The sequence below is a fragment of the Pseudomonas sp. B1(2018) genome (genome assembly GCF_003097365.1).
Lineage (GTDB): Bacteria > Pseudomonadota > Gammaproteobacteria > Pseudomonadales > Pseudomonadaceae > Aquipseudomonas > Aquipseudomonas laurylsulfatiphila.
On the sequence record NZ_PYUK01000004.1, the window covers coordinates 55,554 to 167,502 of the forward strand.

General features: G+C 60.5%; 113 protein-coding genes, 1 tRNA gene, 1 pseudogene and 1 riboswitch (2 of these 116 only partly in view). Of the genes and pseudogenes, 65 read left to right on the plus strand and 50 right to left on the minus strand.

The features are described 5' to 3' along the window. Positions 1–352: the 3' portion of an MFS transporter gene (locus C9422_RS07285; protein ID WP_116580166.1), read on the plus strand. It extends 998 nt beyond the left edge of the window; the window shows 352 of its 1,350 coding nt (coding positions 999–1,350); its start codon lies beyond the left edge, outside the window; the stop codon is at positions 350–352. A gap of 141 nt (positions 353–493) precedes the next feature. Here the strand turns inward: C9422_RS07285 and rapA are convergent, their stop codons facing one another. Beyond that, the gene (gene rapA, locus C9422_RS07290) at positions 494–3,340 is read right to left on the minus strand and encodes an RNA polymerase-associated protein RapA (RefSeq protein ID WP_116580167.1); all 2,847 of its coding nucleotides are present in this window, start codon (positions 3,338–3,340) and stop codon (positions 494–496) included. 218 nt (positions 3,341–3,558) lie between these two features. Between rapA and C9422_RS07295 the strand changes: the two genes are divergently transcribed. From C9422_RS07295 to ccoM, 3 genes are all read left to right on the plus strand, one after another. Beyond that, a complete protein-coding gene (locus C9422_RS07295) occupies positions 3,559–3,900 on the plus strand; it encodes an aspartate-semialdehyde dehydrogenase (RefSeq protein WP_116580168.1) in 342 nt (113 codons plus the stop codon). A gap of 100 nt (positions 3,901–4,000) precedes the next feature. After that, positions 4,001–4,162 carry a hypothetical protein gene (locus C9422_RS32165; RefSeq protein ID WP_086776977.1) on the plus strand — a complete coding sequence of 54 codons (162 nt, stop codon included), beginning with the start codon at positions 4,001–4,003 and terminating at the stop codon, positions 4,160–4,162. 145 nt (positions 4,163–4,307) lie between these two features. Next, positions 4,308–4,418 (plus strand): cytochrome c oxidase subunit CcoM, encoded by a 111-nt coding sequence (gene ccoM, locus C9422_RS32770; protein WP_007976669.1) that lies wholly within the window; start codon positions 4,308–4,310, stop codon positions 4,416–4,418. A 271-nt stretch (positions 4,419–4,689) separates the two neighbouring features. Here ccoM and C9422_RS07305 read toward each other — a convergent pair whose 3' ends face one another. Together C9422_RS07305 and C9422_RS07310 are read right to left on the minus strand one after the other, a co-directional pair. Next, positions 4,690–6,165: an inorganic phosphate transporter gene (locus C9422_RS07305; RefSeq protein ID WP_007976671.1), complete on the minus strand. Its 1,476-nt coding sequence runs from the start codon at positions 6,163–6,165 to the stop codon at positions 4,690–4,692. A gap of 376 nt (positions 6,166–6,541) precedes the next feature. Then, a complete protein-coding gene (locus C9422_RS07310; RefSeq protein WP_007976673.1) occupies positions 6,542–6,742 on the minus strand; it encodes a hypothetical protein in 201 nt (66 codons plus the stop codon). Between the two features lie 687 nt (positions 6,743–7,429). Here C9422_RS07310 and pcaR point away from each other — a divergent pair. From pcaR to pcaC, 11 genes are all read left to right on the plus strand, one after another. Further along, positions 7,430–8,272 (plus strand): pca regulon transcriptional regulator PcaR, encoded by an 843-nt coding sequence (pcaR, locus tag C9422_RS07315; RefSeq protein WP_007976676.1) that lies wholly within the window; start codon positions 7,430–7,432, stop codon positions 8,270–8,272. Positions 8,273–8,395: 123 nt separating this feature from the next. Further along, on the plus strand, positions 8,396–9,742 hold the full coding sequence (locus C9422_RS07320; RefSeq protein ID WP_116580169.1) for an MFS transporter: 1,347 nt from the start codon (positions 8,396–8,398) through the stop codon (positions 9,740–9,742). A 272-nt stretch (positions 9,743–10,014) separates the two neighbouring features. Beyond that, positions 10,015–10,872, plus strand: coding sequence for a CoA transferase subunit A (locus C9422_RS07325; RefSeq protein ID WP_007976681.1), 858 nt, complete (start codon positions 10,015–10,017; stop codon positions 10,870–10,872). Continuing rightward, the gene (locus tag C9422_RS07330; protein ID WP_007976682.1) at positions 10,872–11,651 is read left to right on the plus strand and encodes a CoA-transferase subunit beta; all 780 of its coding nucleotides are present in this window, start codon (positions 10,872–10,874) and stop codon (positions 11,649–11,651) included. The genes C9422_RS07325 and C9422_RS07330 overlap by 1 nt, the downstream gene beginning before the upstream one ends. Then, positions 11,648–12,853 carry a 3-oxoadipyl-CoA thiolase gene (pcaF, locus tag C9422_RS07335; protein WP_178082415.1) on the plus strand — a complete coding sequence of 402 codons (1,206 nt, stop codon included), beginning with the start codon at positions 11,648–11,650 and terminating at the stop codon, positions 12,851–12,853. Before C9422_RS07330 ends, pcaF begins: the two co-directional genes overlap by 4 nt. 37 nt (positions 12,854–12,890) lie before the next feature. Further along, positions 12,891–13,595, plus strand: a complete 705-nt coding sequence (gene pcaH / locus C9422_RS07340) for a protocatechuate 3,4-dioxygenase subunit beta (RefSeq protein WP_007976686.1) — start codon at positions 12,891–12,893, stop codon at positions 13,593–13,595. A 1-nt stretch (position 13,596) separates the two neighbouring features. Continuing rightward, positions 13,597–14,163, plus strand: coding sequence for a protocatechuate 3,4-dioxygenase subunit alpha (gene pcaG / locus C9422_RS07345; protein WP_007976688.1), 567 nt, complete (start codon positions 13,597–13,599; stop codon positions 14,161–14,163). 125 nt (positions 14,164–14,288) lie between these two features. Next, positions 14,289–15,593, plus strand: coding sequence for an MFS family transporter (locus C9422_RS07350; RefSeq protein ID WP_116580171.1), 1,305 nt, complete (start codon positions 14,289–14,291; stop codon positions 15,591–15,593). A gap of 45 nt (positions 15,594–15,638) precedes the next feature. Next, positions 15,639–17,003 carry a 3-carboxy-cis,cis-muconate cycloisomerase gene (locus C9422_RS07355; RefSeq protein WP_116580172.1) on the plus strand — a complete coding sequence of 455 codons (1,365 nt, stop codon included), beginning with the start codon at positions 15,639–15,641 and terminating at the stop codon, positions 17,001–17,003. A gap of 12 nt (positions 17,004–17,015) precedes the next feature. Then, positions 17,016–17,807 carry a 3-oxoadipate enol-lactonase gene (gene pcaD / locus C9422_RS07360; RefSeq protein WP_116580173.1) on the plus strand — a complete coding sequence of 264 codons (792 nt, stop codon included), beginning with the start codon at positions 17,016–17,018 and terminating at the stop codon, positions 17,805–17,807. A gap of 10 nt (positions 17,808–17,817) precedes the next feature. Continuing rightward, a complete protein-coding gene (pcaC, locus tag C9422_RS07365; RefSeq protein WP_007976697.1) occupies positions 17,818–18,210 on the plus strand; it encodes a 4-carboxymuconolactone decarboxylase in 393 nt (130 codons plus the stop codon). 90 nt (positions 18,211–18,300) lie between these two features. On the opposite strand, the gene C9422_RS07370 is transcribed toward pcaC, so the two are convergent. From C9422_RS07370 to C9422_RS07385, 4 genes are all read right to left on the minus strand, one after another. Continuing rightward, complete coding sequence (locus C9422_RS07370) at positions 18,301–19,560, minus strand: OprD family porin (RefSeq protein WP_116580174.1); 1,260 nt, start codon at positions 19,558–19,560, stop codon at positions 18,301–18,303. Positions 19,561–19,996: 436 nt separating this feature from the next. Beyond that, entirely contained in the window at positions 19,997–21,457 is a 1,461-nt protein-coding gene (gene emhC / locus C9422_RS07375; RefSeq protein ID WP_116580175.1) for an efflux RND transporter outer membrane subunit EmhC, read from the minus strand. Then, positions 21,457–24,618, minus strand: a complete 3,162-nt coding sequence (gene emhB, locus C9422_RS07380; protein WP_116580176.1) for an efflux RND transporter permease subunit EmhB — start codon at positions 24,616–24,618, stop codon at positions 21,457–21,459. Before emhB ends, emhC begins: the two co-directional genes overlap by 1 nt. Before the next feature lie 3 nt (positions 24,619–24,621). Beyond that, on the minus strand, positions 24,622–25,779 hold the full coding sequence (locus tag C9422_RS07385) for an efflux RND transporter periplasmic adaptor subunit (RefSeq protein WP_116580177.1): 1,158 nt from the start codon (positions 25,777–25,779) through the stop codon (positions 24,622–24,624). Between the two features lie 277 nt (positions 25,780–26,056). Between C9422_RS07385 and emhR the strand changes: the two genes are divergently transcribed. Next, complete coding sequence (emhR, locus tag C9422_RS07390; RefSeq protein ID WP_116580178.1) at positions 26,057–26,689, plus strand: efflux system transcriptional repressor EmhR; 633 nt, start codon at positions 26,057–26,059, stop codon at positions 26,687–26,689. A 311-nt stretch (positions 26,690–27,000) separates the two neighbouring features. On the opposite strand, the gene C9422_RS07395 is transcribed toward emhR, so the two are convergent. From C9422_RS07395 to C9422_RS07410, 4 genes are all read right to left on the minus strand, one after another. Then, positions 27,001–27,531: a hypothetical protein gene (locus C9422_RS07395; protein ID WP_007976709.1), complete on the minus strand. Its 531-nt coding sequence runs from the start codon at positions 27,529–27,531 to the stop codon at positions 27,001–27,003. Positions 27,532–27,782: 251 nt separating this feature from the next. Continuing rightward, the gene (locus tag C9422_RS07400) at positions 27,783–28,832 is read right to left on the minus strand and encodes an alkene reductase (RefSeq protein WP_116580179.1); all 1,050 of its coding nucleotides are present in this window, start codon (positions 28,830–28,832) and stop codon (positions 27,783–27,785) included. Positions 28,833–28,862: 30 nt separating this feature from the next. After that, positions 28,863–30,029: an MFS transporter gene (locus tag C9422_RS07405; RefSeq protein WP_007976713.1), complete on the minus strand. Its 1,167-nt coding sequence runs from the start codon at positions 30,027–30,029 to the stop codon at positions 28,863–28,865. A 34-nt stretch (positions 30,030–30,063) separates the two neighbouring features. Further along, a complete protein-coding gene (locus tag C9422_RS07410; RefSeq protein ID WP_007983055.1) occupies positions 30,064–30,366 on the minus strand; it encodes a helix-turn-helix transcriptional regulator in 303 nt (100 codons plus the stop codon). Between the two features lie 171 nt (positions 30,367–30,537). Here C9422_RS07410 and C9422_RS07415 point away from each other — a divergent pair, with 171 nt between their 5' ends. After that, positions 30,538–31,116, plus strand: coding sequence for an ACP phosphodiesterase (locus tag C9422_RS07415; RefSeq protein WP_116580180.1), 579 nt, complete (start codon positions 30,538–30,540; stop codon positions 31,114–31,116). Between the two features lie 108 nt (positions 31,117–31,224). Here C9422_RS07415 and C9422_RS07420 read toward each other — a convergent pair whose 3' ends face one another. After that, positions 31,225–32,016, minus strand: a complete 792-nt coding sequence (locus tag C9422_RS07420; protein WP_116580181.1) for a lysophospholipid acyltransferase family protein — start codon at positions 32,014–32,016, stop codon at positions 31,225–31,227. After that, positions 32,016–32,771, minus strand: a complete 756-nt coding sequence (olsB, locus tag C9422_RS07425; RefSeq protein ID WP_007976720.1) for an L-ornithine N(alpha)-acyltransferase — start codon at positions 32,769–32,771, stop codon at positions 32,016–32,018. Before olsB ends, C9422_RS07420 begins: the two co-directional genes overlap by 1 nt. Before the next feature lie 155 nt (positions 32,772–32,926). On the opposite strand from olsB, the gene C9422_RS07430 reads away from it, so the two are divergent. From C9422_RS07430 to C9422_RS07470, 9 genes are all read left to right on the plus strand, one after another. Continuing rightward, positions 32,927–33,805: an acyl-CoA dehydrogenase family protein gene (locus C9422_RS07430; protein WP_116580182.1), complete on the plus strand. Its 879-nt coding sequence runs from the start codon at positions 32,927–32,929 to the stop codon at positions 33,803–33,805. A 155-nt stretch (positions 33,806–33,960) separates the two neighbouring features. Further along, a complete protein-coding gene (locus tag C9422_RS07435) occupies positions 33,961–35,055 on the plus strand; it encodes a serine hydrolase (protein WP_116580183.1) in 1,095 nt (364 codons plus the stop codon). After that, positions 35,052–35,375, plus strand: a complete 324-nt coding sequence (locus tag C9422_RS07440) for an amidase (protein ID WP_116580184.1) — start codon at positions 35,052–35,054, stop codon at positions 35,373–35,375. The genes C9422_RS07435 and C9422_RS07440 overlap by 4 nt, the downstream gene beginning before the upstream one ends. Positions 35,376–35,528: 153 nt before the next feature. Further along, positions 35,529–36,704 carry a M20 aminoacylase family protein gene (locus tag C9422_RS07445; protein WP_116580185.1) on the plus strand — a complete coding sequence of 392 codons (1,176 nt, stop codon included), beginning with the start codon at positions 35,529–35,531 and terminating at the stop codon, positions 36,702–36,704. Between the two features lie 84 nt (positions 36,705–36,788). After that, entirely contained in the window at positions 36,789–38,099 is a 1,311-nt protein-coding gene (locus tag C9422_RS07450; protein WP_116580186.1) for a citrate-proton symporter, read from the plus strand. Beyond that, positions 38,096–39,544, plus strand: coding sequence for an amidase (locus C9422_RS07455; RefSeq protein WP_256589878.1), 1,449 nt, complete (start codon positions 38,096–38,098; stop codon positions 39,542–39,544). Before C9422_RS07450 ends, C9422_RS07455 begins: the two co-directional genes overlap by 4 nt. A 69-nt stretch (positions 39,545–39,613) precedes the next feature. Then, positions 39,614–40,384 (plus strand): IclR family transcriptional regulator, encoded by a 771-nt coding sequence (locus C9422_RS07460; protein WP_116580188.1) that lies wholly within the window; start codon positions 39,614–39,616, stop codon positions 40,382–40,384. Between the two features lie 103 nt (positions 40,385–40,487). Beyond that, complete coding sequence (locus tag C9422_RS07465) at positions 40,488–41,078, plus strand: YceI family protein (protein ID WP_116580189.1); 591 nt, start codon at positions 40,488–40,490, stop codon at positions 41,076–41,078. Between the two features lies 1 nt (position 41,079). Continuing rightward, positions 41,080–42,237, plus strand: coding sequence for a phosphatidylserine/phosphatidylglycerophosphate/cardiolipin synthase family protein (locus C9422_RS07470; RefSeq protein ID WP_116580190.1), 1,158 nt, complete (start codon positions 41,080–41,082; stop codon positions 42,235–42,237). 140 nt (positions 42,238–42,377) lie between these two features. Here the strand turns inward: C9422_RS07470 and bglX are convergent, their stop codons facing one another. Beyond that, the gene (gene bglX / locus C9422_RS07475) at positions 42,378–44,669 is read right to left on the minus strand and encodes a beta-glucosidase BglX (RefSeq protein WP_116580191.1); all 2,292 of its coding nucleotides are present in this window, start codon (positions 44,667–44,669) and stop codon (positions 42,378–42,380) included. A 262-nt stretch (positions 44,670–44,931) separates the two neighbouring features. Between bglX and C9422_RS07480 the strand changes: the two genes are divergently transcribed. From C9422_RS07480 to C9422_RS07500, 5 genes are all read left to right on the plus strand, one after another. Further along, positions 44,932–45,537, plus strand: a complete 606-nt coding sequence (locus C9422_RS07480) for a LemA family protein (protein ID WP_116580384.1) — start codon at positions 44,932–44,934, stop codon at positions 45,535–45,537. A 134-nt stretch (positions 45,538–45,671) separates the two neighbouring features. Then, positions 45,672–46,427 (plus strand): YgcG family protein, encoded by a 756-nt coding sequence (locus C9422_RS07485; RefSeq protein ID WP_116580192.1) that lies wholly within the window; start codon positions 45,672–45,674, stop codon positions 46,425–46,427. Positions 46,428–46,455: 28 nt separating this feature from the next. Next, positions 46,456–47,073 carry a TPM domain-containing protein gene (locus C9422_RS07490; protein ID WP_116580193.1) on the plus strand — a complete coding sequence of 206 codons (618 nt, stop codon included), beginning with the start codon at positions 46,456–46,458 and terminating at the stop codon, positions 47,071–47,073. A 129-nt stretch (positions 47,074–47,202) separates the two neighbouring features. Further along, positions 47,203–47,505, plus strand: coding sequence for a helix-turn-helix domain-containing protein (locus C9422_RS07495; protein WP_116580194.1), 303 nt, complete (start codon positions 47,203–47,205; stop codon positions 47,503–47,505). Continuing rightward, a complete protein-coding gene (locus C9422_RS07500) occupies positions 47,492–47,848 on the plus strand; it encodes a putative holin (RefSeq protein WP_116580195.1) in 357 nt (118 codons plus the stop codon). Before C9422_RS07495 ends, C9422_RS07500 begins: the two co-directional genes overlap by 14 nt. Before the next feature lie 77 nt (positions 47,849–47,925). Here the strand turns inward: C9422_RS07500 and C9422_RS07505 are convergent, their stop codons facing one another. Next, entirely contained in the window at positions 47,926–48,351 is a 426-nt protein-coding gene (locus tag C9422_RS07505; protein ID WP_081500998.1) for a helix-turn-helix domain-containing protein, read from the minus strand. Between the two features lie 300 nt (positions 48,352–48,651). Between C9422_RS07505 and C9422_RS07510 the strand changes: the two genes are divergently transcribed. The 3 genes from C9422_RS07510 to C9422_RS07520 all read left to right on the plus strand — a co-directional run bounded on the left by C9422_RS07510 (position 48,652) and on the right by C9422_RS07520 (position 50,645). Then, positions 48,652–48,930: an ogr/Delta-like zinc finger family protein gene (locus tag C9422_RS07510; RefSeq protein WP_116580196.1), complete on the plus strand. Its 279-nt coding sequence runs from the start codon at positions 48,652–48,654 to the stop codon at positions 48,928–48,930. A gap of 2 nt (positions 48,931–48,932) precedes the next feature. Next, positions 48,933–49,295 carry a hypothetical protein gene (locus C9422_RS07515; protein ID WP_116580197.1) on the plus strand — a complete coding sequence of 121 codons (363 nt, stop codon included), beginning with the start codon at positions 48,933–48,935 and terminating at the stop codon, positions 49,293–49,295. A 132-nt stretch (positions 49,296–49,427) separates the two neighbouring features. Next, entirely contained in the window at positions 49,428–50,645 is a 1,218-nt protein-coding gene (locus C9422_RS07520; protein WP_116580198.1) for an SAM-dependent methyltransferase, read from the plus strand. Positions 50,646–50,726: 81 nt separating this feature from the next. On the opposite strand, the gene C9422_RS07525 is transcribed toward C9422_RS07520, so the two are convergent. After that, positions 50,727–51,617 (minus strand): DMT family transporter, encoded by an 891-nt coding sequence (locus C9422_RS07525; protein WP_116580199.1) that lies wholly within the window; start codon positions 51,615–51,617, stop codon positions 50,727–50,729. Positions 51,618–51,956: 339 nt separating this feature from the next. Between C9422_RS07525 and C9422_RS07530 the strand changes: the two genes are divergently transcribed. The 3 genes from C9422_RS07530 (at position 51,957) to C9422_RS07540 (ending at position 53,394) form a co-directional block, all read left to right on the plus strand. After that, entirely contained in the window at positions 51,957–52,538 is a 582-nt protein-coding gene (locus C9422_RS07530; protein ID WP_116580200.1) for a DJ-1/PfpI family protein, read from the plus strand. A 14-nt stretch (positions 52,539–52,552) separates the two neighbouring features. After that, positions 52,553–52,858, plus strand: a complete 306-nt coding sequence (locus C9422_RS07535; protein ID WP_116580201.1) for a ribbon-helix-helix domain-containing protein — start codon at positions 52,553–52,555, stop codon at positions 52,856–52,858. Positions 52,859–53,049: 191 nt separating this feature from the next. Then, positions 53,050–53,394 carry a YegP family protein gene (locus C9422_RS07540; protein ID WP_007976754.1) on the plus strand — a complete coding sequence of 115 codons (345 nt, stop codon included), beginning with the start codon at positions 53,050–53,052 and terminating at the stop codon, positions 53,392–53,394. 134 nt (positions 53,395–53,528) lie between these two features. On the opposite strand, the gene C9422_RS07550 is transcribed toward C9422_RS07540, so the two are convergent. Both C9422_RS07550 and C9422_RS07555 read right to left on the minus strand, forming a co-directional pair. Further along, positions 53,529–54,416 carry a dihydrodipicolinate synthase family protein gene (locus C9422_RS07550; protein WP_116580202.1) on the minus strand — a complete coding sequence of 296 codons (888 nt, stop codon included), beginning with the start codon at positions 54,414–54,416 and terminating at the stop codon, positions 53,529–53,531. Positions 54,417–54,445: 29 nt separating this feature from the next. Beyond that, positions 54,446–55,228 carry an aldolase gene (locus C9422_RS07555; protein ID WP_116580203.1) on the minus strand — a complete coding sequence of 261 codons (783 nt, stop codon included), beginning with the start codon at positions 55,226–55,228 and terminating at the stop codon, positions 54,446–54,448. A 159-nt stretch (positions 55,229–55,387) separates the two neighbouring features. Here C9422_RS07555 and C9422_RS07560 point away from each other — a divergent pair, with 159 nt between their 5' ends. Further along, the gene (locus C9422_RS07560) at positions 55,388–55,930 is read left to right on the plus strand and encodes a helix-turn-helix domain-containing protein (protein WP_116580204.1); all 543 of its coding nucleotides are present in this window, start codon (positions 55,388–55,390) and stop codon (positions 55,928–55,930) included. 109 nt (positions 55,931–56,039) lie between these two features. Here C9422_RS07560 and C9422_RS07565 read toward each other — a convergent pair whose 3' ends face one another. Continuing rightward, on the minus strand, positions 56,040–57,059 hold the full coding sequence (locus C9422_RS07565) for a DUF4917 family protein (protein WP_116580205.1): 1,020 nt from the start codon (positions 57,057–57,059) through the stop codon (positions 56,040–56,042). Between the two features lie 131 nt (positions 57,060–57,190). On the opposite strand from C9422_RS07565, the gene C9422_RS07570 reads away from it, so the two are divergent. From C9422_RS07570 to C9422_RS07590, 4 genes are all read left to right on the plus strand, one after another. Next, a complete protein-coding gene (locus tag C9422_RS07570) occupies positions 57,191–58,123 on the plus strand; it encodes a LysR family transcriptional regulator (protein ID WP_116580206.1) in 933 nt (310 codons plus the stop codon). 199 nt (positions 58,124–58,322) lie between these two features. After that, positions 58,323–59,516: a CaiB/BaiF CoA-transferase family protein gene (locus tag C9422_RS07575; RefSeq protein WP_116580207.1), complete on the plus strand. Its 1,194-nt coding sequence runs from the start codon at positions 58,323–58,325 to the stop codon at positions 59,514–59,516. Continuing rightward, the gene (locus C9422_RS07580) at positions 59,513–60,439 is read left to right on the plus strand and encodes a hydroxymethylglutaryl-CoA lyase (protein ID WP_116580208.1); all 927 of its coding nucleotides are present in this window, start codon (positions 59,513–59,515) and stop codon (positions 60,437–60,439) included. The genes C9422_RS07575 and C9422_RS07580 overlap by 4 nt, the downstream gene beginning before the upstream one ends. 186 nt (positions 60,440–60,625) lie before the next feature. Continuing rightward, positions 60,626–61,957, plus strand: coding sequence for an MFS transporter (locus C9422_RS07590; RefSeq protein ID WP_116580209.1), 1,332 nt, complete (start codon positions 60,626–60,628; stop codon positions 61,955–61,957). Positions 61,958–62,035: 78 nt separating this feature from the next. Here the strand turns inward: C9422_RS07590 and C9422_RS07595 are convergent, their stop codons facing one another. Continuing rightward, positions 62,036–62,524 carry a DMT family transporter gene (locus tag C9422_RS07595; protein WP_116580210.1) on the minus strand — a complete coding sequence of 163 codons (489 nt, stop codon included), beginning with the start codon at positions 62,522–62,524 and terminating at the stop codon, positions 62,036–62,038. Between the two features lie 77 nt (positions 62,525–62,601). Between C9422_RS07595 and C9422_RS07600 the strand changes: the two genes are divergently transcribed. Continuing rightward, complete coding sequence (locus C9422_RS07600; protein ID WP_116580211.1) at positions 62,602–63,525, plus strand: LysR family transcriptional regulator; 924 nt, start codon at positions 62,602–62,604, stop codon at positions 63,523–63,525. Between the two features lie 13 nt (positions 63,526–63,538). Here the strand turns inward: C9422_RS07600 and C9422_RS07605 are convergent, their stop codons facing one another. Together C9422_RS07605 and C9422_RS07610 are read right to left on the minus strand one after the other, a co-directional pair. Next, entirely contained in the window at positions 63,539–63,823 is a 285-nt protein-coding gene (locus C9422_RS07605; protein ID WP_116580212.1) for a type II toxin-antitoxin system RelE/ParE family toxin, read from the minus strand. Beyond that, the gene (locus C9422_RS07610; RefSeq protein WP_007976777.1) at positions 63,813–64,052 is read right to left on the minus strand and encodes a CopG family ribbon-helix-helix protein; all 240 of its coding nucleotides are present in this window, start codon (positions 64,050–64,052) and stop codon (positions 63,813–63,815) included. Before C9422_RS07610 ends, C9422_RS07605 begins: the two co-directional genes overlap by 11 nt. Positions 64,053–64,251: 199 nt before the next feature. Between C9422_RS07610 and fos the strand changes: the two genes are divergently transcribed. From fos to C9422_RS07635, 5 genes are all read left to right on the plus strand, one after another. After that, the gene (gene fos / locus C9422_RS07615; RefSeq protein WP_116580213.1) at positions 64,252–64,668 is read left to right on the plus strand and encodes a fosfomycin resistance glutathione transferase; all 417 of its coding nucleotides are present in this window, start codon (positions 64,252–64,254) and stop codon (positions 64,666–64,668) included. A gap of 64 nt (positions 64,669–64,732) precedes the next feature. Further along, complete coding sequence (locus C9422_RS07620; protein WP_116580214.1) at positions 64,733–65,371, plus strand: LysE family translocator; 639 nt, start codon at positions 64,733–64,735, stop codon at positions 65,369–65,371. Between the two features lie 79 nt (positions 65,372–65,450). After that, positions 65,451–66,797, plus strand: a complete 1,347-nt coding sequence (locus C9422_RS07625; RefSeq protein WP_116580215.1) for a GGDEF domain-containing protein — start codon at positions 65,451–65,453, stop codon at positions 66,795–66,797. Positions 66,798–66,914: 117 nt separating this feature from the next. After that, positions 66,915–67,073, plus strand: coding sequence for a KGG domain-containing protein (locus tag C9422_RS07630; protein WP_007976786.1), 159 nt, complete (start codon positions 66,915–66,917; stop codon positions 67,071–67,073). Between the two features lie 73 nt (positions 67,074–67,146). After that, positions 67,147–67,650, plus strand: coding sequence for a DUF4142 domain-containing protein (locus tag C9422_RS07635; protein ID WP_116580216.1), 504 nt, complete (start codon positions 67,147–67,149; stop codon positions 67,648–67,650). 3 nt (positions 67,651–67,653) lie between these two features. Here the strand turns inward: C9422_RS07635 and C9422_RS07640 are convergent, their stop codons facing one another. Then, the gene (locus tag C9422_RS07640) at positions 67,654–68,064 is read right to left on the minus strand and encodes a low affinity iron permease family protein (protein WP_102699020.1); all 411 of its coding nucleotides are present in this window, start codon (positions 68,062–68,064) and stop codon (positions 67,654–67,656) included. A 154-nt stretch (positions 68,065–68,218) separates the two neighbouring features. Between C9422_RS07640 and tam the strand changes: the two genes are divergently transcribed. After that, entirely contained in the window at positions 68,219–68,989 is a 771-nt protein-coding gene (gene tam / locus C9422_RS07645; RefSeq protein ID WP_116580217.1) for a trans-aconitate 2-methyltransferase, read from the plus strand. A 291-nt stretch (positions 68,990–69,280) separates the two neighbouring features. On the opposite strand, the gene C9422_RS07650 is transcribed toward tam, so the two are convergent. The 4 genes from C9422_RS07650 to C9422_RS07665 all read right to left on the minus strand — a co-directional run bounded on the left by C9422_RS07650 (position 69,281) and on the right by C9422_RS07665 (position 71,520). Continuing rightward, the gene (locus C9422_RS07650) at positions 69,281–70,009 is read right to left on the minus strand and encodes a bifunctional 2-polyprenyl-6-hydroxyphenol methylase/3-demethylubiquinol 3-O-methyltransferase UbiG (protein WP_116580218.1); all 729 of its coding nucleotides are present in this window, start codon (positions 70,007–70,009) and stop codon (positions 69,281–69,283) included. 175 nt (positions 70,010–70,184) lie between these two features. After that, positions 70,185–70,454 (minus strand): short-chain dehydrogenase, encoded by a 270-nt coding sequence (locus tag C9422_RS07655; RefSeq protein WP_095966257.1) that lies wholly within the window; start codon positions 70,452–70,454, stop codon positions 70,185–70,187. A gap of 440 nt (positions 70,455–70,894) precedes the next feature. Then, positions 70,895–71,302 (minus strand): type II toxin-antitoxin system HicB family antitoxin, encoded by a 408-nt coding sequence (locus C9422_RS07660; protein WP_007984688.1) that lies wholly within the window; start codon positions 71,300–71,302, stop codon positions 70,895–70,897. Positions 71,303–71,340: 38 nt separating this feature from the next. Further along, the gene (locus tag C9422_RS07665) at positions 71,341–71,520 is read right to left on the minus strand and encodes a type II toxin-antitoxin system HicA family toxin (RefSeq protein WP_077184214.1); all 180 of its coding nucleotides are present in this window, start codon (positions 71,518–71,520) and stop codon (positions 71,341–71,343) included. A 411-nt stretch (positions 71,521–71,931) separates the two neighbouring features. On the opposite strand from C9422_RS07665, the gene C9422_RS07670 reads away from it, so the two are divergent. After that, the gene (locus C9422_RS07670; protein WP_116580219.1) at positions 71,932–73,578 is read left to right on the plus strand and encodes a phosphoethanolamine transferase; all 1,647 of its coding nucleotides are present in this window, start codon (positions 71,932–71,934) and stop codon (positions 73,576–73,578) included. Positions 73,579–73,739: 161 nt separating this feature from the next. On the opposite strand, the gene C9422_RS07675 is transcribed toward C9422_RS07670, so the two are convergent. The 12 genes from C9422_RS07675 to C9422_RS07730 all read right to left on the minus strand — a co-directional run bounded on the left by C9422_RS07675 (position 73,740) and on the right by C9422_RS07730 (position 87,618). Continuing rightward, a tRNA-Gly gene (locus tag C9422_RS07675) sits at positions 73,740–73,813 on the minus strand. A gap of 179 nt (positions 73,814–73,992) precedes the next feature. Further along, positions 73,993–74,877, minus strand: coding sequence for an alpha/beta fold hydrolase (locus tag C9422_RS07680; protein ID WP_116580220.1), 885 nt, complete (start codon positions 74,875–74,877; stop codon positions 73,993–73,995). A 312-nt stretch (positions 74,878–75,189) separates the two neighbouring features. Further along, positions 75,190–75,882 carry a pseudouridine synthase gene (locus C9422_RS07685; RefSeq protein ID WP_116580221.1) on the minus strand — a complete coding sequence of 231 codons (693 nt, stop codon included), beginning with the start codon at positions 75,880–75,882 and terminating at the stop codon, positions 75,190–75,192. A 34-nt stretch (positions 75,883–75,916) separates the two neighbouring features. Beyond that, positions 75,917–76,135 carry a cysteine-rich CWC family protein gene (locus C9422_RS07690; protein WP_007979840.1) on the minus strand — a complete coding sequence of 73 codons (219 nt, stop codon included), beginning with the start codon at positions 76,133–76,135 and terminating at the stop codon, positions 75,917–75,919. Beyond that, positions 76,122–77,615, minus strand: a complete 1,494-nt coding sequence (locus tag C9422_RS07695; protein WP_116580222.1) for a sensor domain-containing diguanylate cyclase — start codon at positions 77,613–77,615, stop codon at positions 76,122–76,124. Before C9422_RS07695 ends, C9422_RS07690 begins: the two co-directional genes overlap by 14 nt. Before the next feature lie 216 nt (positions 77,616–77,831). Beyond that, positions 77,832–79,610, minus strand: coding sequence for an allophanate hydrolase (gene atzF, locus C9422_RS07700; protein WP_116580223.1), 1,779 nt, complete (start codon positions 79,608–79,610; stop codon positions 77,832–77,834). 25 nt (positions 79,611–79,635) lie between these two features. After that, positions 79,636–83,268, minus strand: a complete 3,633-nt coding sequence (gene uca / locus C9422_RS07705) for an urea carboxylase (RefSeq protein ID WP_116580224.1) — start codon at positions 83,266–83,268, stop codon at positions 79,636–79,638. Between the two features lie 262 nt (positions 83,269–83,530). Continuing rightward, positions 83,531–84,184: an urea amidolyase associated protein UAAP2 gene (locus tag C9422_RS07710; RefSeq protein WP_116580225.1), complete on the minus strand. Its 654-nt coding sequence runs from the start codon at positions 84,182–84,184 to the stop codon at positions 83,531–83,533. Positions 84,185–84,195: 11 nt separating this feature from the next. Beyond that, positions 84,196–84,921 carry an urea amidolyase associated protein UAAP1 gene (locus C9422_RS07715; protein ID WP_116580226.1) on the minus strand — a complete coding sequence of 242 codons (726 nt, stop codon included), beginning with the start codon at positions 84,919–84,921 and terminating at the stop codon, positions 84,196–84,198. Positions 84,922–84,934: 13 nt separating this feature from the next. Further along, positions 84,935–85,723 carry an ABC transporter ATP-binding protein gene (locus tag C9422_RS07720; RefSeq protein ID WP_116580227.1) on the minus strand — a complete coding sequence of 263 codons (789 nt, stop codon included), beginning with the start codon at positions 85,721–85,723 and terminating at the stop codon, positions 84,935–84,937. Beyond that, positions 85,720–86,535, minus strand: coding sequence for an ABC transporter permease (locus C9422_RS07725; protein ID WP_116580228.1), 816 nt, complete (start codon positions 86,533–86,535; stop codon positions 85,720–85,722). Before C9422_RS07725 ends, C9422_RS07720 begins: the two co-directional genes overlap by 4 nt. Positions 86,536–86,550: 15 nt before the next feature. After that, positions 86,551–87,618, minus strand: coding sequence for a putative urea ABC transporter substrate-binding protein (locus tag C9422_RS07730; RefSeq protein ID WP_116580229.1), 1,068 nt, complete (start codon positions 87,616–87,618; stop codon positions 86,551–86,553). Positions 87,619–87,678: 60 nt separating this feature from the next. Continuing rightward, positions 87,679–87,779, minus strand: a riboswitch (guanidine-I (ykkC/yxkD leader). 283 nt (positions 87,780–88,062) lie between these two features. On the opposite strand from C9422_RS07730, the gene C9422_RS07740 reads away from it, so the two are divergent. Both C9422_RS07740 and C9422_RS07745 read left to right on the plus strand, forming a co-directional pair. Further along, on the plus strand, positions 88,063–88,320 hold the full coding sequence (locus tag C9422_RS07740) for a hypothetical protein (protein ID WP_116580231.1): 258 nt from the start codon (positions 88,063–88,065) through the stop codon (positions 88,318–88,320). Positions 88,321–88,487: 167 nt separating this feature from the next. Further along, entirely contained in the window at positions 88,488–88,940 is a 453-nt protein-coding gene (locus tag C9422_RS07745) for a hypothetical protein (RefSeq protein ID WP_116580232.1), read from the plus strand. Positions 88,941–89,061: 121 nt separating this feature from the next. Here C9422_RS07745 and C9422_RS07750 read toward each other — a convergent pair whose 3' ends face one another. Continuing rightward, positions 89,062–90,174, minus strand: coding sequence for an enoyl-CoA hydratase/isomerase family protein (locus C9422_RS07750; protein WP_116580233.1), 1,113 nt, complete (start codon positions 90,172–90,174; stop codon positions 89,062–89,064). Between the two features lie 132 nt (positions 90,175–90,306). On the opposite strand from C9422_RS07750, the gene ung reads away from it, so the two are divergent. Next, a complete protein-coding gene (gene ung / locus C9422_RS07755; RefSeq protein ID WP_007979816.1) occupies positions 90,307–90,999 on the plus strand; it encodes a uracil-DNA glycosylase in 693 nt (230 codons plus the stop codon). A 161-nt stretch (positions 91,000–91,160) separates the two neighbouring features. Here the strand turns inward: ung and C9422_RS07760 are convergent, their stop codons facing one another. Genes C9422_RS07760 through C9422_RS07775 form a run of 4 tightly spaced genes read right to left on the minus strand, consistent with a single transcriptional unit; the run spans position 91,161 to position 95,204 of the window. Continuing rightward, on the minus strand, positions 91,161–92,201 hold the full coding sequence (locus tag C9422_RS07760; protein WP_007979814.1) for an AbrB family transcriptional regulator: 1,041 nt from the start codon (positions 92,199–92,201) through the stop codon (positions 91,161–91,163). Continuing rightward, positions 92,194–93,708, minus strand: coding sequence for a tripartite tricarboxylate transporter permease (locus C9422_RS07765; RefSeq protein ID WP_007979812.1), 1,515 nt, complete (start codon positions 93,706–93,708; stop codon positions 92,194–92,196). The genes C9422_RS07760 and C9422_RS07765 overlap by 8 nt, the downstream gene beginning before the upstream one ends. 1 nt (position 93,709) lies before the next feature. Then, complete coding sequence (locus tag C9422_RS07770; protein WP_116580234.1) at positions 93,710–94,168, minus strand: tripartite tricarboxylate transporter TctB family protein; 459 nt, start codon at positions 94,166–94,168, stop codon at positions 93,710–93,712. A 58-nt stretch (positions 94,169–94,226) separates the two neighbouring features. After that, a complete protein-coding gene (locus C9422_RS07775) occupies positions 94,227–95,204 on the minus strand; it encodes a tripartite tricarboxylate transporter substrate binding protein (protein WP_007979806.1) in 978 nt (325 codons plus the stop codon). Between the two features lie 442 nt (positions 95,205–95,646). On the opposite strand from C9422_RS07775, the gene C9422_RS07780 reads away from it, so the two are divergent. Next, entirely contained in the window at positions 95,647–96,318 is a 672-nt protein-coding gene (locus tag C9422_RS07780) for a response regulator (protein ID WP_007979804.1), read from the plus strand. Next, positions 96,311–97,699, plus strand: a complete 1,389-nt coding sequence (locus C9422_RS07785) for a sensor histidine kinase (protein ID WP_116580235.1) — start codon at positions 96,311–96,313, stop codon at positions 97,697–97,699. Before C9422_RS07780 ends, C9422_RS07785 begins: the two co-directional genes overlap by 8 nt. A gap of 134 nt (positions 97,700–97,833) precedes the next feature. Here C9422_RS07785 and C9422_RS07790 read toward each other — a convergent pair whose 3' ends face one another. Beyond that, entirely contained in the window at positions 97,834–98,655 is an 822-nt protein-coding gene (locus tag C9422_RS07790) for an HDOD domain-containing protein (protein ID WP_116580236.1), read from the minus strand. 34 nt (positions 98,656–98,689) lie between these two features. Then, the gene (locus C9422_RS07795; protein WP_116580237.1) at positions 98,690–99,631 is read right to left on the minus strand and encodes a folate-binding protein YgfZ; all 942 of its coding nucleotides are present in this window, start codon (positions 99,629–99,631) and stop codon (positions 98,690–98,692) included. 149 nt (positions 99,632–99,780) lie between these two features. On the opposite strand from C9422_RS07795, the gene C9422_RS07800 reads away from it, so the two are divergent. Both C9422_RS07800 and C9422_RS07805 read left to right on the plus strand, forming a co-directional pair. Continuing rightward, the gene (locus tag C9422_RS07800; RefSeq protein WP_007979797.1) at positions 99,781–100,035 is read left to right on the plus strand and encodes a succinate dehydrogenase assembly factor 2; all 255 of its coding nucleotides are present in this window, start codon (positions 99,781–99,783) and stop codon (positions 100,033–100,035) included. Further along, the gene (locus C9422_RS07805) at positions 100,019–100,471 is read left to right on the plus strand and encodes a protein YgfX (RefSeq protein WP_116580238.1); all 453 of its coding nucleotides are present in this window, start codon (positions 100,019–100,021) and stop codon (positions 100,469–100,471) included. Before C9422_RS07800 ends, C9422_RS07805 begins: the two co-directional genes overlap by 17 nt. Here the strand turns inward: C9422_RS07805 and nadB are convergent. Next, entirely contained in the window at positions 100,440–102,056 is a 1,617-nt protein-coding gene (gene nadB, locus C9422_RS07810; RefSeq protein ID WP_116580239.1) for an L-aspartate oxidase, read from the minus strand. The genes C9422_RS07805 and nadB overlap by 32 nt on opposite strands. 552 nt (positions 102,057–102,608) lie before the next feature. Here nadB and rpoE point away from each other — a divergent pair. The 4 genes from rpoE to C9422_RS07835 all read left to right on the plus strand — a co-directional run bounded on the left by rpoE (position 102,609) and on the right by C9422_RS07835 (position 106,380). Continuing rightward, positions 102,609–103,190, plus strand: a complete 582-nt coding sequence (gene rpoE, locus C9422_RS07815) for an RNA polymerase sigma factor RpoE (protein ID WP_003172477.1) — start codon at positions 102,609–102,611, stop codon at positions 103,188–103,190. Positions 103,191–103,221: 31 nt separating this feature from the next. Next, positions 103,222–103,809 carry a sigma-E factor negative regulatory protein gene (locus C9422_RS07820; protein WP_116580240.1) on the plus strand — a complete coding sequence of 196 codons (588 nt, stop codon included), beginning with the start codon at positions 103,222–103,224 and terminating at the stop codon, positions 103,807–103,809. 8 nt (positions 103,810–103,817) lie between these two features. After that, positions 103,818–104,777: a MucB/RseB C-terminal domain-containing protein gene (locus tag C9422_RS07825; RefSeq protein ID WP_116580241.1), complete on the plus strand. Its 960-nt coding sequence runs from the start codon at positions 103,818–103,820 to the stop codon at positions 104,775–104,777. Positions 104,778–104,955: 178 nt separating this feature from the next. Next, entirely contained in the window at positions 104,956–106,380 is a 1,425-nt protein-coding gene (locus C9422_RS07835; protein ID WP_095966283.1) for a DegQ family serine endoprotease, read from the plus strand. A 78-nt stretch (positions 106,381–106,458) separates the two neighbouring features. On the opposite strand, the gene C9422_RS07840 is transcribed toward C9422_RS07835, so the two are convergent. Beyond that, on the minus strand, positions 106,459–107,892 hold the full coding sequence (locus C9422_RS07840; protein ID WP_116580243.1) for a M48 family metalloprotease: 1,434 nt from the start codon (positions 107,890–107,892) through the stop codon (positions 106,459–106,461). Between the two features lie 98 nt (positions 107,893–107,990). Between C9422_RS07840 and C9422_RS07845 the strand changes: the two genes are divergently transcribed. Together C9422_RS07845 and C9422_RS07850 are read left to right on the plus strand one after the other, a co-directional pair. After that, positions 107,991–108,230 (plus strand): sulfurtransferase TusA family protein, encoded by a 240-nt coding sequence (locus tag C9422_RS07845; RefSeq protein ID WP_007979782.1) that lies wholly within the window; start codon positions 107,991–107,993, stop codon positions 108,228–108,230. A gap of 31 nt (positions 108,231–108,261) precedes the next feature. After that, entirely contained in the window at positions 108,262–109,332 is a 1,071-nt protein-coding gene (locus C9422_RS07850; protein ID WP_116580244.1) for an AI-2E family transporter, read from the plus strand. Here the strand turns inward: C9422_RS07850 and C9422_RS07855 are convergent. Further along, positions 109,317–109,793, minus strand: a pseudogene (locus tag C9422_RS07855) (peroxiredoxin); the annotation flags it as partial. The gene C9422_RS07850 and the pseudogene C9422_RS07855 sit on opposite strands and share 16 nt — an antisense overlap. A gap of 10 nt (positions 109,794–109,803) precedes the next feature. After that, positions 109,804–110,364 (minus strand): glycine cleavage system protein R, encoded by a 561-nt coding sequence (locus C9422_RS07860; protein ID WP_007979776.1) that lies wholly within the window; start codon positions 110,362–110,364, stop codon positions 109,804–109,806. A gap of 329 nt (positions 110,365–110,693) precedes the next feature. On the opposite strand from C9422_RS07860, the gene dapA reads away from it, so the two are divergent. After that, positions 110,694–111,572 carry a 4-hydroxy-tetrahydrodipicolinate synthase gene (dapA, locus tag C9422_RS07870; RefSeq protein ID WP_007979774.1) on the plus strand — a complete coding sequence of 293 codons (879 nt, stop codon included), beginning with the start codon at positions 110,694–110,696 and terminating at the stop codon, positions 111,570–111,572. Positions 111,573–111,589: 17 nt separating this feature from the next. After that, positions 111,590–111,949, plus strand: partial view of an outer membrane protein assembly factor BamC gene (bamC, locus tag C9422_RS07875; protein ID WP_116580245.1) — the beginning only. It continues 756 nt past the right edge of the window; only the first 360 of its 1,116 coding nucleotides appear in the window; the start codon lies at positions 111,590–111,592; its stop codon lies beyond the right edge, outside the window.

Below are 111,949 nucleotides of genomic sequence, written 5' to 3' on the forward strand. Positions count from 1 at the left end.
CTGCGTTTACACGGCGATTCAGGACGTGGTCGAGCCGCGCTTGCGGGCGACGGCCATGGCGCTGTTCTTCGCCGGGTTGTACCTGTTGGGCGGTGGCCTGGGGCCGGTGGTGGTCGGGGCCTTGTCCGATCACTTCGCCCACACGGCGATGCTCGCCGCCGGCGCCGAGCAGATGACCGAAGCGTTCAAGGCGGTTGGCCTGCATGACGCGATGTACCTGATTCCGGTGGCGCTGTTGCTTACCGTGGTGTTTCTGTTCCTGGCTTCGCAGTGTTTTGTGCGCGATGCCAAGCGGATGAAGGAAGGGTTGGTGGCGGTGGGTGAGCCTGGAGGTTCTGTGGTGACTGCTTAAGATCAAAAGATCGCAGCCTTCGGCAGCTCCTACAGAGGATTAGCGTAGGAGCTGCCGAAGGCTGCGATCTCTTGATTTTGATCCAAAAAAGAAGGCCCGCATCACTGCGGGCCTTCTTTTTATAGCGGTGGAGGAGGGTTGTTAACCCGCCACCAACACCCGAATCGCTTCCAGTCGCAGCGCAGCCTTGTCGAGCATGGCCAGGCCTTGCTCGCGTTGTTTGCGCAGAGCCACCAGTTCGCTGTCGCGCACGGTCGGGTTGACCGCTTGCAAAGCGGTCAGGCGCGCCAGTTCTTCGTCGGTATCGGCGGCCAGGCGACGTTGCGCCTCGGCGACACGTTCAGTGTGGCGCGGCAGGATCTTCGCTTCACCGGCGTTGATCCGTGGCGTCAACTGGTCGCGCTGGGCCTGGATGAACTTGTTGGCGCTGGCACGTGGCACGCTTTCGAGCTGGTCGTTCAGGGTTTCGAACGACACGCGGGCGGACAGGTCGTTGCCGTTGGTATCGAGCAGGCAGCGCAGGGCAGCCGGCGGCAGGTAGCGGCCCAGTTGCAGCGAGCGCGGGGCAACCACTTCGCTGACGTACAGCAGTTCCAGCAACACGGTGCCCGGCTTCAGCGCCTTGTTCTTGATCAGCGCCACGGCGGTGTTGCCCATGGAACCGGACAGCACCAGATCCATGCCGCCCTGCACCATCGGGTGCTCCCAGGTAATGAATTGCATGTCTTCGCGAGACAGCGCCTGGTTGCGGTCGTAAGTAATGGTCACGCCTTCGTCGTCACCCAGCGGGAAGCTGGCGTCGAGCATTTTTTCGCTCGGCTTGAGGATCAGGGCGTTTTCCGAATGGTCTTCGCTGTCGATGCCGAAGGCGTCAAACAGGGTTTCCATGTAGATCGGCAGCGCGAACTGGTCGTCCTGCTCAAGGATATCTTCCACCAGTGCATCGCCTTCGCCCGCACCACCGGAGTTCAGCTCCAGCAAACGGTCACGGCCGGTGTGCAGCTCGGCTTCCAGGCGCTCACGCTCGGTGCGGGCTTCGTCGATCAGCGCTTGCCACTCGCCATCGTCGGCTTCTTCGAGCAGCGGCAGCAGGCGCGGGCCGAACTGGTGCTGCAAGGCGTTGCCGGTCGGGCAGGTGTTGAGGAATGCGTTCAGCGCTTCGTGGTACCACTGGAACAGGCGCTCTTGCGGGCTGGTTTCCAGGTACGGCACGTGCAGTTCGATGATGTGCTTCTGGCCGATCCGGTCCAGTCGACCGATACGTTGTTCCAGCAGGTCCGGGTGGGACGGCAGGTCGAACAGCACCAGGTGATGGGAGAACTGGAAGTTGCGGCCTTCACTGCCGATTTCCGAGCAGATCAGCACTTGCGCGCCAAACTCTTCGTCGGCGAAGTAGGCGGCGGCGCGGTCACGCTCGAGGATGTTCATGCCTTCATGGAACACCGTGGCCGGGATGCCGGAACGCACGCGCAGGGCGTCTTCCAGGTCCATGGCGGTTTCGGCGTGGGCGCAGATCACCAGCACTTTGGTGCGCTTGAGCATCTTCAACTGATCGATCAGCCACTCGACCCGCGGATCGAATTTCCACCAGCGCACTTCTTCGCTGGCGTCCGGCTGGGCCTGGAAGCTGACTTCCGGGTACAGCTCGGCGTGATCGCCCAGCGGCAGTTCGAGGTATTCGTCCGGGCACGGCAGCGGGTACGGGTGCAACTTGCGTTCCGGGAAGCCTTGCACGGCGGCGCGGGTGTTGCGGAACAGCACGCGGCCGGTGCCGTGACGGTCGAGCAATTCGCGCACCAGGCGCGCGCTGGCTTCGGTGTCGCCATCGTTGACGGCGGCCAACAGGGCTTCGCCTTCGTTGCCGAGGAAACCGTGGATGGTCTTGTGGGCTTGCGGCGACAGGCGTCCCTGATCCAGCAACTCCTGAACGGCTTCGGCTACCGGGCGATAGTTTTCGCTCTCGGCGCGGAAGGCTTGCAAGTCATGGAAACGGTTCGGGTCGAGCAGGCGCAGACGGGCGAAGTGGCTGTCCTGGCCCAGTTGTTCCGGGGTGGCGGTCAGCAGCAGGACGCCGGGGATGGTTTCGGCGAGTTGTTCGACCAGCGAGTATTCAGGGCTCACCTGGTCTTCGTGCCACACCAGGTGGTGCGCCTCGTCGACCACCATCAAATCCCAGCCCGCCGCGAACAGTGCGTCCTGGGCTTTCTCGTCGTCCACCAGCCACTCAAGCGCTACCAGCGCGAGTTGGGTGTCTTCGAACGGGTTGCTGGCATCGCTTTCGATGAAGCGCTCTTCGTCGAACAGCGCGACCTGCAGGTTGAAGCGGCGACGCATCTCGACCAGCCACTGGTGCTGCAGGTTCTCCGGAACCAGGATCAGCACACGGCTGGCGCGGCCCGAAAGCAACTGGCGATGGATCACCAGGCCGGCTTCGATGGTTTTACCCAGGCCCACTTCGTCGGCCAGCAGAACCCGCGGCGCGATACGGTCGGCGACTTCGCGGGCAATGTGCAACTGGTGCGCGATCGGTTGCGCACGCACGCCGCCCAGGCCCCAGAGAGAGGACTGCAACTGGCGACTGGTGTGTTCCAGGGTGTGATAACGCAGGGAGAACCAGGCCAGCGGGTCGATCTGGCCGGCGAACAGACGGTCGCTGGCCAGGCGGAACTGGATGAAGTTCGACAGTTGGGTTTCCGGCAGGGTGACCACTTCGTTCTGCCCGTTGAGGCCGTGGTAAACCAGCAGGCCATCGATGTCATCGACTTCGCGGACGGTCAGCTTCCAGCCTTCGAAGTGAGTGATGGAGTCACCCGGCGAAAATCGCACGCGGGTCAGAGGCGCATTCCGTAGCGCGTACTGGCGGGTGTCGCCAGTGGCCGGGTAGAGCACGGTCAACAAGCGGCCGTCCTGTGCCAGAACGGTGCCTAAACCCAGCTCGGCTTCGCTGTCACTGATCCAGCGTTGCCCCGGTTGATACTGCTGCGCCATGCTGCCTGACTCCCACCTTGAAAAAGCCGGCTATCTTAACGGAATGAGGGCTTCAGGGCCAAAGGACTCTCAGAAAAACTCACAGTCAAACGTTAGCCCACCTGTGCATGACGCGCCGCTCAGTGCACTAATGAGTGCCAATTGGGTCACAGTTTGCGACCGATGGCTCAAGTCGCCATCCCCGCAGCCGAAACCTTGCTGACAGGAGACTGAAAACCATGCTGCCACCGATGCTCCCCTTGAGTGCCGTGCCGATCACTTCACAGACTGATCCGATCCGCCAGCGCCCGGATATTCCACCGGTGGTGCCGGTGCAGGAAAGCTCCAGTGAAAGCACCATCGACCTGCAAAAGCGCAATCCTGAAGAGGACGGGCTGTTGCTGCGCGAGGAGCAGCGCCGCAGGCAGGAGCAGGAACGGCGTCGCCACGAGGCTGATCATGATCCCGAGGCGCACCTGGCGATTCCCGGGGATGAACTCAATGCCGACAACACAGTGCCGGTGGCGCCGTTGATGGAAGATCAACCGCGGCAGGGGCTGTGGGTCGACATCGAGATTTGAGCACACGGCTGGTCAGCGCGGTCGTCAGGCCGCATTATTGGCGCAGGGTTGCCGAACGCCACGGCGGCTGAAACTCATTTCAAGCGATGCACTGACTGCCATGAGCCAAGACGACAAATTGATTGACCTCAACGCGGAACGCGCCAAGCGTGTTCATGACCTCAATGACAAACGGCTCAATGAAGTTCGCCAGGCGTTCGAACAAGCCATGCCGTTGGGCAAGGTAAAGAAAAAGCCGAAAAACAAACCGAAAAAACGCTGATCCTCCCCCCGCATTCATTGATGCGGGTCAAACTTTCCCCTTCCTCTTGCCCAGTCTCGGGCGACATTGATCCCGGTCAATATTCTCTCCTGCCCGTTTGGTTAACTTGGCTCTATCGCAACAGGGCAAGTGCAGGAGACGCGTCATGTTTTTCGACAACGTGGTGATCGCCGGAGTGCTGACTGTCAGCCTCATGTTTGTGTTTTTTGCAGGGTTCGGACTTTTTATCTGGAAGGATTCGCACAAGCGGAAGTAACCGTAGTTCTTTCCGGATGTAATGAGCACGCAAGGCATTTTGGGCAACTTCGGTTGCCCTTTTTTTTGCCTGTAAAACTCTATCGATACACGCAAACCCTGTGGGAGCGAGCTTGCTCGCGATGAGGCCATAACATTCAGCATCTATATTGACTGCAAGGCCGCTATCGCGAGCAAGCTCGCTCCCACAATGATTTGTGGTGTGGCGACAATTATGGCAATAAAAAAGGCGCGTTCCTTGCGGAACGCGCCTTTTTTGGTTTGGCTGCCTGTCAGCTGCCAAGCGCCTTCGAAGCGAGCCAGAACAACCCGGCCGACAGGGCCACGGTGGCTGGCAGGGTCAATACCCAGGCCATCAGGATGGTTCTGACGGTGCCGCCTTGCAGGCCGCTTTTATTGGCGACCATGGTGCCCGCCACGCCCGAGGACAGCACGTGGGTGGTGGAAACCGGCAGGCTGAAGATGTTCGCCAGGCCGATCAGGCTGGCGGTGGTGATCTGCGCCGACATACCTTGAGAGTACGTCATGCCTTGCTTGCCGATCTTCTCGCCAATGGTCAGTACCACGCGTTTCCAGCCAACCATGGTGCCCAGGCCCAGGGCCAGCGCCACTGCCAGAATCACCCAGAACGGGGCATATTCAGTGGTAGTGGTCAGGTCTTTGCGCAGCTTGTCCAGGTCCGCCTTTTCACGGGCGCCGAGGGTTGGCAATTTGCTGACCTTCTTCGCCGTGTCGTCGAGGCATAGCAGGTAACGACGTACTTCGATGCGGCTTTCCGACGGCAGCGAGTGGTAGTCGGCTACACCCTTGAGGGTACCGAGCAGGGCGGTGATGGTCGGTTCGGTCTGTTGCGGGTTGCAACGGAATTTCTCCGGCAGATCGCCTTCCACGCTCTTGCCCAGGGCCAGGAACTCGCCCAGGGTTTCCGAGTTGCGCTGGTAGAACTGGCTCAGGTGCAGCGTGGCGTCGCGGGTGCGCTCGATCTGATAGGTCGTGCTGTTCAGGTCGAGGACGAACTGCGCCGGCACGATACCGATCAGGACCAGCATGATCAGGCCGATACCTTTCTGGCCATCGTTGGAACCGTGCACGAAACTCACGGCCATGGCCGAGATCACCAGTACCAGGCGATTCCAGAACGGCGGATGCTTCTTGTCGTCGATCTTGCGGCGCTGTTCCGGTGTCTTGTGCATCTTCGACAGTGGACGCCACCATTTAAGGCCGATCAGGATCAACGCGGCGATCAGGAAACCTGCCATTGGCGAGAACACCAGTGACATGGCGATATCGATCGCCTTTTGCCAGTTCACGCCGTCGGCCAACGGAATATCGTTGATCAGGGCATTGGCCAGGCCGACACCGAGGATCGAACCGATCAGCGTGTGGGAACTGGAAGCGGGAATACCGAAGTACCAGGTGCCCAGGTTCCAGGTAATGGCGGCGGCGAGCAACGAGAACACCATGGCCAGTCCGTGACCGGTGTTCACATTGATCAGCAGTTCTACCGGCAGCAGGTGGACGATGGCATACGCCACGCCGACCCCGCCCAGCAGCACGCCGAGGAAGTTGAACACTCCTGAGAAAAACACCGCCAGGTGAGGCGGCATGGCTTTGGTGTAGATAACGGTGGCCACCGCGTTAGCAGTGTCATGAAAGCCGTTGATGAACTCGAAGGCGAGGACAAAGGCCAGGGCGAGCAAGAGGCTCACAAGCACCCAAGCATCCAGTCCGCTGAATAAATCGATCATGAAGGTTTTCTGACCCGGTCATAAGGGGGCGCGATTATGCCAGAAAAGACTGCTAATCAATGCACTAGCTGCTCATCGGTAACATTCTTCAACGAATTTTTTTGCCGCGGCACCCAAAGCCCAAGGGTTTTGCTGTGTTTTTTAACTTGTTGATTTTTCTTGAAAAGATCGCCGCGGCAAGGGATTCGCACCGCTGAAGGATGGGGTCGAATGCCTGTAAGAAATATCTGAGAAATACGTCAGATATCAAAATCTGCCTTCATCCGGGGAGGGCAGTGGCCGCAGCCCGCTCGTAGCGGGCGCGCAAGGCGACCTCTCTACATCCCGCTTTTAACAGGTGCAGAGCCAGATCCTTGTAAGGTTCAGGCCGAAGCAGTCATGGCTCTTCGGCTTTGAGTTCCTTTTCCATCTTTTCAAGTTCTTGCTGGAAAACCTGATCCTGAACGGTGGCGCGTTTACGCCAGGGTTTACGTTCCGGTTCGGGTTGAGCGGCGTAAGTGGTGACTTCTCCGCCGTAAACTTCCTTGTAGCGTTGTTCCTGGCGCTCTAGTTCCGCGCGCAGTTCGTCTTTCGTCACAGTGCTACCTGATTGAGTTGGGATAAATTCTGGTGAAAACGCGCTGCATCAAATCGATTGATCACGTCCGTCGAATGGGCAATGCCCGTCAAGACATCGTTTTGGCGACAACCGGGATCAATACTTCCATGTCACAGGCGGCCACGGCACCAGAGATAAACAGCTGACGTAGCTTCAGTTTCCTGTTTCAGCAAGCGCACTGGCAAGGCAGTGCAATGCAGTTCTGGCGCTTGCAACGGGCAACGGAGATGGAACATCGCATTGCCGGGTAGCAGGTCCGGCAAGTAAAAAAACCGGAGTGCTACTGAATTGTATTATAGCGGCCTATTTGAAGAACACTATCTCCAAAGAGTTAAAAGCCGGTCTTGGGGGCGCAGTTTTGTTGTGCGGAATTTTACGTTCTACTAGAACGTCGACTGATCCTGATTGCTGCGATGCCTTTCTGACGCCATTAAGTCGAACAAGTTACGGTATTTAGAATGCCTCATTAATTCCTGGGTCGATCGGCTGTAAACGAGTTGGTGATCCAGCGAAAAACCGGACATCAGCGGACGGGCTGATTGGCACGGCTGATTGCGATTATCGGTCGAGCGTTCGATAATCGCCCGGAGTTGACGGGCCGGGCTTGAGCGTCAGGCGGTAGCCCTTTGTAATAGTCGCTGATCCGAGTGGGTAAAAGGACCTTGTATGAACGATCAAATGCGCAATTCCTTCGCTTCAGTGGCTCCCCCCATCGTTGCCTCGCCGGCCAAACGGATCCAGGCACTGACCGGCGACCCGGATTTCATGACGTCCCTGGCCCGTGGCCTGGCTGTGGTGCAAGCGTTCCAGGAACGCAAACGGCACCTGACCATCGCCCAGATCAGCCACCGCACGGAAATTCCCCGCGCCGCCGTGCGCCGTTGCCTGCACACCCTGATCAAACTCGGCTACGCCACCACCGACGGCCGCACCTACTCGTTGCTGCCCAAAGTGCTGACCCTCGGCCATGCCTATGTGTCATCAACGCCGCTGGCGGTTTCCGCCCAGCCTTACCTGGACCGCATGAGCGAACAGCTGCACGAGGCCTGCAACATGGCCACGCTGGAAGGTGACGACATTCTGTACATCGCCCGCTCCGCGACCACCCAGCGCCTGATTTCGGTGGACCTGTCGGTGGGTGGGCGCCTGCCGGCCTATTGCACGTCAATGGGGCGGATCCTGCTGGCTGCACTGGATGACACGTCGCTGGGCGAATACCTGGAGCACGCCGAACTGCAGGCCAAGACGAGTCGCACGATTCACACCCCCGAGGCATTGCTCGAATGCCTGCAAGAGGTCCGACAGCAAGGCTGGTGCATTGTCGACCAGGAACTTGAGCAGGGACTGCGCTCAATTGCCGTCCCGGTGTACGACGCCTCCGGCCAGGTGGTCGCGGCCCTCAATGTCAGCACCCACGCCGGGCGAGTCAGTCGTAACGAGCTGGAACAACGCTTCTTGCCTGGCCTGCTGAGTGCCAGCCGCGACCTCAGTAGCCAACTGTTTACCTAAGCTGTTCGATAAACGCACAGAGTTACGTTTGGCGAATTGACGCTGTTTCCTGTGGGTCATTACTGTCGCGTCTGCGTCAGCCCCGGCTGGCCCCTTTCGACTGTGATCCACGGAATAAAAATAATGAACCAGCCCCAGTCTGCTGTAGGAAACTGCCTTGACGTGCAGTCCTTCATCAATGCTCAGCCCATTTCGCGCTACCAGTGGCGGGTAGTCATCCTGTGTTTCCTGATTGTCTTTCTCGACGGCCTCGATACCGCGGCCATGGGATTCATTGCGCCGGCTCTGTCGCAGGATTGGGGAATCGATCGCGCCAGCCTCGGTCCGGTGATGAGCGCGGCTCTGATCGGCATGGTCTTTGGTGCTCTGGGCTCCGGGCCATTGGCTGACCGCTTTGGACGAAAAGTCGTACTGGTCGGGGCGGTGTTGTTGTTCGGTGCCTTCAGCCTGGCTTCGGCCTACAGCACCAACGTCGAGCAATTGCTGGTGTTGCGCTTTTTAACCGGGCTGGGCCTGGGCGCCGGCATGCCGAACGCCACGACCCTGCTGTCGGAGTACACCCCGGAGCGCAAGAAGTCCTTGCTGGTGACCAGCATGTTCTGCGGTTTCAACCTCGGCATGGCCGGCGGCGGCTTTATCTCGGCCAAGCTCATTCCGGCCTTTGGCTGGCACAGCCTGTTGCTGATCGGCGGAGTCCTGCCGCTGATCCTCGCCGTCGTATTACTGTTCTGGCTGCCGGAGTCGGCGCGTTACCTGGTGGTGCGTAACCGCGGTACGGACAAGGTACGCAAGACACTGGCGCCGATTGACCCGACGGTGGTGGCCCAGGCGTCCAGCTTCAGCGTGCCGGAACAGAAGACCGTGAAGGCGCGCAATGTGTTTGCGGTGATCTTTTCCGGCACCTACAGCGTCGGCACCTTGCTGCTGTGGCTGACCTACTTCATGGGCCTGGTGATCGTCTACCTGCTGACCAGCTGGCTGCCGACGCTGATGCGCGACAGTGGCGCGAGCATGGAACAGGCCGCTTTCATCGGCGCGTTGTTCCAGTTCGGTGGCGTGCTGAGTGCGGTGGGCGTGGGCTGGGCGATGGACCGGTTCAATCCGCACAAGGTCATCGGCATTTTCTACCTGCTGGCCGGGGTGTTTGCCTACGCGGTGGGGCAGAGCCTGGGCAACATCACAATACTGGCGACGCTGGTGCTGGTGGCGGGGATGTGTGTCAACGGTGCGCAATCGGCGATGCCGTCACTGGCGGCACGTTTTTACCCGACTCAGGGGCGGGCCACCGGTGTGTCGTGGATGCTCGGGATCGGCCGCTTCGGCGCCATCCTCGGGGCGTGGATGGGCGCGACCCTGCTGGGGCTGGGCTGGAACTTCGAGCAAGTGCTGACGGCACTGGTGATTCCGGCGGCGCTGGCGACCACAGCCGTCGTGATCAAGGGCATGGTCAGTCATGCGGATGCGACCTGATTCGGCGTTGAAATAGGGGTGTAGCCAGAAAAGATCGCAGCCTGCGGCAGCTCCTACAGGGGAATTCATACACCTGTAGGAGCTGCCGCAGGCTGCGATCTTTTGGGGGGCACCGATAAAGATAGTCAGGCAACAATATGTTCGATTATCGAACGGTTAGTCGATTATCGGATTGTTTGACGTTTTACACAGGCTTAACCTTCAGTCATCCCGGCGCTGCGCATCGGCGCCTTCTTCCACTGTCGGTTAACAACAAACGGGAGCCTGCCCCAATGGCTGAAATTCTTTCGCTGCACGACGCGGTGAAGCAATTCGTGAACGACGGCGATACGGTCGCGCTCGAAGGCTTCACCCACCTGATCCCGACGGCCGCGGGTCACGAAATCATTCGCCAGGGCAAGAAAGACCTGACCCTGGTGCGGATGACCCCTGACCTGATCTACGACCAGTTGATTGGTGCCGGTTGTGCCCGCAAGCTGATTTTCTCCTGGGGTGGCAACCCCGGTGTCGGCTCCCTGCATCGCCTGCGTGACGCCGTCGAGAAGCAGTGGCCGCACCCGCTGGAAATCGAAGAACACAGCCATGCCGACCTGGCCAATGCCTACGTCGCCGGCGCTTCCGGCTTGCCATTCGCGGTGCTGCGAGCCTACGCCGGTTCCGACCTGCCGAAGGTCAACCCGCTGATCAAGTCCGTTACCTGCCCGTTCACCGGTGAAGTGCTGGCCGCCGTACCTTCGGTGCGTCCGGACATCACCGTGATCCATGCGCAGAAAGCCGACCGCAAAGGCAACGTGCTGCTCTGGGGCATTCTCGGCGTGCAGAAAGAAGCCGCACTGGCCGCCAAGCGTTGCATCGTCACCGTTGAAGAGATCGTCGACGACCTGAATGCACCGATGAACGCCTGCGTGTTGCCGACCTGGGCCTTGAGCGCGGTTTGCCATGTGCCTGGTGGTGCGCATCCGTCCTACGCCCACGGTTACACCGAACGCGACAACCGCTTCTATCAGGCCTGGGACCCGATTGCCCGCGACCGTGAAACCTTCACCGCGTGGATCAACGAATACATCCACGGCAGCGCTGACTTCAGCGAGTTCCAGGCCAAACTGGCCGCCGCTTCGGAGGCGAAGTAATGACTTACACCACCAATGAAATGATGACCGTCGCCGCCGCTCGCCGCCTGAAGAACGGTTCGGTGTGCTTCGTGGGCATCGGCCTGCCATCGAAAGCGGCCAACCTGGCGCGCCTGACGTCTTCGCCTGATGTGGTATTGATCTACGAATCGGGTCCGATCGGTGCCAAGCCGAGCGTATTGCCGCTGTCGATCGGTGACGGTGAATTGGCGGAAACCGCCGACACCGTGGTCCCGACCGGCGAGATTTTCCGCTACTGGCTGCAGGGCGGGCGCATCGACGTCGGTTTCCTCGGCGCGGCGCAGGTCGATCGCTTCGGCAACATCAACACCACCGTGGTCGGCGATTACCACGCACCGAAAGTGCGTCTGCCGGGTGCCGGTGGCGCGCCGGAGATTGCCGGTTCCGCCAAGAGCGTGTTGATTATCCTCAAGCAGTCGGCGCGCTCCTTTGTCGACAAACTCGACTTCATTACCTCGGTCGGCCACGGCGAGGGCGGTGATTCGCGCAAGCGTCTCGGCCTGCCTGGCGCTGGTCCGGTCGGCATCATTACAGACCTGTGCATCATGGAGCCGGAAGCGGGCACCCATGAGTTCGTGGTCACTGCACTGCACCCGGGCGTGACCCGCGAGCAAGTGGTCGCCGCCACCGGTTGGGCGATTCGCTTTGCCGACAGCGTTGCAACCACCGCCGAGCCGACCGACGTCGAACTGACCGCGCTGCGCGATCTCGAAGCCCGTACTGCAGCGGCCCACGGCCAAGCCCCCGGAGAAGCGTGATGCGTGACGTTTATATCTGCGACGCGATTCGTACCCCCATCGGCCGTTTCGGCGGTGGTCTGTCGACGGTGCGTGCCGACGACCTGGCCGCCGTGCCGATCAAGGCCTTGATGGAGCGCAACCCGTCGGTGGACTGGAGCGCCGTGGACGAGGTGTTCCTCGGCTGCGCCAACCAGGCCGGCGAAGACAACCGCAACGTTGCGCGCATGGCGCTGCTGTTGGCGGGGCTTCCGGAAACCATTCCCGGCGTGACCCTCAACCGCCTTTGCGCTTCGGGCATGGATGCCATCGGCACCGCGTTCCGCGCCATCGCCAGCGGCGAGATGGAGCTGGCGATTGCCGGCGGCGTCGAGTCGATGTCCCGTGCGCCGTTCGTGATGGGCAAGGCCGACGCGGCGTTCTCGCGCAACATGAAACTCGAAGACACCACCATCGGCTGGCGCTTCATCAACCCGTTGATGAAAGCCCAGTACGGCGTGGACGCGATGCCGCAGACCGCTGACAACGTGGCCGACGATTACAAAGTCTCCCGCGAAGATCAGGACGCCTTTGCCCTGCGCAGCCAGCAGCGCACTGCCGTCGCGCAAGCCGCCGGGTTCTTTGCCGAAGAAATCGTCGAAGTGCGGATTGCCCACAAGAAAGGCGAGACCGTGGTCAGCCAGGACGAGCACCCTCGCGCCGACACCACCCTGGAAGCCCTGACAAAACTGAAACCGGTCAACGGCCCGGACAAAACCGTCACCGCCGGCAATGCCTCGGGTGTGAACGACGGTGCCGCCGCGTTGATCCTGGCCTCGGCCGAAGCCGTGAAGAAACACGGTCTGACCGCCCGCGCCAAAGTGCTGGGCATGGCCAGCGCCGGTGTTGCACCGCGGGTGATGGGCATCGGCCCGGTGCCGGCGGTGCGCAAACTGACCGAGCGCCTCGGCGTGGCAGTAAGCGATTTCGACGTGATCGAACTCAACGAAGCCTTCGCCAGCCAGGGCCTGGCGGTGCTGCGTGAACTGGGGATCGCCGACGATGCCGCCCAGGTCAACCCGAACGGTGGCGCGATTGCCCTGGGCCATCCGTTGGGCATGAGCGGTGCGCGTCTGGTGCTGACGGCGTTGCATCAGCTGGAAAAAACCGGTGGCAAGAAAGGTCTGGCGACCATGTGCGTCGGTGTCGGCCAGGGCCTGGCTTTGGCAATCGAACGGGTCTGACACACCCTGTCGGCTAACAAGAACTGAGGAAAGAGTAATGACTGACAAGCCTGGTTACCGTCGCCCGCAGGAGGGTACTCAACCGGAGTACCTGCACCCGACCTATCAATCCACCAACCTGCGCTCGCCGTCCAAGCCGTTGGTGTTTCTGCCCCATTCGTTGTCGGAAATCACCGGGCCAACCGTCGGCGCCGAGCGCGTCAACGAGAAGGACAATGACCTCACCGCTCAGCACGAAGGTCAGCCACAGGGTGAGCGCATCATCATCCACGGCCGCGTGCTGGACGAAAACGGTCTGCCGGTTCCGGGGATTCTGGTGGAGATCTGGCAAGCCAACGCTGCCGGTCGCTATGCCCATGCCCGTGACCTGCACGACGCGCCGCTGGACCCGAACTTCACTGGCACGGGTCGTACGGTGACCGACGCCGATGGCTGGTATCAGTTCCAGACCATCAAGCCCGGTGCGTATCCGTGGGGCAACCACCACAACGCCTGGCGCCCGGCGCACATCCATTTCTCGTTGTTCGGGCCGAGCATCCTGACGCGCCTGGTGACGCAAATGTATTTTCCGGGCGACCCGCTGCTGGCGTATGACCCGATCTACAACTGCGTGCCCGATACCCGCGCCAAAGAGCGCTTGATCGCCTCGTTCGACCTGGAAAAAACCATCCCGTCCTATGCCCTCGGTTATCGCTGGGACATCGTTTTGCGCGGCCGCGACGCCACGCCGATGGAGAAATAAGATGACGCTGACTGCGACCACGTCCCACACCGTCGGGCCGTACTACCACATCGGCCTGACCTGGCTGAACCGCGAAGACCTGACCGTCGAACAAACCCTGGGCGAGCGCGTGGCGATCACCGGGCAAGTACTCGACGGCAATGGCGACATCGTCAACGACGCGATGCTGGAAGTCTGGCAGGCCAATGCCGCGGGCAAGTATGACCATCCGGAGGACGACCAGGAAAAACCCCTGGACCCGAATTTCGAAGGCTTTGGCCGGGTGCCGGTGGATGCCGAAGGGCGTTTTCGTTTCACCACCATCAAGCCGGGAACGGTCGAGGGGCTCAAAGGCACGACTCAGGCACCGCACCTGGTGGTACTGGTGTTTGCCCGTGGTCTGGTGAAGCACCTGCTGACACGGATCTACTTTGATGGAGAGGCGGCCAACGTCAACGATCCGTTGCTGGAGTGCGTGCCGGCCGAGCGTCGCGGTACCTTGCTGGCCAGGAAGGATGCGTCGGGTGTTTATCAGTGGAATGTGATTCTGCAAGGCACTGATGCGGAGACGGTGTTCTTCGATTATTAAGACCCAGATCAAAAGATCGCAGCCCATGCCTTTGTAGGAGCTGCCGTAGGCTGCGATCTTTTGTGTGGAACGGGACTGTTGCAAAGTATGTCTAGACTCTCACTGTCCCCATTGAGTAGAAAACAATGACAACGACCACCGCTACACAACCGCTATACACCGGTGAGGAGCGCAGCAAGCGGATCTTCGCCATTGTCGGTGCCTCGTCCGGTAATCTGGTCGAATGGTTCGACTTTTACGTCTACGCCTTCAGTGCGCTTTATTTCGCGCCGGCCTTTTTCCCCTCCGACAACCCCACGGTGCAGTTGGTCAATACCGCAGGCGTGTTTGCCGCCGGGTTCCTGATGCGACCGATCGGTGGCTGGATTTTCGGTCGGTTGGCAGACAAGCACGGGCGCAAGAATTCGATGTTGATCTCGATTCTGATGATGTGTTTCGGCTCGTTGCTTATCGCTTGCCTGCCGACCTACAGCAGCATCGGGATCTGGGCGCCAGTCCTGTTGCTGTTTGCGCGTTTGCTCCAGGGCCTGTCGGTAGGTGGCGAGTACGGCACCACCGCCACCTACATGAGTGAAGTCGCCCTCAAGGGGCAGCGCGGTTTCTTCGCATCCTTCCAGTACGTAACGCTGATTGGCGGGCAACTGCTGGCGGTATTGGTGGTAGTGATCCTGCAACAGTTCCTCAGTGAAGAGGAGTTGCGTGCCTACGGTTGGCGGATTCCCTTCGTGGTTGGTGCCATGGCGGCGCTGGTTTCGCTGTATCTGCGTCGTTCGCTGAAAGAAACCTCCAGCAAGGAAATGCGCGAAAACAAGGACGCCGGCAGCATCGGCGCGCTGTTTCGTGACCATAAGGCTGCGTTCATCACCGTACTCGGCTACACCGCCGGTGGCTCGCTGATTTTCTACACCTTCACCACGTACATGCAGAAGTACCTGGTGAACACCGCCGGCATGCCGGCCAAGACCGCCAGCTACATCATGACCGGCGCGCTGTTCCTCTACATGTGCATGCAACCGGTTTTCGGCATGCTCGCCGACAAGATCGGGCGGCGTAACTCGATGCTCTGGTTCGGCGCCCTCGGCACGCTGTGCACGGTGCCGATCCTGTTGAGCCTGAAAAGTGTCAGCAGTCCGTTCCTGGCCTTTGTGCTGATTACCCTGGCGCTGGCAATCGTCAGTTTCTACACCTCGATCAGTGGCCTGGTGAAAGCCGAGATGTTTCCGCCGGAGGTGCGTGCATTGGGTGTCGGCCTGGCGTATGCGGTGGCGAATGCGATCTTCGGTGGTTCGGCGGAATATGTGGCCTTGAGCCTCAAGGCCGTGGGCATGGAAAACTCCTTCTACTGGTATGTAACGGTGATGATGGCGATAGCCTTCCTGTTCAGCCTGCGTCTGCCGAAACAGGCGAAGTATCTGCATCACGATCTTTGATCTTCTTGCGCGGGCCGCAAAGGCCCGCGCCTTCAGGAACTGTTTATGAACCAGCGACCGGGCAATCAATTGTTCGATGCCTATTTCACTGCCCGCGATATGCGTGACGTGTTCTGCGATCAGGGCCGGGTCCAGGCCATGCTCGATTTCGAAGCGGCACTGGCCCGGGCCGAAGCGCGGGTCGGGTTGATTCCGACAAGTGCTGTCGCGCCGATTCAAGCGGCTTGCAGCGCCGGGCTCTACGACTTTGCGGCGTTGGGCGAGGCGATTGCCACGGCGGGTAACTCGGCGATTCCGTTGGTCAAGGCGCTGGGCAAGCAGATCGCTGCGCAGAATGCCGAGGCCGAGCGTTACGTGCATTTGGGCGCGACCAGCCAGGATGTGATGGACAGCGGCCTGGTGCTGCAATTGCGTCGTGCGCTGGAGTTGATCGAAAGCGATCTGGCGCAACTTGGGCAAACCCTTGCGACGCAGGCCGAACGATATGTGGCTACGCCATTGGCCGGGCGCACCTGGTTGCAGCATGCGACGCCGGTGACCCTCGGCATGAAAATCGCCGGTTGGCTGGGCGCCGTGACCCGCAGTCGCCAGCGCCTGGCCGAATTGAAACCGCGTCTGCTGGTGCTGCAATTCGGCGGTGCGTCCGGCACCCTCGCGGCACTTGGCGAGCAGGCCATGCCGATTGCCCAGGCGCTGGCCGAAGAGCTGCAACTGACCTTGCCCGAGCAACCGTGGCACACCCAGCGCGATCGTGTGGTGGAGTTCGGCGCGGTGCTCGGGTTGATCGCCGGCAGTCTCGGCAAGCTCGGTCGCGACGTCAGCCTGCTGATGCAAACCGAAGCCGCCGAAGTGTTCGAACCTTCGGCGCCGGGCAAGGGCGGTTCCTCGACCATGCCGCACAAGCGCAATCCGGTGGGCGCGGCGGTGTTGATCGGCGCGGCGACGCGTGTACCCGGTTTGCTCTCGACACTCTTCAGCGCCTTGCCCCAGGAACACGAGCGCAGTCTTGGCCTGTGGCATGCCGAGTGGGAAACCCTGCCGGAGATTTGCTGCCTGGTGTCGGGCAGCCTGCAGCAAGCGTTGCTGATCACCCAGGGGCTGGAAGTGGATGCCGGGCGCATGGCGCACAACCTCGATCTGACCCAGGGCCTGGTGCTCGCCGAAGCGGTGAGTATTGTCCTCGCCCAACGGGTTGGCCGCGATACCGCACACCATCTGCTCGAACGCTGCTGCAAACGCGCGGTGGCCGAACAGCGTCACCTGCGTGCGGTGCTTGGCGATGAACCGCAAGTGACCGCCGAACTGTCGGCGGCTGAACTCGATCATCTGCTGGACCCTGCCCATTACCTCGGCCAGGCCCAAACCTGGGTCGAGCGGGCGGTGGCCGAACATTCTGCATTGACTGCCTGAAGGAGAATTGCTGTGGCTTTTGTACAACTCGCCGAGGGCGAACTGCATTACCAACTGGATGGACCGGTCGATGCGCCGGTGCTGGTGCTGTCCAACTCCTTGGGCACCGACCTGCACATGTGGGACGCGCAAATCCCGGCGTTCTCCGAGCATTTTCGCGTGTTGCGTTTTGACACTCGCGGTCATGGCCAGTCATTGGTGACCCCGGGACCTTACAGCATCGAGCAACTGGGCCGCGACGTGCTCGCCTTGCTGGATGCCTTGCACATCGAGCGCGCGCATTTCTGCGGCTTGTCCATGGGCGGGCTGATTGGCCAGTGGCTGGGGATCAATGCCGGCGAGCGCCTGAACAAGCTGATCGTGTGCAACACCGCGGCGAAAATCGGCGATCCGTCAGTGTGGAACCCGCGTATCGAAATGGTCCTGCGTGATGGTCAGGCGGCCATGGTTGCCTTGCGCGATGCCTCGATTGCCCGCTGGTTCACTCCGGACTTCTCCGCCGCCAACCCGGCGGCGGCCAAGCAGATTACCGACATGCTCGCGGCCACTTCGCCCGAAGGCTATGCGGCCAATTGCGCGGCGGTGCGTGATGCCGATTTCCGCGAGCGGTTGTCCTCGATCAAGGCGCCGTTGCTGGTGATTGCCGGGACCGAAGATGCGGTGACGCCGCCATCCGGTGGGCATTTCATTCAGGAGCATGTGCGCGGGGCCGAGTACGCCGAGTTCTACGCCGCGCATTTGTCCAACGTCCAGGCAGGCGATGCGTTCAGCGAGCGCGTGCTGGCGTTTCTGTCGGCTGATTGAGGGGATTCTCGTGGACGAAAAACAACGTTATGACGAGGGTATGAAGGTCCGTCGCGCGGTCCTTGGAGACGCGCATGTCGACCGCAGCCTGACGACCCTGACCGAGTTCAACTCGGAGTTTCAGGAGATGATTACCCGCCACGCCTGGGGCGACATCTGGACCCGTCCGGGCCTGCCGCGCCATACCCGCAGCCTGATCACCATCGCCATGCTGATCGGCATGAACCGCGAGGGCGAACTCAAACTGCACCTGCGCGCCGCCGCCAACAACGGCGTGAGCCGTGGCGAGATCAAGGAAGTGATCATGCAGAGCGCCATCTACTGCGGCATTCCGGCGGCCAATGCGACCTTCCACCTGGCCGAGTCGGTGTGGGATGAGTTGGGGGTCGAGTCGCGGGAATAGGTCAGGGCTTAAAAAGATCGCAGCCTGCGGCAGCTCCTACAGGAGGGTGTGAACCCCTGTAGGAGCACCGCAGGCTGCGATCTTTTGATTTTACAGCAGGCTGATCGGATAGCTGATGATCAACCGGTTCTCATCGAACTCGTTGTTGCTGTAATCCCGGCGCATGGTCGAGTTGCGCCATTTCAGATTCAGGTCTTTCAGCACGCCGCTCTGCACGGTGTAGCCCAGTTCCGATTCACGTCCCCATTCCTTGCCGTCGGTGATGCTGCCGGTGTGCACATTGTCGCCGCTGATATAGCGGTTCATCAGGGTCAGGCCCGGTACGCCGAGGGCGACGAAGTTGTAGTCGTGGCGCACCTGCCAGGATCTCTCCCGGGCATTATCGTAGCTGGAGTTGTAGCTGTCGTTGGCCAGGGTGCCGCCGCTGGTGCCGTTGACCCGCATCCAGGCGCTGTCGCCGGTGAGTTTCTGCAGGCCGACGTAGAAGGTGTGGCCGCCGTATTTGGCCGAGAACAACCCGTACAGGGTTTTGTTGTCCAGCTCACCGGCCCGGGCGCTGCCGTCATCCTTGCCGTAGAAGAAACCCAGGTTGGCGCCCAGGGTCCAGTCGCCGACGGGCTGGCTGTGGATCAGGTTGACGAACTGTTGGCTGTAGATGTCCTTGAGCTCGGCGTTCCACAGACCAATCTGGGTGCGCTTTTCATTGAACACGTACTCGCCGCCCTCAAAGTTGAAACGATCGGAGGTGAACGCGGCTTTGCCGGTCATCGACATGTCGCTCATGCTGCTGTCGTCGCGCGGGCTGTTGGCGCGGAACTGGCCGCCGTACAACGTTAGTCCGTTGATTTCTTTCGAGGTGATCTGACCGCCACGGAAGGTTTGCGGCAATGAGCGACCGTCGTCCGAACGCAGGATTGGCAGCACCGGCATCCATTCCCCAACCTTGACTTCGGTCTGCGACAGCTTCGCCTTGAGCGCCACGTTGGTGCGGCCGAAGTTGTCTGCAGGGCGGCCGTCATGGTCCAGCGGCAGCAGTTGCGTCCCGCCAGTGCCTTTGCCGCCATCGAGTTTTACCGAGTACAAACCCAGCACATCCATGCCGAACCCGACGGTGCCCTGGGTGAACCCGGACTTGGCGTCGAGGATGAAACTTTGCGTCCACTCCTCAGCCTTGCCCTGGGCCTTGGTCGGGTTGGTGAAGTTGCGATTGATGTAGAAGTTGCGCAGGTTCAGGTTGACCTTGGCGCCCTCCACAAAGCCCGACTCCTCGGCGCTGGCGGGCAGGGCCGCGCAGGCCAGGGCAATGGCGATCAGGCTGGGAACGAAGTACGGCGCGGGAGAAGGCGTCATGGGCTCGGGTCTCACTAATTCTTGGGGATGAAACGGGGTGATGCCGCAACCCGGGGGTTGCAGACGAACAGTCGAAATCATGAAAAGCGAAGCGGATCAGCCGGGGAGGGCAGGGCGCGGGGGCATGGTGTCGAACCTGTTGTTATTGGTTTTGTGGTTCGGATGGTGCGTGGAATGTACTGGATGGTTCAATCGTAAAAAGCGGGTTTTGGGCGATTATCGAACATTAGATTGACTGTGATTATTGTGCTGTTCTTGCGCGCCTCATCGCTGGCAAGCCAGCTCCCACAGTGTCCGTGTCGTATACAAAATTGTGAACCACAGTGACCCTGTGGGAGCGGGCTTGCCCGCGATGGGGCCCGTACGGCCAGTACACCTTTTCCCGCAGCCAACAAAAAGCCCACCAATCGGTGGGCTTAGTGTTCTCACAGCGCTATCAGAAATACTTCATCTTCGGCGCTTCTTCCTTCAACGGCTCGTTCTTCGCCGTCTGTTCGTTCCAGCCACCACCCAGTGCCTTGTACAGGTTGACCTGACTGATCAACTGCGCCAGGCGATCGGTAATCAGATTCTGTTCGGAGTTGAACAGCTGACGCTGGGCATCGAGGAACGTCAGGTTGCTGTCGACACCGATGCGATAACGACGCTCGGCCAGGCGGTAGTAGTCCTGGTTGGCGCTGACCAGATTACGCTGTGCCTGTACCTGGTCGGTGTAGGTCCCGCGTGCGGCCAGGCCGTCGGCGACTTCCTGGAAGGCCGTTTGAATGGACTTCTCGTAGTTCGCCACACCGATGTCTTTCTGGATCTTCGAGTAATCCAGGCTGGCGCTCAGGGCGCCGGCGTTGAAGATCGGCAGGTTGATCTGTGGCTGGAACAACCATGTACCCGAACCGCCCTTGAACAGGCCGGACAGGTCCGGGCTCAGGGTCCCGGCGTTGGCGGTCAGGCTGATGCTCGGGAAGAACGCTGCCCGTGCCGCGCCGATGTTGGCGTTGGCCGCCTTGAGGTTGTGCTCGGCCTGGAGGATATCCGGACGACGTTGCAGCAAGTCCGACGGCAGGCCGGCCGGTACTTCGGCCAACAGATCGTCGTTCAACGGTTTGGCCGCTGGCAGGTTGGCCGGGACGCCGGTACCCAACAGCAGTACCAGGCTGTTTTCATCCTGGGCGACCTGGCGGGTGTAACGGGCCAGTTGCGCACGGGCGTTTTCCACCGAGGTCCGCGACTGCGCCAGGTCCAGGGCCGAGGCGACTCCCACTTCGTTGCTGCGCGCGGTGAGCTTGTAGCTCTCCTCGAACGCGGCGAGGGTGTCCTGGGTAACTTTCAGCAGTTCCTTGTCGGCCTGCCAGGTCAGGTAGGCGTTGGCGACGCTGGCCACCAGGCTGAGCTGCGTGCTGCGCCGGCCTTCTTCGGTAGCGAAGTACTTCTGCAACGCTTCCTCGTTCAGGCTGCGAACCCGACCGAACAGGTCGAGTTCGTAGGCGTTGACGCCAACCGTTGCGGAGTAGGAACTGGTGATGCCGGCTTCGCCGGTCTGCGACGCGTTAGCCGGAAGGCGCTGGCGGCTGCCGGTGCCGTTGGCCGAAACGGCCGGGAACAGGTCGGCGCGGGAGATGCGGTACTGAGCCGCAAAGGCGTCGATGTTCAGGGCCGCGACACGCAGGTCACGGTTGTTTTCCAGGGCGACCTGGATCAGCTGTTGCAGCGCCGGGTCGTGGAAAAACTGCTTCCAGCCCTGCTCGGCTGCCGCTTGCGCCGGTGCCTGGGCCGGCGCATACGCCGGGCCCTGCGGGTATTGCCCCGCCACCGGTGCTTCAGGCTGCTGATAATCTGATATCAGCGAGCAGCCACCGAGCACGAAGGCGGCGACTGCCAGGGAGAGTAGCGACTTGCTCATTAGCCAGCCTCTTTAGGAGTTTCAGTAGCGTCATCCGGGTCGGCAATCTTACGCTGGCCAATGGACGACACGGTGACGAAGAACAGCGGGACCCAGAAGATCGCCAGCACAGTGGCCGTGATCATACCGCCGATCACGCCGGTACCGATTGCATGCTGGCTACCCGAACCTGCGCCCGTGGATATCGCCAGTGGTACCACACCCAGAACGAAGGCGAGGGAGGTCATGATGATCGGTCGCAGACGCATGCGGCAGGCTTCGATTGCCGCGTCGCGCAGGCTACGCCCCTGTTCGTGCAGTTCCTTTGCAAATTCGACAATCAGAATGGCGTTTTTCGCCGCCAGGCCGATAGTCGTCAACAGGCCTACCTGGAAATACACGTCGTTGGACAAACCGCGCAGGCTGGTGGCCATCAGTGCACCGATGATCCCCAGCGGTACCACCAACATCACCGCGATCGGAATCGACCAGCTTTCATACAGCGCCGCCAGGCACAGGAACACCATCAGCAGCGACAGGGCGTACAGCGCCGGCGCTTGCGAGCCGGACAGGCGTTCCTCGTACGACAGGCCGGTCCAGGAAATACCGACACCGGCCGGCAGCTTCTTGGCAATGGCTTCGACTTCGAGCATGGCTTCACCGGTGGAGTAACCCGGTGCCGGGGCGCCGAGGATTTCCATCGCTTCCACGCCGTTGTAACGGGCCAGTTTCGGCGAACCGTAGATCCACTCGCCCTTGGCGAATGCCGAGAACGGCACCATGGTTCCCTGGGCGTTGCGCACGTACCACTTCTGCAAGTCTTCCGGGCCCATTCGAGAGCCTGGCTGGCCTTGCACGTAAACCTTCTTCACCCGACCACGGTCGATGAAGTCGTTGACGTAGCTACTGCCCAGGGCAATCGACAGGGTGTTGTTGATGTCGGCGATGGTAATGCCCAGGGCACTGGCCTTCTCGTCATCGATTTCCAGTTGGTATTGCGGTTCGTCGTTCAGGCCGTTCGGACGCACCTGAGACAGGATCTTGCTTTGTGCGGCCATGCCAAGGAACTGGTTGCGCGCTTCCATCAGTTTTTCGTGGCCGATACCGGCGCGGTCCTGCAGGAACACGTCGAAACCGGTGGCGTTACCCAACTCCAGTACCGCCGGTGGTGCAAAGGCGAACACCATGGCATCGCGGAAGGTGAAGAAGTGCTGCTGGGCACGGGCCGCCACCTTGAACACGTTGTTGTCGGCGTTACGTTCGTCCCACGGACGCAGCATGATGAACGCCATACCCGAACTCTGGCCACGGCCGGCGAAGTTGAAACCGGTCACGGTAAACACCGAGTTCACCGCATCGCCTTCGCCGCCATCCTTGCCCGGGCGCAGCAGGAATTCACGCATTTCATCCACGACCACCTGGGTACGCTGGGCTGTGGAGCCGGCCGGGGTTTGCACCTGGGCGAACAGTACACCCTGGTCTTCTTCCGGCAGGAACGCCGTCGGAATGCGGGTGAACAGCCAGATCATGCCCACCACGATCAGCAGATACGCCAGCAGGTACGGGATCTTGCGCTGCAGGATATTGCCCACACCGCGTTCGTAGCCGCGAACGCCGCGGTCGAAATTGCGGTTGAACCAGCCAAAGAAACCACGCTTGGGTACGCCGTGCTCGCCTTTCGGAATCGGCTTGAGCATGGTGGCGCAGAGCGCCGGGGTGAAGATCAACGCAACCAGTACCGACAGGGCCATGGCCGAGACGATGGTGATCGAGAACTGCTTGTAGATCACACCGGTGGAACCGCTGAAGAACGCCATTGGCAGCAGAACCGCCGACAACACCAGGGCGATACCGACCAGTGCGCCCTGGATCTGACCCATGGACTTCTTGGTGGCTTCCTTCGGTGACAGGCCTTCTTCGCTCATCACCCGTTCGACGTTTTCCACCACGACGATGGCGTCGTCCACCAGCAAGCCGATGGCCAGCACCATACCGAACATGGTCAGGGTGTTGATGCTGAAACCGGCGGCCGCGAGGATCCCGAATGTACCGAGCAATACCACCGGCACGGTCATCGTGGTGATCACGGTGGCGCGGAAGTTTTGCAGGAACAGGAACATCACCAGGAACACCAGCGCGATCGCTTCGACCAGGGTGTGAACCACACCTTTGATCGACTCGGTCACCACCGGCGTGGTGTCGTACGGGAACACCACTTCCATCCCTTGCGGGAAGAACGGCTTGAGGCTGTCGATGGTCGTGCGCAGGGCCTTGGCGGTATCGAGCGCGTTGGCACCGGTGGCCAGTTTCACCGCCAGGCCGGAAGCCGGGGCGCCGTTGAACTGGGCGTTGATGCTGTAGTTCTCGCCACCCAGGCCGACTTCGGCGACATCCTTGAGGCGAACCTGGGAGCCGTCCTTGTTGACCTTGAGCAGGATCTTGTCGAATTGCTCCGCGGTCTGCAGGCGGGTCTTGCCGATGATCGTCGCGTTCAGCTGGGTGCCGGGCAGGGCAGGCAGGCCGCCGAGCTGACCGGACGAGACCTGGACGTTTTGCGCCGCGATGGCGGTCTTGACGTCGATCGGGGTCAGGTTGTAGTTGTTCAACTTGGCCGGGTCGAGCCAGATACGCATGGCGTACTGCGAACCGAACACCTGGAAGTCGCCGACACCTGCGGTCCGCGAGATCGGGTCTTGCATGTTCGACACGATGTAGTTGGACAAGTCGTCCTTGGTCATGCTGCCGTCACGCGACACCACGCCGATCACCAGCAGGAAGTTCTTCACCGCCTTGGTGACGCGGATACCTTGCTGTTGCACTTCCTGCGGCAGCAGCGGGGTGGCCAGGTTCAGCTTGTTCTGTACCTGAACCTGCGCGGTGTCGGAGTTGGTGCCTTGCTCGAAGGTCGCGGTAATGGTCATGGTGCCGTCGGAGTTACTTTCCGACGAGACATAACGCAGGTTGTCGATACCGTTGAGCTGTTGCTCGATCACCTGAACCACGGTGTCCTGTACCGTTTGTGCCGAAGCACCCGGGTAAGTCACGGAAATGGCAATCGCCGGAGGCGCAATGCTCGGGTACTGGTTGATCGGCAACCGCAGGATCGATAGTGCCCCGACCAACATGATCACCAGGGCAATTACCCAGGCGAAAATCGGACGGTCGATAAAAAATCTCGACATGGTTTACTCCCCTTTTCCGCCAGAGGCTTTATCAGCTGTCTGAGCGGGGGCCGGGTTCTTTACGGCTACGTTGGTCGCTTCACTGGCCTTGACTTCGATGCCGGGTTTGACGAATTGCAGACCTTCGGTGATCAGGCGATCGCCGGCCTTCAGGCCGTCTTCGATCAGCCACTGGTTGCCGACGGTGCGGTTGGCCTTGAGTTGACGCAGTTCGACCTTGTTGTCCGGGCCGACAACCAGAGCGGTCGGGGTGCCCTTGAGGTCGCGGGTCACGCCTTGCTGCGGGGCCAGGATCGCCGCGCTGTTCACACCGGCCAGCAACTTGGCGTGCACGAACATGCCAGGCAGAAGGGTGTGGTCAGGGTTCGGGAAAATGGCGCGCAGGGTGACGGAGCCGGTGGTCTGGTCAACCGAGATTTCGGAGAATTCCAGCTTGCCGTCCAGCTTGTACTCGCTGCCGTCTTCCAGGGTCAGCTTGACCGAGGCCGCGTTGTCGCCGGCTTTTTGCAGGCGGCCGCTTTCCAGCTCGCGGCGCAGTTGCAGCAGCTCGACCGAGGACTGGGTCACGTCGACGTAGATCGGGTCGATTTGCTGAATCACCGCCATCGCATCGACCTGGGCATTGCTGACCAGCGCGCCTTCGGTCACGGAGGAGCGGCCGATGCGGCCGGTCAGCGGGGCATAGACCTTGGTGTAGCGCACGTTGATCTGTGCGGTTTGCAGTGCGGCTTCCGATTGCAGGCGGTTGGCCACGGCGGTGTCGTATTCCTGACGGCTTACAGCCTGCTCGTCGACCAGTTGCTTGTAGCGGTCGGAAATCGACTTGGTCGAGCGCAGGTTGGCTTCGGCGCTTTTCAATGTCGCTTCATAGACCGACGGATCGATCTGATAGAGCTGCTGGCCGGCCTTGACGTCGCTGCCTTCCTTGAACAGGCGCTTGAGAATGATGCCGTTGACCTGAGGGCGGACTTCGGCAATGCGGAACGCACTGGTACGGCCGGGCAGATCGGAGGTCAGGGTGAATGATTGCGGTTGCAGAGTCACGACGCCGACCTGAGGGGGTGGGGCGGCCGGTGCTGCCTCTTCCTTTTTGCATCCGCTGAGCAGCGATGCCAGGGCGACGGCGGCGACCAGAGCGGTAACAGCTGGCTTGAATTGCATGAAAATCCTCGGGTCAGGCGCGCAACGTGCGCACTAGAAAGGTGGAAGGGTGAAATATGGTTGCCGAGTGGATAAGTAGCTTGCTAAGTAATATACTTACGTACATGGCTGTTTGTAAATACCCGGGCTGCGTATCCACGTCGTTACAGAAGCCGTTACACACGCTGTTGAAAGGTTGGAATTGTAGGCCGGGGACGAACCCCCAGAACGTTCGCCCCACTTTTATTCAGCTGATATTCAGACATCGCTGAAGCACCCTGATTGAGGTTGTACTGCCATGGTCCGTCGTACCAAAGAGGAAGCTCAGGAAACCCGCGCGCAAATTCTCGTGGCGGCCGAAAAGGCCTTTTACGAGCGAGGCGTGGCGCGTACGACCCTGGCAGACATCGCCACTCTGGCCGGCGTCACTCGTGGGGCCATTTACTGGCATTTCAGCAACAAGGCGGACCTGGTGCAGGCCATGCTCGACACTTTGCATGAGCCGCTGGAAGAAATGGCCAAGGCCAGCGAGAGTGAAGAGGAACTCGATCCCCTGGGCTGCATGCGCAAGCTGCTGATTCATTTGTTTCATCAAATTGCGCTGGACCCGAAAACCCGACGCATCAATGAGATTCTTTTTCATAAGTGCGAATTCACCGATGAAATGTGCGACCTGCGCCAACAGCGTGTGTCAGCCAGCCTCGAATGCAACGTGCGAATCGGTCTGGCCCTGAGCAATGCCGTCAATCGAGGGCAGTTGCCGGAAAACCTCGACACCGCTCGCGCCGCGATCAGCTTGCATGCATACATCGACGGCATCCTGTACCAGTGGTTGCTGGCCCCCGACAGTTTTGAATTGCACACCGAAGCCGAACGATGGGTCGATACCGGGCTGGACATGCTGCGCTTGAGCCCCAGCCTGCGCAAATGAAACAAAATGAAAACCTGGCTCCCGGCAAGTCAACTGTTGAAATCCCCCCCCGAGGATCATTTTGCTTCCTGCGCCTTTTTGTAATGGGGTGCTTTTATATATGGACTCGTGTCAGGTTGACAGCTATCAAGCTACATAATTTGTAGGAATTTTGTATCGGGCCTGCATGGGGCATGAACTTAGAACGGATACCACCGCTCGTGAAAAAGAACCCCGGCTTTGCGAGTCGGGGTCTGGGATGTGGCGAAAAAAGACATCAGTAAGCTGGTCTGATACGTTTTTTCATCGGCGTATTTTTTGTCTGATCAGTATTAACCGATTATCAGGTCGACGCTAAAACTGAAGGGTGCCTCTTCATCCTTGTTCGTGATGTTGGCAGTGACCTTATATGGGCTGCTGCTGTTGCCGGATCGCGTTATTTTTTTTGTCCAGATTGGATTCAGGGTTGGATGCAGGAAGCCGTAACCCACTGAAACTGTCAGCTGAATAGCTAACGTGCAAATTAATCCATCTTCGGTAATGTACGAGAACTCTTGCAAGATCGGAGGGAAATTCCTTTTTTTGTAATACAGTCCATTACTGGAGAAGTCCCGGAAGTAAGGAAGTTCGAGAGTTTCCTCATCGTTCTTTTCGATTTCGAAATCTGACAGCGACGTTCCGGTCAAGTCCCAGCCTGCTTTCAAGAGCCGGATCGGGCCATTAGTGTTGTTGGCGATGTTGATGGTCATCACGGTGTACTTATCAGGGAATTTGCTGGCGGAGGCAGAAAAGCTGAATTCTCCAGCTTCATATTCTGTTTGTGCAATGATGTGGGGCGCGTGTATCGGGCCGTTGTTGTCCATACTGTTAATCCTTTAAAGTTTTTGAGGGGCTTTCCATAGCGCTCGATATGTTGTGGCGAGGCTTTGTGAAGTATTAAGTTGTTTTTTTGGTTTGTCTGGGTTGTAGTTGTAAGTTTGTATGCAGGTGGGTGTGATACTGGTTTGGATGGCAGGTGAGTTGTCAGAAGTTTAAGTCTGGTTAGCGGGTTTTAGCTTATTTAAAGAAAAAAGCCCGGCGTTCGAAACGCCGGGCTTTTCGAGTTTGCGCAGTTTTACAATGTTGGATAGTCGATGTAACCAACCGGGCCCTTGGCGTAGAACAACTCCGGGCGCGCTTCGTTCAGCGGCGCGTCGACCTGCAAGCGTGCCGGCAAGTCAGGGTTGGCAATGAAAGGTACGCCGAAGGCAACTGCATCGGCCTTGCCGCTGGCGAGCAACGCATTAGCGCTGTCCTTGGTGAAACGCTCGTTGGCAATGTAAGGGCCGCCGAAGGCTTCCTTGAGTTGTGGGCCGAGGCTGTCGGCACCTTCTTTCTCGCGCGAGCAGATGAAGGCGATGCCACGCTTGCCCAGTTCGCGAGCGACGTAGGTGAAGGTTTCGGCCAGGTTGTCGTCGCCCATGTCATGCAGGTCGGCGCGTGGCGACAGGTGCACACCTACACGGCCGGCGCCCCAGACTTCGATGGCGGCGTCAGTCACTTCCAGCAGCAGGCGGGCACGGTTTTCCAGGGAGCCGCCATAGTTGTCGGTGCGCTGGTTGGTGCTGCTTTGCAGGAACTGGTCGAGCAGGTAACCGTTGGCAGCGTGGATCTCCACACCGTCGAAGCCGGCGGCCTTGGCGTTCTCGGCGCCGACGCGGTAAGCGTCGACGATGTCGGCGATTTCAGCGGTTTCCAGGGCGCGCGGAACAGGGAAGTCGGCCAGCGGACGAACCAGGCTGACGTGGCCCTTGGGCTGGATGGCACTCGGGGCGACCGGGGCTTCATCGTTCAGGTACAAACCGTGGGAAATGCGACCCACGTGCCACAACTGCAGGAAGATCTTGCCGCCCGCGCCATGGATGGCCTTGGTCACGTTGGACCAGCCACGTACCTGATCGTTGGACCAGATGCCCGGGGTATCCGGGTAGCCGACGCCCATCGGTGTCACCGAAGTCGCCTCGCTGAGGATCAGCCCGGCGGACGCACGCTGCACGTAGTACTCGGCCATCAGCGCGTTGGGTACGCGGCCTTCGTCGGCGCGGCAGCGGGTCAGGGGCGCCATGATGATGCGGTTGGCCAACTCGAGGTCGCCCAGTTTGATTGGATCGAAAATAGTCGTCATGAAGTACAACCCTCGTGAGGTTTCAGGTGATTAGTGGGTAGCAGGTGCCAGATCGGGATTGCCGCTCTGGCGGAAAGTAATCAGGGTCACCAGCAGGGCGAGTACCGCCAGTACGGCTGCGGCGAGCGGCACGCTGGTCAGGCCGAAGCCATGGGCGATCACACTGCCGCCGACCCAGGCGCCCAGGGCGTTGCCGATGTTGAAAGCGCCGATGTTCAGGGTCGACACCAGGTTCGGTGCGGCTTTGCCGAACGTCACCACGTTCACTTGCAGCGCCGGTACGGCGGCGAAGCACGCAGTGGCCCAGAGGAACAGGGTGATTTCGGTCGGGATCAGGGCGACGCTGGTCCAGGTCAGCACGGTGGACACCACGGCCATGGTCACGAACACACCGATCAGGGTCGCGGCCATGCCTTTGTCGGCCAGCTTGCCGCCGATGATATTGCCTACCGTCAGGCCCAGGCCGATGAGCATCAGGGTCCAGGTCACGCCACGGGGCGAGACGCCAGTAACTTCGCCCAGCAGCGGCGCGACGTAGGTGAACAGGGTGAACACCGAGGCGGCGAACAGCGCAGTCATGCTCAGGGACAGCCAGATGCCAGCGCCCTTGAGTGCGGCCAGTTCGGCGCGCATGTCGAGTTTTTCTTCATCGCGCTTGGCCGGCAGGAAGCGGATCAGACCGATCAGTGCAATCACACCGATCACGGTCACGGCCCAGAAGGTCGAACGCCAGCCGGCTTCCTGACCGAGGGCGGTGCCCAGCGGTACGCCGAGGACGTTGGCCAGGGTCAGGCCGGTGAACATCAGGGCTACGGCCGAGGCACGTTTGTTCGCAGGCACCAGGCCGGCAGCCACCACCGAGCCGATGCCGAAGAAGGCACCGTGGCACAGCGCGGTGACCACACGGGCAAACATCAGCACGTTGTAGTCGCCCGCTACTGCGCAGAGCAGGTTGCCGATAATGAAGATGCCCATCAACGCCACCAGGGCGGCCTTGCGCGGCAGCCTGGCGGTGGCCAGCGCCATGAACGGCGCGCCGATGGCCACGCCCAGGGCGTAACCGGTCACCAGCCAGCCGGCACCGGGAATCGACACACCGAGGTCGGCCGCCACGTTGGGCAGCAGGCCCATGATGACGAACTCGGTGGTGCCGATGGCGAAGGCACTCAAGGCCAGGATGAGTAGCGAGAGGGGCATGTCTGATTCCTTTTCGGCTGGCTGACTTTAAGGGTCAGAGCTCTTTACTGAAGGTTTTGAGGAACTCCTGAATGGTTTCCTCGTTGCGTTTGAAAAAATGCCACTGGCCGACTTTGCGGCTGCTGATCAGGCCGGCGCGTTGCAGGGTCGCCAGGTGTGCCGACACCGTGGACTGCGACAGGCCGCAACGTTGATCGATCTGCCCGGCGCAAACGCCGTGCTCGTTGCTGTGGGACTGGTCGGGAAATTCGACGGTCGGGTCCTTGAGCCAGTGCAGGATTTCTCGCCGTACTGGGTGTGCCAGGGCTTTTATTATTTCGTCGAGATTGATGGTCATGATGTGGGCTCGTGATGTTTAAAACGCTATATCGCGATGAGGCGAACTTTAAATCGGTATTTCGCGATATACAAATATGATTTGGCTCTGACCAGCTCACATTTCGGTATATCGAGTTATAACGATACGTTGAGTGTAACAAGACAAAGGGGGCGGTGCTAAGCTGCGCCCATGAACTATCTCGCACATCTTCACCTCGGTGGCCAGCGTCCCGGGCAATTGCTCGGCAGCCTGTATGGCGATTTCGTCAAGGGACGCCTGCAAGGGCAGTTCGCTCCGGACATCGAAGGGGCTATCCAGTTGCACCGCAGCATCGACGTGTTCACCGATCGCCATCCGCAGGTGGATGTCGCGTTGTCGCGTTTCTCCCTGACCCGTCGTCGCTATGCGGGGATCGTGCTCGACGTGTTTTTCGACCATTGCCTGGCGCGGGACTGGAAGCTGTATGCCGACCGGCCGCTGGACCTGTTCACCTCGGACGTTTATCGCGTGCTGTCCAGTGAGCGGCAACTGCCGGAGCGGCTGGCGAAGATTGCGCCGCACATGGTGGCCAATGACTGGTTGGGCTCGTATCAGGAATTCGAAGTGCTGGAGCAGGTGCTGCGCGGGATCTCGCGGCGCCTGACCCGGCCGGAGGAACTGGCGGCGGCGATGCAGGAGTTGCGGCAGTTGTATGAACCGTTGAGCGAGGACTTTCGGTTGTTCTATCCGCAGTTGCAGGATTTTGCCCGGAACTATCCAACAACATAAAACCAGTGTGGGAGCGAGCTTGCTCGCGATTGCGGTGGGTCAGTCAACATCATCGTTGAATGATTATCCGCTATCGCGAGCAAGCTCGCTCCCACAAGGGGTATGTGTTTACGCCGCAATGGCAGGACGCATCGGTGCTCGCTGAGGTTCAACGACAGTCCCGAACAACGCCTTCTGCACCGCCTGCTGTGCCTCGAACGCCAGCGCTGCACGTTCCCGACCTTCGCAAGCAATTGGCTTGAGCAGATGAATCTCTACACCACCGCGATCATTGGCAAACAACCGCATCAAGTGCGACAGCAGATCATCGTCGCCAATGAACGGTGCCAGCGCGCAAGGCTCGCCGTCACGCACATAACGGATCGCCACCGGCTGCAGCGCCACTTCGGAGTCGATGGCGGCGGACAGCAGGCGACCATGGAAGGTGCGCAGCGCACGGCCATCGGTGGTGGTGCCTTCCGGGAACATCAGTAGTGGGTAGGCCTGTTCCAGATGGCGGGTCATCTGCTTGCGGATCAACTGGCTGTCCCCCGAGCCGCGACGGATGAACAGGCTGCCGGCCTTGGCTGCCAACCAGCCGGCCACCGGCCAGGTGCGCACTTCGGCCTTGGACAGGAACGACAACGGCGTGAGCATGCCCAGCAGCGGAATGTCGGTCCAGGACACATGGTTGCTGACCCAGAGCATCGGTGTCTTCGGCAGTTCGCCGTGGACGGTCACGTCAAAGGGCAGGGCGTTGCCCAGGCGGGCCATGAAAAATCGCGACCAGCGCTGACGACGCGCCATCGAATGGGCCAGGCCCAGGCGTTCGAACACGCCAAACACACTGGCCATGCCCAGGCCCAGCGTCACCACCATCAGCACTCGCGCGATTCGCGCGTACACCCGCAACCGGCTCATTACACGGCCGCCTTGAAGTGTTTGGCGTAGCGCGGGCAGAGTTCGTCGCGCTTGAGCAGGATGAACACGTCGGCGACCTGGAAGTCTTCGTCCCAGCATGGCTCGCCGCAGATCTTCGCGCCCAGGCGCATGTAGGCCTTGAGCAGCGGTGGCATTTCGGCAATCACGTTGGATGGGATGTCCAGGCTTGGCAGCGGGTTTTTCGGCTCGGCGCGCAGGTGTTCGGTGCACAGGTAGCGTTCGCGCAGACGCTGCATGATCGCATGGGCCTGCACGCCGCCATCCTGCATCGGAATGCTCGCGCAACCCATCAGGTAGCTGTAGCCGCCCTGGTTCAGGACTTCGGCCAGTTCGCCCCAGAGCACGGCGATGGTGCCGCCGTTGCGGTAGGCCGGGTCGACGCAGGTGCGACCGATTTCCAGGATCGGGCCTTGCAGGTGCACCAGGCCGTGGAGGCTGAATTCTTCTTCGCTGTAGAATTTGCCCAGGCTGCTGGCAGCCGTGTGGTCGAGCAAGCGGGTGGTCGCCACCAGGCGCCCGGTGTTCAAGTCGCGCACGCCGATGTGGGCGCAGTGGACGTCGTAGTCATCCATGTCCAGACCCAGTTCAGCGCCCTTGAGCTTGGCGTTGAATTCGCCGCTGAACACGTTGAAACGCAAGGCCTGGGCTTCCTGCAGCGCCTCGGCGCCCACGAGGCGCTCGGCTTGCAGGCGGCGTTCGTTGGCGGTGTCGCTGATGCGGGCGATCTGAGTCATGGCGAATCTCCGTGCGGGCTGCTCACCCGTCTTTGGGCTACAGCGAATCGACTTTCTTTGTCTAGCCGTGTTGTGCAAAGTCAGGCTATGTAGCCCCGGTGTCATCGCCATTAAGCTTTGGTGATGCTTATATGACAGCCCACGAGGAGCCTCTTATGCCCTGGCAAACCCTGTTGAACAGCCGTGATCGCTTGCCCGCCAACTCGGACCTGGCCGAAGGTTTCGTGGCTTTGTTGCAGCAGCTGGGCACGGTCACGCCGTTTGAGTTGGCCGTGCTGGGCGGGCGGCGGATGGCGACGCCGGGGCTGGCGTTTCTGGTGGGGTATCAGGCGGCATTGCGCATGCTCTGGCCGAGCGCGCCACTGAGCCTCGGCGCGCTGTGCGCCACCGAACAGCGCAGCTTGCGCCCGGCCGACATGCAAACTCGCCTGAGCGGTTTGCGCCTGAGCGGACGCAAGGATTTCGTCACCGCCGGCGATGCCGCCGACTGGTTGCTGGTGGCGGCACGCAGCGAGGAGCCCGGCACCGATCCGCGCTTGAGCCTGGCGGTGATCTATCGCGATGAGCCGGGTGTGCGGGTGGAAAAACTGGCGCCGATTCCGTTGATGCCGGACATCAGCCACGGCCGGCTGTTTCTGGATAATGCCTTGTGCGAATTGCTCGCCGGGGACGGCTGGGATGCGTACGTCAAACCGTTCCGCACGCTGGAAGACATCTATGTACTGAGCGCCATGACGGCGTGGCTGTATGGGGTCGGCCAGGACTGTGCCTGGCCGCCATCCTTGCAATTGCGTCTGCTGGGCTTGTTGGCAGGGTGCGCGGAAACCAGCCGCCAGCCACCGACCAGTCTGGCCGGGCATGTGGTGCTTGGCGGGTTGTTCGCGCAGTTTGACGCGCTCAAGACTGAGGTGAATGAGGCCCTGGCCGGTGGGCCGCCGGAGTGGGCGGCGATGTGGCAACGCGATCAAGCGGTGATGGATCTGGCCGCGGGGGCCCGGGGCAAGCGGTTGGCCAAGGCACTGGCAGACCTTTGACGATCCTTGTAGGAGCTGCCGAAGGCTGCGATCTTTTGACTTTGTTTTTAAAAGCAAGATCAAAAGATCGCAGCCTTCGGCAGCTCCTACGAGGGTCGCGTGAGTGTCATTTAGTTGGGCTAGGCTGACCCGGTTATTCCCTGTGAGCCCCCGCCATGCCCAAAGGCTTGTCCCTGATTGTCCTGCTGTTGCTCAGCTTCACGGCCCGGGCCGAGTACTGGCCCGCCGAGCAATGGCCGACTGCCCCGACGCCAACCGGCCCGGCGCTTCAAGCGTTGGAGGCCTACGCCTTCCCGTCCCGCGATGACAGCACTCGCCAGGGCATCCGCACCGATGCCTTGCTGGTGATCCGCGACGGCCAGTTGCTTTACGAACGCTATGCCGGCCCGACGACGGCCGAGACGCCGCACCTGACCTGGTCGATCAGCAAGAGCCTGATGGCTACGGTCCTCGGCATGGCCTATGGCGAAGGCTTGTTCAAACTCGGTGACCCGGTGGCGAAGTTTTATCCGCCCCTGCAAAAACATCCCGACATGACCATGGCTGACTTGCTGCACTGGGCCTCGGGCCTGGACTGGCAGGAGGACTACGAATACGCCCCGCTGAAATCTTCGGTGGTGGCCATGCTCTACACCCGCGGGCACCACGACATGGCCGCGTTCACCGCAGCACATGGGGTGCACGCCGCGCCGGGTCAGGCGTTTCGCTACTCAAGCGGTGACAGCAACCTGTTGTCCGCCGCACTGAAAACCATCGTCGGCCCCGACCGCTATCCAGACTATCCATGGACTGCCGTGTTCGAACCGCTGGGCATTCGCCACGCCGTTTGGGAGACCGATGCCACCGGCACGTTCGTCGCGTCGTCCTATGCCTACCTGACGGCACGGGATCTGGCCCGGGTCGGTCTGTTGATGGCCCGGGAGGGGCGTTGGGGAGACAGGCAGCTGCTACCCAAGGACTGGGTGGCGTTCAACCGCGAGCCATTCGCTCACTATCGTGCCCATGAAGACGATGCCGTCCCCGGCGGCCAGTGGTGGCTCAATCGAGCGGTTGAGGGCGCGGCACAACCCTGGCCCGATGCCCCCGCCGATACCTTCGCGGCGCTGGGGCATTGGGGGCAGGCGATGTATGTGATCCCCAGTGAACAGCTGGTGATCGTCCGCTACGGCGATGACCGCGACGGCAGTTACCGGCACAACGAATTGCTCAGGCTCGCGCTCAAGGCCTTTGCCGGGAAGGTGCAGCCATGACCGGTTTCATACGCCGTCGACCGGGCAGTTCGCTGTTGCTGATTGCGCTGATCGCCTTGCTCGGCTGGATCTGGCACGAGCGGGAGGCGCTGTGGGCGTTCCCCGACATCATCAGCGCCTACACCGCCAAGGAATATTGTTCGTGCCGCTACGTGATGAACAATGACACCGAGTACTGCCACGGTTATGTGAAACAGTGGCTGCCCGCCAGCGGCTTTACCGATGACCCGGCCGGCAAGCGTGTCACGGTCAGCGGCATGGGCCGCAGCAACGGCGCGGTGTGGGTCAGCGAGCGCCAGGGCTGCCGCTTGCAGCCCTGATATCCCTTCAGGTTCCACTCTGTGGAACCACATTCGATTGTCCTGGCGCGCGACTCGCGGTTATCTGGCGGTGAGCGCGACCTGCCTTTGACGTGTCGCGAAATCACTGCGAACAACAAGAACGGGACTACACCCGGCCCGAGGACAATCGTCATGACCCGATATCAGCACATCCTTGCCTGGCTCAACGACGTGGCCAGCGATCTGCACGCCACCCGCCAGGACATCCACGCCCACCCGGAACTCGGCTTCGAGGAAAACCGCACCTCGGCGCTGGTGGCCAAATCCCTGGCGGATTGGGGCTACGAGGTGCACACCGGCATCGGCAAGACCGGTGTAGTCGGCGTGCTGCGAAATGGCAGTAGCCCGCGCAGACTCGGTTTGCGGGCGGACATGGATGCACTGCCGATCATCGAGAACACCGGCGCAACCTACAGCAGCCAGCATCAGGGTTGCATGCACGCCTGTGGGCATGACGGCCACACCACGATGCTGCTGGGCGCGGCGCGCTACCTGGCGGCGACACGCCAGTTCGACGGCACCCTGACGTTGATTTTCCAGCCTGCCGAAGAGGGCCAGGGCGGTGCCGAAGCGATGCTTGCCGATGGCCTGCTCGAACGTTTCCCCTGCGATGCGCTGTTCGGCATGCACAACATGCCGGGGCTACCCGCCGGCCATTTGGGTTTTCGTGAGGGGCCGATGATGGCCTCACAGGATTTGCTTGACGTGACCATCGAAGGTGTCGGCGGCCACGGTTCGATGCCGCATCTGGCGGTCGATCCGCTGGTGGCGGCGGCCAGCGTGGTCATGGCCCTGCAGACCGTGGTCGCGCGCAACATCGATGCGCAACAGGCGGCGGTGGTCACGGTGGGCGCGTTGCAGGCGGGGGAGGCGGCCAATGTCATTCCACAACAGGCAATCCTGCGCCTGAGCTTGCGGGCACTGAATGCCCAAGTGCGCGAACAGACCCTCGAACGCGTGCGCGCAATCATCGAATCCCAGGCCCGGAGTTTCGGTTGCAGTTCGCGCATCGAACATCGTCCGGCCTACCCGGTGCTGGTCAACCATGCAGCCGAAACCGAATTCGCCAGGCAAGTCGGCGTCGATCTGGTCGGTGCCGATGCGGTCGATGGCACTACCCCCAAACTCATGGGCAGCGAAGACTTCGCCTGGATGCTGCAACGTTGCCCCGGCGCCTACCTGTTCATCGGCAATGGCGTGTCGCGGCCGATGGTCCACAACCCCGCGTATGACTTCAACGACGACATCCTGCTGACCGGTGCCGCGTACTGGGGCGCACTGACCGAGAGCTGGCTCAAGCCGGCCTGATTTCCTCACTTTCTACTGCCGCCGGACCGGGTGCGCGCTGCCGTGCCCGCCGTTACCCAACAGGTTTTTGGAGAGTTCCCCCCCATGCAGACTTCGAGCACAGGCGTTTCGCGCACCCGGCAGGTGGTCGCCGCGGTTATCGGCAACGCGCTGGAATGGTATGACTTCATCGTTTACGGCTTTCTGGCCAGCATCATCGCCCGGCAGTTTTTCCCCGCTGACGACGAATACGCCTCCTTGCTGATGGCCCTGGCGACATTCGGCGTCGGCTTCTTCATGCGTCCGGTGGGCGGCATCCTGCTGGGTATGTATTCGGACCGCAAAGGGCGCAAGGCGGCGATGCAGATGATCATTCGCCTGATGACTGTATCCATCGCACTGATTGCGTTTGCACCGAACTACGCCGCTATCGGCATGGGTGCGCCACTGTTGATCGTGGTCGCGCGGATGCTGCAAGGCTTCGCCACGGGCGGCGAATACGCCAGCGCCACGGCGTTCCTGGTGGAAAGCGCACCGGCGCACCGCAAGGGCTTGTACGGCTCGTGGCAATTGGTCGGGCAATGCCTGGCGGTGTTCTCCGGGGCGGCGATGGTCGCATTGTTCACCCATCTGCTGTCCCCTGAGGCACTGGAGAGCTGGGGCTGGCGGATTCCGTTTGTGCTGGGTTTGCTGATCGGCCCGGTCGGGCTGTGGATTCGCAAGCACATGGAGGAACCGGAGGAGTTTCTCGAAGCACGCAAACAGGCCAAAGGCGCGAGCCCAAGCCTGATGCAAGTGCTCCGCGAACACAGGCGCAGCATTCTGGTGTCCATGGGCCTGGCCTGTGGTGCGACCGTGTCGTTCTACGTGGTGCTGGTGAACATGCCAACCTTTGCCCACAAGAATCTCGGCCTGCCGCTGGATCAGGTGTTGCTGGTGCAAATGCTCGCGGTGGCGCTGATGACCGTGATCATTCCGTTGTCTGGCGCACTGTCGGACCGACTCGGCCGGCGCCCGGTGTTGATGGCCTTCACCCTGGCGTTTTTCCTGATGGTTTATCCCTTGTACGTATGGGTGGCGGCGGCGCCGTCGGTGGAGCGTTTGCTGGTGATGCAACTGTTGCTGTGCAGTGCGATCGGCGGTTTCTTCGGCCCGGCTCCGACCGCGCTGGCCGAGCAGTTTCCCATCGAAGTGCGTTCCACCGGTGTGTCGGTGGCTTACAACGTCGCGGTCATGGTCTTCGGCGGGTTCGCGCCGCTGATCGTCACTTGGCTGAGCAAGGTCCTGGCGACTCCGGTGGCGCCATCGTTCTACGTGTTGTTCGCCTGCTTGCTGACGTTACTCGGCACCTACTGCATGCAAGAAGCACCACGGGCAAAAAGATCCGTTGAACTCAATCTTGGGGTGAAACCTTGAGCAGCAATCCGATTGTTGAAATGGACGCCGATGCGCTGTCCCGGGCCATTCATGGGCGGCAGGTGTCCTGTCGCGAGGTGATGCAGGCGTATCTGGCGCAGATCGAACGCTTCAATCCACAGGTCAATGCGCTGGTGTCCCTGCGCCCGGCCGAGGCATTACTGGCAGAGGCCGACGAGTGTGATCGCCAACTCGACCGGGGCCAGTCCCGAGGCTGGATGCACGGCATGCCGCAGGCGGTCAAAGACCTGGCGGCCACCGCCGGTTTGCGCACCACGATGGGCTCACCGCTGTTCGCCGAGCAGGTTGCGCAACACGACGCCATCAGCGTGGCGCGGGTGCGCGACTGCGGGGCGATCATCATCGGCAAGAGCAACGTCCCGGAATTCGGCCTCGGCTCGCAAACCTACAACAGCGTGTTCGGCACCACCACCAACGCCTACGATCCGACCTTGATTGCCGGTGGCAGCAGCGGCGGGGCGGCGGTGGCGCTGGCGTTGCGCATGCTGCCGGTGGCCGACGGCAGCGACATGATGGGTTCGCTGCGCAATCCGGCGGCGTTCAACAACGTCTATGGATTGCGTCCGTCCCAGGGGCGTGTGCCGTTCGGGCCCGGACCTGAGATGTTCGTCCAGCAACTGGCCACCGAAGGACCGATGGGCCGCACGGTCACCGATGTTGCCCGTTTGCTCGGCACCCAGGCCGGGTACGATCCGCGCGTGCCGTTGTCGCTGACTGAAGATCCGGGGATATTTCACCAGTCGTTGCAGCAGGATTTCAGGGATGTGCGGCTCGGCTGGCTGGGGGACTACAACGGCTACCTGCCGATGGAGCCCGGTGTCATGAGCCTGTGTGAATCGGCGTTGCAGGACTTCGCCACGCTGGGTTGCAAGGTCGAGGCCTGCCAGCCGGATTTCTCCATGGAACGCCTGTGGCAAACCTGGCTGGTGCATCGCCACTGGCTGGTGCAAGGCAGCCTCGGCGGGTTGTATGCCGATGCGCAAAAACGCGAACACCTCAAACCCGAAGCCCGATGGGAAGTCGAGGGCGGGTTGCGTCTGACGGCGGCGGATGTCTATCAGGCCTCGGTCAGTCGCAGCGAGTGGTTTCGAGCGCTGAACGAATTGTTCGATCGTTACGACTTCCTGTTGTTGCCCACCGCCCAAGTGTTTCCTTTTGATGCACAAACCCCTTGGCCGCGCGTTGTTGGCGGGCACGCCATGGACACCTACCACCGCTGGATGGAAGTGGTGATCGGGCCGACCCTGGCCGGGTTGCCGAGCATGAGTGTGCCGGTGGGGTTCAACCCCGCCGGACTGCCGATGGGCCTGCAAATCATGGGGCGGGCCCAGGCTGACCTTGCGGTTTTACAACTGGCGTATGCCCATGAGCAGTTGACTCAATGGGTCAAGCGCTGCCCGCCCGGTTGTCTGCAAAATGCGTGAGCCCAGCGGACAGGCCCGCATCTTGCTGCGCAAAGTGATCATCCATCTGCGCTTAGGGAGATCGAACCTATGGAGAGCAAGGCAGAAACCGGTAGCGTGCGTTCCGTCGAGCGCGCCCTGGCGATTGTCGAGTTGCTGGGTGAGCATCAGGCTTTGGGGCTGGAGGAGTTGCACTACCTGACGAGCCTGCCCAAGGCCACGGTGTCGCGCATGTTGCTGACCTTGCAGGAGCAGGGCTGGATCTATCGCGGCCTGAGCGACCGGCGTTATCGCTTGTGCGCCAAGCGCCTGTTTGGTGACAGCCAGCAGCGCTTCAAGCGGCGTCTGGTGGAAAACGCCGCGCCGCTGTTGCTGGAGTTGAGTGAGCGCACCGGGTTGGTGGCGGACCTGTCGTGCTTTGACGGCGAGCGGATCGAAGTCATGGAAAGCGCGATCCCCACGGTGCTGCGCAAGCGATACCCGAACAACTGCCAGATTGTCGGCCAGCACGCCAGCCTGTTCCATTCGGCCATGGGGCGGGCCTGCCTTGGCGAGCTGGACAGCCATGAAGTGGAGCGTCTGGCCAGCCGTGAGCGAATGACGGACGAATCCCTGTTCAACACCACTGAGCAGGCATTGCATCAAGGCTTCGGCCAGCGCACCGAGGGTTACTGGGAGTATCCGGTGCGCCTGCCGTTCCTGATTCGCGCGGTGGCCCTGCCGATCCGCACCGATGGCCGCCTGGTCGGCAGCATGGCGCTGCACTGGCCGATGGATCAGGCGCCGGTGGAGCGAGTACTCAACCTGCACCTCAACAGCCTGGCCACGACCATTGGCAATGTGCAGCAGGCGATGGCCTGAATTGGAACTTGTGGTGGTTTAGAGACTCAAGGCAACACATTTCTTGCAACCTGTGGCAGGCCGGTTAAGGTTCAGCACAGGTTTCTCTGCCTTACGAGTCTCTATGTTCAAGCGCTCCGCCCTCCAATCCCTCGTTTTTCTGCTGCTGACGGGTGCTGCATTGTCGGCCCGCGCCGACTGGTACCTCGATGGCGAATCTTCACGCCTGTCGTTTGTCAGCACCAAAAACGCCAATGTTTCCGAAGTGCAGCGCTTTCTGGTGTTGCACGGCAAGGTCGATCCCCAGGGGCTGGCGCAGGTGGAAGTCGAACTGGAGTCGATCAACAGCGGCATCCCGTTACGCGATGAGCGCATGCGCAAGGAGCTGTTCCAGGTCGAGCGGTACCCCGACGCCTTGATCACCACGAAAATCGATCTGCGCCCGATCAATGACCTCGCTCCCGGTGCGCAGCTGGAATTGCGCCTGCCGCTGATGGTCGACCTGCACGGCAGGCAACACGAGTATCAGGCCGAACTGCTGGCCACCCGTCTCGATGACCGGCGCTTCCAGGTGGTGACCCTCGAACCGCTGGTGGTCAACGCCGAGGATTTCGATCTGGCACCGGGTCTGGAAACGTTGCGCAAAATGGCCGGCCTCTCGGCCATCAGTCTTTCGGTGCCGGTGGGTGCGGTGCTGATTTTTACGGCGCGTTGACATGGCCGGAGCGATTTTTCCCTGGCGTGAAGGCAACCACTTCGAACTGCTGATCGATGGCCCGCAGTTTTTTCCGCGCATGCTGGTGGCGATTGCCCGCGCAGAAGAACAGGTGGAGCTGGAGCTGTATCTGGTGGAGGCGGGCGCTTGCGCCGAAGCCATGGTCCAGGCCTTGGTGCAGGCCGCCGAGCGCGGTGTGCGGGTGCGCTGTCTGTTCGATGATTACGGCAGCCTCGCCTTCACCCTGGCCTTGCGTCAGCGGCTGATGGCCGCCGGGGTGGAGCTGCGTTTCTACAATCGCCTGAGCTGGCGACGCTGGGTCGGCAACTTCTACCGCGATCACCGCAAGCTGCTGCTGGTGGACCAGAGCCTGGCCGTGGTCGGCGGCACGGGCGTCACCGATGAGTTCTGGACGCCGGGCGAAGACGTCAGCGAATGGCACGAAGTGATGGTGGAAATCACCGGTCCGCTGGTGCTCGATTGGCAGCTGCTGTTCGATCGTCAGTGGATCGCCAACCGCCATCGTCGCGCCTGGCGGCCGGCCTCGCATTTCGGCTTGCCGCGGTTACCCCGTGTACCGTCCAGTGGCGAGGGCATGGGCCGGGTGGCCTATGCCGACGCCCGTCAACACCGGGACATTCTGCAATCGCTGGTGCGCGCCCTGAACAGCGGTCAACGACGGATCTGGCTGGCCACGCCGTATTTTCTGCCGACCTGGAAAGTCCGCCGTTCCCTGCGCCGGGCGGCTGCCCGCGGCGTGGATGTACGCTTGCTGCTCACCGGCCCGCGTACCGATCACCCCTCCGTGCGCTACGCCGGGCATCGCTACTACCCGCGACTGCTCAAGGCCGGGGTGAAGATCTACGAATACCAGCCGTGTTTCCTGCACCTGAAAATGGTCCTGATCGACGACTGGGTGAGCATCGGTTCGTGCAACTTCGATCACTGGAACCTGCGCTTCAACCTGGAAGCCAACCTGGAAGCCCTGGACCCCGGATTGACCCGAGCGGTAGCGGCGAGTTTCGAACGGGACTTCGGGTTGAGCGAGCAAGTCAGCCTGGAAGAATGGAAGCGCCGACCGCTGTGGAAACGGGTCAAGCAGCGGGTGTGGGGATGGGTGGATCGGGTGGTGGTGAATCTGCTGGATCGGCGCGGTTGATCCCAATCTTCTGAACACTGAAAACCCTGTGGGAGCGAGCTTGCTCGCGATGGCGGCCTGACAGTCAACAAAGATGTTGAATGTTATGGCCTCATCGCGAGCAAGCTCGCTCCCACAGTGGTTGTGCGGTGTTTGATTAATTACAGCAACTCAAAACTCTGCTGCGTCACGTCCTCTGAATCCAGGCCGATCTGCACGTTGAACTTGCCCGGCTCCGCCGCGTACTTGAGCTGGGTGTTGTAGAACTTCAGGTCGTCTTCGGTGATGGTGAAGTGCACGACCTTCTGTTCGCCGGCCTTGATCATCACTTTCTGGAAGTTCTTCAGTTCCTTGATCGGACGGATCATCGAGCCTGCCACGTCCTGGATGTACAACTGCACCACGGTTTCACCGTCGCGCTTGCCGGTGTTTTTCACCGTGACACTGGCGTCGAGCTTGCCGGTCTTGTTCAGCGTGGTCGACGACAGGGCCATGTCGCTCAGGCTGAACTCGGTGTAGCTCAGGCCATAGCCGAACGGGTAGAGGGGACCTGTGGTGTCATCGAAGTACTGCGAGGTGTAGTTGCCCGGCTTGCCCGGGGTGAACGGCCGGCCAATGGTCAGGTGGTTGTAGTAGGTCGGAATCTGGCCGACTGAACGCGGGATGCTGATCGGCAGTTTGCCCGACGGGTTGTAGTCGCCGAACAGCACGTCGGCAATGGCGTTGCCGCCTTCGGTGCCGGTGAACCAGGTTTCGAGGATCGCGTCAGCCTGTTCTTTCTCTTCGAGGATCGTCAGTGGGCGACCGTTCATCAACACCAGCACCAGCGGTTTGCCGGTGGCTTTCAGGGCACGGATCAGCTCGCGCTGGTTTTCCGGGATGTTCAGGTCGGTGCGGCTCGACGATTCGTGGGACATGCCACGGGATTCGCCAACGGCGGCAACGACGACATCCGCATCCTTGGCCGCTTTCACCGCTTCGTCGATCAGCACGTTCGCCGGGCGCGGGTCATCCACCACTTCCGGGGCGTCGAAGTTGAGGAAGTTCAGGTAGCCGAGGATTTTCGGGTCGCTGGTGATGTTGGCGCCACGGGCATAGATCAGCGTCGATTTATCGCCCAGTGCGTTGGTCATGCCGTCGAACAGGGTGACGGACTGCGCGGGCTTACCCGCGGCGGCCCAACTGCCCATCATGTCGATGGGCGCCTTGGCCAGCGGACCGACCAGCGCGATTTTCGCGGTCTTCTTCAGCGGCAGGGTCTCGTTCTGGTTCTTCAGCAACACCTGGCTGCGGCGTGCCACATCACGGGCCTCGGCGCGGTGCAGGCGGCTGTCGGCGTAGGTGTCGACCGGATCGTCCTCGGCCTTGCCGATGCGCAGGTACGGGTCCTTGAACAGGCCCATGTCGTACTTGGCATCGAGCACCGCACGCACGGCGTTGTCGATGTCGCTCTGCTGGATCTCGCCGGACTTCAGCAGCCCTGGCAGCTCTTTGCCGTACAGGGTGTCGTTCATGCTCATGTGGATGCCGGCCTTGATCGCCAGCTTCGCCGCTTCGCGACCGTCGGCGGCAACGCCGTGCTTGATCAGCTCGAAAATCGCCCCGTGGTCGCTGACGGCCAGGCCCTTGAAGCCCCATTCCTTGCGCAGCAGGTCGTTCATCAGCCAGGTGTTGGCGGTGGCCGGCACGCCGTTGATCGAGTTCAGCGCGACCATGACCCCGCCAGCGCCGGCATCGATGGCGGCGCGGTACGGTGGCAAGTAGTCCTGGTACATCTTCACCGGGCTCATGTCGACCACGTTGTAGTCGCGGCCACCCTCGACCGCGCCGTACAGGGCGAAGTGCTTGACGCTGGCCATGATGCTGTCGGCCGCGTTCGCGCCAGTACCCTGGAATGCCTTGACCATCACGCCGGCAATGCGCGACACCAGGTAGGTGTCTTCGCCAAAGCCTTCGGAGGTGCGGCCCCAACGCGGGTCGCGGGAGATGTCGACCATCGGCGCGAAGGTGATGTCGAGGCTGTCAGCCGCAGCTTCCTTGGCGGCGATGCGCCCGGACAGGCCGATGGCATCCATGTCCCAGCTCGAGGCCAGGGCCAGCGGGATCGGGAAAATGGTGCGGTGGCCGTGGATCACGTCGTAGGCGAAGAACATCGGGATCTTCAGGCGGCTGCGCATGGCGGCGTCCTGCATCGGCCGGTTTTCCGGACGGGTGATCGAGTTGAACGTACCGCCGATGTTGCCCGCCGCGATTTCCTTGCGGATCATTTCGCGAGGCATTTCCGGGCCGATGCTGATCAGGCGCAACTGGCCGATTTTTTCATCGAGGGTCATTTGCTTCATCAGGTTGCTGACGAAGGCTTCCTTGTTCTCCAGGGGTGCGGGCGTCGTGGCGGCCAATACGTTATGACTGGCCAGGCTGACGAACAGGCCCAGCAAACACAGCTTCTTCATGAATAGTTTTCTCAAGGGCCCAAACGGCGATATGCACGCCGGCCAGCCAAAATTTAGGGAGCGTCTATTGTTGTTCGGGTGCGGGCTCAAAAAATCAGAGCCAAAAAACGACAGCCAGGTGGCGGATGCGTTTTTGCGCAGGGCCTCTTTTTAGCCCATCGGCCCGTTGCAATCCAGAGGCGCGGGCGATTATGCCCCAAGAGCCGGCCCAGAAGGTTTCACGGTCGGTTTTTTCATGAATGTACAAGGGAGCGACATCCTGATGAATGCAAGTCCAACCTACCGCTCGCGTTTGCAGGTCGTCACGCTGCTGATGCTGGCCACGTTGCTGACCGCCTGCGGCATCAACAACATCCCGACCCTCGACGAACAGGCCAAGGCCGCCTGGGGCCAGGTGCAGAACCAGTATCAGCGGCGCGCCGACCTGATTCCCAACCTGGTGGAAACGGTCAAGGGCTACGCAAAACACGAAGAAGAGACACTGACCGCCGTCATTGAGGCCCGGGCCAAGGCGACGTCGATCCAGGTGGATGCCTCGACCCTCGACAATCCGGAAAAACTCAAGCAGTACCAACAGGCCCAGGATCAGCTCAGCGGCGCCTTGAGCCGTTTGATGGTGGTCTCCGAGCGTTATCCGGACCTCAAGGCCAATCAGAACTTCCTTGCCCTGCAATCGCAGCTCGAAGGCACCGAGAACCGCATCAGCGTGGCCCGGCGCGATTTCATCCTCGCGGTGCAGAAATACAACACCGAGATCCGCACCTTTCCCGGTCGCCTGTGGCACACGGTGATGTACAGCGACCTGCCGGTACGAGAGACCTTCGAAGCCACGCCGGGCTCGGAAAAGGCCCCGCAAGTCAAATTCTGACGCAACCCTGTAGGAGCTGCCGAAGGCTGCGATCTTTTGACGTTGATTTTTTCGCGAGCGCCAAAGGTCAAGGTCAAAAGATCGCAGCCTGCGGCAGCTCCTACAGGCCAGGTTCGGGATGGAAGAGGTAGCCAATGCGCGTGTTGAAAGCGGGCCTGATGCTGTTGTTGTGGGTGGTGGCGATCACGGCCCGGGCCGAACTGAGTTTTCCGGCGCTGACCGGGCGCGTGGTCGACAACGCGCAGATGATCGAGCCTGTGGTGCGCGAGCAGCTCAACCAACAGCTTCAGGCCCATGAACAGGCCACCGGAGAGCAGCTTGTGGTCGTGACGTTGCCGGACTTGCAGGGCACCGACATCGCCGACTTCGGTTACCAGCTCGGCCGCCACTGGGGGATCGGGCAGAAGGACAAGAACAACGGCGCCCTGCTGATCGTCGCCCGGAACGAGCGCCGATTGCGTATCGAAGTCGGCTATGGCCTGGAGGATCGCCTGACCGACGCCCAGAGTTCAGTGATCATCAACCAGGTCATCACCCCGGCATTCAAGACCGGCAACTTCAGTAAAGGCATCAGTGACGGCGTGGCGGCGATGCTGGTGGTGCTGGGCGGCAACCCCTTGGACGAACCCTCCACGGCGTATGAGTCCAGAGGTGATCCGGGGGACGATTTCGTCTCGCGACATCCCGGCTTGCTGGTGTTTTTGGTGATGCTGTTCATCCTGACTGTTTTTGTGTGTCAGATGCTCGGTATCCTTCCCGCCGGCCGGGGCGGCTCCGGAGGATCCGGGGGCGGCTTTGGCGGTGGCGGGTTTGGCGGCGGCGGTGGAGGTGGAGGCTTCAGCGGCGGTGGAGGCAGTTTCGGCGGGGGCGGTTCGTCCGGCGGCTGGTGATAATAAAAATGAGCAGGCATTTCACGACATGGCATTACTGACTGAACACGAACAACGCAAAGTCGCCGAGGCAATCGCCCGGGTCGAGCGCGACACCGACGCAGAACTGGTGACCGTGCTCGCGGCCCGCGCCGACGACTATGCGTACATCCCGTTGCTGTGGGCCAGCCTGCTGGCGCTGCTGGTGCCGGGCATCGTGCATTACCTCACCGGTTGGTTGACGATGCACAGCCTGCTGCTGGTGCAATGGGCCATCTTCATCGTCCTGTGCCTGGTGTTCCGTCTGCCGAAAGTCACTACCCATCTGGTCCCGCGCTCGGTGCGCCACTGGCGCGCCTCGAACCTGGCGCGTCGGCAGTTCCTGGAGCAGAACCTGCACCACACCGAAGGCAGCACCGGTGTACTGATTTTCGTCTCCGAAGCCGAGCGTTATGTGGAGATTCTGGTGGATGAAGGCATTTCCCGTCGCCTGGACAACAAGAACTGGGATGCCATCGTCGCCACCTTCACCCAGCAGGTGAAGCAGGGGCAGACGTTGCAGGGTTTTGTCAGCTGCGTCGAAGCCTGCGGCGAGCTGCTCAAGGTGCACGTGCCCGTGACCCATGTACGCAATGAACTGCCGAACCGCCTGGTGGTACTCGGCTAAGTCCTCCCAGGCATTGTGTAGCGCTCGCCGCTACAACTCCCGCCAATTGTCCGGGTTCGGCCTTGTCGTCAGTATTTCTCTCCAACAGTGGACGCCCAGCGACGGGCGTTCCCGCGAAGAGGGATTCTTATGGCAACCCGACAATCGATTGACTCTTTGGCACAGGCAGCCAAGGGCGCTGAGGGAAGTAAGCCCAAGGCGAAACTGACGGCGAAAGAAACGCAAATCCTGATGTGGTGTTTCAAGGGCAAAACTTCCTGGGAAATCGCCAGGATCGAGAATTGCACGGAATCTACCGTCAACTTTCACTTCGCCAATATTCGCCGAAAGTTCGACGTCAGCTCGCGCACGTGCGCATTGCTCAGGGCGATCGAGTCGGGAGCGATCCAGGTGGATTCGGTCGTTGCGCGAGGTGCGCATGAGCCTGACTGATTCGGCCTACAACGGCATCAATGGGCTCATGTTGGGAATGGGTATTGCGACGTTGCCGGTTGTCGATGGCGAAGTACTGTTCGGTGCAATGCTCGGCGCGTGGCTGGTCACGACCACTCGCACCAGCTTCAAGGCCTGGCAGCGTATCGGTTCCTGGTTGCTGTCTGCAGGTGTCGGTTACCTCTTCACGCCTGTCGCACATCCACTGGCGCCTTTTCTGACCGGTGGGGTAACAGCCTTTCTTTGCGCGATGATCGTTATTCCCATCAGCATCAAGCTCATGCAATGGGTCGATGGTGCCGGTATCGGCGAAATCATTCGACACCTGAGAGGGCGAAGATGAGGGGGCGTAAACGGGATTGCCTTGATAGCCGGGACGGGCGTTTCTTGAAACCATGCAGCTTCGAATGACACCGTTCATCAGGTTTCATTCGAAGGTTTGAGTGTTGCCAGGATAGCGGCCATTTCGGAAAGCCTGAGTTCCATATCGCGCAGTCGTTGCTTTTCCTCGAGTGCGTTTTGTATGGCGCCGCGATCGTTTTCGTCGAGCAACCGCCACAGCGCGAGAATGGTGTTTTCCCGTGTTGTGCTTTCCTGACCGGTCTGCGAAGAATCAGTAACTGCTTGTCTCAGAATCGGCCCTTCGCCCAGCAACAGCCAGTCAAGGGATATGCCCCGGGTTTGTGCGATTTCTACGCATAATGAGTAAGGTGTGCTGTCGCGGCCTCGCCAGCTACTAAGGGTTTGTGGGCTGATCTGTAGCGCGGAAGATAAAGAAGCATCGGTTTTTGTGCCGGTAACTTGCTTTAGACGAGCCAGAACAGCTTGTGATTTTTTGCTACGCAATTTGAGCCTCTTCCTTTTGACATATGCTTTTTGAGTGCCTAATTTATGCGTAATGAGTACTTTTTTTCTTGTAAGTAATCAATCATCAAAGATGAGTCAGAAGAATACGATGTCGAAACTTCCTAATGGTATCAGGGTGATTTCCTACGAGCATGGCTCGACCCCATTACGCGTCTGCCCGAAGCAGTTCCTTATGCCTGGCAGACACTGTTCGCAAGCCCGGAGCGCCGCGATGAACGCCTCAAGCAGTATTGCGTTTGATCAGGTTGATTGCCACCCAATGACCCTCGGGATTCAAGCATGAGTACTTATAAAATGGTGTGCCCGCACTGCTTGAGCCGGATGCGCATCCGCACCAGCGAAGGCCGACATATTTTCCTGCGGGTGGCGTATCTGCAATGTACGTCGGAAGCTTGCGGTTGGTCCGTACGTGCCGAATTTGAAATGACTCATGAGCTTTCGCCCAGTGGCATGCCCAATCCGGCCGTACGCCTGCCTTGCGCCGGACCCGATTTGCGCCGGGCCTCCCGGCCTGTTGCCGTCAGTCCTGACACGGCAGAAGTGTCGCAGGAGACGTGAGCATGAAGGTCATCGATGAAAATGCAGGTCTGAATGAGGAGCTATTGGCTGTTGCCCAGGCGTTTCTGGGGCGTCATGAAAGTGAAGGGGGGATCGATGATCAAGTCCTGTTTTGTCGCGCGGTGAAGCATCTGCAGAATATGGATGTACCGATGTTCCTGGCGGAAAGGTTGGTTAGCCGTGCCTATGGCGTACTCAAGTCGTGCAACGACCGTCGGCGCCTGGACATCGATGCAAGTTCCGAAACGGTCGCCGTGGTGACTGACCCTGCCAATGGCCTGACCTGGGCGGTGCCAGTGGGACTGATCGTCAAACACATCATCAATTCACCGAACAATCGCAAGCTTCGCCTGGTGGAACCCTGAGGCTTCAACGCTTGTATCGAGGTCCTGGGCTGCGTGACTGGGACCTGCCACAAAATAACCCCGTGCCCAAAGTCCTCGTCCCCCTTAAAATACCGGCATTCTCCGCTTTGCATTGCCTGAGGCCGTTTTTCCATGTCTGTCACCGCCACTCCCGCCAGCCTCGCGCCGGATCATCACGCCCAGTTCATCGAACTGCTGCAAGCCAGCCTCGAGCACAATGCGTTCATCAAACTGGTGCTGGCCAAGTACGTGGGCGATGAAACGGACCTGCAGCGGATCATCATCAAGCCGGTGACGGTCAAGGCGCAGCCTTGCCTGTCTTTCGTCTACCGCTACAAGACCCGCGATATCACCAAGAACCTGCCGCTGGCCGAAGGCGTGACGAGCATTGCCGGGTTGTTGCCGGCGTCGTTCAAAAATGCGCATTTGTTGTCGTTGACCGACGAAGCCCAGCTCGAATACAGCAAAAAGGGCAAGTCATCGCTGTTCAAGAGCAAACCTCAACAATTGCGCGAAGTGCCATCGGCCGAGCACAACCGTGAGAAAAACCGTTTTCTTGACCTGAGCCGGCCGTTTCTCGCCGACCTTGGCGTAACCAACAAGCAGCATGAACTGATCCCGGCGATGTCGCGCAAGTGGAAGCAGATCAACAAGTTCATCGAAGTGTTCAGCCATGCACTGACCTCGTCACCCCTGGCGCTGGACAAACCGGTGCGCGTGGCGGACTTCGGTTCGGGTAAGGGTTACCTGACCTTCGCCATCCACGATTACCTGCGCAACACCTTGAAGGCCGAAGGCGAGGTGACCGGCGTCGAGCTGCGTGAAGACATGGTTACCCTGTGCAACACCGCAGCCGCCAGGCTTGAACACCCTGGCCTGGTGTTCAAGTGCGGTGACGTGCGCAGCGTGGCACCGAGCGAGCTGGACGTGATGATCGCCCTGCATGCCTGCGATATCGCCACCGACTATGCGATCCACACCGGTATCCGTTCCGGCGCGTCGATCATCATGTGCTCGCCGTGCTGCCACAAACAGATCCGCCTGCAAATCCAGAGTCCGGCGCTGCTCAAGCCGATGCTGCAATACGGCTTGCACCTGGGCCAGCAGGCGGAGATGGTCACCGACAGTTTGCGCGCGTTGTTCCTGGAGGCCTGCGGCTACGAGACCAAGGTGTTCGAGTTCATCTCGCTGGACCACACCAACAAGAACAAGATGATCCTGGCAGTCAAGCGCGCCGAGCCGGTGGAACCGGCGCAGCTATTGGCGAAGATTCAGGAGCTGAAGGATTTCTACCACATCAGCGAGCATTGCCTGGAAACGTTGCTGCGCGCTGACGGTTATTTGAGCTGATCCAAAAAGATCGCAGCCTGCGGCAGCTCCTACATTGATCGGTGTAGGAGCTGCCGCAGGCTGCGATCCTTTGATCTTGCCTTATGTCGTGGCGACACGTGCCGGCATGACTGCTGTCTTGCGCCCCAGCATCACTGTCACAATCACCCCACCGGCAAACAGCCAGGTGATCGGCTCCACATGTTCACCGAAGAACAACGCCGAGAAGGCGATGGTGAAGAAGATCTGCAGCAACTGAATCTGGCTGACCCGGGCAATGCCGCCCATGGCCAGGCCGGCGTACCAGGCGAAGAAGCCGATGAACTGCGAAAACAGCGAGACATAACCGAAGGCCCACCAGGTCCTGGCGGAAATCCCGCCCTGGTGTTGCAGTGCCAGATACACCACCGGGCCGATCAACAGCGGCGTCGACAGTACCAGCGCCCAGCAGATCACCTGCCAGCCGCCCATCTCCCTGGCCAGTCGGCCTCCCTCGGCGTAGCCCAGCCCGCCCACGGCAATGGCGCCAAGCATCAGCAGGTCACCGGCCTGAATGCTGCCGGCACCGCTGATCAGCGCATAACCGAGCACCAGCGCACTGCCCAATGCGGCGCAGGCCCAGAACGCTTTCGAAGGCCGTTCATGGGACAACCACGCGGCGTACAGCGCCACGCACAACGGCTGCAAACCGTTGACCAGCGCACCGTGGGATGCCGGCAAGGTTTGCATGGCCCAGGCCGACAACACCGGGAAACCGAGGATCACCCCGGCCATCACCAGCGTCAGGCCTTTGACCTGCTTCCAGGTCGGCCATTTTTCCCGGCGCCAGAGCAACAGCAATGCCGCCGGAACCGCCGCAAACAGTGCCCGGCCCAGGCCGTTGAGCAGCGGGTGGAGTTCCTGCACGACGATCCGCGTGAAGGGCAGGGTGAGGCTGAAGATCACAACGCCGAGCAGGCCCAGGGCCATGCCGGTGTTTTCGCGCGAGGACATGATGGCAACCAGAATCGTGGGTGATGGGAGGTGCCCTCATCTAGCCATAAATGCTCGCTTTCGCGCTGTTACAGCTAGGTGCAGAGTTATCCGTACAGTTTGCGAGTAATGCGAGCACCGCGTAGGAGCTGCCGAAGGCTGCGATCTTTTGATCTTGCTTTTCAATTCGCAGCTAAACAGATCACTGAAGATCAAGATCAAGATCAAGATCAAAAGATCGCAGCCTGCGGCAGCTCCTACGGGGTTGTATGTGTTCGTAGTAGCCGGTTGTTACCCGGCCCACCGGATAAGGACTACCTTGAATACTCCTGCACGCCCACTTCCAGAGGAGTTCTCCCCATGGCTGCGAAAAAAATTCTGATGCTGGTTGGTGATTACGTCGAAGACTATGAGGTGATGGTGCCGTTCCAGGCATTGCTGATGGTCGGCCACACGGTGCACGCCGTTTGCCCGGACAAAACCGCCGGCCAGACCGTGCGCACGGCGATCCATGACTTTGAGGGCGACCAGACCTACAGCGAAAAGCCCGGTCACCTGTTTGCCCTCAACTTCGACTTCGCCAAGGTCAACGCTGCCGATTATGACGCGGTGCTGATTCCGGGTGGCCGTGCGCCGGAGTATCTGCGCCTGAACGAAAAGGTCCTGGAGCTGGTGCGCGCATTCGACCAGGCCGGCAAGCCGATCGCCGCCGTGTGCCATGGCGCGCAGTTGCTGGCGGCAGCGGGTATTCTCGAAGGCCGCGAATGCAGCGCTTATCCGGCCTGCGCTCCGGAAGTGCGCCTGGCGGGCGGTACCTATATCGACATCCCGGTGACGGACGGCCATGTTCAGGGCAATCTGGCCACGGCGCCGGCCTGGCCTGCGCACCCGAACTGGCTGTCCGGTTTCCTGGGGTTGCTGGGTACCAAAATCACGCTGTAACGAGGTACATGTCCATGTGCGAGCTGTACGTCAAAGCCGACCCGATTCTTTACGAATCGCGCTCCCGCTCGCTGCGCATCTGCGGGGTGGTCACCACCCTGCGCCTGGAGAATCAGTTCTGGGACATCCTCAGCGAAATCGCCGAGGTCGACGGCATGACCACCAATCAGTTGATCGCCAAGCTGTATGAAGAGGTGATGGACTATCGCGGCGAGGTGGTCAATTTTGCTTCGTTCCTGCGGGTGAGCTGTACGCGGTATCTGAGCCAGCGGCGGACGCAGGCGCCGGAGTTGTCGGTGGTGCGCACGGTGATGAAGTAGCAGCGACCGCATCGCCCCCACCGCGGGCAAGCCCGCTCCCACAGGGATTGTTGGTGTTCACACAATCTGTGTTTCACCTTGAACACTGTGGGAGCGGGCTTGCCCGCGATGGGGCCGGTACAGGCGACAGAAACACCTGGCTGGTCTTTACTGTGAAGCGCGCAACCTCTCAATCGCCAAGGAGAAACAGCATGTCCGGATGGTATGAAGTGAGCAAAAGCAGCAATGGCCAGTTCAGGTTCGTCCTCAAGGCGGCCAACGCCGAGACCATTCTGACCAGCGAGCTGTACACCACCCACGCCGCCGCCGACAAAGGCATCGCCTCGGTCCAGGCCAACAGCCCGCTGGATGAGCGCTACGAGAAGAAAACCACCAAGGACGGCCACCCGTATTTCAACCTCAAGGCGGGTAACCACGAGATCATCGGCAGCAGCGAAACCTATTCCTCCGACGCCGCCATGGAGAAAGGTATCGCCAGCGTGAAGGCCAACGGCCCGACCAAGGTGGTCAAGGACAAGACGCTGCCGGTGCTTTGAGATCAACGCACATCCCCTGTGGGAGCGGGCTTGCTCGCGAAGACGGTGCAACATTCAATAAATATGCTGAATGTGACGGCCTCTTCGCGAGCAAGCCCGCTCCCACATTTTTTGGTTTTGTGTGTGGCTGAGAATCAGCGCAGGGCTTTCAGCAACCCTTGCAGCTGTTCACGACCCGCCTCACCCAACGGGAACACAGGCAACCGTGGATCCCCCACCTCCAGACCCGTTGCCCGCAAACCCGCCTTGATCGTCGCCGGCAAGCCACCCTTGAGGATGAAATCCAGCAGCGGCAACTGGCGGTAGAACAGCTCCCGGGCCTTGGCCAAATCATTGGCCAGCACCGCTTCATACAAATCCAGGTTGAGTTGCGGGATCAGGTTCGGCGCGGCGGTGCACCAGCCTTTCGCGCCAGCGGCAAAGGCCTCCAGGGCCAACGGATTGCAGCCGTTGTAGAACGGCACCTGGCCGTCGCCGAGACGTTGCAGTTGATGCATGCGCTGGATGTCGCCGGTGCTCTCCTTGACCATGGTTACGTTTTCCACGGCCTTGACGATGCGCAGGATCAGGTCCACCGACATGTCGGTGCCGCTGGTGGCCGGGTTGTTGTAGAGCATGATCGGCACGCCGATGCTGTCGCCGATGGCGCGGTAATGGGCAAGGATTTCCGCTTCACTGAGTTTCCAGTAGGACGCGGGCAGCACCATCACCACATCGGCGCCATGGGCTTCGGCGAAGCGCGCGCGACGTACCGCTTTGGCGGTGGTCAGGTCGGACACGCTGACGACGGTCGGCACGCGTTTGGCCACGTGCCTGATACTGAATTCGCTGACCTGATCCCACTCCGCGTCGCTCAGGTAGGCACCTTCACCGGTGCTGCCCAGCGGGGCGATGGCGTGCACGCCGCCTTCGATCAGGCGGTCGATGGAGCGCCCGAGGGCGTCCAGGTCAACGACTTCGCCATGGGCGGAGAAGGGGGTGATGGTGTAGCCGATGATGCCGTGAATGTTGGCGGTGGACATGGTGTCTCTCCGTTCAAAAAGGTCTGGGTTCAGTTCAGGCAATCGGCGTGTTGGCGCAGGCTCTGCCGGGCGTAGTAGTTGAAAGCGGCGGCGTGGCGTTTCGGCCGGGCGATCCAGTCATGGGCTTCGCGGCCCAGCGCGGGGATGATCGGCTTGATGGTTCCGGCGCTCATCGCCAACAGTTGCAGCTTCGCGGCGCGTTCGATCAACTGCGCGATGACACAGGCTTCCTCGATGGTGTTGCCGGTGGACAATTGGCCGTGGTGAGAAAGCAGGATCGCCCGTTTGTCGCCCAGTGCCCCGGCAATCAACTCGCCTTCCTCGTTGCCCACCGGCACACCCGGCCAGCCTTCGAGAAACGCGCAATCGTCATAGAGCGGGCAGAGGTCCATGTGGGAAACCTGCAACGGTACTTCCAGCATCGACAAGGCGGCAACGTGGGTCGGATGGGTGTGGATGATGCAGTTCACGTCCGGGCGGGCGCGGTATACCCAACTGTGAAAACGATTGGCCGGGTTGGGCATGCCGTGGCCTTCAAGCACCTCCAGGTCTTCGTTGACCAGCAGCAGGTTGCCTGCGGTGATTTCGTCGAAACCCAGGCCCAGTTGTTGAGTGTAGTAAGTGCCGGACTGCGGGCCACGGGCGGTGATTTGCCCGGCTAGACCGGAATCGTGACCGTGCTCGAACAGAATGCGGCAGGTCAGGGCCAGCTTTTGCCGGGCGGTCCACGTATTATCCGCCAGGGTATTTTGCATTTGGCTCAGCGCGTGCTTGACCAGTTGCTCTTTGGGCAGTGCTAATGTCTTGGCCATATCGGTGTCCTTTGGGTGATTCAATGGACGTCGGGTTTGCCGCTCACCGGTTCCTCGCAAAGTCGTCGGCGAGCGCAAATGACACTAAAGAGCCTATATGACACTTTGTGTCATTGGCAAGGACAAATCGTTGCCTCCTTGATGGATTAATTGCTCCACATGTCTATCCGTTTGAAATTACTAAGAAAAAAACTTGGTGTGACCTTGGAAGCGCTGGCCGAACAATCCGGCATGACCAAGAGTTACCTGTCGAAAGTCGAGCGCGGGTTGAACACACCCTCGATTGCGGCGGCGTTGAAACTGGCCAAGGCGCTGAACGTGAAGGTCGAGGAGTTGTTCTCTGAAGACAACGCCAGCCTCGACAGCTACAGTCTGGTGCGCAGCCACGAACGGCAACCTCTGGGGGCCAGTGGCAACAATCCGGGTTACGCGGTGCTGGCCCATCAGGTCAGTGAACGCAGCCTGCTGCCGTTCATCATTTACCCGCCGGCGGAGTTCACCGACAAAACCTTCAAGGAGCACCTGGGCGAGGAGTTTCTGTTCGTCCACGAGGGGCGGGTGGAAGTGGACTTCATGAACGAGCGCGTGCTGCTCGATCGTGGGGATGCGCTGCACTTCAATGCGCAAAAACCGCACCGGATTCGTTCGGTGGGTGAGGTACAGGCGCAGTTGCTGGTGGTGGTGCATAGCACCGAGGAATGAGTTGACTGTAAAAGCTTCGCGAGCAAGCCCGCTCCCACATGGGATTTGTGAATGACACAGATCCCATGTGGGAGCGGGCTTGCTCGCGAAAGCGTCAGATCGGTCAGTACTAAACTTCGACTGGAACCGATAGCTTGGGGCCACCCAACGCATGGCTCTTGGAATCAAAAAACCGCAACTCAACCCCCGTCCCCTCAAACACTTTCGCGTAATGCCGCTTCTGGTGCTGGATGAAAGCCTTGCTGCGCGGGTAAATCGAGATCGCCAGTACCTGCGGTTTCGCCAGGCGCAAGGCGTGGATGATGTGGCTGTCCTGCTCCCCCAGCGCATGGCCGAAGATGCACAGCGCCTGGTCGTGACCGAGCAATTGCTCGTAGCAGAACGACAGATAGTCCGAACTGCGGATGGTCTTGAGCTTGTCCGTACTCGGCCCTTCGTTGACGAACAGCGGCACGTCGTCGAGGGTCTTGATCGTGTTGTTGATCGCGAAGTTGCCCAGCAACGTGCCCTCGGTCGACATCAGCTTGCGCGCCGTGCCGTCCTGGTTGCGCACCAGGTGCAGACCGCCGTGCAGGTACAGCAAGCGGGTTTTGTCGGTGGCCGTGTCGCTCAGGTCGAAAGCGGGTTCGGCCCCCTGGAACAGATCGGTGATCGCCTCGGGCTGGTGTTGCACCGCCCAGTAGTTGATCAGGTCGTAATTGGTGGTGAACACCGTGCGGTAGCTGGCCAGTTCCTGATTGATCGTCGCCAGCGTCGAAGGCACCACCAGCCGCCACGGGATATGCACCGCATGCACGGTGTTGATCAGCGCTTCCTTGATCGCGTAATAGCGATTGCGCGGGGCGGCGGAGCTGACGGCCAGGGCCTTGTTGACCCGGCTGGTGGTTTTCAACGCGCTCAGTACCTGCTCGAAACTGCGGGTCTGCATCGCGTCGAACACGCTCAGCTCGGACGGGCTCAGGGGTTTTTCTTCAACGGTGCGGGCATTTTCGAACAGCGACTCGTAGCCGAAATCGTCCCATACCGCGCGACTGGCACCGTTGCCCACCAGCAAACCACTGAACGAAGCGGTGCTGCGCAAGACGTTCCAGTCTTCTAGTTGGGCATCGACATCCTGGAAATCGGTCATTGCGGTCTTCGTCTCACGGCAAAAGGTCTTTGGGCGGCGACTTTATCACGACCGGCTGCCCGACCACGGCACGACGCGGGCGAAGAACGTTATGCTGCGACTTCGCCCGAGCCGAATTCGCCGAGTACCCGATGCTGCAAAAAAGCCTGATCCGCCGTCTCGACCTGATCACTCTGCAACTGTTCGTCGCCGTCCATGAAGAGGGCACACTGACCCGTGCCGCATCGCGTGAAGCGATTGCCGTCTCGGCGGCGAGCAAGCGCCTGATGGAGCTGGAGGAGGCGCTGGGCATCAGCCTGTTCGTGCGCCAGGCCAAGGGCATGTCCCTGACACCGGCGGGTGAAACCCTGCTGCACCATGCCCGGCAGATGCTGTTCAACGTCGAGAAAATGGGCCTCGAACTGGGCGAGCACAGCCACGGGGTGCGCGGTTATGTGCGGATGCTCGCCAACCTGTCGGCGATCATTCAGTTTTTACCCGAGGACCTGCGGGATTTTTCCGAGCGTCACCCACAGGTCAAGACCGACCTCGAAGAACGCCCCAGCGCCGGGGTGATTCAGGGCGTGCTCGACGGGGTGGCCGACCTTGGCATCTGTTCCATCGACAGTGACATCAAGGGGCTGCACAGCGTGCTGTATCGCCAGGACAAACTGGTGGTGCTGATGCCGCCGCACCATCCCTTGGCGAACCGCTCGAGCGTGGCGTTCGCCGATACGCTGGGCAGCGATTACGTTGGGCTGCATGCCGCCAGTTCGATCAACATGCGTACCCATGCAGCGGCCCGCGAAGCCGGCAAGGTGTTGCGGGTGCGCATTCATGTGCCGGGGTTCGATGCCATGTGCCGCATGGTCCAGGCCAACATGGGGATCGGCATCCTTCCGCAGCGGGCCTATGAATTATTCGGCCGGGCGCTGGGTTTGCACGCGGTGCCGTTGACGGACGAATGGTCCGATCGGGCGCTGATTCTGGTGGTGCGCGATGAGGCGCTGCTGTCGCCGGTGAGCCGGATGTTGTTTGAGCATTTGCGTGGGAAAATTGATTCCCCAATGGAAGCCTCCCTGTAGGAGCTGCCGCAGGCTGCGATCTTTTGATCTTGCTTCTACAAAACAAAGTCAAAAGATCGCAGCCTGCGGCAGCTCCTACGGGTGAGGAATCGTCAGGCGTTCGCGTTTCGCGAACGCCCGTTGCCAACTGAAGGTTGGATTCATCAGGCATCAGTCCTCTAGCCTTGGCTCATATTCCAAGAACAAGAGGTACCCCGCGATGACTGCCCCCCTGAGTGCAATCAAGGTGATCGAGATCGGCACGCTGATCGCTGCGCCGTTCGCCGCGCGCATGCTGGCCGAGTTCGGCGCCGAGGTGATCAAGATCGAAGCCATGGGGCAGGGCGATCCCCTGCGCAAATGGCGCAAGCTGCATGAAGGCACCTCGCTGTGGTGGTACCTGCAATCGCGCAACAAGAAGTCCCTGGCGCTGAACCTCAAATCCCCCGAAGGCATCGAACTGGTCAAGCAATTGGCAACCAGCGCCGATGTGCTGATCGAAAACCTGCGCCCCGGCGCCCTGGAGAAACTCGGCCTTGGCTGGGACGTGTTGCACGCCCTCAACCCCAACCTGACCCTGGTGCGGATTTCCGGTTACGGCCAGACCGGGCCGTACCGCGATCGTCCGGGTTTCGGTGCCATAGGCGAGGCCATGGGCGGGATTCGCTACACCACCGGCACCCCCGGTTCGCCGCCGGCGCGGGTCGGCGTGAGCCTCGGCGATTCCCTGGCTTCGCTGCATGCGGTGATCGGTGCGCTGATGTCATTGCTGCGGGTCAAGACCGGGCAGGGCGGCGGGCAGATCGTCGATGTGTCCCTGGCCGAAAGCGTGTTCAACGTCATGGAAAGCCTGGTGCCGGAATACGACATGCTCGGCCATGTGCGTGAACGCAGCGGCGGCGCCTTGCCGGGGATCGCGCCATCCAACACCTATTTGACCGCCGACGGCGCCTATGTGGTGATTGCCGGCAACAGCGATCCGATCTACAAGCGCCTGATGCACACCATCGGCCGCCCGGATCTGGCCGAGGCGCCGGAATTCGCCCACAACGACGGGCGTGCCGCCAAAAGCAACCTGCTCGACGCCGCCATCACGCACTGGACCAGCAGCCTGCCCATCGGCGAGGTGCTGGCCGCGCTGGAAGCTGCCGAAGTCCCGGCCGGGCGCATCTACTCGGTGGCCGACATCGTCGCCGATCCGCACTATCAGGCGCGGGACATGCTGCTCAATGCCGAACTTCCCGGAGGCGCCACGGTAAAAATGCCGGGCATCGTGCCGAAACTCTCCGAGACACCCGGCGGCGTGAACTGGTCCGGCCCCGGGCTGGGCCAGCACACCGACGACATCCTCGCGCAGTTGGGCCTCACCGCGATGGACATCGAACGCCTGAAAGTCGAAGGAGTGGTGCAATGATCACCGATTATTCCGACAGCCTGATCGTGCAGGAAGTGTCCCCACGCGACGGTTTGCAAATCGAGCCGACCTGGGTTGAAACCCACGACAAAATTGCCCTGATCGATCAATTGTCGCTGGCCGGATTCAGCCGCATCGAAGCCGGTTCGTTCGTGTCGCCCAAGGCCATTCCTGCGCTGCGCGATGGCGAGCTGGTGTTCAAGGGCATTACCCGGCAGCAGGGGGTGATCTACGTCGCCTTGATCCCCAACCTCAAGGGGGCGCAACGGGCGCTGGCGTGCAGTGCCGATGAGCTGAACCTGGTGATGTCCGCCAGCCAGACCCACAACCTGGCGAACATGCGCATGCGTTGTGAAGATTCATTGGCAGCGTTCGGCGAGATCGTGCGATTCGTTGGCCAAAGCCCGGTGCGTCTCAATGGCAGCATCGCCACCACCTTCGGCTGCCCGTTCGAGGGCAAGATCGATGAGGACCGCGTCGTGCAAATCGTCGAGGCCTATCAGGAGCTCGGCATCCGGGGCATCACCCTCGCCGACACCACGGGCATGGCCAATCCGCGCCAGGTCGAGCGACTGGTGCGCCGGGTGCTGCAGCGGGTGGCGCCGGCAGATTTGACCCTGCATTTCCACAACACCCGTGGCCTCGGTCTGTGCAATGTGCTGGCCGCCTACGAGGCCGGTGCCCGACGTTTCGACGCCGCATTGGGCGGCCTCGGCGGCTGCCCGTTTGCACCGGGAGCGTCGGGCAACATCTGTACAGAAGACCTGGTGAACCTGTGTGATGAAGTCGGCATTCACACCGGTATCGATCTGCCGCTGCTGCTGAAACTGTCCCGAGGACTGCCGGCGCTGCTCGGCCACGAAGTACCGGGGCAACTGGCCAAGGCCGGGCGCAATTGTGACCTGCATCCAATCCCCTCCTGATCCACCACGACCCCCTGTGGGAGCGAGCTTGCTCGCGATGACTGAGTCACAGTCAACATCAATGTTGGCTGACCCGACGCAATCGCGAGCAAGCTCGCTCCCACAGTAAAAGCACTTTCGCTGAGCTACTCAACCAGACAACAAAAACAATCGGACACCCACGGGAAGTCCGCCTGGAGAACCGCAATGAGCCTGAATGCACTGGAGGCGAGCGCGAGCCCGTCCGTTAGCCACGACACCGAAAAAGCCCTGGTCAGCAAAGTCGCCTGGCGCCTGATGCCGCTGATCATGGTCTGCTACCTGTTCGCTTTTTTCGACCGCATCAACATCAGTTTCGCCAAGTTTCAACTGCAGGCCGACCTGAGCCTGAGCGACACCGCGTACGGCCTCGGCGCCGGATTATTCGTGGTCGGTTACGTGATTTTCGAAGTGCCGAGCAACATGATGCTGTACAAGGTCGGCGCCCGGCGCTGGATCGCCCGGATCATGATGTCCTGGGGCCTGGCCACGGCGGCCATGGTGTTCGTCAACAGCGAATGGCAGTTCTACGTGCTGCGCTTCGTGATCGGCGCGATGGAGGCGGGTTTTGCCCCAGGCGTACTGTATTACCTGACCCTGTGGTTCCCGCAGCACTATCGTGGACGCATCACCTCGATGCTGTTCCTGTCGTCGGCGTTCGCCGGCCTGGTGGGCGCGCCGTTCTCGGGACTGGTGCTGCAACACCTCGACGGCTTTCTGGATATGCGCGGCTGGCACTGGTTGTTCCTGCTCGGCGGCGTGCCGTGCATCGGCCTCGGATTGCTGGTGCTGACCCTGCTCAAGGACCGCATCGAAGATGCCCATTGGCTGACGCCTTCGGAGAAGACCTTGCTGGCCAGCCGCATCGCCCAGCATGAGCCGCACAAGAGCGGTGGCTCGCTGCTCGCCGCGCTGCGGATTCCGGGTTTCCTGACACTGGGGCTGATCTACTTCCTGATCCAGGTGGCGTCCTACGGCCTGAATTTCTGGGCGCCGCAACTGATCCGCAGCGCCGGCACCGAAAGTCCGGTGATGATCGGCCTGCTGACCGCCATCCCGTACATCTGCGGCGCCATCAGCATGGTGGTGATCGGGCGCCTGTCCGATGCTTCCGGCGAGCGGCGCAAGTATGTTGCCGGTCTGGTGGGCGTCGGTGCGGTCGGGTTCTTCTGTGCCGGGATCTTCGCCAGCCACACGACCTTCCTGATCGTCGCGCTGGGCCTGCTAGGTGCCGGGATCATCGCCTCCATCCCGAGCTTCTGGACCCTGCCGCCGAAACTGCTGGCCGGTGCCGGCGCGGGCGCGGCGGGCGGGATTGCGGTGATCAACACCCTGGGCCAGTTCGGCGGCATCGTCAGCCCGGTGATGGTCGGCCGGATCAAGGACCTGACCGGCAGCACCACGCCGGCGCTGTATGTCATTGGTGTCTGTGCACTGATCGCGGTGGCGCTGTTGCTGTGGGGGTTGCCGCAGAAGTTGCGCACACTCGACAAGTTTTAAAAGATCGCAGTCTTCGGCAGCACCTGCCCGGACCACGCATCCCCGCAGGAGCTGCCGGAGGCTGCGATCTTTTGATCTTCAAGACGTCGCTGTCATCGCTTTTTGCACAGTGTCACTGAACTGAATCAACACCACGCCGCCCATCAACAGCACCACCCCGAACACCTTGGGCAAGGTGACCTGCCGCTCCACCAGGCCAAACCAGCCGAAGTGATCCAGCAACAACGACGCCACCACTTGCCCCGCCAGCGCCAATGCCATGAACCCCGCGGCACCGAGCCTGGGCAGCAGCACCAATGCCAGGGAAATGAAGCACACTCCAAAAGCGCCCCCCGCCCACATCCACAGCGGCGCCTTGCCGATAAAGGCCTGTGATGGCAACGGCAAGCGCAGCGCAACGACGATCGGCAACAGCACGATAACGCTCACCAGCAACGAGGCGAGCGTCGCCCATAACGGATGGCCCAACCCGCGCCCGAGGTTGACGTTGATCGCGCTCTGAAACGGCACCACCGCCCCGGCAATCATTGCCAGCACCACCAGAGCGGCCCAGTGCAATGTACTCATGATCGTTCTCCCACAGGTTTTGCTGGACTCTAGAGTATTCGTCGCGCAGATTTAAATTCCGTTTTGTTATCCAGAACATGCAGCAGATGAATGATCTTCGACGCATCGACCTCAACCTGCTGGTGATCCTCGACGCCTTGCTCACCGAGCAACACGTAACCCGCGCTGCCGAGCGTTTGCATTTGAGCCAGCCCGCGGTCAGTCATGCGCTGGCGCGATTGCGCGACCTGCTTGGCGATCCGCTGCTGGTGCGCGCCGGAGCCGGCCTTGTTCCGACCCCGCGAGCGCTGGAACTGGTGGCACCGCTGGCCGAAGCCCTGGCCCAGGTGCAAGCGCTGCTGGCGCCGAACGCGTTTGATCCGGCTACCGCCAGGCGCATCTTCCGCCTGGCGATGTCCGACTATGGCGCCGCCATTGTCCTGCCGGGACTGATCCGGACCTTGCGCCGCGAAGCGCCGGGTATCGACCTGCAAATCAGCCATGGCAGCCGCGAAAGCATGCTCGACGGCGTGCTCAACGGTGATATTGACATCGCTATGGGTGTGTTCCCGGAAATGCCCAATGAATTGCGCAGCACGCCGCTGTTCGAAGAGCACTACGCCTGCCTGGTGGACCGCAAAAGCCTGCCCGCCGACGGTGTGCTCGACCTGCCCACCTACCTGGCTCGACCCCATGTGCTGCTGGAAATGCGCGGCAGCGGCACCCCGGAAATCGAGCGCGCGTTGACCGCAATGCGCGAGCGTCGGCGTGTGGCTGTCAGCCTGCCGCACTGGAGCGTGGCCCCGGAATGCATCAGCGGTACCGACCTGATCCTCACCGTCGCCTCGCGCGGCTTGCGCGAAATCGATGAGCAGTCGTTGATCGTCGTGCCGCCACCCTTTGATATTCCGTCGTTCACCTTTGTGTTGGCGTGGCATAAACGGCGGGGCGCAGACCAAGCGTTGAACTGGCTGAATGAGCGGATGGGTGCAGGTGTAGACGGGGTTTATTTTCGGGGGTGACGATTCGCTGGAATCACCAATGGATGGGGGGAAGGCGTCGAGTGTGGAAGACCCTGAGCACTTGCAGACGACCTTGGCGAACTCGATACGGAATCAGATAGGGGCGATCGGGCAAAATCCATTCACGAGTACCGGGCAATCGACCTTCCCGGCCTGTCGCCGGAAAGCGCACAAGGTGATCGACACTGGCGAGAATGGCTTGTACGAAATCTGCGGCTGCCTTTGGGTTCTCTATCGCAATGTAAGCGGCTTCTTCATCAAGGTTCTTGAGTGCAGTACGCAGCCACTCAACGCGCATTGCTTACCCACTTATCAGCAATCGCACTGACCTCGTCTGACGAGGCGAAGTCGCCGGCATCGGCTTCTTTCAGCGCTTTCTGAATTTCTTCGATTTGCCATGCTTCCCTCGCGAGATATTCGCGCAAGGCATCGACTGCGAGGAACGACTTGCTGCGGCCAGTGGCCTTGGCAAGACTGGCGAGGGTATCGGCGATTTCGTCTGGCAGGCGCAAGGACATGGTGGACATGGCGGTCTCGATGTAGTGGTTTGTAATACAACATACTACAGTGTCATGCAGGGGGGAGGCCGCCCCGTTCGTCTGTCGTAACAAAACTTGCGGTAGTGTTGAGCCCTTCCATCTGCCGCGTGCAGATCTAGACGTTTTTCGTTGCCAGCCCCTAGGTGAAACCTGCGTCGCACCTGAAACCTCAAAGGTCTTTTATCCCATGCTCACAGGCCTCAACCACCTGACCTTCGCCGTCACCGACCTGAACCGCAGCGTGGCGTTCTACCGGAACCTCCTGCAACTGCACCTCGAAGCCACCTGGGATACCGGCGCCTACCTGTCGCTGCCGGGGTTGTGGTTGTGCCTCTCCTTCGACCCGCAACGCGATCCCGATCCCGCCGCCGACTACACCCATTACGCTTTCAGCCTCGATGCGGCGGATTTTCCGCGTTTCGTCGAGCACCTGCGATCCGCCGGGGTGCAGGAGTGGCGCGACAACCGCAGTGAGGGCGCATCGTTCTACTTCCTCGACCCGGATGGCCACAAGCTGGAAGCCCATGTGGGTGATCTGGCGTCGCGCCTGACGGCCTGCCGGCAGCGGCCGTATGCGGGGATGAAGTTCTTCGAAGATCTGTAAGTCGATGTTGCGGGACCTGATATAGACTGGCCACCATTCACCCAGCAGTACACAAGGACTTCCCATGACCCCATCGCTACTAATGGCCGTGCTTGCCTCGGGTTTTATCTACGGCATCACCCCGGGACCGGGCGTGCTGGCGGTGTTCGGCATTGGCGCGGCCCATGGGCGACGGGCCGGGGCGGGGTTTCTGTGCGGGCATTTGCTCGGCGATGTGGTGTGGTGCAGCACGGCGTTGATCGCGATTGTCGGTGCGCGGGAGATCGGCAGCACCGCGTTCGACGTGCTGGGGGTGCTCAGTGGCCTGTACCTGTTCTGGCTCGGCTGGCGTGCGGTGCGTGCCCGGCGCAGCAATGGCGATTCGCCACAGGGCCCGGCGCGGCAGCCGTTCTGGCATGGCATTCTGTTCGGCCTGACCAATCCCAAGGCTTATCCGGTGGCGGTGGCGACATTCACGGCGCTGTTGTCGAGCCGCGCGGAACTGCTCAATTGGTCAATGCTGCCGGCACTGATCGGCCTGAGCTTCGTCGGTGGATTGCTTGCCTACGCTATTCTCATCGGCATCGTTGGGGCACGGCGGGTGCGCACCTTGTATCAACGTCATGAACTGGCGATCACCCGGTTGTGCGGGGTAATGTTCATCGGCTTTGCCATCAACGCGCTGGTCCATGCGTTGCCGGGGCTGATGCCGAACAAGGCTTGAAAGTGATGACAGGGAAGCAAGGCCGACCGGGCAGGGATGATTGATGAGCGCTGCATTATCGGGACACCCACGCTGAACCATGGAAAACCGTAATTCCGCGCCACTGGCGAGCTATATCGATCTGTTGCTGGACGCCGTTTGTGCGGTGGACAAGCAGGGCCGCTTCGTCTTTGTCAGTGCGGCGTGCGAGCGCATTTTCGGCTACAGCGCCGATGAAATGATCGGTCAGCTGATGATCGACATGGTGCACCCCGCAGATCGCATGCGTACCCTCGATGCCGCCCGGGAAATCATGGGCGGCGAGCCCAAGCTCAACTTCGAAAACCGCTACCTGCGCAAGGATGGCCGTGTGGTGCACATCCTCTGGTCGGCACGTTGGTCCGAGGTCGACCAGTTACGCATTGCCGTGGCCCGCGACATCACTGAGCGCAAGCAGGCCGAATCCCGGCAGGCCGCGTTGTATGCGATATCCGAAGCAGCCCACGCGGCGGAGGATCTGCTGGCGTTGTTCAGGCGCATCCACATGATCATCGGCGAGTGGCTGCCGGCGCTGAATTTTTCCGTGGCGCTGTACGACGAGCACTGTGCGCAGTTGAATTTCCCTTATCACGTCGATGACCAGGAGCCACAACCCGAACTGCCCGGAACCATGACCGGGCAGGTGTGCACCGAAGTGATCCGCACGGGGCAGCCGATCCTGTTGAACCCGGACCCGTGCACGCCGCCTGCCGGCTTCGAAGCCCTGATGACCGGGCGGAACGCACCCTGCTGGCTGGGTGTGCCGCTGAACTCGCAAAACGGCACCATCGGCGCGTTGATCGTCAAAAGCGTTCCGGGTGGCGAGCGCTACACCGAGCAGGACAAGGAACTGCTGCAGTATGTCTGCGCCCAGGTCGCGACAGCCATCGAGCGCAAGCAGTTGCACGCCCGCCTGCAACACATGGCCCAGTACGACCAACTGACCCAGTTACCCAACCGTGAGCTGTTGCGCGACCGCCTCAAGGCGTCGTTGCAATTGGCCCGCATGGACGGCGGGCGCATGGCCCTGCTGTACGTCGACCTCGACCGCTTCAAACAAGTCAATGACACCCATGGTCATGCGGTCGGCGACATGCTGCTGCAAGCGGTGGCCAACCGGCTCAAGGGCTGCGTGCGGGAAACCGACACCGTGGCCCGCATTGGCGGCGATGAATTCGTGGTGTTGCTGCACAGCATTCATGCCGCAGACGATACCGACATCGTGGTCGGAAAAATCCGTCAGGTCCTGGCCCGGCCCCTGCGTCTGGACGGGCACAACCTGAGCATCCATCCCAGCATCGGCGTCGCCCGATACCCCGATCACGGCACCGAAGAGAAGCAGTTGTTCCGGCATGCCGACGAGGCGATGTACTGCGCTAAACGTGAGCATCACCTGCGAATGGTCTGACCACCGGGCACCGTTCGTCGTGCTATCCATGCATTTTTCTAAACCTTTTGGCACGCGCAAATTCAGATTCTATGCGGGCGTCAGCTCGCCGCGACTACCACCAAGAGGAAGAGAATCATGCCTAATTCAAGAAACTCGAACTCGGGAAACTTCGCCAACGATCGAACGAAGGCTTCTGAAGCCGGTCGCAAGGGTGGGAAAACCACCACCACGACTGTCGATAAAGAACCTGCGAAACCCGACATGGGCCGCAAGCCCGGACAGAAATCCAAGTAATGGATGCAGGTGGTTTTGATTGAGAAGCGGGGGCGCAAGCTCCCGTTTGAATTTGAAAAAGGAGGGCGCGACCATGAAACGGATGGCCACCCGATTATGTAATGCCAGTTTTGCCACGTTACTGGGCCTGTTTGCCAGCAACGTCTTCGCCCAGTCCCCCGCCGAATTCATCGACGATGCGTCGGCCCAAGGCATGGCTGACATCGAGGCCAGTCGCCTGGCACACCAGAAGTCCGAATCCAAAGAGGTCAAGGACTACACCATCGTCGTCATCAACGACCGCACCACGGCGAACCAGCACCTGGCGAAAATCGCCAGACAACTGGATTTGCCGGTAGCGCCGCGGGAAGAAATTGTCGAAAAGGCCAAAGCCCTGATGCCACAAGCCATGGAGGGGGCGACCTTCGATGAGGCCTATGCAGCCAGCCAGGTGAAGACCACGCAGGAAGCCATCGAACGGTTGCAGCAGGAAGCACAGACCACCGACGTGCCGCAAATCAAGGCGTTCGCCGAAGAAACCCTGCCAAAATTGCAAAATCATCTGCAAATGGCCAAGGCCCTGCAAGCCAGAAGCTGATCATCAGCAATTCTTCAGGTTTTGCTGACCTTTTTCCTGGACGACGGTGCCGTCCAGGTCAATGGTCAGGCCTTCGCCAAGGCTGCGATAGTGCTTTCTCAGCTTCTCCAGCTCCTTGAGGTCCAGCGCTTCAAGCCCGAGCATCGCGTTCTGCGCCTCTTTCGTCACCCGAAGCAACTCATCGACCTTCAAATGCAAAATGTCCGTGTCACGGTTCTGTGTGTTCTGGATCAGGAACACCATCAGGAACGTGATGATCGTGGTCGAGGTATTGATAATCAGCTGCCACGTATCGTTGAAATGAAAAATCGGCCCGCTCAGCCCCCACAGACAAATCAGAGTGATCGCCCCCAGGAACGTCTTGGGGCTACCGGCCCAGAGGGCGAGTTTCTGCGCGATTTTTGCGAACTTCATGACCGTGTTCCTTATAGGGAGGACGCCTGAATTTGTGACAGCGACGGTGGGAGGAAAATTCGACGTGATTGAAAAGGTGGTTTTCTGAAACCTTTGGCAGCGCTTGCCGCGGTATCGTAGCGACCCGAGGACAACGCACCGACAGGAGAACGCAATGAGTTGGTCCGCCAAACAGTACGTCGCTTTTGAAGATGAACGCACCCGTCCCGCCCGTGACCTGCTGGCGGCCATCCCCGCCGGGGATGTGCGTTCGGCCATCGATATCGGTTGCGGCCCCGGTAACTCCACCGAGTTGCTGGTCGAGCGTTTTGCCAGCGCCACGGTCCGCGGCCTGGACAGTTCGACCGACATGATCGAGGCCGCACGCAAGCGCTTGCCACAGGTGCAGTTCGATATCGCCGACATCGACACCTGGAACGACGCAGGCCCCTTCGATGTGATTTTCGCCAACGCAGTGTTGCAGTGGCTGCCCGATCACGCGGCGCTGTTTCCTTCACTGGTGAGTAAATTGGCACCGGGTGGCAGCCTGGCGATCCAGATGCCCGACAACCTGAATGAACCTTCGCACCGCTTGATGCGTGAAGTCGCCGCTGACGGTCCATGGGCCGGCAAACTGGCAGGCGCCGCGGGGCAGCGGACCGAGATGGCCGATGCCAGTGGTTATTACTCGATACTCAAGGCCTGTTGCTCACGCGTCGATGTGTGGCGCACCACCTACTATCATCCGCTCGTGGGCGGCGCGTCTGGCGTGGTTGAGTGGTTCAAGGGCAGTGGCTTGCGGCCGTTTCTGGAACCGCTGGACGAGGCGGAACGGGCGCAGTATCTGAAGCAATACCAGGTGTCTATCGAGCGGGCGTATCCGGCCTTGGCCGATGGTTCGGTGCTGTTGCCGTTTCCGCGACTGTTCATCGTCGCGACCCGCTGATGTGAAAAAGGGACAGTTGATGCGCGTCACCTGTCTCTTTTATCGCTTGGGACAATCACGGCAGTTTGTTTTTTTTCGAGCGTCGGGCGCTCAAGTATTCAAAAGCAAACGAGGCAAAGCCGAACAACCCGATCAATGAAATGATCATGATTCCCAACTCTGAATTGTGCATGTCGATCTCTGTGCGATGGATGAGCCGGGAGAATAAGGGATCTGTTTCCGGGCTTAACGTCGCGCTACGGTTTCTTTATTCCCGTGCCCGGATCTATACGCAAAAGATACGAGCGTGGCTCAGCGCTGAACACCGACCAACATCATCATCGGCCGCTCGCGCTCTTCGGCAAGCGCCGGTTGCGTCGCCACCTCGGCATCGCTCGGCCCCCATTCGTTGACATGGCGGATGCTGAAACCCGCTGCAATCAGCAGGTTGAGCAAGGTGCCAATGGTGCGATGCTGCTTGATCACGCCGTCAGCCAGCCAATTGGTGACGCGCTCGCCTTCACGCTGATAGCCGTCCACCGGCCAACCCTTGCGGCCCTCGGCATCGATGATCCAGCCAGGGTTGCGCGGTGCCATGAAGATCGGGTGCTCGATGGAAAACACGAACTGCGAACCGGGCTTGAGCGCCGCGTGGACATGGGCGAACAACCCCGGCAAGTCCTTGATGTAGTGCAGCGCCAGGGAGCTGTAGGCCAGGTCGAAACCGCCGGCCGGCAGATCGAGGGCTTCCAGGTCGGCGCGCTCATAACGGATGTTTGATGCGACGGTGGTTTTGCGCGCCTGCTCCAGCATCTTTTGCGAAACATCCAGACCGAGCACGCTGTCAGCGCCTTGCTCACTGGCCCAACGACAAAACCAGCCGTAACCGCAACCGAGATCCACCACCTTCAGACCCTGCATGGGTGGCAGCATGGCCTTCAGCGCCGGCCATTCCGGCGCGGCATCGAGACCACCGATGGAACGGGCCATCTGGCTGTAGCCCTGGAAAAACTGAGGGTCGTCGTAGATGTTTTGGGTCATGTTCGGGTTGCTCTGTTGAAGTACTCACATGATAAGTGAAGGCTCCTGTGGCGAGGGAGCTTGCTCCCGTTGGACTGCGCAGCAGTCCCTGTTCGGGGTCGCTTCGCGACCCAACGGGACGGTGCGGCGATCCGACAAGCTCCCTCGCAACAACAGCATGCCGCCCGGTGCAATCTTAGGACGGTTCTGCGTCCATGCGTCGAGCGATCACATCCAGCACATCGCAACCATCGCGCAACGGCACGCAGCAGAGCAATGCGAAGTCGCTCAGCACCACGGTGTCAGAGGTCAGGTCGCCGCGCATTGCGAGGTTTTCTAGAAGCTGCGTTACTGCCCGGATTCTGTAGCTGGCGGTGCTAAGCAGTGAGTGCAGGGGTTGTGTGGTGTTGACGAACAGCGAGGGCAAATCGTCGGCGTTGCTGGTTAAAGCCATGTATTCATTTATGAGTGATTCCTTGAATTGAGGTGAACCACCACTCAGTGTCGCCAAACAAGGGGTGGTAGCTGTACGCAGGTTGGCGAACCGGGACAAGGCAAACCGGTAGACCCGAAGGTCTCCCACGCACAGCCACCATAAACAGGTAGCCAAGTGCGTCCAGAAACGCTCCGAGAGGGCTCGGAGGTTTCTATGCTTTGCCATCGAGTCGCCAAACCCGATACGCCATTTGGGCGCGGTCGGACTATAGGTCTCATGACAAAGGCACAGCAATGCGCAAGTGTACGGACAATTCCCAGTGTCGTGTAGGACGTTGCTTTTTCTGGCATTGATCGCCTGCATGCCTTTTAAAATCGGGCTTTCACTCTGACTTTTTGGAGTACTTTGCCCAATCCCGGCCACAAAACCGGCCACTTGGGACCGGTTTATTCATGTCAAAAGCAAGGTTTTCAGCTCTGTTGCAACACCTTGAGTGCCGCCGATGCCAGAAAACCCGAGCGGCTTTTCTCTTCCGGATGATGCAGTACGTACTCATCAATCCGGTTGAGCAGGTAGCCCGGCAACGTGATGTTCAGCTTCTGGGCCTTGCCCAGATATTTGGTGACGTCGATGTCCACCAGCGCCCATGCACACCCAGCGTATTTTGGATTGGCTGCGTGCAGGGTCACTTTGTTGGCAGGGGGAATGGGCGAACCATCTTCAGCTAGAATCTCGAAGTGGCCTTCAATGGCTTCCCGTGCCATGGCCATCGCGTCATCCAGGTCTTCCCCAGCGGAAAAGCACCCCGGAATGTCGGGGACTTCCACGCCCCAAGCGTGTTGTTCGTCGCCCATTGAAATAGCGATTGGGTACAGCATGTTCATTGTCCTCCGCGGACGCTGGCGCGTCGGGCTCCTTAGAGCAGCGCCTGTTGCAAAATACTGATGGCCGTTTTCTTGAGCAGGTCTTTCTTCGGGTGAGGGACCGTCACCAGCCCGGGCTTGGTCGGATGCTTGAAGTGATGATGGCTACCTCTGATTCGTACCAGATACCAGCCGTCCGCAACGAGTTGGCTTATCAAAAATCGGCTATTCACATCACCTCCCTGTGGTGTGCTTGTGGTTACTATACCTACTGAAATTTTGTAATCAACACTATAACCACCAAGCCATCCTCGGCTTGGCGACATAAGCGACAGAAATCGAGTCTAGAAGGGCGCAGCGGCATAGGTCTTGGGCAAGCCTGTAATGACCAGTTTTGTGTATTTCGAGGTTTTTCCGTGAATGCGCCGTACAAATGTCGGGCACAAAAAAACGGTCACATCGGTCCTTCGGATGAAGGGGAATCCCTATGCCTGCGACCCCCGATGGCCACAAAACTAAACGAGCGCCAAGTCTTGCGGGTCGATTCCGCGCTGTTGCGAATGGAGGGGGAGCCTCGTGGCGCGACACGCCAACTGAGCTAGTCTTTGGGCAGCAGGTGGGTATTCGACGAGAACAGCTCAACTATGAAAATATCGGTAAAGGCCATCGATTACACAATAAGAGTTTTTAAAGCGGAATGGCCGAATTTAGTGTTGTGGGCTTTTTTGTTGTCACCGCTGATAGTTAGACTGATCACAAACCATCGATACTCGAAATTTGATTTGTTGGCCATATATACCGCAGCGATTTCAGTGTTGTGGCTTTTGGTGATTCGATTTGCTTCGTTCAATCAATTCAAGACTCACGTCGTTCTGTTTCCGTTCTATTTGTTGGCGGTCGTCGATCTATTCCTTGTTCTGAATTTCAACTCGAGATTCACGGCGGCCTATGTGTTTATCGGTTTGAACAACTACAAGGAAGCAAGCGATTTTTTGTCGACTTATTGGTGGCCGCTTACCATCGTTTTGATAATATTCGTCGCTTGCTATGGGGCAGGACTCATAGGCTTGTATAAGCGTGAGTTATATAAAAACAAGGTTTTTTTCGTTTTGGCCATTAGCGCTTTGCTTTTGGGGTATGGTGCGTATTTTTATAAAACGGTCAAGGTCAATTCTTTCGGGAAACATGCGGTACTGGATCTCGTTGCAAAAGATCAAAGCACGCCCATCGGGTACTTGTCGCAAATAGGCCTCACGGCTCATCTGTATTTGCAATCAGAGCACTTTATCAAGCAGCGCCAGGAATCGGAGGTGAAAATAACCAGTGTTTCGAATGAGTCAAATATAGAGACTGTTGTTTTTGTAATCGGTGAGTCATCGCGGCCGCAAAATTGGTCTCTCTACGGATATGACAAGCAGACCACCCCAAATCTCGACAAGCTGGCAGGGATTTACAAGTTCAATCGCATGTGTACCACAGCCCCCTATACGGCGGTCGCTGTTCCCTCAATGCTCAGCCTTGAGCCCATATCGGACTGGAATGCGATTGCGTCAAAAAAATCCTTGGTGGGTATATATCGCGCAGCCGGTTACATGACCTATTGGCTGTCAGTGCAGGAAGTCGATAGTTTCGGCGGAATCATTCCGCAAATAGCAGCAGAGGCACAAAATTGGCAATATTTTGAAAGGAGCTATGATGGAGTATTGATGCCGGAATATAAAAAAATATTAAACAAAGGCGATGCGCAAAAACAAGCCATATTTATCCATATCAAGGGCAGTCATTTCGATTACTCGCGTCGGTATCCTGAAGATTTCAAAAGATTCAAGTCGTCAACCAATAGCGCAAAAGATAAAATGACCGCGGAGTATGATAATACCATCTTGTATACGGACTGGCTGTTAAGCACAATTATTGAACAGTTGAGGTTGAGCAAAAAACCATCGGTATTGGTTTATTCATCGGATCATGGCGAAAATATCATGGATGATAGCCGAGGGTTGTTGGGTCATGGAATTGGCAATAAGTATGATCTGCCGGTTTCGGCGTTTGTCTGGGCATCCGATAATATTTCAGACCAGCAAGCGCTCAAGCTTTCAAAATTGAAGGAGAGGGAGAATCAAAGAGTTAGCATTTCGTCCTTGTCGCATACACTTTTAAATTTCACTGGTGTTCTCACGAGTGAATATAAGAGTTCGGATGATTTGCTTAGCAATGATTTTGTGACGTCGAAATGTCCATACCTGCTCGGCACAGGGTATGTTCCAGCGTTTGATTTTGATGCACTTTAAACCGGCCAGATCGTTTTTCGGCGGGGGCAGCAAGAAGTGGCGTGGCGTGGATGGGGCGGGAAGGATTTGGTCTGCCGCTTGAGGGTGAGACTGAACGTCCCTCAATGTGGCCCTCAGCTCGTTGACGATGCGTACAGGCGCGGCTGAAAGCCTTGAAATAGTGGAGCGGGTGAAGGGAATCGAACCCTCGTTATCAGCTTGGGAAGCTGGAGTAATGCCATTATACGACACCCGCTCAGAGCGGCTGACTTTGTACCAGATACGCGCGGAGATTTGAAGTTTTTCTTTGCCCCAGATGGCTTTAGCGCAGGTGAAACGATGCATGGACCGCATGACGGTCGATCGCGGGCAAGCCTCGCGCCTGCGGAATACGTTTGATTCAGCAGGGCGGGGTTTGCTCGCGATGACTCTGTTTCAGAGTGCCAATGCATGGTGGTCCTGGACGTAGTGGTAACGCGGTCGGCTATCGTGCTGGGCCGGTTTCAGGAACCCCATCAGTGCGTTGCGGCTGTCTCGGCAGGCGGCTTTGTGTTCCATGTCGAGAAAGTGGCCGGTGGCCTGAAGGGTCGTGAAGGTGGCGTGTTGTACGTGGTTGGCGAACAACCGCGCGCCATCGGCGGCGGTGTACTCGTCCCATTCGCCGTTCATGAACAGTACCGGCACGTTGATTTTTTCCGCCGCTTTGAAAAAGCATTGGCGATCGCTGTGCAGAAGGTCGCTGATGTGGAAGTGCATCTGCCCGTATTCATGATCGGCCAGGCTGCTGACGTGCCGATAGTTGAAGCGCTTGAACAGGGTCGGCAGGTGTTTGCCGATGGTGCTGTTCACCAGGTTGCCGACCCGGTCGCCATCCCGGCTGCCGAGGTAATCGACGCCGCGCTCGAGGTAGTCGAGCATGTGCGCGTTGATCTCCGGGGAGAACGAGCTGATCACGGCTTTTTCGATGCGCCGTGGCTGTTGGGCCAAAGCGACCAGGGTCGCGGCGCCACCCCAGGAAAACGACAGCACGTGTTCGGCGGCGAAGTGGTCGATCAGCTCCAGGAGGATCTGCCCTTCGACTTCCTTGGTCAGCAATTTCTCGTGCAGGTTGTGGGCTTTTGACCGGCCTGCATAGGGCTGGTCGTAGCAGACGACGTTGAACTGCGGATGGAGGTTTTTCACGGTTTGTGCAAACGACGCAGTCGTGGCCATTGAGCCGTTGACCAGGATAATGGTCTTCTCTGCGGCGTCTGCGCGATAGAACTCCGTGTAAACCCGATACTGACCCTGTATATCCAACACAGCGATTTCTGGCCTCATGTCATAAGACTCCTGGCAAGCGGGTATGCGCGCAATAGAGATTGCACGAGCTTTGTGACAGGTAGGCATACGCCTGGAATTTGAGAGGCCCATGTCGATCCATTGCAGTCCGGTCGACGGGTATTGTTATTGGCGGGCAGTCTGCCGGGTGAGGCCGGAACCCTTGGGTTCCTACCGGCAAAAAGTTTCTTAGAAGTATGGGATGACTCATCGGTCACATTTCGGCCGACGTCCTGATTCAAGCAGGGGTCACGTCATCGCGCAAGTGCCTTTGGTAAATTGTTCGACAACTTCTGCTGAGCGGTCGCAGGCTTAGATCAATCCGATCTCTTCATCGCTCAGTGGGCGGTATTCGCCCGGTTTCAACGCATCGTCGAGCGCCAGCGGGCCCATGCGTTCGCGGTGCAGGCGCATCACCTTGTTGTTGAAGTGGCCGAACATGCGCTTGACCTGATGATAACGGCCTTCGACGATGCTCAGGCGCGCGCATTTCGGTCCGAGCAGCTGCAGCCCGGCGGGTTGCGTAGTGAGGTCTTCGAAGGCGAAGTACAGCCCTTCGTTGAACTTGATCGCGTATTCAGGGCCGATGTCCTGTTCGGTTTCGACGTAGTAGACCTTGGGCAGTTTGGTCTGTGGTTGGGTCAGGCGTCGCGACCAGCTGCCGTCGTTGGTGATCAGCATCAGGCCGGTGGTGTTGAAGTCCAGGCGCCCGGCGATGTGCAGCTCGTCCTTGTCCGGCTCATGGATCAAATCGAGTACGGTCGGGTGCTGCGGATCCCGGGTGGCGCTGACGCATCCAGCAGGTTTGTGCAGCATGAAATGGCGCAGGGGCTTACCGACTTGCAGCACGTCGCTGTCGACTTCGACGCGGCTGAACTCGCGGACTTCGCTGTGCGGGTCGCTGACGACTTTCCCGTCGATCCTGACGCGTTTTTCCACCAGTAACAGGCGCACCTGCTTACGGTTGAAGCACGGCAGGTTGCTGAGGAATCGGTCGACACGCATGACTTAGGGATCAGTGAAGAAAGGGCCGCGCATCTTACTTGATCGATTCGGACGCTGCTTGCAACTGCGCCTCGACCTCGGCGCAGCGCGGGCACAGGCACGAGGCGTTGCGCAGTTGCGCCGGCAGCGCCTGGAGCACGGCCGGGTCGATGCTGACGCCGTAGCACCAGCAGGCGCGGTCGGCGGTTCGCGGGTCGGCCAGGGTGCAGTCGTTGGGTGCGCCGCAGGCGGGGCAGAGGTCAGGCTGGTTCATGGATGGAGTGAGCCATTTCCACGCAGGTTCGGTTACGGCCACTTTGCTTGGCCCGGTACATCGCATGATCCGCCCGTGACAGCAGGGTGTGCAAGGTGTCATCGGGCTGCAGGGTGGTCAGGCCGATGCTGACGGTCACTTGCAAGATCTGGCCGTTGTAGGTGTAGCGCTGTTGCTCCACGTACTGACGAATTTTCTCGGCAATTATCAGACCGGTCTGACCATCGGTGTCCTTGAGCAGCACGATGAACTCTTCACCGCCCCAGCGGCAGACGATGTCGGAGTGCCGCAGGCAGCTCTTCAGATCCTGGGCAAAGCCATTCAATACCTGATCGCCGGCCAGGTGGCCATAGGTGTCGTTCAACACCTTGAAGCGGTCGAGGTCCAGCAGCAAGGCGGTCAGCGGTTTGGGCTCGCGCCGGGCTTCTTGCATGGCCTGTATGGCCAACAGGTCGAAGCCGCGACGGTTGGGCAGTTCGGTCAGGCTGTCGAGGGTGGCCTGGGCCTGGATCCTGTCCTGAAAGCGCTTGATGACCTGGTTGAGCAGGGCCAGCACGGTCAGCGTGACCAGCAGGCAGATCAGCAGGTTGAGGTACAGCGACTGGCGGATTTCACCCAGGGCGCTGTCCTCGCGTTTGTCGACGAACAGGTACCAGTTCAGCTCCGGGATGAACCGCACATTGAGGAAGTGCCCCTGGCCCTGCACAGAATATTCGTAGCTGCCGCTGTGGGGTTTTGGCAGCCGGTTGACCAGGTCCTTCATGCTGTCCAGCTCACCGAGTTTCTGCCCGATGCGTGCACCTTGCGGACCGCCTTCGGCACCTGTCAGTACGAGGCGTCCGAAGTTGTCGACGAAGTACACGCTGCGTTGATAACGCTGCTGGTACTTGTCGATCAGCTTGATCACGGCGTCAACGGTCAGGCCAACCCCGGCTGCGCCGATGAACCGGGCGTTGTAGTCGTAGACCTTGTAGTTGATGAAAAAGGTCAGGTTGTCCTTGTTGGCCAGGTCCGGGTCGACGTTGATTTCGTACGGATCCTTCATGTCCCGCACGCGGAAATACCAGGCGTCGCGGGGCTCGGTGGCCTTGACCTGCTTGAGCACACCCTTGGCGTGGTAGTAAGTCAGGCTGGTGTTGGAGACGAAAAAGGCGGTGTAGGCGCCGTAGTGGGTCATGACCTCGTTGAGGTACCGGGTCATCTGGTCGGAATCCTTTTCACCGTTGACCACCCAGTCGCGCATGAAGGTGTCGCGGGCCATCATCGAGGAGATCAGGATCGGCCTGACCAGGTCTTTCTGGATTTCCGAGTAGACCGTGTCCGAGGTCAGCGGCAGCTCGGTGTTGACGATGTTGTCGCGGATCGAGGCCCGGGAAGCGTAGTAACTGAGAAAGGAGGTGGCGAGGAAGCCTGCACCCAGCAATGCGACCAGCGTGAGCACCAACGAGCGTTGAGAGTACAGCGGCGAGCGAAGCGGCATGGCAATTCCATTGGCAGTCATCCGATGGCTAGCATTCTAAGGGTACTGCCGGGAAATAACTGCCCCATATGCGCCGCGAATGGTCGCTCCCATGGATTACTCGCCGTCCTTGTAGGAGCTGCCGCAGGCTGCGATCTTTTGACTCTGCTCTCTATTAATCCTTGAAAGAGCAAAATCAAAAGATCGCAGCCTGCGGCAGCTCCTACGGGAGGTGGGTCAGGGGAGGGTTTTCAGGTACATCCGCCAGCCGCCGAAATGACTGATGTTCACCGCACCCTCCAGCCCGTACGCCTCGCAGATAAACCCGCTCTCCCAGCGGCCGTCGGCCAGTTGCACCTTGCCCAGTCCCAGCGGTGCCGGAATCCCGGTCAGGAACGAACCCAGTTCTCGGCTGGGCATCTCCCAGACTTCCACCGCAATCGCCACGCCGCCATCCTTCACGCGGACCATGCCTGGACGCAACGGCGGGCCGCCGGCCAGGGCATGGAGTTGATAATCCGGCGAGCTGAAGGTCGTTTCCAGCAACCGGGCGCCGCGCTGCCTGAGCTGCCAGTTCAACGCCAGCCCGTCCAGGTGCGCGCCGCAGACCACCAGCCGCGCCCGATCATGGCGGGCTACCGGCGCCGGTGCAGGAGCGGCCAGGCCTTGCTGGCGCTGCAAGGCATCCGCCACGCTCAACAGATACTGATCGGTGAAGGCCCGGCCAAACAAAGTCACGCCCCATGGCAGGCCGTTGTCCATGAACGCGCTGGGTACGGCGACGGCGGCGTAGTCGAGCAGGTTCATGAAGTTGGTGTAGTAGCCGAGGTCCGAATTGCGCAGTACCGGTTCGGCCTTGAGTTCCGCCAGCGACACCGGGCGGCCGATGGTGGGCGTGACGACACAATCGAGGCCTTCCAGCGCCGTGTCGCACAGTGCCTTGAGCGCTTGCAGCCGGTATTGGGCACGGAAGGTCTGCACGCCGTCGACGGCGGGTGCCTTGGCCAATACAGCGCGAATCACCGGCAACACGGCCTCGGGGTTTTGTGCCATCAACTCCCCGGCCACGCTGTAGCGCTCGGCCACCCACGGGCCTTCATAGAGCAAACGTGCGGCCTCCAGAAACGGCGACAGATCAAGCTCCACCGCTTCGCCACCCAAGGCCTTGAGACGGTCGATGGCATCACCGAACAACAATGGGCCTTCAGGGCAGCCAAAGAATTGCAGGTCCTGTGCACGTGGCACGCCGAACCGGAACGGCCGTGGCGTGCCGAACGCCGAGCCGTCGTTCCACAGCGGGTTGCTGCGGCTGTATTCGTCCCGTGGGTCGAGGCGTGCGGTGAGCGCCAGCAACCGGCTGGCCTCCCGCGCGGTGGCGGTGAACGTAGTGACGCAATCGAGCGTACGACAGGCCGGTACCACGCCGGCCGTCGAGATCAGGCCCTTGGTGGCTTTCATGCCGACCAGGTTGTTCAACGCCGCCGGCACACGCCCGGAGCCGGCGGTGTCGGTACCCAGGGAAAAACTCGCGACCCCGAGCGCCACCGCCAGCGCCGAACCGGCGCTGGAGCCGCCCGACGGATACTCCGGCAACACGCTGTTGGGGCACACGCCATAGGGTGAGCGGCTGCCGTTGAGCCCGGTGGCGAACTGGTCGAGGTTGGTCTTGCCCAACGGAATCGCACCCAGGGCCAGCAGTTGCTCGACGATGGTCGCCGAACGCTCCGGCACGTAGGCAAATGCCGGGCACGCCGCTGTGGTTGGAATGCCCGCCAGGTCGATGTTGTCCTTGATCGCGAATGGCACGCCGTACAGCGGCAGGCTGTCGAAGTCGCGACCCTCGAGGGCGGCGAGGTACGGCTCCAGTTCCTCGGCGCTGAGCAGGTGGATGAACAGGTGATAGTCCGGATTCAACGCGGCGGCTTTGTCCCGCAGGTTCGCCAGCAATTGCCGGGGGGTGAGGCTGCCGTCGCGGTAGGCGCTGCGCAGGGCGTCGAGTTGCAGGTTGATACTCATGGTGTCAGTCCTTTTCAAAATGGGTTCAGTCGAGTTCCAGCACCACGACGCGCTGTCCGGCGCGCACCGCCGAACCCGGTTGCACGCGCACCTCGCGCACCACGCCGGCCATGGGGGCGAGCAGGGGGATTTCCATCTTCATCGACTCCAGGATCACCAGCACATCACCGGCCGCGACGCGGTGGCCGACCTCGACCTGAACCTGCCAGAGGTTGCCGGCGATGTGGCTGTCGACGCTCTGTTGACCGCTGGCCAGCGGCGTCTCTTCGGTCGTCTCCGGGGCCGGTTCTTCGCTGTCGAAATGCGCCTGGCCGCTGGCGATCCAGCGTTCACGCTCGGCATTGAACGCGCCTTTTTGCTGCTCGCGAAACGCACCGATGGTCTCGGCTTCCTGCGTCAGAAACCCCTGGTAATCCGTCAGGTTCAACTGACTGTGCTCGATGTTCAGGTCGAAGCGCCCGAGGGGGAAATCCTGGCGAATGCGCAGCAATTCATCGGCGCTGACCGGGTAGAAACGGATCTGGTCGAAAAACCGCAGCAACCATGGCTTGCCATCGAACGCGGCGACTTCGCGGTAGCGGTTCCACATCTGTAGCGTGCGCCCGACAAACTGATAACCGCCGGGGCCTTCCATGCCGTAGACGCACATGTACGCGCCACCGATGCCCACCGAGTTCTCCGCGGTCCAGGTGCGCGCCGGGTTGTACTTGGTGGTGACCAGGCGATGGCGCGGATCGAGCGGGGTGGCGACCGGCGCGCCGAGGTAAACGTCGCCCAGGCCCATCACCAGGTAACTGGCGTCGAACACCGTGCGTTGCACTTCATCGAGGTTCGGCAGGTCGTTGATGCGGCGGATGAACTCCAGGTTGCTCGGGCACCATGGCGCGTCCTTGCGCACCGTGGTCATGTACTTCTCGATGGCCAACTGGCACGCGGGGTCATCCCAGGACAGTGGCAGATGGACGATGCGCGAGAGTACTTGCAGGTCTTTGGCGGCGCACACCGCGTCCCATTCGCCGGCGACGATGCCGAGCAGGTCGGCCAGTGGCAGTTGTTCGGGTTGGTAGTGGACTTGCAGTGAGCGGATGCCTGGCGTCAGGTCGATCACGCCGTGCAGGTGCTGGCTTTCCAGGGCTTGCATGAGGGCGTGGGCGCGGAAGCGCAGGACCAGGTCCAGTTCGGGAGCGCCGATTTCCAGCAGCAAATGCGTGTCGCCCGACAGCCGTGCAACCAGCCGCGTATCTCCCAGACCGATATCCAGCACCACAGGCGACACCATCCCCTGTGGGAGCTGGCTTGCCAGCGATGAAGTTGATGCGGTGTCTGATCGGGCCTCATCGCTGGCAAGCCAGCTCCCACAGGTATCCCATTTGCGGGCGAGATCGCGGGCGGTCTTGATGTCGACCGGGATGAACTGCACTTTGTCTCCGGCCTTCAGTTGACCAAGCTGCCAAAGGTCCGCCTCGATCACCGTCACCGGGCACACAAAACCACCGAGGCTGGGGCCATCCGGGCCGAGGATGACCGGCATGTCCCCGGTGAAATCCACTGCACCAATCGCATACGGATTGTCGTGAATGTTCGACGGATGCAAACCCGCCTCACCACCGTCGGCACGCACCCATTCAGGCTTCGGCCCGATCAGGCGCACACCGGTGCGGCTGGAGTTGAAATGCACTTCCCACTGGGTAGCGAAGAAGGTGTCGATGTAGCTTTCGGTGAAGTATTCCGGCGCACCGTGGGGGCCGTAGATCACGCGGATCTGCCGCACGGCAGGCAACTCGCTGACCTGAGATTCAGGCAGTTGCGCCCCGGTGCTACGGTCGCTCAGCGCCGGCACATGCAGCACATCACCGGCGCGCAGTGCGCGACCGCCATGCCCGCCAAACTGACCAAGGGTGAAGGTGCTTTTGCTGCCCAGATAATCCGGCACTTGCAGGCCACCGCGCAGGCACAGGTAGCTGCGCGCACCCGCACCGGCAATCGTTCCCAGGCTCAACGTCGAGCCCGCCGGAACCAGCAGCGCGGTGTTCATCGGCACGGTTTCACCGTTCAACGCCAGTGGAATCGCCGCGCCCGTCACCGCGATTACCGCATCGCAATTGAAGCGCAGCAACGGCCCACTCATGGTGATTTCCAGCGCCGCAGCACCTTCGACATTGGCCAACAACAGATTGCCCAGGCGTAAGGCGCGACTGTCCATCGGCCCCGACGGCGGCACGCCGACCGCCCAGTAACCGAGGCGCCCTGGATAATCCTGAACACTGGTTTGCGTACCGGCGCTGAGTACTTCGAACGTGTTGGCCTGATAGATCAGGCCTTCCAGGCAACGGGTCCACGGCTGGCCACTGGCGAAAGGCGTATCCAGGAGGATCTGCCGCAGGTAATCGCGGTTGGTTTCCACGCCATAGAGCAGGCTGGCACCCAGTGCCTGATGCAGATCCTCAGCGGCCTCTTCGCGCGTCGACGCCCAACTGATGACCTTGGCAATCATCGGGTCGAAATACGGCGGGATCTCGCCGCCCGCTTCGACCCAGGTATCAATGCGCAGTCGTTTGCCATCGGCGTCAGGGAAATTCACCGCCGTGAGCAAACCGGGGCTTGGCTGGAAATCACGCCCCGGATCCTCGGCATACAACCGCGCCTGAATCGCATGACCCTGCGGCTTCAAGCCCTGTACCAGATCGCTCAGCGGCGGCAGCTCACCGGCCGCCAGTTGCACCATCCAGCGCACCAGGTCGACGCTCCACACCTGTTCGGTAACGCCGTGTTCTACCTGCAAACGGGTGTTCACTTCCAGAAAATAGAAGCGCTGGGCTTCGCTGTCGAAGACGAACTCCACGGTGCCGGCGCTGCGGTAGTTCACCGCTTTGGCCAGTTTGATCGCCGCCGCGCACAGTTCATCGGCCATGCCCGCTGGCAGGTTCGGTGCCGGGGTTTCCTCGAGGACTTTCTGGTTGCGACGCTGCACCGAACAGTCGCGTACGCCAAGGGCGATCACTTCGCCGCGACCGTCGCCGAACACCTGCACTTCCAGGTGACGGGCGCGCTGGATGTACTTCTCGATGAACACCCCGGCGTCGCTGAAATTATTCTGGCCCAGGCGTTTGACCGCTTCGAAGGATTCGCTCAACTCGGCCGCGCTGCGGCACACGCGCATGCCGATGCCGCCACCGCCGGCGGTGCTCTTGAGCATCACCGGGTAGCCGACCTGTTCACCGGCGATCAATGCGGCGTCGAGGCTCTCGAGCAACTCGGTGCCTTCAAGCATGGGCACACCCTGTTGCCTGGCCAGGGCGCGAGCGGTGTGCTTGAGGCCGAACACCCGCAGTTGTTCCGGTGTCGGGCCGATGAAGGCGATGTCGGCGGCTTCGCAGGCTTCGGCGAATGTGGCGTTTTCCGAGAGGAAGCCGTAACCGGGATGGATCGCGGTGGCGCCGCTGTCTTTGGCGATGGCGAGGATTTTATCGACCGCCAGGTACGTGCCGGCGGCCGCGCCTTCACCGAGGCTGTGCGCCTCGTCGGCCTGCAGGATGTGCAGGCTGGCCGCGTCGGCTTCAGAGTAAACGGCGACCCCCTGCACGTGCAGTTCACGCAAGGTCCGCAGGATGCGGCAGGCAATGGCGCCACGGTTGGCAATCAGGACTTTTTCGAACATGGCATAACCCCCGGAGGCGATTGCGCATCAGCCTCGACTGGGATGCGGGCCGTCCCGCAGTTTTTCGAAATGCACCCGGGCCGTCCCGGATGACTGAAACGCCCCCCTGTAGGAGCTGCCGCAGGCTGCGATCTTTTGATCTTGAAAAAGCCAAATCAAAAGATCGCAGCCTGCGGCAGCTCCTACAGGGGTGGTTATTTAATGCATTGGCCGGAGCGGGCCTGGCACAGGGTGAACAGCCAGCGGCGCAAACGCGCGAGTTTCAGTTCCATACCAGTAGCTCCGCCGGTGTCGGGTTGTAGGCGTTGCACGGGTTGTTCAGTTGCGGGCAGTTGGAGATCAGCACGATCACGTCCATCTCGGCGCGCAGGTCGACGTACTTGCCCGGCGCGGAAATCCCGTCTTCGAAGGTCAGGCCGCCGTCGGCGGTGACCGGCACGTTCATGAAGAAGTTGATGTTCGGCCCGATGTCGCCCTTGCCCAGGCGTCCGTCGTGGACACAGGCGCGCAGGTAGTTGTCGCGGCAGCTGTGCATGTAGCGTTTCTCCAGGGCGTAGCGCACGGTGTTGCTCTCTTGCGCACAGGCGCCGCCGAGGGTGTCGTGACGCCCGCACGTGTCGGCGACGATGGTCAGCATCGGTTTGCCGAGGTTGGAATACAGCACGCTGCCGGTGCTCAGGTACACGCTGTTCTGCCGGCGCAACGTGCGCTGCACGTCGTAGCGTTCCTTGGGATTGGCGACGCTGTAGAACAAGGTGTCGACGGCCTGATTGCCTTCCAGATCGAGGATGCGCAGGGTCTGGCCGGCCTTGACCTCCATCAGCCAGGGTTCGCCGGCGGGGATGGTGGCGCGGTAGATCGCGGCGTCTGGTTGCCTGTTTGTGTGAACGGCAGCGGTAGCGATTGCGAGTGACATGGCAGCGATCCTCAGGCGAACAGACGGTCGGTGTTGATGAAGCCGCGCTCGTTTTCCGGGCGCGAGGTGCGGCAGTGTTCGGCGACGCTGGCGTCGGCGTTCATCCAGCTGAGCTTCAGTGGTTTCGGCGCGTATTCCGGCGACGGGTCCATCGGGTGCTGCAGGGCGGTGAGCACCACCAGGGTGTCCATCGGTGCGTACAACTCGATGTAGTCGCCAGCCTTGGAATTGCCCTCGACGAAATGGAAGCGCCCGGTGTCATCGACGTTCACGCGGCTGAACAGGTTGAGGGTCATCAGCAGGTCGGACAGGCCCAACCCCCACTTGCCCAGTTCCACCAGCAGGTTGTCGGTGCCGTTGCGGAAGAAGCCGTTGCGCAGTTCCTGGTAGCGGCCCGCGCCGTATTTTTCTACCACTTCTTCGGCGCAGAGCACGCCGCCCAGGCTGTCGCTCCAGCCGCAGGTGTCGGCAGTGATGGCGGCCAGCACACGGCCCATGTCCGAGTACAGGCAGTGGCCGGCGGTGAGCTTGGCGGTGTGTTGGCATTTGAGGCTGTCGGGCAGGTTCAGGCGCTCGGTTTTTTCATTGGCGTTGAGCAGTGTCAGGCTGACGTTGGCGCCGCCGCGCAGGTCGGTCAGGCGCAGCAATTGGCCGCGCTTGAGCACGAAGGAACGATGGCCGCCGCCGGGGAGCATTTCTTCGGCGAAGGGCGGGAACAGCTGAGTCGAATCAGTCATTGTGAAAAATCCTCTAAGCGATACGAAGCGTGCCCGCCACCGGCAGCGGCAGGGCGTCGACGGCTCTGCACTGGGCGCGGCGGTCGCTGTTCAAAGGGATGTCGTAGGTGATGCGTGCGCCATAGCGACCGGGCGCATGCGGGTCGAGACGGACCTTGTCGAACACCAGCAGGCGGGTGCCGAGGCTGAAGCCTTCGGACAGGTCATGGGTGACCATGAACACCGTCAGCCGGGTCTCGCGCCACAGCTCCAGGAGCAAAGCGTGCATGTCTTTGCGGATGCCCGGATCGAGGGCGCCGAAGGGTTCGTCGAGCAATAACACCCGCGGCTTCATGATCAGCGCCTGGGCGATGGCCAGCCGTTGTTGCATGCCGCCGGAGAGCTGCGCCGGGTACTTGTCCAGCGAATGGCCGAGGCCGACTTTGTGCAGCAGCACCGAGGCCTGTTCGCGCGCCTCCTTTTTCGCACTGCCGAACAGGCGCCCGAGCAAGGGCGAACGCGGCAGTTCGAGGCCGAGGGCGACGTTGTCCAGCACGCTCAGGTGCGGGAACACGGAGTAGCGCTGGAACACCACGCCACGGCTGGCATCCGGTTCACCGGCCAAGGGCTGGCCGTCGAGCAGGATCTCGCCGCGACTGGCGCGTTCCTGGCCGAGCAGCAGACGCAGAAAGGTCGATTTACCACAACCGGACGCCCCCACCAGTGTGCAGAACTCACCCTCGTTGACGTTCAGGTTGAGGCCTTCGAGCACCACCTGGTCGGCGTATTGCTGCCAGACGTTTTTAACGGTGATGAAGCTCATTTGGCGGCCCCCTCATACCAGGGGAACGCGCGCAGGGTCAGGCGTTTAAGGCCCCAATCCATCAGCCAGGCGAGCAGGGTGATCCAGACCACGTAGGGCAAGATCACGTCCATCGCCAGGTAGCGGCGCACCAGGAAGATCCGGTAGCCAAGGCCATCAGTGGAGGCAATGGCTTCGGCGGCGATCAGGAACAGCCATGCCGAGCCGAGCATCAAGCGCAGCGAGATCAACAGCCGTGGCAGCAGTTGCGGCAGCACCACCCGCAGCATCAGGGTCCAGGTGGATGCGCCGAGGGTCTGGGCCTTGATCAGCAGTTCCACGGGAATCTCCCGGGCACGCTGTTCCAGGTCCCGGGCCAGCGCCGGCGTGATGCCGATGACGATCAGCATCACTTTCGACAATTCCCCCAGGCCGAAGACGATGAACAGGATCGGCAGGATCGCCAGCGGCGGCACCATCGACAGCACCGTCAGCAAGGGTGACAACGGCGCACCGAACAGCGGCAGGGTGCCGGCGGCGATGCCCAGGCACAGCCCGGCCAGGGCGCTGATGCCCAGGCCGATGGCCAGGCGTTGCAGACTGGATGCCGTGTCCTGCCAGAGCAGGTAGTCGCCGGTGCGGGTGTCGGCCACGAAGGCCAGGCGTTTCACCGCATCGGTCATCTGCACGGCGCTGGGCAGCAGCTTGTCGTTGGGGTTGTCCGCCAGTCGCTCGGCCGAGCCCATGAAATAGGCGAACAGCACCAGGGCGAAGGGCAGGATCACCAACAACAGGCGACTCGGGCGGTCCGGGTGACGGTTGATCAGGCGCATGGCCGGTTCTCCTGATTACAGCTTGGCGTCGGCGGCCATCTGCACGTAGCTCGGGTCGAAGCGCAGCTTGAGGTTGCCTTTGTCGCCGCTGGTCACGCCGTTGGCGAAGGCCATGCCGACCGCGCTGGTGTCCTTGGCGCCTTCACCCAGCAAGCCGTGCTGGAAGGAGAACTCGGCGACTTTGCGCATGGTTTCCGGCAGTTGCTTGCTGGTGCTGAATGCCAGAGCTTCCTTGGGCGTGGCGAACAATCGGGTGGTGTCCAGTTGCGCCTGGAAACCCGCCAGGTCAGTGCCCGAGGCCTTGGCCATGTGTTCCAGTGCGGCTTTGCCGACGGCGTTTTTCGCGTTCATCAACTCGACCACTTCAAACCAGGCACCGGTCAGTGCCTTGCCCAGGGCCGGGTTGTCTTTGAGGGTGGCGCTGTTGACCACCATCATGTCCATGATTTCGCCGGGGATCTGGCTCGAATTGAACACTTCAGTCACCGCGGGCTTGGCCTTGATGTCCGAGAGCATCGGGTTCCAGGTGGTGACGGCGTTGACCTGATCGGTGTTGAAGGCGGCCGAGATATCGGCGTCGGAGGTGTTGACCACTTTCAGGTCCTTCTCGGTGAGGTCCACCGAATCCAGGGCCCGGGCCAGCAGGTAATGGGAGACCGAGAGCTCCACCAGGTTGACGTCCATGCCCTTGAGGTCGGCGACTTTCTTGCCTTCGCCCTTGAGCACGATGCCGTCGTTGCCGTTGGAGAAATCGCTGACGATCAGCGCGGTGCTGTCGACGCCGCCAGCGGCGGGAATGGTCAGTGCATCCATGTTGGTCATGGTGCAGCCGTCGAACTGGCCGGCGGTGTACTGGTTGATCGATTCGACATAGTCATTGAGCTGCACCACATCGATCTGGATGCCGTACTTCTTCGCCCATTTATCGACGATGCCCTGGCTGCCGGCGTACTCCCACGGCATCCAGCCGGCGTAAATGGTCCAGCACACGCTGAAGTGGTCTTTCTGGGCGGCCTGGGACGAGAAGCTCACGAGGGCGGCGAACGCAGCGGCGAGCAGGGCGGGTAAACGAAGCTGGGACATGGTGGTTCTCCAGTTGATCAAGGACGCACAGGACGGCAGCGGCACCGTTAACGGTGGCTTGTCTCCCGGGCTTTTGTCCCGCCGTGTAACCTCAACTGGAGGTCGCCAACTCTCGGACCAGTCACTCGCGATTGCGAGCCGGAACCCTAGTCAGCCATTTGCAAATTGTGGTGCCGCGAACCTGTAGTGACTCCTGCACGGGGTTGTTAAAGCGAGAGGCGTGCCAAGTTGGCCCGAGCGCTCTAGCGTGGGCGACAGGGAGATCGACGGTGTTGATGGAAGGGGCGCACTGCCTTGTGATGGTGCGCGGGTGCACCGCATTGGAACCTGTCCGCCGCTGATCAGAAGGTGGGTGCAACGTCGCACTTGGCAGGGGATTGCCAGTCAAAACAGATGTCAGTCGGTGTGTGCCGACTGCTGTCACAGGTCTTTACGGAGGCCGCCATGTTACGTCGATTGTTGTTGGGGGCAGTGCTTGGTCTCGGACTGTCTGGCTGCTACTACTACGACGGTCCCGCCGACGTCTACGGGGGATCTTATTACTACCCCGGTTACTACTCGCCCTATTACTACGGTTACTACGGTCCGGGTTATTACGGTGGTTATCGCGCCTATTACTACGGTGGGCATGGTTACTCCCGTGGCCACGGGTATTACGGCGGTGGACATCACGGTGGTGGATATCGCGGTGGGCACCGTTAATCAGGGCATGAATAGATGAAAAACCTTTCATCGGGCAGATGTTTCTACTTGTTTCAGTGACGCACCAGATCCCGAATTCGATGTCTGATCTTTCGACAGTCAGCGAATATTTGACTGTCGCCTGCCAGCGTCGCTGGTGTGGCTCACCCGCGGTCCAGGAGGCCGCCATGCTCTGTCAAAAAACGCTACGGCGAATTCTTCTGCTTGCTGTATTGGGATTGTCACTGGGTGGGTGCGTGCCTTACTACGATGAAGGAGGCAGTTATTACAGTTCCGAGGTCTATACCTCGCCATCACCAACCTATTACGCCGGAGGGAGTTCCTACTACTCCAATGGCGGCGGTTACTACACACCGCCGCCCCGGTACTACATGCCGCCTGCGCGGTATTACCAGCCGACACCGCGCTATTACTCGCAGCCGCGGATGTATCAACCGTCGCGCCATTACCAGTCGGCCCCTCGTTATTACCAGCCGTCGCGGGGTGACTACCGCGCGCATCAGAACCATGGCTGGGACGGCCGTAACCGCGGAGGCTGGAACAATGACTATCGCGGTCACGATGGGCGCAGCAATCGTGGTGGGCGTGGCGATCACAACGGACGGGGCGGTCACCGCTAGCCAATCGCAGTTCTAATGTGGGAGCGGGCTTGCTCGCGAAGGCGTTATCTCAGCAACATTGATGTTGACTGATACTCCGCCTTCGCGAGCAAGCCCGCTCCCACAGTGTTGTGTGCAGTTTTCAGTATTCGGACAAATCCGCCAGCGGATGCCGACCTTCCCAGGCCTTGTGAAAATGCGCCTCGACCACCGCGTCCGGCACGTTGTTGATGTCCGGCCAGTGCCAGTGCGGCTTCTGGTCCTTGTCGATCAACCGCGCACGTACGCCTTCGCTGAATTCCGGATGACGACAGCAATTGAGGCTCAGGGTGTATTCCATCTGGAAGACTTCGGCCAGCGACAGGTGCCGGGCACGGATGATCTGTTCCCATACCAGATGAGCGGTCAGCGGCGCGCCTTCACTCAGGGCCCTGGCCGCGCGGCTGAGCAACAGATCGCTGTGGTCGCGCAGGGCGCTGATGGCCTTCCAGGCGCAACGCACATCGCTGACATCCAGTAACTCGTCGATCTGACGACGGCGCGGCAACCACTGGGCTTCGGGCATCTGCGCCACGGCTTCCTGCTGCAAGGCCTTGAGCAGGCTGTTGAGCTGCATGGGTGTCTGTTCCTGCCAGTTCAATTGCAGCAGGCCCTCGATCAGCTCCGGCTGCTGCTCATCGAGCATGAAACGATCCGCCAGGTCCAGATCGATGGCATCGCGGCCGTTCATGTGCGCGCCGGTCAGGCCCAGGAACAACCCGAGCTTGCCGGGCAGGCGCGACAGGAACCAGCTGGCGCCAACATCCGGGTACAGGCCGATGCTGATCTCCGGCATGGCCAGGCGGCTGCTCGGCGTGACGATACGGGTGCTCGCGCCTTGCAACAGTCCCATGCCACCGCCTAGCACATAACCGTGCCCCCAGCAGATCAACGGCTTGGGGTAGGTATGCAGTTTGAAGTCCAGGCGATATTCCGCCGCAAAAAACTGCGCAGCCAGTGGCGGTACTTCACCCGGGTGGACGCGACAGGCTTCCACCAGGCTGCGCACTTCACCGCCGGCGCAAAAGGCCTTGGCGCCATTGCCGCGCAACAGGACGCAGACGATCTGCGGGTCTTTGGCCCAGGCTTCCATGCGGTCGCGCAGGGCGTTGATCATCGGCAGGGACAGGGCGTTCAGGGATTTTTCGGCATCCAGGCTGGCGATGCCGATGCGCGCGCCGTCGGTGCCGGTGAGTTCTTCGAAGTGCAGATTCATCGTGACCTCGATCGGGAATTTGAGGGTTAAGTATGATCGCTGTGTGGGAAAGTGCCGGATCTGCATCAGATCAATTGACAAGCGTGGTGAGCTTTCCTAGGGTTCGCCCCATTGTTTTTGCCGGATGTAACCATGACTGCTGACGACCGTATTAAACTCGAACCGGGCTGGAAGGAGGCACTGCGTGCCGAATTCGACCAGCCCTACATGGCAGAGTTGCGAAATTTCCTGCAACAGGAGCGGGCGGCCGGCAAGGAGATCTATCCGCCGGGGCCGATGATTTTCAACGCGCTCAATTCCACGCCGCTGGACAAGGTCAAGGTGGTGATCCTCGGCCAGGATCCTTATCACGGCCCGGGCCAGGCCCACGGTTTGTGCTTCTCGGTGCAACCCGGCGTGCCGGCGCCACCGTCGCTGGTGAACATCTATAAAGAGCTCAAGCGCGACCTGAACATCGACATCCCCAATCATGGCTACCTGCAGAGCTGGGCCGATCAGGGCGTGCTGATGCTCAACACCACCATGACCGTCGAACGCGCCAACGCCAATGCCCACAAGGACAAGGGCTGGCAGTTTTTCACCGATCGGGTCATTGAGGTGGTCAGCCAACAGCAGCCGCACCTGGTGTTCATGCTGTGGGGCGCCCATGCCCAGAGCAAGCAGAAGCTGATCGATGCGACCAAGCACCTGGTGTTGACCTCGGTGCACCCGTCACCGCTGTCCGCCTATCGCGGCTTCCTCGGTTGCGGGCACTTCAGCCGCACCAACAAGTTTCTGGAGCAGAATGGCGAGTCGCCGATCGAGTGGCGGTTGCCGCCGGTTTGATGATTGCCCGGGCGGGCCTTTGTGGCGAGGGAGCTTGCTCCCGCTCGGCTGCGCAGCAGCCGTAAATCCTGCATATGCGGTGTGACTGTAGAATCCGGATGTGGAAAGGGGGGGGGCTGCTTCGCAGCCCAGCGGGAGCAAGCTCCCTCGCCACAGGTCTATCAGTCTGAATCCGGATTGCGATTCCAGTACTTGAACAACGGCTCCGCCAGAAACAGCACAAACAACAACCTCATCACCTGCATCGCCGTCACCAGCGGCACCGACAGCTGCAGGGTCTCCGCCGTCAGGCTCATCTCGGCGATACCGCCCGGCATCATGCCCAATGTCAGTGAGCGCAGATCCAGGTGGGTCAGCGCACTCAAACCCAAGGCTGCTGCAGTCGCAATCAGCATGGTCAGCACCGTGCCGATCAAGGTGCGGCCCATGAACGATGGTGCACGCCGGAAAAACTGCCGGTTGAAGTGACAACCCAGGCCGCTGCCGATCAACCACTGGCCGATCTGGCTACCGCCATTGGGCAAGCCGATGTGCAGATCCCAGCCGATGCTGACTGCCGCACTGACCAGCAACGGCCCGAACAGCCAGGGGTTGGGTTGCCGCAGGCGTTCCCAGATCCAGGCCGCCAATGCGCCAGCAGGAAACAGCACCGCCAGCCAGCGCCAATCGATGCTGCCCGCGTGGGCAATCGGCGCACCGTCACCCAGCAGATACTTGAAGGCTGCCGGTACGCACAGCACCACCACCAACACCCGCAAACTTTGCCCCGCCGCTACATGGCTGAGCACCGCGCCATTACGCGCGCCGAGGTTGACCATCTCCCCGGAACCGCCGGGCATGCTGGAAAAGAACGCGGTGGCGCGATCTTCACCGGTACGGCGCATCAGCCACACGCCGACCACGGCGGACAGGCTGGTGACCAACGCACCGAAGAAGATCAGGCCGAAATGACTCAGCACCTGCTCCATCACCAGCGGGGTGAAGTGCAGGCCGATACCGATGCCGACGATCCACTGGCCGCACTTGCGGCCGCCAGGGATTTCGGCCAGTTGCCAGGGGGTCAGGCAACGCACGAGGATGATCGCCAGCAACGAGCCGACCATCCACGGCAAAGGCCAGCCGACCTGGCTGGCGAGGTAACCGCCCAGCAGGCCGACCAGCGGGGTTCCCCACCAGGCTTTGAACGGTGTTCGATCAGACATCGGGGATGATGCGTTGCGCGGCCGAACGTTTGCGCCAGATACGGATGAGTGGCATCAGCAGCATGATCGCCGTCAGGATCCAGCAACCGAAGGTGATCGGGCTCGACCAGAGGATTTCCAGCGCACCGTTGGAAATCGACAGGGCGCGGCGCAGGTTTTGTTCCATCAATCCTCCGAGGATGAAGCCCAGCAATACCGGCGACAGCGGGAAGTCCAGCTTGCGCAGGATATAACCGAAGATGCCGATGCCGATCATCAGGAACAGATCGAACGTTGTCGCGTGCACCGCGTAGACACCGATCCCGGTGATGATCGCGATCACCGGCACCAGTGCCCAGTTCGGCACGGCGAGGATGCGGGTAAAGATGCGGATCATCGGGATATTGAGGATCACCAGCATCACGTTGGCGATGAACAACGAAGCGATCAGACCCCAGACAATGTCCGGTTGCTGCTGGAACAGCAGCGGGCCCGGGGTGATGTTGTACAGCGACAATGCACCGATCATCACCGCCGTGGTGCCGGAACCTGGAACGCCGAGGGTCAGCATCGGCACCAGCGCACCGCAAGCCGCGCCACCGATGGCGGTTTCCGGCGCCGCCAGGCCGCGCATGTCACCCTGGCCGAAAGTACCCTTGGCACCCGCCATGCGTTTTTCGGTCATGTAGGCCACGGCACTGGCCAGGGTCGCACCGGCACCCGGCAATACGCCCATGATGAAACCCAGTACACCGCAACGGATGTTCACCACGAACACCGACGCCGCTTCCTTGAAGTTGAACATCATCCGGCCGGTGGCTTTGACCGCTTCCTGGCCGTGGTGGGTTTTTTCCAGCAGCAGGAGGATTTCGCTGATGGAGAACAAGCCCAGCACCAGCACGACGAACTGGATGCCGTCGGTCAGGTGAATGTTGTCCCCGGTGAAGCGATACACACCGCTGTTGGCGTCGATGCCGACGGTCGACAGGAACAGACCGATCAGCGCCGCGATGAACGTCTTCAGCGGACGGTCACCGGCCATGCCGCCGAGGCAGACAATCGCAAACACCATCAGTACGAAATATTCCGCGGGGCCGAAGGCAATCGCCCATTTCGCCAGCAGCGGGGCGAACAGCACCATGCCGCAGGTCGCGATAAAGGCACCGATGAACGAGCTCCATGCCGACAGCGACAGTGCTACACCGGCCAGGCCTTTACGTGCCATCGGGTAACCGTCGAGGGTGGTCATCACGGTGGACGCTTCGCCTGGAATATTCAGCAGAATCGAGCTGATCCGGCCGCCGTATTCGCAACCCAGGTACACCGCCGCCAGCAGGATCAGTGCCGACTCCGGTGGCAGGCCGAGGGCGAATGCGATCGGAATCAGCAACGCCACGCCGTTGATCGGCCCCAGGCCCGGCAACAGGCCGACCACGGTGCCGATCAGGGTGCCGCAGAGTGCAGTCACCAGGTTGTACGGGCTCAGCGCGACGCCGAAACCCTGACCCAAATAGCCAAGAGTATCCATATCAGTTCTCCAGAACGTCGAGCACGCCCAAGGGCAGCGGTACGTCCATCAACTTGTCGAACAGCAGGTAGAGGCCGACGGCCATCAAGCTGATGATCACGATGCTTGGCACCCAGCGACCGCCATACAGTCGTGCCATGGGCACGCCGATCAGGATGCTGGCGACGATGAAACCCAGGGGTTCGAAGGTACCGGCGAACACCAGCAACAGCACCACGCAGATGCCGATCTTGGTCAGGGTTTCGCGATCCAGCGGCGGCTCGTCAGCACTGTGCTTGATCGGCGCCGGACGGAACACCATGTACAACAGCGCTGAGCCCATCAGGCCGAGCATCAGCAATGGAAAAGCCCGAGGCCCCACCGGTTCGTAGGAAAAAGCCGCTTGGTACGGCCACGCCATCAATGCCAGGCCGACACAGGCCAGCAACAGCACCGAAGCAAAAATGCGTTGTAAGAGCATGAGGAACTCCTGTGCCGCGACTCCGCCAAACGGAGTCGCAGCCGCTAGACAGAGACGATCACTGGATCAGGCCGAACTCTTTGGCCAGCACTTTGTAGTCCGCGACCTGCTTCTTCACATAGGTGTCCAGCTCCGGGCCGGTCATGGCGAACGGGAACAGTTCACGCTGGTCGCGCAACTTGGCGAACTCCGGTGAAGCCAGCAGTTTGTCGAAGGAGTCTTTCCACCAGGCGTAGTCCTCGTCGCTGACCTTCGGCCCCAGGTAGAAGCCGCGAACCACCGGCCAGACGATGTCGTAGCCTTGTTCGCGGGCGGTCGGGATGTCCTTCATTTCCGGCTCGTCCAGACGCTTGTCGGAGAACACCGCCAGCAGACGCATGTCACCGCTCTGGATGTGTGGCATGGAGTCGGAAATGTCGGTGCTGCCAACCTGGATATGACCGCCGAGCAGGGCCGTGGCGATCTCGCCGCCACCTTCGAGGGCCACATAACGCAGGTCACGCGGGTTGATCCCGGCGGCCTTGGCGATCAGCGCAGTCTGCATCCAGTCCTGGCTGCCGACGGTGCCGCCGGAACCGATCACCACTTTGCTCGGATCTTTCTTCAGGGCCTGGACCAGATCGTCGAGGGTCTTGTAGGGCGAATCGCTCTTCACCGCGATAGCGCCGTAGCTGGTGCCGACGGCGGCCAGCCAGCGCACATTGCTTTCATCGAAACGACCGAACTTGCCTTGGGCCAGGTTCAGCAGCGAACCACTGGACCAGGCCACCAACGTACCGGCATCGGCAGGACGCTGGGCGACCACCGCGTTGTACGCCACCGCGCCGACACCGCCGGGCATGTAGGTCACCCGCATCGGTTTGGTCAGCAGTTTTTCGTTGACCAGCGCGCTTTGCGCCAGCTTGCAGGTCAGGTCGAAACCACCACCGGGCGAGGCCGGGGCGATGCATTCCGGGCGTTTAGGCTCGGCCATGAGTTGGCCGGCGAACAGCACACAGCTGGCGGCGAGGGCGAAACGGCGCATTGAACGATTCATTTTTGTCTCCAGTGGAGTTTTTGTTTTTCGGGATGATTCAGGTGCGACGATTTCGCGCGGTGCCGGCGTGTTCGAATCCGCACGGATCGAACGACGGGCAGCCGGCTTCGGCGCTGGCAAGCGTAAACATCGGGGAACGAGAGAAAGGGCGGGGCGGGCAAGCCTGAAGCTGTGTGGACAGCATGGTGCAGTACCTCGTTTATTGTTCTTATTGGCGAAAACGCTTCGAGGCGTTTTTCGGTAGTTACATGTCAAAGCACGTTTTCAAACTACGATTCGATGGTCGGCAGTCGAAACCATCCGTGGGGTGACTCTAACGACCCAACCTTTCGCTAACCTTTCAGCGGGCTTTCACGGTTTTTCGGGCTTCACAGCGGTGATTGCGGCTGTAAACTCCGCGCCAAAGAATGGCGTCGGCCATCCCTGAACGAGGTATAGATCCATGCGTGTCCTGCTCGTCGAAGACCATTTGCAGCTCGCCGAAAGTGTCGCCCAGGCGCTCAAGAGCACCGGGCTGACCGTGGACGTCCTGCACGATGGCGTGGCCGCCGACCTGGCGCTGGGCAGCGAGGAATACGCCATGGCGATCCTCGATGTCGGCTTGCCGCGCATGGATGGTTTCGAAGTGCTGGCGCGCCTGCGGGCGCGGGGCAAGAACCTGCCGGTGTTGATGCTGACCGCCCGCAGCGACGTCAAGGATCGGGTCCATGGCCTGAACCTCGGCGCCGACGATTACCTGGCCAAGCCTTTCGAACTGACCGAACTCGAAGCCCGGGTCAAGGCGTTGCTGCGCCGCAGTGTGCTGGGCGGTGAACGTATCCAGCGTTGTGGTGTGCTGGCTTATGACCTGGAAACCCGGCGTTTCACTCTTGGTGAAGAATTGCTGACCCTGACTTCTCGCGAGCAGGCGGTACTCGAAGCCCTGATCGCGCGTCCCGGTCGGGTGATGAGCAAGGAGCAACTGGCGTCGCAAGTGTTCGGTCTGGATGAAGAGGCCAGTCCCGATGCGATCGAAATCTACGTGCACCGCCTGCGCAAGAAACTGGATGGCCAGCCGGTCGCCATCGTGACCTTCCGTGGCCTCGGTTACTTGCTGGAAAGCCGCGATGCATAAGCCCAGCAGCCTGCGCTGGCGGTTGCTGTGGAACCTGGCGCTGTTGCTGGTGGTGTTGATGCTGGCCAGCGGGTTGAGCGCCTACTGGAACGGTCGTGAAGCCGCCGACACGGCCTATGACCGGACCTTGCTGGCCTCGGCGCGCACCATCGCCGCCGGCGTCTCCCAGCGCGACGGCACCCTGAGTGCCGACGTGCCCTACGTGGCTCTCGATACCTTTGCCTACGACAGTGCCGGGCGAATTTTCTACCTGGTCAACGATATCAATCAGAAGCTGATTTCCGGTTACGAAAACCTGCCCGCGCCACCGCCGGGAACGCCGCGTACCGATGACTACCCGGCGCTGGCACGCTTCTACAACGCCCAGTACCGCGGGCAGAACGTGCGCGTGGTGAGCCTGCTCAAGCCCGTGAGCGAGCCCAACATGAACGGCATGGCGGAAATCCGCGTGGCCGAAACCGATGAAGCGCGCGTCAGCATGGCCCGCAGTCTGGCGGCAGATACGTTGCTGCGCCTGGGCATGCTGGCAATCGGTGCGTTGATGCTGGTGTGGTTTGCGGTGAGTGCTGCGTTGCGCCCGCTGGAGCGCTTGCGCACGGCGGTGGAAGAGCGCCAGCCGGACGATCTGCGCCCCTTGCCGTTGGTGGAAGTGCAGCGCGAATTGTGGCCGCTGGTGCGCGCCCTCAATCACTTTACCGAGCGTCTACGTGGACAGTTCGAGAAGCAGGCGCAATTCATTGCCGATGCCGCCCACGAGCTGCGCACGCCATTGGCAGCCCTCAAGGCGCGACTGGAGCTGGGCATGCGCGCGGCCGAGCCCGAGACCTGGCGCAGCACGCTGGAGACCGCCGCCCAGGGCACTGACCGCTTGACCCATCTGGCCAATCAGTTGCTTTCCCTGGCACGGGTCGAAAATGGCGCCCGGGCGATTGCCGAGGGGGGCGCGCAGTTGCTCGACCTCAGTCAACTGGCTCGGGAACTGGGCATGGCCATGGCGCCGTTGGCCCACAAGCGCGGCATCGCGCTGGCGCTGGAAGCGGATGAACCCGTCTGGTTGCGGGGCGAGCCGACGCTATTGAACGAACTGCTGAGCAATCTGGTGGATAACGCACTGGCTCACACGCCGCCGGGCGGCAATGTGATTCTGCGGGTCTCGGCTCCCGCCGTGCTGGAAGTCGAAGATGATGGCCCCGGCATTCCTCTTGAGGAGCGCGACCGGGTATTCGAACGCTTTTACCGGCGCAATCAGCAAGTGGCCGGTTCAGGGTTGGGATTGGCGATTGTCGGCGAGATCTGCCGCGCGCATCTGGCGCAGATCAGCCTGCACGATGGAGAGCGGGCGGGGTTGAAGGTGCGGGTGAGTTTTGTTGCGGGGGGGTGAGCAGACCTACTGTGGCGAGGGAGCTTGTCGGACCGCCGCACCGTCCAGTTGGACTGCGCAGCAGTCCCCTGCTCTTTAGGGGAAAGGAGGGCCGCTTCGCGCCCCAGCGGGAGCAAGCTCCCTCGCCACAATGATCAGTAAAACATCGACCGTGTTTCTTCCAGGTCGGCGCACATCGCCTCGTCGTCGATGTCGATGCCCAGTGCATTGAAGGCCGGCACGCTCAACGGGTCAATACGAGCGAACGGATGGTCGGTGTCCTTGTGGCAATACAGGCTGGCCACCTGCACCAGATCCACATAGTCGATCTGCGCCGACTGGCGTTTGAAATTCAGGTAGAGCTGCGGTACCTGCACCAGCATGTCGGGAAAGTCCCAGACCTTGAGCAGTTTTTCGCCGATCAGGGGATGTATCCGGTCGATCACATGGTTGAGGCTGACCGGGTCGGACAGCAGTTCATAGTGATCTTCGGCGTAGGTCAGGATCGGCAGCACGCCAATTTGATGCACCAGCCCGCCAAGAGCAGCCTGGTCGGGCTTGAGCCGGGTATAACTGCGGCACAGGGCATAGCTGACGCCGGCGATTTCCAGGCTTTTGCGCCAGACTTCGCGCATTTTCTGTTCTACCACGTCGGAGCGGGCGTGGAAAATCTGCTCCATGACCAGGCCGATCGCCAGGTTGCAGCTGTAGTTGATGCCCAGGCGAGTGATCGCGGTGTGCAGGTCGGTCACTTCCTGGGTCGCGCGCAACAGCGGGCTGTTGACCACTTTGATCAGGCGCGCCGACAGCGCGGTATCACGGCCGATCACTTTGCTCAGGGTACTGACGCTGACTTCCGGGTTTTCGGCGGCCTTGCGAATTTGCAGGGCCACTTCCGGTAACGTTGGCAGAACCAGGTCATCGTTATTGATGGCCTCAACCAAATCCTGTTGGACCTTTTCCGCCAGCTCGCTCATTGAGTCTCTCTAGGTGTAACGCCAAGTGCTGCCGTTATTGCTGGATTTCGCGATCGCGGTCCAGTTCATAAGGCAGGTCGAGCAGCTGCAAGGACGGCCCTTCGAGCGCCCCCAGGTGGATGTCTCCACTGTCTGCCGCTTCGGCTTGCAACACCGCCAGGAGTTCAATGTTTTGCCCGCTGCGGGCAGCCAGCACCACTTCGCCGATAGAGCTGCCATGGGTCGGGGAGAACAGCGCCGTACCCGGTTCCGGCAGCTCGCCGGCAGCCAGTTGCAGGCGATACAGGCGACGCTTGAGCTTGCCCAGGTACTGCATGCGTGCGACGATTTCCTGGCCGGTGTAGCAACCTTTCTTGAAGCTCACGCCACCGACCGCTTGCAGGTTGAGCATCTGCGGGATGAACAACTCGCGGGTGCCGGGCATGACCTGGCCGATCCCGGCACGGACCTGGCCCAGTAACCATTGATTCAGGTCACCTTCGCTCAGCACCGCCGACAGCTTGCCTTTGACCGTATCGGCAAGACTTGCGGCGACCCACAACTCGGCGCGTTGCGGTGAGACACGGATGGCGATCAGCCCATCGTTGCGCACGACGCTGTCGGTTTCTGTCGGCAGGTCCAGGCCGAGGCTGGCCAGTGCGGCGTCGCCATGGTCAATGCCGAAGCGGACCCAGGCGGCACTTTCGTCGGTCAGTTTCGATTTGGAGAACACCGCGTATTTTTTCAGGTCCGCCAGTTGCGGTTCGAGCAATTCGCTGGCCATGGCCAAGACCACGCCGTCACCTTCGAGCAGGATGCGGAAACTCGATTGCATCCGGCCTTTCTGCGTGCAGCGCGCACCGAGGCTGGCCCGGGAATCGCTCAGGTAGTTGAGATTGCAGGTCAGTTGGCCTTGCAGGAATTTGCTGGCGTCCGCGCCGCGGACCGCGAGAACACCTTCATGAGAAAGCGTGCAGAAAAAAGCAGAATCGGCCATGGGTCATCGCAGGGTAAAAAGTCTGGTGGACATCATAAGGGGCCGCCTTCGAAATGGGTAGTTCACAAAGGATCATCGGTGCCCGACCAAAGCCGACTGTTCGACCGGGCGCGGGCCTGTATACTTGCGGCCTATTTGAGGAGCGCTCCATGGTCGAAGATGTTGAACTGAACCGCCTCTTTTGGCACAGCCGCCGTGGCATGCTTGAGCTTGACGTGTTGCTGGTACCGTTCACGAAAGAGGTTTACGCAACGCTCAACGAGGTGGATCGCGCGTTGTACGTCCGACTGCTGACGTGTGAAGATCAGGACATGTTCGGCTGGTTCATGGAACGCAGCGAATCGGAAGATCCCGAGCTGCAACGCATGGTTCGCATGATCCTGGATCGTGTCCAGCCCAAGTAATACGTTCGAATGCCGCTGGCATGCCTCACGGCAGTTGCTGGCGGCGTATCTGCTGGCCCAGCTGTTCGCGCTGGGTTCGTTGTTTTTACTGTCAATTCCGCTCTGGGCCAGCGCGCTCGGCGTTGTGCTGTGCGTGGCTCACGGCGTCTGGCTGTTGCCCCGGCAAATCTTGCTGACCCATCCGCAGGCCATTTGCGGCTTGCGGCGCGATGCCGATGGCTGGCAGTTGTGGAGTCAGGCCAAGGGTTGGCAGCCCGTCCAGCTGAGGCCGGACAGCCTGGCGCTGCCGTTGGTGGTGGTCTTGCGTTTCCGTCTGCGGGGTGAGCGCCGGGTCAGGGCCATTTGCGTGCCCCGGGATGCGCAGGCGGCGGATGTGCACCGACGCCTGCGGGTCCGGCTCAAGTTCAGCCGACGTAGGTGGGCGGCACCAGAATAGTGTCCAGCGCGACCGGCAACATGTCCGGGTAGTCGAGGGTGTAATGCAGGCCACGGCTTTCCTTGCGCTCCATGGCTGACAGAATCATCAGCTCGGCCACTTGGGCCAGGTTGCGCAGCTCGATCAAATCCCGGCTGACCTTGTAGTTGCTATAGAACTCGTCGATTTCATCCAGCAACAATTGCACGCGGTGTTGTGCCCGTTGCAGGCGCTTGTTGGTGCGCACGATGCCAACGTAGTCCCACATGAACCGCCGCAGCTCATCCCAGTTGTGCGCAATGATCACGTCTTCATCGGAATCGGTGACCTGGCTCGCATCCCAGGCGGGAAGGGGGGCGGGCATCGGAACTCGGGGCAACTGCTCGAGAATGTCCGTGGCCGCCGAGCGGGCATAAACGAAACATTCAAGCAGCGAGTTGCTGGCCATGCGGTTGGCGCCGTGCAGGCCGGTGAAACTGGTTTCGCCAATGGCGTACAGCCCCGGCACGTCGGTGCGGCCCTGTTGATCGACCATCACGCCACCGCAGGTGTAGTGCGCCGCCGGGACCACCGGAATCGGCTGTCTGGTGATGTCGATGGAAAATTCCAGGCAGCGTTCGTACACCGTCGGGAAGTGCGTCTTGATAAAGGATTCGGGCTTGTGGCTGATGTCCAGATAGACGCAATCGATACCCAGGCGTTTCATTTCATGGTCGATGGCCCGGGCGACGATGTCCCGTGGCGCCAGTTCTGCCCGTGGATCGAAGCGCTGCATGAAGCGCTCGCCGTTGGGCAGCTTGAGGTGGGCACCCTCGCCGCGCAGGGCTTCGGTGATTAGGAAACTCTTGGCCTGCGGGTGATACAGGCAGGTGGGGTGAAACTGGTTGAACTCCAGGTTCGCCACCCGGCAGCCTGAGCGCCAGGCCATGGCGATGCCATCGCCGCAGGCGCCGTCGGGGTTACTGGTGTACAGGTAAACCTTGGCCGCTCCCCCGGAGGCGAGGATCACAAAGCGGGCACCATAGGTATCGACTTCGCCGGTGCCGCGATTGAGCACATAAGCACCGAGGCAGCGATCACCTTCGAGTCCCAGGCGTTTCTCGGTGATCAGGTCTACCGCAACCCGCTGCTCCAGCAGTTCGATGTTCGGTCGTTTCCTGGCCTGCTCGAGCAGGGTTGTGAAAATGGCAGCGCCCGTGGCATCGGCGGCGTGGATGATGCGCCGATGGCTGTGACCGCCTTCGCGGGTCAGGTGGAACTCGAACCCGCCATCTTCATTGCCCGACTGTTCATCGCGGGTAAAAGGCACGCCCTGGTCGATCAGCCATTGAATCGCTTCCTTGCTGTGCTCGACGGTAAAGCGCACCGCGTCTTCATGGCACAGGCCGCCGCCGGCATTGAGCGTGTCGTCGACATGGGATTCAACGGTGTCGGTGTCGTCCAGCACGGCGGCAACGCCACCCTGGGCCCAGAACGTCGAGCCATTGGCGAGGTTGCCTTTGCTCAATACGGCAATGCGCAAATGACCGGGCAAGGTCAGCGCAAGGCTCAAGCCGGCAGCACCGCTGCCAATTACCAGAACATCGTGTTGAAACTGTTGGCTCATTTCAGGATTCCGCTCAAAGCGACCCGGGTCGGGGGTGGCGCAGCTGGACTGGCGAGTCGAGTCAGCCGCACAGCCCACTAGTATATAGAGGGGGGGGACGGCACAATACCCGAGCCAGCATGGCATTGTGAAACTACTGTGACGCAAAATGTCGGGCGCTTCGTCGGATGTTTTTCTGCCCGTTGCGCGCGAGAATGACTGTATCGCCGATTTAACAGTCTTTTTCGCTTCACGGTTGCACAATGTCGGTTCGGCGCAGCTATAAATATTTGGAACTTTTGCCAAAGGGCCAAGATCAATAGACCGTTGCCTGAAACAAGGGACAGCGTCGGATTCAGTACAGGATTGCAGTTCGATCCCTGGCGAAGAATCCGATGACAAGATTATTCGCGCAGCCGGGCCCACTCGCGCTGCGCTTTTCGTGCGTGCCAAATCAGAGCCCGCAGGAAACTTGCCTGGAGGGGGAGAACTTTTGCGAAAAGCCCGAGTCTATGTTTGCAAGTCTGGTGGTTTACTTCTGCAAGCCTCCTCCGAGCTCATCGAGGAGTGTTCATGCTAACCCAGGAAGAGGATCAGCAACTGGTCGAACGCGTTCAGCGCGGCGACAAGCGTGCTTTCGATCTGCTAGTGCTGAAATACCAGCACAAAATTCTCGGGTTGATCGTGCGTTTTGTGCACGACACCCATGAAGCCCAGGATGTGGCACAAGAAGCCTTTATCAAGGCGTACCGTGCACTTGGAAATTTTCGCGGAGACAGCGCGTTTTATACGTGGCTTTACCGCATCGCCATCAACACGGCGAAAAACTATCTGGTTTCACGCGGCCGTCGGCCGCCGGATAGCGATGTCAGTTCCGAAGATGCAGAGTTCTACGATGGCGATCATGGCCTCAAGGATCTCGAGTCGCCAGAACGGGCTTTGCTGCGGGATGAGATCGAAGGCACCGTCCATCGAACCATTCAGCAACTGCCGGAAGATTTGCGTACGGCTTTAACTTTACGTGAGTTTGATGGTCTGAGTTACGAGGACATTGCGAGCGTCATGCAATGTCCGGTAGGCACCGTGCGCTCCCGGATTTTCCGCGCCCGGGAGGCCATCGACAAAGCCCTGCAGCCGTTGTTGCAGGAAAACTAAAGACAGCGGCGACAGCCAAGAGAGGAACGCCATGAGTCGTGAAGCCCTGCAGGAATCGCTGTCCGCAGTGATGGATAACGAAGCGGACGAATTGGAATTGCGTCGGGTATTGAATGCCTGCGACGATGTTGAAACCCGTGACACCTGGGCTCGTTATCAGATCGCTCGGGCAGTGATGCACAAGGATCTGCTGCTTCCACGCCTGGACATCGCTGCGGCTGTTTCTGCTGCCCTGGCTGACGAAGCCTCACCGGCAAAAGCGTCCCGCGGTCCATGGCGCAGCCTGGGTCGTCTGGCGGTCGCAGCTTCTGTGACCCTGGCGGTACTGGCCGGTGTGCGTCTGTACAACCAGGATGAGATCGCAGGTGCCGAACTGGCCCAGCAATCCAGTCAACCCGCACTGGCCGTTCCTCAAGTAAAAGGCCCTGCTGTTCTGGCAGGCTACAATGAGAGTTCGGAAGCTACAGGCCCAATGGCCAATGGCGTTTTGCAAGGTCAACCAGGCTGGCACGATCAGCGTCTGCCAGGCTACTTGCGCCAACATGCACAACAGGCTGCACTGAAAGGTACTGAGAGCGCTCTGCCTTACGCTCGTGCGGCAAGTCTGGAAAACCGTTAAGGAGGATCATGCGCGCCATACCTCTACTTTCGCTTCTGCTCAGCGGCTGGTTCATCGTTCCAGCCCAAGCTGATGATGCCCAGGACTGGTTGACCCGCCTGGGCCAGGCAGAGCAGCAGCAAAGCTTTCAGGGTACTTTCGTCTACGAGCGTAACGGTAGTTTTTCTACCCATAACATCTGGCACCTGGTCCAGGATGGAAAGGTCCGCGAGCGATTGATCCAGCTCGACGGCTCCGCTCAGGAAGTCGTTCGCATTGATGGGCATACTCAATGCGTCAGCGGCACACTGATAGCAGGGCTGGGGGACTCCCCCAACTCCGCTGCCCGTGCACTCGACCCTCAAAAGCTCAAGAATTGGTATGACCTCGCCGTCATCGGCAAGTCGCGTGTCGCCGGGCGTTCGGCGGTGATCGTATCGCTCAAACCTCGGGATCAACACCGCTACGGTTTTGAACTGCATCTGGACAAGGAAACCGGCCTGCCTCTGAAGTCTTTGTTGTTGGACGACAAGGGACGGTTGCTGGAGCGCTTCCAGTTCACGCAACTGGATACGGCCGACGTTCCTTCCGAAAAGGATCTGCAGGCCAGCAATGATTGCAAGCCGGTCAACCTCGACAGTGACAAGGCCTCTGCCGTCAAGGCAGCCCAGGTCTGGCATTCCGACTGGTTGCCACCCGGCTTCGAGCTGACCAGCAGCACCGCTCGAAAGGATCCGCAGACCAAGACCCAGGTCAATAGCCTGATGTACGACGATGGACTGGCGCGTTTTTCGGTATTCCTCGAACCGTTGAATGGTGCAACCGTCACCGATACCCGTACTCAGTTGGGGCCGACCGTTGCGGTTTCCCGGCGCTTGACCACGGCACAGGGTGACATGATGGTGACCGTCGTCGGCGAGATACCGGTCGGTACTGCTGAACGGATAGCGCTTTCAATGCGCACCGATGCCACTGCAACCCAGCAGTGAGCTGAATTCGAAATGTTTCGTGAGCATTTCAATTTGCAAAAAACCCGTAAATTTCTTATAGGTCAGAGCCCCTCGGCTCTGGCCTTGTTTGTTGTTCCCGGAACAAAAATACCGGCGTATTGTTCCCGGTGTTCCTTGCTCCATATCGCTTAACCCTGCTCGTCGTAACGGGAGCCGTATGTCGATACCACGCTTGAAGTCCTACCTTTCCATTATTGCCACCGTGCTGGTGCTCGGTCAGGCGGTCACCGCCCAAGCGGTCGAATTGCCTGACTTTACGCAACTGGTCGAACAGGCCTCGCCCGCGGTCGTGAACATCAGTACCACGCAAAAGCTGCCGGATCGCAAAGTCAGCCAGCAAATGCCCGATCTTGAAGGCCTGCCGCCAATGCTGCGCGAATTCTTCGAGCGGGGCATGCCGCCGCAATCGCGTTCTCCGCGCGACCGTCAACGCGAGGCAACTTCCCTGGGTTCGGGTTTTATCATCTCGTCTGACGGCTACATCCTGACCAATAACCATGTGATCGCCGACGCGGACGAAATCCTCGTCCGTCTGGCCGATCGCAGCGAAATGAAGGCCAAGCTTGTCGGCACCGATCCACGTTCCGACGTGGCGCTGCTGAAAATCGAAGGCAAGGATCTGCCGGTGCTCAAGCTCGGTAAATCCCAGGACCTGAAGGCCGGCCAATGGGTGGTTGCTATCGGTTCGCCGTTCGGCTTCGACCACACGGTGACCCAAGGCATCGTCAGCGCCGTCGGTCGCAGTCTGCCGAACGAAAACTATGTGCCGTTCATCCAGACCGACGTGCCGATCAACCCGGGTAACTCGGGTGGCCCGCTGTTCAACCTGAACGGCGAAGTGGTCGGGATCAACTCGCAGATCTATACCCGTTCCGGTGGCTTCATGGGCGTGTCGTTTGCAATCCCGATCGACGTGGCCATGGATGTTTCCAATCAGCTGAAATCTGGTGGCAAGGTCAGCCGTGGCTGGTTGGGCGTGGTGATTCAGGAAGTGAGCAAGGACCTCGCCGAGTCGTTCGGCCTGGAGAAACCGGCGGGTGCGCTGGTTGCCCAGATCCAGGATGATGGCCCGGCTGCGAAGGGTGGTCTGCAAGTGGGCGACGTGATCCTGAGCATGAACGGTCAGCCAATCGTCATGTCGGCCGACCTGCCGCATCTTGTTGGCGCATTGAAGGCTGGTGCCAAGGCCGATCTGGAAGTCATTCGTGACGGCAAGCGCAAAAATGTCGAGCTGACCGTCGGTGCCATTCCGGATGAAGACAAGGAAATGGGCGCCGAGCCAAAATCCAGCATCGAGCGCAGCAGCAATCGCCTCGGTGTTTCCGTGGTCGAACTGACTGACGACCAGAAGAAAACCTATGACCTCAAAGGTGGTGTGGTGATCAAGGAAGTGCAGGACGGTCCTGCCGCCATGATCGGCCTGCAGCCGGGTGATGTGATCACCCACCTGAACAATCAGGCCATCGGTTCCGCCAAGGAGTTCGCGGACATCGCCAAGGCGCTGCCAAAGAACCGTTCGGTGTCGATGCGGGTACTGCGTCAAGGTCGTGCGAGCTTCATCACCTTCAAACTGGCTGAATAAACCCGGTTGATGGCTGAATAAAAAACCGCCTCGAAAGAGGCGGTTTTTTTACGTCCGGACTTTTTATCTGCGAGGGCGTCAGCCCATCATGTCCTTGATCATGCGCTCCTGTTCCATCAGCTCGCGTTGCCGCGCGTCGATCCGCGAAGACAGCGGGAAGTTGCTGCCGGCCTTGCGTTTGGCGAAGTCCAGTTGCTGAATGGCCTGTTTGTAGTCCCCGACCAGGGCAAAGTATTCGGCGCGCGCCTGATGCAGGCCGATGATATTGCCCGACAGGCCACGCGTCTCGGCAACCTGATACCACACGTCCGGGTCATCCGGTCGTGACTTGAGCAGGCCTTCGAGGGCTTTCTCCGCATCTGCGGTACGGTTTTGCTTGAGCAGCAGGTCGACGCGCACCTGGTTCAGCGGGTAGTTGCCGGGGAATTGGGACATCAGGCGGTCGACCCGGGACTGGGCATCCGCCAGGCGATTGTTGGTGATGTCCAGATCGACCTGAGCGAGGTTGTAGATGATTTCGTTCGGTGCCTTGGCCAGCAACTGCTTGAGGTTTTCCCGGGCTTCGTTCAGTTGGCCGCCCTTGATCTGGGCGATCGCCAGGCCGTAGCGCGCCACGTCGTTTTTCGGGTTTTCGTCGAGCTGGGCGCGGAAGCGCTTGGCGCCGAGCCCCGGGGTTTCTTCATAGATCAGCTGTACGCGTGCGCGGATCAGTTGGTAGCGCATGCTGTCTTCAACGCCACCCGTTGGAAACTGTTCGGCGCGGTTGCGGGTGTCGGCGATACGCGATTCGGTGACCGGGTGAGTCAGCAGGAACTCCGGTGGCTTGGCATCGTAGCGGTACTGACGCCCCAGGCGCTCGAACATGGTTGGCATTGAGCGGGGATCGTAACCGGCTTTTTCCAGATTGAGGAGGCCGATGCGGTCGGCTTCCTGTTCGTTCTGGCGGGAGAATCGCCGCTGTTCCTGAATGGCTGCCGCCTGTGTGCCGGCAATGGCTGCAATCCCGGCGTCACCGCCACCTGCGGCTGCTACCACGATACCCGCCAGCAATGCCGCCATCATCGGCACTTGCATGCGTTTTTGTGCTTCGATGCCCCGGGCAAAGTGGCGCTGCGACAAGTGAGCCAGTTCGTGCGCCAGTACCGAGGCATATTCGCCTTCGGTCTGGGCATTAAGGAACAAGCCACCGTTGACCCCGACGATCCCGCCCGGCGCCGCAAAGGCGTTGAGCTGCGGGCTGTTGATCAGGATGAACTCCAGGCGCCGGTCGGTGACCTGGCTGGTCTCCACCAGACGGTAAACGCTGGATTCCACGTAATCCTTGAGTTGGGGATCGTTTAGCTGCGAAACCTGGCTGCGCAACATGGCCAGCCATGCGCGGCCGAGCTGGTATTCCTGTTGTGGCGAGACAATGGCAGAACTGGCGTCGCCGAGTGACGGCAGGTCGTCGGCGAAGCCCGGTGAGGCGAGCAGGCAAGCGAGCGTCAGCAGGGTAGGGCGCAAAAATGTCATGCACAAAGCCTTAGTCGACAAAGACCTTACTGTAGCCGGACACCGGCGTTGCGACCAGATATTCTAGGCAACTCAACCACCTGACCCGGAGTGATGCAATGACCGATGCTGTAGAGCATGACGTTGAACTGGACGCCAGCGGCCTGAATTGCCCGTTGCCGTTACTCAAGGCCAAGATGGAGCTCAACCGGCTGGCCAGTGGCGCGGTACTCAAGGTCATCGCCACCGATGCAGGTTCGCAGCGCGACTTTCGCACCTTTGCCCGATTGGCCGGTCATACCCTGCTTCGTGAAGAAGATGAGGCGGGTGTTTACCGCTACTGGTTGAAAAAAGCCTGAATTGTGCTGCGTTTGCTCCTAAGGATTATTGATGTTCAAAGTGTTACGCGACTGGATTCAGCGCTATTTTTCCGATGAAGAAGCGGTGGTGCTGGCTGTTCTGCTGTTTCTGGCGTTCACCGCCGTATTGACCCTGGGCGGCATGCTGGCGCCGGTGCTCGCCGGAATGGTGCTGGCGTATCTGATGCAGGGGCTGGTGGTGACGCTTGAACGCCTGCGTGTGCCGGGCGGGGTCGCGGTGGGGATGGTCTTTGCGTTGTTCATGGGGTTGTTGCTGGTATTTATCGTGGTGGTCGTGCCGTTGCTGTGGCATCAACTGATCACCTTGTTCAACGAGTTGCCCGGCATGCTCGCCAAGTGGCAGTCACTGTTGCTGCTGTTGCCCGAGCGTTATCCGCATCTGGTGTCCGATGAACAAGTACTGCAGGCCATCGAAGTGGCGCGCGGCGAAATCGGCAAGTTTGGTCAATGGGCACTGACGTTCTCGCTCTCGAGCCTGCCCTTGCTGGTGAACATCATGATCTACCTGGTGCTGGTACCGATCCTGGTGTTTTTCTTCCTCAAGGACCGGGCCATGATCGGCCAGTGGGTGCGCGGTTACCTGCCCCGTGAGCGGGCGCTGATTACCCGGGTCGCCCATGAGATGAATCGGCAGATCGCCAACTACATTCGCGGCAAGGTCATCGAGATCTTCATCTGTGGTGGCGTGACATACATTGCCTTTGTCGTGCTTGAACTCAACTACGCGGCATTGCTGGCACTGCTGGTGGGGATTTCGGTGGTGGTGCCTTATGTCGGTGCCGTGGTGGTGACTGTGCCCGTGTTTCTGATTGCGCTGTTCCAGTGGGGCTGGAGCGATCAGTTCATCTACTTGATGGCGGTCTACGGAATCATCCAGACGCTCGATGGCAACGTGCTGGTGCCCTTGCTGTTCTCGGAGGCGGTCAACCTGCACCCGGTGGCGATCATCTGCGCAGTGCTGTTGTTTGGCGGGTTGTGGGGCTTCTGGGGGGTGTTCTTTGCGATTCCCCTGGCGACGCTGTTCAAGGCGGTGCTGGATGCCTGGCCGCGCAAGGAGCCGGAAGTGGCGCCGTTGTTGTAAATCGAAAAGATCGCAGCCAGAACAGCATCCACATGCCCTGGCACCTTCACACCACGCCATTCCTGACGCAGCACGCCATCCTTGTCGATCAGGAAGGTGCTGCGATCCACGCCCATGTATTCCTTGCCATACAGCTTTTTCAGCTTGATCACGTCGAACAGCTGGCAGATGGCTTCGTCCTTGTCGCTGATCAGCTCAAAGGGGAATTCCTGTTTGCACTTGAAGTTCTCGTGGGACTTCAGGCTGTCGCGCGACACGCCGAACACTTCGGTATTGGCGGCCTTGAACGCAGCATACTGGTCACGAAAGCCCTGGCCCTCGGTAGTGCAGCCCGGTGTGCTGTCCTTCGGATAGAAGTAGATCACCACCTGCTTGCCCTTCAGGTCTGCGAGGCTGACGGTCTGCCCGCTGGTAGCGGGGGCTTCGAAATCGGCAACCGGTTGGTCGATGGCAACGGCCATGAAAGCTTCCTTACATTGGGTTCTGTGGGCGCCAGGGTTCGATCAGGGCGTCCAGGTTCAGCGCGTCGGCGAAATCCAGGAACTGATCGCGCAGCCAGCTGATCTGCACGCCGGCCGGCAGGGTCACGGTAAACGTGGCGTTGAGCATGGTGCCGCCGGTCTGCGGAGCCTGATAGGTGTCGCAGGTCAGGTTCTCCAGCTCGACATTGTGGTCCATGAAGAACTGGCACAGCTCGTTGATGATGTCCGAGCGGTAGGCCGAGCTGACATAAGCGACGTACGGCAGGGCCTGTGGGCGGTTTTCCAAGGCGGCGCTGCGCACCACGTTGACCGTGAATGCATGACGCTTGGCCAGCACGGGCAGGCTGCCTTCCAGGCGCGCCAGGGCATCCCAGCTACCGGAGATTTCCAGCACCAGGGCACTGCATTCGCCATGACGGGTCAGGCGAGAGGTGACAACGGCGCAGCGGTTTTCATGGCTGGCGCGGCACAGGACGTTGGTCAGCTCCATGGGGTTGGCGCCGAGGGCACTGATAACAAGGAATTGTTCGCGAACTGTGGGGGTGGACATGCAGCATTCCTAAAGCGATGAGCGGTCGGTACGTCTAAAGGCTGATTGGTCGGGAGCGAGCCTGCGGATGCGAACTCAGAAAGTCCCCAGTGACAGGTTGCGAACAGGCTCCGCCGGAGCGGGAGCGAGACGTGGCAACGCTGGATCAGGACTTGTGATGCCGAAAATGGAGGCTGAAACCCGACGGACGAGCTTGTCTGTAACGATCAAAGTCTGAAGGGTAGCGAAAACCGGCGCCAAGGGGAATGGCGGCAGCACAGTACTTCGCTTGTGCAAGCAACTTGGCGCCAGTACCATTACGGCTCTCTTTTTCCGGCAGGAGCGGTTTCATGATTGCGGGCAGTATGGTGGCACTGGTCACTCCCATGGATGCACAGGGGCGTCTTGACTGGGACAGCCTCAGCAAACTCGTGGACTTCCACCTTGAAAACGGCACCCATGCCATTGTCGCCGTCGGTACCACCGGCGAATCGGCAACCCTTGATGTCGATGAACACATCGCCGTCATCAAAGCGGTAGTCAAGCAGGTCAATGGTCGCATTCCGGTGATTGCCGGTACCGGCGCCAATTCGACCCGCGAAGCCGTCGAGTTGACCCGCAATGCCAAGGAAGCCGGCGCCGATGCCTGCCTGCTGGTCGTGCCGTACTACAACAAGCCGACCCAGGAAGGCCTGTACCTGCACTTCAAGCACATCGCCGAAGCGGTCGACATCCCGCAGATTCTCTATAACGTGCCAGGCCGCACCTCCTGCGACATGCAGGCCGAGACCGTGATCCGCCTGTCCACCGTGCCGAACATCATCGGTATCAAGGAAGCGACCGGCGACCTCAAGCGCGCCAAGGCCATCCTCGATGGCGTCAGCAAGGACTTCATCGTGCTGTCCGGCGATGATCCGACCGCGGTCGAGCTGATCCTGATGGGTGGCAAGGGCAACATCTCCGTCACCGCCAACGTCGCTCCGCGTGAAATGGCCGACCTGTGCGAGGCCGCCCTCAAGGGTGATGCCGAGACTGCACGGGCAATCAACGAAAAACTGATGCCGCTGCACAAGGACCTGTTCATCGAAGCCAACCCGATTCCGGTGAAGTGGGCTTTGGTCGAAATGGGCCTGATGCACGAAGGCATTCGCCTGCCGCTGACCTGGCTGAGCGCACCTTGTCACGAAACGCTCCGCACGGCCCTGCGCCAGTGCAGCGTCCTGGTTTAATTGAGGAAGTACAACGCATGAAGCGAATGGCCGGACTTTCCGCACTTGCCTTGATTATCTCCAGCACCAGTGGCTGCGGATGGATCTGGGGCCCGGAAGGTTATTTCCGTGACCGTGGTAGCGATTACCTGGAAGCGCAACAGACTGCACCGATGCAAATTCCGCCGGATATCCATACCGCCAAGCGTCTGGATCCGCTGTTGCCGATCCCGCGCAACGTGGCCGATGACACCGCTACGGGCGAATACGTCGTTCCTCGTCCCCAGCCACTGACGGCGGTTGCCGACGCCAGTCCTTATTCGCTGCAGAAGAGCGGCGGCACCAGCTCGATCCTGGCGCAGAATCCGCCTGCCGAAATCTGGCCTGTGGCCGTTCAG

Excerpts from the sequence above, each read along its gene's own strand:
- rapA (WP_116580167.1), bottom strand. The coding sequence starts at position 3,340 with ATGGCGCAGCAGTATCAACCGGGGCAACGCTGGATCAGTGACAGCGAA.
- C9422_RS07295 (WP_116580168.1), top strand. The coding sequence starts at position 3,559 with ATGCTGCCACCGATGCTCCCCTTGAGTGCCGTGCCGATCACTTCACAG.
- C9422_RS32165 (WP_086776977.1), top strand. The coding sequence starts at position 4,001 with ATGAGCCAAGACGACAAATTGATTGACCTCAACGCGGAACGCGCCAAG.
- ccoM (WP_007976669.1), top strand. The coding sequence starts at position 4,308 with ATGTTTTTCGACAACGTGGTGATCGCCGGAGTGCTGACTGTCAGCCTC.
- C9422_RS07305 (WP_007976671.1), bottom strand. The coding sequence starts at position 6,165 with ATGATCGATTTATTCAGCGGACTGGATGCTTGGGTGCTTGTGAGCCTC.
- pcaR (WP_007976676.1), top strand. The coding sequence starts at position 7,430 with ATGAACGATCAAATGCGCAATTCCTTCGCTTCAGTGGCTCCCCCCATC.
- C9422_RS07320 (WP_116580169.1), top strand. The coding sequence starts at position 8,396 with ATGAACCAGCCCCAGTCTGCTGTAGGAAACTGCCTTGACGTGCAGTCC.
- C9422_RS07325 (WP_007976681.1), top strand. The coding sequence starts at position 10,015 with ATGGCTGAAATTCTTTCGCTGCACGACGCGGTGAAGCAATTCGTGAAC.
- C9422_RS07330 (WP_007976682.1), top strand. The coding sequence starts at position 10,872 with ATGACTTACACCACCAATGAAATGATGACCGTCGCCGCCGCTCGCCGC.
- pcaH (WP_007976686.1), top strand. The coding sequence starts at position 12,891 with ATGACTGACAAGCCTGGTTACCGTCGCCCGCAGGAGGGTACTCAACCG.
- pcaG (WP_007976688.1), top strand. The coding sequence starts at position 13,597 with ATGACGCTGACTGCGACCACGTCCCACACCGTCGGGCCGTACTACCAC.
- C9422_RS07350 (WP_116580171.1), top strand. The coding sequence starts at position 14,289 with ATGACAACGACCACCGCTACACAACCGCTATACACCGGTGAGGAGCGC.
- C9422_RS07355 (WP_116580172.1), top strand. The coding sequence starts at position 15,639 with ATGAACCAGCGACCGGGCAATCAATTGTTCGATGCCTATTTCACTGCC.
- C9422_RS07370 (WP_116580174.1), bottom strand. The coding sequence starts at position 19,560 with ATGACGCCTTCTCCCGCGCCGTACTTCGTTCCCAGCCTGATCGCCATT.
- emhC (WP_116580175.1), bottom strand. The coding sequence starts at position 21,457 with ATGAGCAAGTCGCTACTCTCCCTGGCAGTCGCCGCCTTCGTGCTCGGT.
- emhB (WP_116580176.1), bottom strand. The coding sequence starts at position 24,618 with ATGTCGAGATTTTTTATCGACCGTCCGATTTTCGCCTGGGTAATTGCC.
- C9422_RS07385 (WP_116580177.1), bottom strand. The coding sequence starts at position 25,779 with ATGCAATTCAAGCCAGCTGTTACCGCTCTGGTCGCCGCCGTCGCCCTG.
- emhR (WP_116580178.1), top strand. The coding sequence starts at position 26,057 with ATGGTCCGTCGTACCAAAGAGGAAGCTCAGGAAACCCGCGCGCAAATT.
- C9422_RS07395 (WP_007976709.1), bottom strand. The coding sequence starts at position 27,531 with ATGGACAACAACGGCCCGATACACGCGCCCCACATCATTGCACAAACA.
- C9422_RS07400 (WP_116580179.1), bottom strand. The coding sequence starts at position 28,832 with ATGACGACTATTTTCGATCCAATCAAACTGGGCGACCTCGAGTTGGCC.
- C9422_RS07405 (WP_007976713.1), bottom strand. The coding sequence starts at position 30,029 with ATGCCCCTCTCGCTACTCATCCTGGCCTTGAGTGCCTTCGCCATCGGC.
- C9422_RS07410 (WP_007983055.1), bottom strand. The coding sequence starts at position 30,366 with ATGACCATCAATCTCGACGAAATAATAAAAGCCCTGGCACACCCAGTA.
- C9422_RS07415 (WP_116580180.1), top strand. The coding sequence starts at position 30,538 with ATGAACTATCTCGCACATCTTCACCTCGGTGGCCAGCGTCCCGGGCAA.
- C9422_RS07420 (WP_116580181.1), bottom strand. The coding sequence starts at position 32,016 with ATGAGCCGGTTGCGGGTGTACGCGCGAATCGCGCGAGTGCTGATGGTG.
- olsB (WP_007976720.1), bottom strand. The coding sequence starts at position 32,771 with ATGACTCAGATCGCCCGCATCAGCGACACCGCCAACGAACGCCGCCTG.
- C9422_RS07430 (WP_116580182.1), top strand. The coding sequence starts at position 32,927 with ATGCCCTGGCAAACCCTGTTGAACAGCCGTGATCGCTTGCCCGCCAAC.
- C9422_RS07435 (WP_116580183.1), top strand. The coding sequence starts at position 33,961 with ATGCCCAAAGGCTTGTCCCTGATTGTCCTGCTGTTGCTCAGCTTCACG.
- C9422_RS07440 (WP_116580184.1), top strand. The coding sequence starts at position 35,052 with ATGACCGGTTTCATACGCCGTCGACCGGGCAGTTCGCTGTTGCTGATT.
- C9422_RS07445 (WP_116580185.1), top strand. The coding sequence starts at position 35,529 with ATGACCCGATATCAGCACATCCTTGCCTGGCTCAACGACGTGGCCAGC.
- C9422_RS07450 (WP_116580186.1), top strand. The coding sequence starts at position 36,789 with ATGCAGACTTCGAGCACAGGCGTTTCGCGCACCCGGCAGGTGGTCGCC.
- C9422_RS07460 (WP_116580188.1), top strand. The coding sequence starts at position 39,614 with ATGGAGAGCAAGGCAGAAACCGGTAGCGTGCGTTCCGTCGAGCGCGCC.
- C9422_RS07465 (WP_116580189.1), top strand. The coding sequence starts at position 40,488 with ATGTTCAAGCGCTCCGCCCTCCAATCCCTCGTTTTTCTGCTGCTGACG.
- C9422_RS07470 (WP_116580190.1), top strand. The coding sequence starts at position 41,080 with ATGGCCGGAGCGATTTTTCCCTGGCGTGAAGGCAACCACTTCGAACTG.
- bglX (WP_116580191.1), bottom strand. The coding sequence starts at position 44,669 with ATGAAGAAGCTGTGTTTGCTGGGCCTGTTCGTCAGCCTGGCCAGTCAT.
- C9422_RS07480 (WP_116580384.1), top strand. The coding sequence starts at position 44,932 with ATGAATGCAAGTCCAACCTACCGCTCGCGTTTGCAGGTCGTCACGCTG.
- C9422_RS07485 (WP_116580192.1), top strand. The coding sequence starts at position 45,672 with ATGCGCGTGTTGAAAGCGGGCCTGATGCTGTTGTTGTGGGTGGTGGCG.
- C9422_RS07490 (WP_116580193.1), top strand. The coding sequence starts at position 46,456 with ATGGCATTACTGACTGAACACGAACAACGCAAAGTCGCCGAGGCAATC.
- C9422_RS07495 (WP_116580194.1), top strand. The coding sequence starts at position 47,203 with ATGGCAACCCGACAATCGATTGACTCTTTGGCACAGGCAGCCAAGGGC.
- C9422_RS07500 (WP_116580195.1), top strand. The coding sequence starts at position 47,492 with ATGAGCCTGACTGATTCGGCCTACAACGGCATCAATGGGCTCATGTTG.
- C9422_RS07510 (WP_116580196.1), top strand. The coding sequence starts at position 48,652 with ATGAGTACTTATAAAATGGTGTGCCCGCACTGCTTGAGCCGGATGCGC.
- C9422_RS07515 (WP_116580197.1), top strand. The coding sequence starts at position 48,933 with ATGAAGGTCATCGATGAAAATGCAGGTCTGAATGAGGAGCTATTGGCT.
- C9422_RS07520 (WP_116580198.1), top strand. The coding sequence starts at position 49,428 with ATGTCTGTCACCGCCACTCCCGCCAGCCTCGCGCCGGATCATCACGCC.
- C9422_RS07525 (WP_116580199.1), bottom strand. The coding sequence starts at position 51,617 with ATGTCCTCGCGCGAAAACACCGGCATGGCCCTGGGCCTGCTCGGCGTT.
- C9422_RS07530 (WP_116580200.1), top strand. The coding sequence starts at position 51,957 with ATGGCTGCGAAAAAAATTCTGATGCTGGTTGGTGATTACGTCGAAGAC.
- C9422_RS07535 (WP_116580201.1), top strand. The coding sequence starts at position 52,553 with ATGTGCGAGCTGTACGTCAAAGCCGACCCGATTCTTTACGAATCGCGC.
- C9422_RS07540 (WP_007976754.1), top strand. The coding sequence starts at position 53,050 with ATGTCCGGATGGTATGAAGTGAGCAAAAGCAGCAATGGCCAGTTCAGG.
- C9422_RS07550 (WP_116580202.1), bottom strand. The coding sequence starts at position 54,416 with ATGTCCACCGCCAACATTCACGGCATCATCGGCTACACCATCACCCCC.
- C9422_RS07555 (WP_116580203.1), bottom strand. The coding sequence starts at position 55,228 with ATGGCCAAGACATTAGCACTGCCCAAAGAGCAACTGGTCAAGCACGCG.
- C9422_RS07560 (WP_116580204.1), top strand. The coding sequence starts at position 55,388 with ATGTCTATCCGTTTGAAATTACTAAGAAAAAAACTTGGTGTGACCTTG.
- C9422_RS07565 (WP_116580205.1), bottom strand. The coding sequence starts at position 57,059 with ATGACCGATTTCCAGGATGTCGATGCCCAACTAGAAGACTGGAACGTC.
- C9422_RS07570 (WP_116580206.1), top strand. The coding sequence starts at position 57,191 with ATGCTGCAAAAAAGCCTGATCCGCCGTCTCGACCTGATCACTCTGCAA.
- C9422_RS07575 (WP_116580207.1), top strand. The coding sequence starts at position 58,323 with ATGACTGCCCCCCTGAGTGCAATCAAGGTGATCGAGATCGGCACGCTG.
- C9422_RS07580 (WP_116580208.1), top strand. The coding sequence starts at position 59,513 with ATGATCACCGATTATTCCGACAGCCTGATCGTGCAGGAAGTGTCCCCA.
- C9422_RS07590 (WP_116580209.1), top strand. The coding sequence starts at position 60,626 with ATGAGCCTGAATGCACTGGAGGCGAGCGCGAGCCCGTCCGTTAGCCAC.
- C9422_RS07595 (WP_116580210.1), bottom strand. The coding sequence starts at position 62,524 with ATGAGTACATTGCACTGGGCCGCTCTGGTGGTGCTGGCAATGATTGCC.
- C9422_RS07600 (WP_116580211.1), top strand. The coding sequence starts at position 62,602 with ATGCAGCAGATGAATGATCTTCGACGCATCGACCTCAACCTGCTGGTG.
- C9422_RS07605 (WP_116580212.1), bottom strand. The coding sequence starts at position 63,823 with ATGCGCGTTGAGTGGCTGCGTACTGCACTCAAGAACCTTGATGAAGAA.
- C9422_RS07610 (WP_007976777.1), bottom strand. The coding sequence starts at position 64,052 with ATGTCCACCATGTCCTTGCGCCTGCCAGACGAAATCGCCGATACCCTC.
- fos (WP_116580213.1), top strand. The coding sequence starts at position 64,252 with ATGCTCACAGGCCTCAACCACCTGACCTTCGCCGTCACCGACCTGAAC.
- C9422_RS07620 (WP_116580214.1), top strand. The coding sequence starts at position 64,733 with ATGACCCCATCGCTACTAATGGCCGTGCTTGCCTCGGGTTTTATCTAC.
- C9422_RS07625 (WP_116580215.1), top strand. The coding sequence starts at position 65,451 with ATGGAAAACCGTAATTCCGCGCCACTGGCGAGCTATATCGATCTGTTG.
- C9422_RS07630 (WP_007976786.1), top strand. The coding sequence starts at position 66,915 with ATGCCTAATTCAAGAAACTCGAACTCGGGAAACTTCGCCAACGATCGA.
- C9422_RS07635 (WP_116580216.1), top strand. The coding sequence starts at position 67,147 with ATGAAACGGATGGCCACCCGATTATGTAATGCCAGTTTTGCCACGTTA.
- C9422_RS07640 (WP_102699020.1), bottom strand. The coding sequence starts at position 68,064 with ATGAAGTTCGCAAAAATCGCGCAGAAACTCGCCCTCTGGGCCGGTAGC.
- tam (WP_116580217.1), top strand. The coding sequence starts at position 68,219 with ATGAGTTGGTCCGCCAAACAGTACGTCGCTTTTGAAGATGAACGCACC.
- C9422_RS07650 (WP_116580218.1), bottom strand. The coding sequence starts at position 70,009 with ATGACCCAAAACATCTACGACGACCCTCAGTTTTTCCAGGGCTACAGC.
- C9422_RS07660 (WP_007984688.1), bottom strand. The coding sequence starts at position 71,302 with ATGCTGTACCCAATCGCTATTTCAATGGGCGACGAACAACACGCTTGG.
- C9422_RS07670 (WP_116580219.1), top strand. The coding sequence starts at position 71,932 with ATGAAAATATCGGTAAAGGCCATCGATTACACAATAAGAGTTTTTAAA.
- C9422_RS07680 (WP_116580220.1), bottom strand. The coding sequence starts at position 74,877 with ATGAGGCCAGAAATCGCTGTGTTGGATATACAGGGTCAGTATCGGGTT.
- C9422_RS07685 (WP_116580221.1), bottom strand. The coding sequence starts at position 75,882 with ATGCGTGTCGACCGATTCCTCAGCAACCTGCCGTGCTTCAACCGTAAG.
- C9422_RS07690 (WP_007979840.1), bottom strand. The coding sequence starts at position 76,135 with ATGAACCAGCCTGACCTCTGCCCCGCCTGCGGCGCACCCAACGACTGC.
- C9422_RS07695 (WP_116580222.1), bottom strand. The coding sequence starts at position 77,615 with ATGCCGCTTCGCTCGCCGCTGTACTCTCAACGCTCGTTGGTGCTCACG.
- atzF (WP_116580223.1), bottom strand. The coding sequence starts at position 79,610 with ATGAGTATCAACCTGCAACTCGACGCCCTGCGCAGCGCCTACCGCGAC.
- uca (WP_116580224.1), bottom strand. The coding sequence starts at position 83,268 with ATGTTCGAAAAAGTCCTGATTGCCAACCGTGGCGCCATTGCCTGCCGC.
- C9422_RS07710 (WP_116580225.1), bottom strand. The coding sequence starts at position 84,184 with ATGTCACTCGCAATCGCTACCGCTGCCGTTCACACAAACAGGCAACCA.
- C9422_RS07715 (WP_116580226.1), bottom strand. The coding sequence starts at position 84,921 with ATGACTGATTCGACTCAGCTGTTCCCGCCCTTCGCCGAAGAAATGCTC.
- C9422_RS07720 (WP_116580227.1), bottom strand. The coding sequence starts at position 85,723 with ATGAGCTTCATCACCGTTAAAAACGTCTGGCAGCAATACGCCGACCAG.
- C9422_RS07725 (WP_116580228.1), bottom strand. The coding sequence starts at position 86,535 with ATGCGCCTGATCAACCGTCACCCGGACCGCCCGAGTCGCCTGTTGTTG.
- C9422_RS07730 (WP_116580229.1), bottom strand. The coding sequence starts at position 87,618 with ATGTCCCAGCTTCGTTTACCCGCCCTGCTCGCCGCTGCGTTCGCCGCC.
- C9422_RS07740 (WP_116580231.1), top strand. The coding sequence starts at position 88,063 with ATGTTACGTCGATTGTTGTTGGGGGCAGTGCTTGGTCTCGGACTGTCT.
- C9422_RS07745 (WP_116580232.1), top strand. The coding sequence starts at position 88,488 with ATGCTCTGTCAAAAAACGCTACGGCGAATTCTTCTGCTTGCTGTATTG.
- C9422_RS07750 (WP_116580233.1), bottom strand. The coding sequence starts at position 90,174 with ATGAATCTGCACTTCGAAGAACTCACCGGCACCGACGGCGCGCGCATC.
- ung (WP_007979816.1), top strand. The coding sequence starts at position 90,307 with ATGACTGCTGACGACCGTATTAAACTCGAACCGGGCTGGAAGGAGGCA.
- C9422_RS07760 (WP_007979814.1), bottom strand. The coding sequence starts at position 92,201 with ATGTCTGATCGAACACCGTTCAAAGCCTGGTGGGGAACCCCGCTGGTC.
- C9422_RS07765 (WP_007979812.1), bottom strand. The coding sequence starts at position 93,708 with ATGGATACTCTTGGCTATTTGGGTCAGGGTTTCGGCGTCGCGCTGAGC.
- C9422_RS07770 (WP_116580234.1), bottom strand. The coding sequence starts at position 94,168 with ATGCTCTTACAACGCATTTTTGCTTCGGTGCTGTTGCTGGCCTGTGTC.
- C9422_RS07775 (WP_007979806.1), bottom strand. The coding sequence starts at position 95,204 with ATGAATCGTTCAATGCGCCGTTTCGCCCTCGCCGCCAGCTGTGTGCTG.
- C9422_RS07780 (WP_007979804.1), top strand. The coding sequence starts at position 95,647 with ATGCGTGTCCTGCTCGTCGAAGACCATTTGCAGCTCGCCGAAAGTGTC.
- C9422_RS07785 (WP_116580235.1), top strand. The coding sequence starts at position 96,311 with ATGCATAAGCCCAGCAGCCTGCGCTGGCGGTTGCTGTGGAACCTGGCG.
- C9422_RS07790 (WP_116580236.1), bottom strand. The coding sequence starts at position 98,655 with ATGAGCGAGCTGGCGGAAAAGGTCCAACAGGATTTGGTTGAGGCCATC.
- C9422_RS07795 (WP_116580237.1), bottom strand. The coding sequence starts at position 99,631 with ATGGCCGATTCTGCTTTTTTCTGCACGCTTTCTCATGAAGGTGTTCTC.
- C9422_RS07800 (WP_007979797.1), top strand. The coding sequence starts at position 99,781 with ATGGTCGAAGATGTTGAACTGAACCGCCTCTTTTGGCACAGCCGCCGT.
- nadB (WP_116580239.1), bottom strand. The coding sequence starts at position 102,056 with ATGAGCCAACAGTTTCAACACGATGTTCTGGTAATTGGCAGCGGTGCT.
- rpoE (WP_003172477.1), top strand. The coding sequence starts at position 102,609 with ATGCTAACCCAGGAAGAGGATCAGCAACTGGTCGAACGCGTTCAGCGC.
- C9422_RS07820 (WP_116580240.1), top strand. The coding sequence starts at position 103,222 with ATGAGTCGTGAAGCCCTGCAGGAATCGCTGTCCGCAGTGATGGATAAC.
- C9422_RS07825 (WP_116580241.1), top strand. The coding sequence starts at position 103,818 with ATGCGCGCCATACCTCTACTTTCGCTTCTGCTCAGCGGCTGGTTCATC.
- C9422_RS07835 (WP_095966283.1), top strand. The coding sequence starts at position 104,956 with ATGTCGATACCACGCTTGAAGTCCTACCTTTCCATTATTGCCACCGTG.
- C9422_RS07840 (WP_116580243.1), bottom strand. The coding sequence starts at position 107,892 with ATGACATTTTTGCGCCCTACCCTGCTGACGCTCGCTTGCCTGCTCGCC.
- C9422_RS07845 (WP_007979782.1), top strand. The coding sequence starts at position 107,991 with ATGACCGATGCTGTAGAGCATGACGTTGAACTGGACGCCAGCGGCCTG.
- C9422_RS07850 (WP_116580244.1), top strand. The coding sequence starts at position 108,262 with ATGTTCAAAGTGTTACGCGACTGGATTCAGCGCTATTTTTCCGATGAA.
- C9422_RS07860 (WP_007979776.1), bottom strand. The coding sequence starts at position 110,364 with ATGTCCACCCCCACAGTTCGCGAACAATTCCTTGTTATCAGTGCCCTC.
- dapA (WP_007979774.1), top strand. The coding sequence starts at position 110,694 with ATGATTGCGGGCAGTATGGTGGCACTGGTCACTCCCATGGATGCACAG.